Genomic DNA, 112,478 nt, shown 5'->3' with positions numbered 1-112,478 from the left:
ACGCGGCGCAACCCTGTGCGCGGGTGAGATGCGCAAATGTGCCTACAATCGCGCCCCGGCTCTGTTGCCACCATGGGTTCCCTCGCCCCCATCCAGGAACCTCCGCAACACCTGTAGTGCCGCACGCATCTGTGGGCTTGACGGCCTGCGTCGATGCAAATCCTTGGGGTGGCCCTGCCACCGCTGTGGTTTGCGCTTCGCGTCCCATCCCGATTCGCAGCGTGCTGATCCCTACAGGTATTGCAGAGGTCCCATCCAAAAAGGACTGCCATGACCTCGCTGAAGGCACCATCGCGCGTGCCGTTGTACCTCTCCCTCCTGGTGGCGTTCCATATCGCCATCGTCATCGCCAGCAACTACCTGGTGCAACTGCCCATCAATTTGCTGGGCTTTCACAGCACCTGGGGGGCGTTCAGCTTCCCGTTCATCTTTCTGGCCACCGACCTGACGGTGCGGCTCATCGGCAAGGCCGAGGCGCGCCGCGTCATCACCCGCGCCATGCTGCCGGCGCTGGTGGCGTCGTATGTGGTGGGCGTGCTGTTCCATGAAGGCCGCTTCAACGGCTGGGCGGCGCTGGGTGACTTCAACACCTTCGTGTTCCGCATCGCCTTTGCCAGCTTTGCCGCCTACGTGCTGGGGCAACTGCTGGACATCCAGGTGTTCGACCGTATCCGCCAGAGCAGCCGCTCGTGGTGGCTGGCGCCCGCGGCGGCGTCGGTGTTCGGCCAGGCGCTGGATACGGCGGCGTTCTTCTCCATCGCCTTCTGGCGCAGCCCTGACGCGTTCATGGCCGCCCACTGGGGCGAAATCGCCGTGGTGGACTATGTCATCAAGCTGGCCGTGAGCCTGCTGTTCTTCGTGCCGGCCTACGGAGTGGCGCTGGCCGCCATCGTGCGCAGCATGCGCGAGGGCGCGGCCCCGCTCGCGACCGCGCCATGAGCCGCTTGCCGCAGCGGCGCGCGCTGGTGCTGCTGTCGGGCGGGCAGGACTCCGCGACCTGCCTGGCCTGGGCGCTGGCGCGCTATGGGCATGTGGAAACCCTGGGCTTTGACTACGGACAGCGCCACCGCGTCGAGCTGGACTGCCGGCAGCGGCTGATCGACGGTGTGCGCGCCCTGCCGTGGCCGGGACAGTTGGGGCCGGACCACATGCTGACGGTGGACGTGCTCGCGCAGCTGGGCGGCAGCGCCATGACCGAAGACGTGGCCATCGCCATGCAGGCGGACGGTTTGCCCAACACCTTCGTGCCCGGGCGCAACCTGCTGTTCTTCACCCTGGCGGCGGCGCTGGCCTATCGGCGCGGGCTGGATGTGCTGGTGGGCGGCATGTCCGAGACCGACTATTCCGGCTACCCCGACTGCCGCGACAGCACGCTGAAGGCGCTGCAGGTGGCGCTGAGTCTGGGCGTGGACCGCCCGCTGACGCTGGAAACTCCGCTGATGTGGCGCAGCAAGGCCGACACCTGGGCCCTGGCGCAGCGGCTGGGCGGCGACGCCCTGGTCGAACTGATCCGGTGTGAGTCACACACCTGCTACCTGGGCCAGCGCGGCGACCTGCACGCCTGGGGCCACGGCTGCGGCGGCTGCCCCGCCTGCGAACTGCGCGCACAGGGGTGGGAGCAGTGGACCGCGCAGCGCTCTTTGAACGGCGCATAAAAAAACCACCCGGCATGCCTGCCGGGTGGTAGCTTCTGTTTTTGTAGCTGTTAGCGCCCGTCCATCAAGCGCTAGAGGCCTGTTTGATACTTATTTTTTCTTCGCGCCGCCGTCTTCCAGCTGCGCCAGCGCGGCATTGCCGCCCAGCGACAGCAGGCCGGCGCGTGCATACACGCCCAGCTTGCCGCGCGTGTCGGAAATGTCCAGGTTGCGCATGGTCAACTGGCCGATGCGGTCCAGCGGGCTGAACGGCGCGTCTTCCACCTTTTCCATCGACAGGCGCTCGGGTGCGTAGGTCAGGTTGGGCGACTCGGTGTTCAGGATGGAGTAGTCGTTGCCGCGGCGCAGCTCGAGCGTCACGGTGCCGGTCACGGCGCGCGCCACCCAGCGCTGGGCGGTCTCGCGCAGCATGATGGCCTGCGGGTCGAACCAGCGGCCCTGGTACAGCAGGCGGCCGAGCTTCAGGCCGTTCAGGCGGTACTGCTCGATGGTGTCTTCGTTGTGGATGCCGGTGACCAGGCGCTCGTAGGCGATGTGCAGCAGCGCCATGCCGGGGGCTTCGTAGATGCCGCGGCTCTTGGCTTCGATGATGCGGTTCTCGATCTGGTCGCTCATCCCTAAGCCGTGGCGGCCGCCGATGCGGTTCAATTCCAGGAACAGCTCCACAGGGTCGGCGATCTCCTTGCCGTTCACGGCCACGGGTTGCCCCTCGTCGAAGGTGACCGACACTTCTTCGGCCGGCACGTCGACTTCGGGCTTCCAAAACGCCACGCCCATGATGGGGTTGACGATGCGGATGCCGCTGCTGAGGAACTCCAGGTCCTTTGCCTCGTGCGTGGCGCCCAGCATGTTGCTGTCGGTGCTGTACGCCTTTTCGGCGCTCATCTTGTAGCCGAAGCCTTCCTTGGTCATGAAGGCCGACATCTCGGCGCGCCCGCCCAGCTCGTCGATGAACTTCTGGTCCAGCCAGGGCTTGTAGATCTTCAGCGCGGGGTTGGTGAGCAGGCCGTAGCGGTAGAAGCGCTCGATGTCGTTGCCCTTGAAGGTGGAGCCGTCGCCCCAGATGTGGACGTCGTCCTCCTTCATCGCGGCCACCAGCATGGTGCCCGTCACGGCGCGACCCAGCGGCGTGGTGTTGAAGTAGGTGATGCCACCGGTGCTGATGTGGAAAGCTCCGGCCTGGATGGCGGCAATGCCCTCGTGCGCCAGCTGCGTGCGGCAGTCGATCAGGCGGGCCTTCTCGGCGCCGTATTCCATGGCCTTGCGGGGGATCTCATCGTAGTCGGCTTCGTCAGGCTGGCCCAGGTTGGCGGTGTAGGCGTAGGGCAGGGCGCCCTTGTTCTTCATCCAGCGCAGCGCGGCGCTGGTGTCGAGGCCGCCCGAGAAGGCGATGCCGACCTTCTGGCCGACGGGGAGGTGTTGCAGGATGGTTGCCATGGGATTCTCTTGAAAATTGATAGCTGCCCGCGCTTGTGTGATAAGCGTTGGAGGCTTAAAACATGCTCAGCCGTAGTGGCAGATGTAGTGGAAAGCCTCGGTCACGCGGATGTTGAATTTGGAATTGCCCGGCACGCTGAACTTCTCGCCCGCGCCCACCTTGACCCAGGCGTCGGTGCCGTCCAGCTGGTATTCGCAGGATCCGCCCACGCATTCCATGATCTCGGGTGCGCCCGTGCCGAAGGTCAACGTGGCCGGCAGCACCACACCCACCGACTTCTTCGTGCCATCGGGGTACGTGAGGTTGTGACTCACGCACTTGCCGTCAAAGTACACATTGGCCTGGGTGGTGACGGAAACACCGTCGATTTTTTCGGTGGTCATGGATGGGGACGCAGAGTATGGGACAAACCATCAATTCTAGAGCCTGCGCGTGCCGGCGCGCCCCGTGCGGGCGCGGGGCGGCGTTGGCCCCGCAGCAACGAAAAAGGACTCCGAAGAGCCCTTTGGCATGTGCCGTCTGCGTGCTGGCCGCCAGGCCGAGGCGCTCTGCTCAGCGCCAGTAACGGTCGTGGTAGCGGGGCGGGCGGTAGGGATGGCCATAGTTGTCGCGGTATTCGATCACGGTGACGGGCGGCTCCACGATGTAGGCCGGCGGGCCCGGCTGGGTGGACACCACCACGCCCGGCTGCGCATAGCCGCCGGAATAGGTAGGAGAGTAGGTGGGGGCGTAGGTGGGCGGGTATCCGGCGGGAGCGCGCGACACTCCCGGCACCGCCGGCTGCACGGTGAGTGGAATCCACGCGCCTGGGTCGGTCTGCGTGCGCGTGTTGTAGTGCCGGCCGGCGTATTCGTAGACCACGTCGTAGCCGACGATCTGGTTGTCGTAGTAGGTTTCGGTCGTGCAGCGCTGCACGTTCTGGTAGCCGGGGCGGCCGCCCTCGATCTGGTTGCCCAGCACCGCGCCACCAATCACACCCAGGGCCGTGGCCGCGGCGCGGCCGCTGCCGCCGCCGATGGCGTTGCCCGCGGCGCCGCCGGCGATCGCGCCCAGCACCGCGCCCGCGCCGGAGGTGGGGCGGGCGCCGCTGTAGATGGTTTCGTTGCCGCAGACCTGCTGCGGAATCGCGATCTGCTCGGTGATGGGCGTGGCCGACAGCACGCGGCCCTGTTCCTGCGCCTGGGCGGCCAGCGCGGCCGTGGCCAGGGCCGCGAGGACAAAAATCTTGTTCATGGGCAAAAAGCTCCTTTCGGTCGGCCTACAACGCGCCGAACCTGCGGGAAGTTTCAGCCCGGCGCGTCAACACACCCGCGCCGACCCGTAAATCTGCGTAAAGATGTGTTGCCTCATGCCTTGGAGTGGCTGGCCGCGCGTGCGTTCCATGCCTCGGGGCTGAAGCCCACCGTCACGTCACCCGCGGGGCCGCCCTGCCACTCGACCACTGGCCGCTTGATGACCGAGGGCTGCTCGCACATCAGCGCGGCCGCGCTGGGGGCGTCCGTCACGCCGGCCTGCGCGGCCGCGTCCAGCTTGCGCCAGGTCGTGCCCTGGCGGTTGAGCAGCTTCTCCCAGCCCACGGCGGCCATCCACGCGGGCAGGCGCTCTGCGGGAACGCCTTGCTTCTTGAAGTCGTGGAACTGGTAGGCCAAGCGTTGCTCCTGCAGCCAGGCGCGGGCCTTCTTGACGGTGTCGCAGTTGGGAATGCCGTAGACGATGATCGTGGGGGTACTCATGGCCCGGGATCATCGCGCAAGCCCGGCTCGGCGACAATTCATGGGCTATGCACATTCCTCCGCAGACACTGGAAGGCTGGCTTCGCCACTGCGAGCAGCTGCACCCCAAGAACATCGACATGGGCCTGGAGCGCGTGGGCGAGGTGGCGCGCCGCTTGGGGCTGCGCTTCAACTGCCCCGTGATCACCGTGGCGGGCACCAACGGCAAGGGCTCGACCTGCGCCATGCTGGAGGCCGTGGCCCTGCAGGCCGGCTACCGTACGGGGGTCTATACATCGCCCCATCTGGTGCATTTTGAGGAGCGTTGCCGCATCCGTGGCGAGATCGTCGATGCCGCGTCGTTGGTGGCCAGCTTCGAGGCGGTGGAGCGGGCGCGCACGCAGAACGGCAACGAGGTCACGCTGACCTACTTCGAATTCACCACGCTCGCCATCCTGCGGCACATGAGCCTGTCGCTGCTGGACGTGGCCATCCTGGAGGTGGGGCTGGGCGGGCGGCTGGATGCCACCAACATCATCGACGCCGACTGCGCGGTGATCACCAGCGTGGACATCGACCATGTGGAGTTCCTCGGGCCTGACCGCGAGACCATCGGCCGCGAGAAGGCCGGCATCATGCGCACCGGCCGTCCCGTGGTGGTGAGCGACCCCATGCCGCCGCAGAGCGTGATCGACCATGCGCGCGAGATCGGCGCCGACCTGTGGCGCTTCGGGCAGGACTTCAACTTCTCGGGCGACAAGCAGCAGTGGGCGTGGGCCGGGCGCGGGCGCCGCTACGCGGGCCTGGCGTATCCGGCGCTGCGGGGCGCCAACCAACTGGTCAATGCCTCGGGCGCACTCGCTGCGCTGGAGGCAGTGCGCGAACGCCTGCCCATCACCGCGCAGGCGGTGCGCGCCGGCCTGGCGCTGGTGGAACTGCCGGGGCGCTTCCAGATCGTGCCGGGCCAGCCCACGCTGGTGCTGGACGTGGCGCACAACCCGCACTCGGTGGCGGCGCTCACGGCCAATCTGGACGCCATGGGCTACTTCCCGACCACGCACGCGGTGTTTGGCGCCATGGCCGACAAGGATCTGGCGCCCATGCTGGCCAAGGTGGGGCCGGTGATCGACCGCTGGTATTTCACCGACCTGCCCACGCCGCGCGCCGAGACGGCCGCCAGCCTGCAGCAGAAATGGAATGCGCTGCAGATGGTGGCCGGAGGGCGCCGTGAGGTCGCCACCAGCCTGCACGCCAACCCCGAGGAGGCGCTGCGCGCGGCCGTTGAGGCCGCGGACCCCGCTGATAGAATTGTGGTCTTTGGCTCGTTCTACACGGTGGGTGGCGTGCTCCAGCATGGGGTGCCGCGCCTGCAGGCCAAGCATCTGGGCGCATAACGAGTCCGCACTCCATGGCATTTTTCAAGTTTCGTTGGCCTGGCCGGCAGGAGCCGTCGGGCGACACCAACAAACCCGCCAAGCGCTCACGCACTCCGCAGGCCGAGAGCATCGAGGAAATGCGCCGACGCGCGCGCCACCGCCTGCTGGGTGCTGCAGTACTGGTGTTGGTGGGCGTGGTGGGCTTCCCCCTGCTGTTCGACACCCAGCCGCGGCCGGTCCCGGTGAATGTGGCGATGGACATTCCCGATCGCCACAAGGTGGCTCCGCTGGTGGTGCCGCAGCAAGAGGCCAACACGCCCCGCGCCGCGGAGCCGGCGACTTCCGGCCTGGATGCGGGCGAGGAAGTGGTGGCGTCCCGCCCACGCAGTGCGCCAGCGGCCTCGCAGCCCGCTGCGCGCGTGGAACCCAAAGTGCCGGCTAAGGCGGAAACCCCGGCGGAATCCAAGCCCGAGCCCAAACCGGAGCCCAAGCCCGCGCCCAAGGCAGAGGCCAAACCGGAATCCAAACCAGAACCCCGGCCCGATCCCAAGCCTGCGCGCCAGGACGATGCTGCGCGCGCCCGCGCACTGCTCGAAGGCCGCAACCCGCAGCCCAGCGCCGCGCCGGCCGCTGCGCGCGAGGAGCAGGGCCGCTTCATCGTGCAGGTAGGCGCCTTCGCGGACGCCGACAAGGCGCGCGAGGTGCGCGATCGGTTGGAGCGCTCTGGCCTCAAGACCTATACCCAGGTGGTCGACACCAAGGATGGCAAGCGCACGCGCGTGCGAGTGGGTCCGTTCACCAGCCGTGCGGACGCCGACAAGGCAGCCGGCCGCGTCAAGGGCGCGGGGCTGTCCGCGTCGGTGTTGGCGCTTTAGGCCGGCTGGCGGGCTGGGACGGCGTTTCAAAGGTTGCGCATGGCGGCGCTGGACTGGATCTTCCTGGTGGTGCTGTGCGCGTCGCTGCTGATCGGTGCATGGCGCGGACTGGTGTTCGAGTTGCTGTCGCTGGCCGGCTGGGTGGTGGCGTTCTTTGCCGCGCAATGGTTTGCGGACGATATGGGCGCGCTGCTGCCCATGGGACAGGCGGATGCCACCTGGCGCCATGTGGCGGGCTTCGCGGTGGTGTTCGTCGGTGCGGTGTTTGCGTGTGGGCTGGTGGCGTGGCTGCTCAAGAAACTGGTCGAGGCGGTGGGCCTGCGGCCCGCGGACCGGGCGCTAGGGGCACTGTTTGGCGTGCTGCGCGGCCTGGTGCTGCTGCTGGCCGTGGTGCTGGTGGCCGGCTGGACGCCGATGCAGGATGCGCCGTGGTGGAAGGAATCGCAGGCCGCCCCCCTGTTGCAGGGAGCGCTCAAGGGGTTGAGGCCCGCGCTGCCGGATGAACTGGGCCGCCATCTGCCTTCCTAGCGGGCCTGGCGGCGCGGCCGCGGTGAGTGATGTGTGTGATCGGCGGGAAACCCCGCCGCCAAAACTGGAACGAAACTATGTGTGGAATTGTCGGCGTGGTCAGCACGGCCCCCGTGAATCAGCTGATCTATGACGCCTTGCTGCTGCTGCAGCACCGGGGACAGGACGCCGCGGGCATCGTCACGCAGGAAGGGCGCAAGTTCTTCATGCACAAGGCCAAGGGCATGGTGCGCGACGTGTTTCGCACGCGCAACATGCGCGCACTGCCCGGCACCATTGGCCTGGGGCAGGTGCGCTATCCCACGGCGGGCAATGCCTCCAGCGAGGAGGAGGCCCAGCCGTTCTACGTGAACGCGCCGTTCGGCATCGTGATGGTGCACAACGGCAACCTCACCAACGCCAAGCAGCTGCGCGGCGAACTGGCCGACACCGACCACCGCCACACCAACACCGAGAGCGACTCCGAAGTGCTGCTCAACGTGCTGGCGCATGAGCTGGCGCGCGCCACCAGCGGCGCGCCGCTGCAGTCCGAGGACGTATTCAAGGCCGTGCGCGCGGTGCACAAGCGCGTCAAGGGCTCCTATGCCGTGATCGCGCTGATCGCGGGCTATGGCCTGCTGGCGTTCCGCGACCCGTTCGGCATCCGCCCGCTGTGCATGGGCCGCGGCGCGGACGGCACGGTGATGCTGGCGAGCGAATCCGTGGCGCTGGAGGGCACGACCCAGGTGCTGGACCGTGACGTCGCGCCCGGCGAGGCCGTGTTCGTGCACGCTGACGGCCGCGTGGAAACCCAGCAGTGCGCCGAGAACCCGCACCTCAACCCCTGCGTGTTCGAGTACGTGTATTTGGCGCGTCCCGACTCGGTGATGGACGGCATCTCGGTCTACCAGGCGCGGCTGAACATGGGCGAGACGCTGGCCAAGCGCGTGATCTCCACCGTGCCTCCCAGCGAGATCGACGCCATCATCCCCATCCCCGAATCCAGCCGCCCCAGCGCCATGCAGCTCGCGCAGCTGCTGGGCATTCCGTACCGCGAGGGCTTCGTCAAGAACCGCTACGTGGGCCGCACCTTCATCATGCCGGGGCAGGGCGTGCGCAAGAAGTCGGTGCGCCAGAAGCTCAACGCTATCGGCAGCGAGTTCAAGGGCCGCAAGGTGCTGCTGGTAGACGACTCCATCGTGCGCGGCACCACCTCCAAGGAGATCGTGCAGATGGCGCGCGACGCCGGCGCGGTGAAGGTCTACCTGGCTTCTGCCGCGCCGCCGGTGCGCCACCCCAATGTCTATGGCATCGACATGCCCACGCGCTCCGAGCTGGTCGCGCACGGCCGCACGGTGGAGGAGATCCGCCAGCTGATCGGCGCCGATGCGCTGATCTACCAAGACGTGGAGGCCATGAAGCAGGCCGTGGGCAAGATCAACCGCAAGGTGGAGGGGTTCGAGGCCTCGTGCTTCGACGGCGTGTACATCACCGGCGACATCTCCGACGAGGAAGTGACGGCGCTCAACGAGGGCCGCAACCGGGGTGGTGAAGAGGAGCAGGAAGACACCTCCCGGCTGTCCCTGCCCAACGCCCAGGAGGCGTGAGTACACTCGCGCTCATCAAAAAGATGAGCGCCCTGCGCTTTTTGGTACTGGGTTTCAGTGTAAAAAATGCCTGAAGTCCAGGTGCAGCAAGCGCTATCAGCTCCTATTTTTTAGAACAAGGACCGCCACCGTGACCGATCAACCCCTGCCCGAGGGGCTGCGCCCTGAGACCCTCGCCGTTCGCGAGGCCGTCGCGCGCAGCCAGTGGGGCGAGCACAGCGAGGCGCTGTACATGACCAGCAGCTTCGTGCAGAGCGACTGCGAAAGCGCCGCACGCCGCTTCGCCAACGAAGAGCCGGGCTACACCTACACCCGCACCGCCAACCCCACGGTCAGCAGCTTCGAGCGCCGCCTGGCGGCCATGGAGGGCACGGAATGCGCGGTGGCCACCAGCACCGGCATGTCGGCCATCCTGCTGATGGCGCTCACCGTGCTCAAGAGCGGCGACCACGTGGTGGCGTCGCAGTCCATGTTCGGCTCCACGCTCAAGCTGCTCGGGTCGGAGATGGCGCGCTTCGGCGTAGAGACGACCTTTGTCTCGCAGACCGACCTGCAGTCGTGGGAGGCGGCCATCCGCCCGAATACCCGCTTGCTGTTTGCCGAGACACCGACCAACCCGCTGGGCGATCTGTGCGACATCGCCGCACTGGCGCAGATCGCGCATGCGCGCGGCCTGCTGTTGGCGGTGGACAACAGCTTCTGCTCGCCCGCGCTGCAGCGCCCGGCGCAATTGGGCGCTGACCTGGTGGTCTACTCGGGCACCAAACTGCTGGACGGCCAGGGCCGCGTGATGGCGGGCGCCGTGTGCGGCACCACCGCGCTGGTGGACAAGGTCATGGGCACCTTCATGCGCAGCGCGGGGCTGAACCTGTCGCCGTTCAATGCATGGGTCGTGCTCAAGGGGCTGGAGACGCTGTCGCTGCGCGTGCGCGCGCAAAGCGCCGCGGCTTTGGAACTGGCGACCTGGCTGGCCACACATCCCAAGGTGGCGCGCGTGCACTATTCGGGCCTGGCCAGCCATCCGCAGCATGCATTGGCCATGCGCCAGCAGGGCGGCATGGGCGGCCCGGTGCTGGCGTTCGACGTGGTGGGGCAAGGCGCGGCGCAGCTGCGCGCGAATGCCTTCCACGTCATCGACAGCACGCGCGTGTGCTCCATCACCGCCAACCTGGGCGACGTGAAGACCACCATCACCCATCCGGCCAGCACCTCGCACGGGCGCCTCACGGAAGAGCAGCGCCAGGCGGCCGGCATCGGCCAGGGGCTGATCCGCGTCTCCGTAGGCCTGGAACATATCGACGATCTGAAGACCGACCTCTGCCGAGGCCTGGACACCCTGCCATGACACAACAACAAGTACGCACCCGTTTCGCCCCGTCGCCCACGGGCTTCATCCACCTGGGCAACATCCGCTCCGCGCTCTATCCCTGGGCCTTCGCACGTGCCAACGACGGCGTGTTCATCCTGCGCATTGAGGACACTGATCTGGAGCGTTCCACCCAGGCCTCGGTCGACGTCATCCTGGAGGGCATGTCCTGGCTGCAGCTCGACCATGACGAGGGCCCGTACTACCAGATGCAGCGCATGGAGCGCTACAAGGAAGTCCTGGCCCAACTGCAGGCTGCAGGCCATGTCTATCCCTGCTACATGAGCGTGGAAGAGCTCGACGCCTTGCGTGAGCGCCAGATGGCTGCGAAGGAAAAGCCCCGCTATGACGGCACCTGGCGCCCCGAGCCCGGCAAGGTGCTGCCGCCCGTGCCGGAAGGTGTCAAGCCCGTGCTGCGCTTCAAGACGCCCCAGGGCGGCGTGGTTGGCTGGGACGACAAGTGCAAGGGTCGCATCGAGTTTCAGAACAGCGAGCTGGACGACCTGGTCATCGCGCGCCCGGACGGCACGCCCACCTACAACTTCTGCGTTTGCGTGGACGACATGGACATGCGCATCACCCACGTGATTCGCGGCGACGACCATGTGAACAACACACCACGCCAGATCCACATCTTCGAGGCCCTGGGTGCCACGGTGCCCGTGTTCGCTCATCTGCCCACCGTGCTCAACGAGCAGGGTGAGAAGATGAGCAAGCGCAACGGTGCCAAGGCCGTGACGCAGTACCGCGACGAGGGCTATCTGCCCGACGCCATGGTCAACTACCTGGCCCGATTGGGCTGGAGCCATGGCGATGACGAGATCTTCAGCCGCGCGCAATTCCTGGAATGGTTCAACCTGGATCACCTGGGCCGCAGCGCCGGCCAGTTCGACGAGGCCAAGCTGCGCTGGGTGAACGCACAGCATCTCAAGGCCATGGAAGATGCGCAGTTGGCAGCACTCGTGCGGCCCTTCGTCGTGCAGGCGGGTGTTCCAGAGGCGCAGTTGGATGCTGATGACCGCTTGCCGCGCATCTGCGCGCTGTTCAAAGACCGCTGCGAAACGCTGGTGGACCTGGCACGCTGGGCGCGCGTGTTCTATGTGGACGCCATCGAGCCCGATGCAGACGACTTCGCGAAGCACGTGACTGAAACCGCCACACCGGCGCTCGACGCGTTTGCCGCCGCCATGGAGACCGTGGCGTGGAACAAGGACGCGATCAACGCTGCGATCAAGGATGTCCTCAAGCAGCTGGGTTTGAAGATGCCGCAACTCGCAATGCCCGTGCGGGTGCTGACCATGGGTACCGCGCATACGCCGTCGGTGGATGCCGTGCTGGAGCTGCTGGGTCGCGAAAAAATCCTCGCGCGATTGAAAAGTCGTTAAAAACCTGTCTATAATTCAAGGCTCAGGTGATGACGACAGATAAGAAATTAAATGTCGAAGTCAAAGGGGGTATAGCTCAGCTGGGAGAGCGCTTGCATGGCATGCAAGAGGTCAGCGGTTCGATCCCGCTTACCTCCACCACCTGATGATTTGAACGGAAGTTCTTAGGTTTTGACCCTATCGTCTAGAGGCCTAGGACATCACCCTTTCACGGTGAGTACCGGGGTTCGAATCCCCGTAGGGTCGCCAAGTTTGGCTGCACTTGATTCGCAAGAATGCAAGCAGCTACCGACGCGGAGTGGTAGTTCAGTCGGTTAGAATACCGGCCTGTCACGCCGGGGGTCGCGGGTTCGAGTCCCGTCCACTCCGCCATCTTGGGGGTATAGCTCAGTTGGGAGAGCGCTTGCATGGCATGCAAGAGGTCAGCGGTTCGATCCCGCTTACCTCCACCAAGATTTGTTGGTTTACAAGTTTCTAGGTTTTGACCCTATCGTCTAGAGGCCTAGGACATCACCCTTTCACGGTGAGTACCGGGGTTCGAATCCCCGTAGGGTCGCCAAGTTTTGTGGCACTTGGCTCGGTTGCATTAGCAGCAGGGCAAAAGTCACACCGACGCGGAGTGGTAGTTCAGTCGGTTAGAATACCGGCCTGTCACGCCGGGGGTCGCGGGTTCGAGTCCCGTCCACTCCGCCAATATCAAAAAAGCCACTGCAAAATTATTTGCAGCGGCTTTTTTTGTGTTTTCAGAATTTATTGCGACAGCCAAGCGGCTATGCGGATATAGGGCGTCGCTCCGCGACGTGGCTGAATGTTTATGGATCCCTTCCCGGCATGCCCCATTGGGCTACTGAGAATCTGTCCATTCGCATCAATAAAAGCGCTAAACCCTACGTTGTTTGCACGTACTAGCGGTTTTTGTGCTTCGGCCGCGCGTACGCCGCTTCGCCAGGACACACGCCCGTGATCGTGCAGCCCGATGGTGATGGGCGCCGCGCGATCCTGAACCATGAACTGGACAAGGAGCGCGACGCCTTGCCACGCCTTGCGGCGCCTGCAGGCGCAGGAGGGGGCGGGCGGTGCGGATGCGCAGCTGGCGGTGAACCGCCACCAGAGCAACATCCGCGCCTTGGAGGCTGAACTGCAGCGCTTGCCTGCGTCCGTGCGCCGCCAGCCCTAACCGCAGTTACTCATCGACTGCGTCCGCGTTGGTTTCGTTAGGAAAATATACGGAATCGGGCTCGAACCCAATACAGACAAGCGCAAGGCGCTATCAAAAAATCACTTCGGTGCAAGGCGAATCACTTCGGTGCAAGGCGGATCGCGCCATCCAGACGAATCACTTCGCCATTGAGCATGTCGTTCTCGAAGATGTGGCGCACCAGCTTGGCGTAATCCTGCGGGGTGCCGAGGCGGCTGGGGAATGGGACGCCGGCGGCCAGCGCGTCCTGTACCTCCTGGGGCATGCCGAACAGCATGGGGGTGCCGAAGATGCCGGGGGCAATGGTCATGTTGCGGATGCCGTTGCGGGCCAGGTCGCGGGCGATGGGCAGTGTCATGCCCACGATTCCGCCCTTGGAAGCAGAGTACGCCGCCTGCCCGATCTGCCCGTCATAGGCCGCCACACTGGCGGTGGAGATCATCACCCCGCGCTCGCCGGTGGCTTCGGGTTCGTTCTTGCACATGGCCTCGGCGGCCAGGCGGATCATGTTGAAGCTGCCGATCAGGTTCACCGTGATGGTCTTGGTGAACGAAGCCAGCGCATGCGCGCCGTTCTTGCCAACGGTCTTTTCCGCAGGGGCGATGCCGGCGCAGTTCACCAGGCCCATGAGCTTGCCCATCGATACCGCTGCGGCCACCACGGCTTGGCCATCGGCCTCGCTGCTCACGTCGCAGCGCACGAAGCGCCCGCCGATCTCGCGCGCGACGGCTTCGCCCTTGTCGGCCTGCATGTCGGCAATCACCACCAAACCGCCCGCTGAAGCCAGCATGCGTGCCGTGCCTTCACCCAGGCCTGACGCGCCGCCGGTGACGATGAACACCTTGCCCTTGATTTCCATGGTCTGTCTCCAAAGTTACGTTAACGTAAACGTTAATTATCACCGAGCGATCCGGCACTCCTAGAAAAGCAACAGCCCGGCAGGGCCGGGCTGTGCGCAAGGGGCAGAGGGCTTACCGGAAACCGACGCGGTCCAGCATCTGCTGTACCTTGACGGTGTTGGCGCCGACCGCGCTAATGGGGATGGTTTCACTCTTGAACGGTTGGCCGCCCGTCATGGCCTTGAGGGCCGGGTTGCCCGGATCCACGCCTTTGGCGGCGGGCCATTCGTTGTTGCCGTTGGCAAAGTAGTTCTGAGCCTCAGGGCTGGCCAGGTATTCCAGGAACTTGATGGCGTTGGCTTGGTTCTTGGTGTGGCGGGCCACTGCGCCGCCTGCGATGTTCATGTGCGTGCCCCACGATTGCTGGTTGGGGAACACCACCGCCACCTTGTCCACCACGGCCTTGTCCTCGGGCTTGTCCGAGCGCATCAGGCGGGCGAGGTAATAGCTGTTGGTCACGGCGATATCGCATTCGCCTGCTGCGACGGCCTTGATTTGATCGGTGTCGCCCCCCTTGGGCGCGCGGGCGAGGTTGTTCACCACGCCCTTGAGCCATGCTTCGGCTTTCTGTTCACCCACGTGTTCCATCACGGCGCCGAACAGGCTCAGGTTGTAGGGGTGGGAGCCGGAGCGGATGCAGACCTTGCCTTTGTTTTTGGGGTCGCCCAACTCTTCGTAGGTGTCCACATCGTCCTTGTTGACCTTGGTCTTGTTGTAGACAACCACACGCGCCCGCGTGGACAGGCCAAACCAGGGAATACCACCGTCGGCGACCGGTGTTGCGCGCAGGTTCGCGGGAATGGCGTCCTCCAGCACCTTCGAGCGCACGGGCAGGAACAGGCCGTCGGCCTCGCCACGGTAGAGGCGGGCGGCGTCCACCAGGAGGATCACGTCGGCAGGGGATGCGGCTCCTTCTGCCTTGAGACGGGCCATGATCCCGGCATCATCAGAATCCACGCGATTGATCTTGATGCCCGTGGCCTTGGTAAAGCCGCTGTACAGCGCTTCATCGGTGGCGTAGTGGCGGGCGGAATACAGGTTGACCACCTGGTCCTGCGCACTTGCGGCGCCTGCAGCGGCCAGAACACATGCAACAACCAAGGATTTCATAGGCATGGACATGAGGCTCAAGTCTTTCTCGGCAATAAGGTGGTGGGATGATAAAGCAAACGAGAATCGTTATTAAAAATCCATCTTTGCGCCGGGAGAATTTCCGTCGTGCACCCTCAGTAATGCGCAGGCGTTCGGTTTGAGACGAAAAAAATGCCCGCGGACGCGGGCATTTGCTTGTCGAGCAGCGGCTGGCTATTTCGCCCAACTGTCCTTCAGTCCGGTGATCTTGTTGAACACCGGGCGGCTGGCGCTGTGGTCCACCCGGTCGGCCACGAAGTAACCGAAGCGCTCGAACTGGAACTTATCGTCGGGCTGGGCGGCCGCCAGTGATGGCTCCACATAGGCAGTCACCACCTTCAGGCTGTCGGGATTGAGCAGGGCCAGAAAGTCTTTACCACCCGCGTCGGGTTGGGCGTCGGTGAACAGGCGGTCGTAGAGGCGCACCTCGGCCTGCACGCCGTCCTGCACCCCCACCCAGGTGATGGCGGCTTTTACCTTCACGCTATCGGCGCCGGGCGTGCCGCTCTTGGTGTCGGGCACCACGGTGGCGAGCACGCGGGTGACGTGGCCGCCCGCATCTTTCTCGCAGCCGGTGCATTCGATGACGTAGCCGCCCTTCAGGCGCACGGTGTTGCCCGGGAGCATTTGCCCGTCCGCCCCGAGCCGGGGAGGATAAAGACGCTTGTAGCCCTTGGGTGGCACTTCGGCGAAGTCTTCGCGTTCGATCCAGACCTCGCGGCCCAGGGTGAAGTGGCGCTCGGGAACAGCCTGGCCTTCGTGCGCGTGCGGCAGGGCGGGTAGGCTGCAGGCCTCGACGTGGCCGTCGCTGCCGAAGACTTCGGCCCAGTTGGTCAGCGTGAGCGGGAGCGGGTCGAGCACGGCCATGGCGCGGTGTGCCTTGGATTCCAGGTCCTCGCGTAGGCAACCCTCCAGCGTGCCGTAGTCGATCCAGCTGTAGTCCTTGGTCACGCCAATGCGCTCGCAGAACATCTGGATGGAGGCCGGCGTATAGCCGCGCCGGCGCAGGCCCACGATGGTGGGCATGCGCGGATCGTCCCAGCCGCTCACGATGCCGCTGTCCACCAGGTGCTTGAGCTTGCGCTTGCTGGTGATGACGTAGGTGAGGTTCAGACGCGCGAACTCATACTGGCGCGGCTGGGGGCGGGCGATCAGGCCGCCTTCCCCCAGACGGTCCAGCAGCCAGTCGTAGAAGGGGCGCTGGTCCTCGAACTCCAGCGTACAGATGCTGTGGGTGATGCACTCCAGCGCATCCTCGATCGGGTGCGCAAAGGTGTACATGGGGTAGATGCACCATTGGTTGCCGGTGTTGTGGTGCTCGGCGTGCTTGATGCGGTAGATGGCCGGGTCGCGCAGGTTGATGTTGGGGTGCCCCATGTCGATCCTGGCGCGCAGCACGGCGGCGCCATCGGGGAGCTTGCCGTCACGCATCTCGCGAAAGCGCGCCAGGTTCTCCGCAGGGGTACGGTTGCGATAGGGGCTGTCTACCCCGGGCTTGCCGAAGTCGCCGCGGTTGGCGCGCATCTCTTCGGGCGTTTGCTCGTCCACGTAGGCGTTGCCGGTCTCGATCAGGTACTCGGCCGCGCGGTACATGAAGCCAAAGTAATTGCTGGCGTAGTACAGGTTCTCGTGGCCGTCGGGGTCTTTCCAGTCGAAGCCCAGCCAGCGCACGGCATCGATGATGCTGTCTACGTACTCCTGATCTTCCTTCTCGGGGTTGGTGTCGTCAAAGCGCAGGTGGCAGACGCCGCCGTAGTCGCGCGCCAGGCCGAAATTCAGGCAGATGCTCTTGGCATGGCCCACGTGCAAGTAGCCGTTGGGTTCAGGCGGAAAGCGCGTGCGGATCTTGGCAGGGTCAACCGCTGCGGCGGCGTGGTGGGCTGCGTCGCCTGGGCTGCCCGCCCAGTGTTTTTGGGCATGCACACCGTGCGACAGGTCGGATTCGATGATCTGGCGCAGGAAGTTGCTGGGTTTTGCGGCTTCCGCAGAAGTGTCGTGATGGACGGGGGTGCTCATGCGGGGGATTTTAGGCGGCATAGATGCGTACTACCGGCGCGAGCGCTTGTTGAGCGGCCGCTGCGGTTACGCATGGAAACGGCGCGGGGTACGTTCGGAAACAACCTGAACATCTGTTCATGCCATCCTTTCGCGGTGCTGGCGCGTTAGACGTCCAAACGCTTTGTGTTCAGGCACCGGGGTGCCGCGGCACCCCTACTTAGGAGATTTTCATGATCCAACATCGCTCTTGGTTTGCCGCCGCCGCTTCGGCCGGTGTGGCGCTGGCCCTGTTGGTGGGCACAGGCACCGCCCAGGCACGCAGCGACGTGTACTGGTCTGTCGGCGTGGGCGTGCCCGGCGCCGTCGTGGGGGTGGGCAACGCCGCTCCTGTGTATTACTCGCCTCCCCCCGTGTATTACGCCCCGCCGCCCGTGGTGTACGCACCGCCCGTATACAGGGCTCCGCGCCCGGTCTATTACGCGCCACCCGTGGTCGTGGCACCGCCCGTGGGGTATTACCGCGGATACGGGCACGGGTACCGCCACGGCCATCGGCACCATCGCGGCCATCGCGATTGGCGCTGACACGGACACGCCAGTCGGAGTGCTGGCCGCGATAATGCGCATTCGCGGGTCCGTTGCGGCGGGTAGAACCGCGCTAGCACTCCATGACGAAAACCGTTTACGTTCTCAATGGCCCCAATCTCAACCTGCTGGGCACGCGCGAGCCGCAGGTGTATGGCTCCCAGACCCTGGCGGATGTCGAGCAGCTGTGCACGGCCGCATGTGCACGCCACGGGTTGGCGCTGGTATTTCGCCAGAGCAACCATGAAGGCGCTCTGGTGGACTGGATCCACGAGGCCGGCCGGCTGCATGCGGCGGGCCAACTGGCCGGCGTCGTGCTCAATGCTGCCGCCTACACCCATACCAGCGTGGCACTCCTGGATGCCGTGAAGGGCACGGGAGTGCCCGTGGTGGAGCTGCACATCAGCAACGTGCATGCGCGCGAGAGCTTTCGCCACCACTCCTATCTGGCCGGCGCGGCCCGCGCGGTGATGTGCGGGTTTGGGGTGCAGGGCTACGCCCTTGCCATTGACGGGCTGGCCCAATGGTGAAGGAGCCATCGCTCGCCACGCTGCCCCTGCCTCCTGAAGTCACTGCGTTGCAGCAACGCGCACGGCGCGAGTCCACCCCCTGCGGTACCGGCGACATCGTCTGGCATGTCTGGGGGGCATCCCAGGATGGTGCGCTGCCTCTGGTACTGCTGCATGGCGGCAGCGGCAGCTGGACGCATTGGGTGCGCAACATCCACGGTCTGGAGGACAGTGGCCGCGAGGTCTGGGTCCCCGATCTGCCGGGATTCGGAGATTCGGCCGCACCACCCGCGGGGGGCGATGCGGACGCCCTGGTGGAGCCGCTGGCCGAAGGCCTGCGCACGCTGTTCGGGCCACGGCCGTGTGACCTGGCGGGATTTTCCTTTGGTGGATTGACGGCGGGCCTGCTGCTCGCAGCCCACCCCGAAGTGGCCCGTCAACTCGTGCTGGTGGGAGCCCCGGCGATGGGGGTGGTGCCCCAACGACAATTCGAGCTCAAGGCCTGGCGCCACCTGCCGCAGGAGGGGCAGATTGCGGCGCACCGCTACAACCTGGCGGCGCTGATGCTCCAGGACACTTCGCTCATCGACGGTTTGGGCGGCCTGGCGTTGAAAACGCACGTGGCCAATGTGGTGCGCGACCGCATGCCCCGCCGCCGCCTGGCGCACACCGATGCGTTGGCGCGCGCTCTGCCGCTGGTGCCGTGCCCCGTGCATGCGATCTATGGCCGCAGTGACGCTCTGTACAAGGAGTGGATTGGTGCATTGGAGGGCGCTTACGCGGCGGCGGCTCCGGACTTTCGCGGCATGGCGCTGATCGAGGAAGCCGGCCACTGGGTGCAGTTTGAGCGCCCGCAGCGCTTCCTGCAGGCGCTGGACGACGCCCTGCGCGCCGGGGCCGCCTGACGGACGGGCATGGCCTCCGGCAATCCTTCTTCCGGCGTGCGCGTGGACCCGGCCGAGGTCGAACTTACCGCCATGCGCGCCCAGGGGGCGGGCGGGCAGAACGTGAACAAGGTGTCCAGTGCCGTGCACCTGCGCTTCGACATCGCGGCCTCTTCATTGCCTGAAGATGTGAAACAGCGCCTGCTGGCCCTGCGCGACAGCCGCATCACTCAGCAGGGGGTATTGGTCATCAAGGCACAGCAATACCGCACCCAGGAGGCCAACCGCCTGGATGCGTTGGCGCGCCTGCAGGCGCTGGTGGACAGCGTGGCGCGGCCGCCGCGCGTGCGACGTGCCACGCGGCCCACGCTGGGATCGCAGCAGCGGCGGCTGGAGTCCAAAAGCCGGCGCGGAGGTGTCAAGGCATTGCGCGGGCGGCCCCATCTGGGAGAGTGACGCTGCTTTCACATCGCATTGGTGTGATGGATGGGACGCTGTGATGGGGTCTATGGCGCTTGGCATCAAGCGTGTCGCTCCCACATGATTGCAACCTGGACTGAGGTTTTGCCATGAACACCCCCCATACCCCTTCTGTCACCTCTTCGACGACCGCTGCCGCGCTGCCCGTGCTGTTCGTCTCGCACGGCGCGCCGCTGTTTGCGCTGGAGCCCGGCAGTACCGGCCCGGCGCTCACCCGCTGGGGCGCCGAACTGAAGGCGCAGTACCCCCGCTTGCGCGGCGTGGTCATCATGTCGCCGCACTGGGTGGCGCGTGGCGCCACCGTCATGACCGGGGCGCAGCCCGAGACCTGGCACGACTTCGGCGGTTTTCCTCGTCCGCTCTATGCGCTCCAGTACCCGGCTGCCGGAGCACCCGCCCTGGCACAGGAGGTGCTGGCCCTGCTGGAGCAGGCTGGCATCGACGCGCGGGGCGACGCGGCGCGCCCCTTCGACCATGGCGCCTGGGTGCCGCTGATGCATCTGTTCCCGCAGGCCGACGTGCCCGTGGTGCAGGTCGCGCTGCCCGTGGGTGCCGGTCCGGCAGAGGTGTATGCGATGGGTGCGGCGCTGCGCGGCCTGCGCGAGCAGGGCGTGCTGGTCGTGGGCTCCGGCAGCATGACGCACAACCTGGCCGAGTTCTTTGGCGGCGCCGACCAGCCCGCGCCCTATGTGGTGGAATTCAGCCGCTGGATCGAGGCGCAGCTGGAGCAGGGCGACACCGCGGCCCTGCTGGACTACCGCGCCCGTGCGCCGCATGCCCGGCGTGCGCATCCCACGGAAGACCACTTCCTGCCCATCTTCTTTGCGCTGGGCGCTGCCGGCGAAGGCGCCGAGGCGCACTATCTGAGCCGCGAAGTCATGCATGGCATGCTGGCCATGGACGCCTTCGCGCTGCAGGCTGCCTGACACTTCCCCCATCACGACGTTGCCCATGCTCGACCTACCCCTTTCCTTCCTTCACCGCCCCGCGACGCCCGGCTCCGAGCCGTGGCTGCTGGTGCTCATGCACGGCGTGGGCAGCAACGAACAGGACCTGTTCGGCCTGGCCCCGTATGTACCCCCGCAATACCACGTGCTGAGCCTGCGCGCACCGTACCGCATGGGGCCGACGGCCAATGCCTGGTTCGAATTCACCGTGGCGGCGGATGGCGCGCGCAGCATCAACGAGCCGCAGGAGGCCGCCAGCCGCGCGCTGGTGGCGCAGACCGTGGACGCCGCGGCGCGCCAGCTGGGCATTCCCGCCGCGCGCGTGGTGGCGGGCGGCTTCAGCCAGGGCGGCATCATGGCGCTGACCCTGCTGCTCACGCGGCCTGAACTGCTGCACGGCGCGATGGTCTGGCACAGCCGGCTGCTGCCGCAGGCGCTGCCCCATGCGGCGCAGCCGGCCGCGCTGGCGGGGCGCCAGCTCTGGGTGAGCCATGGCGTGCAGGACAACGTCATTCCGCTGGCCAGTGCCCAGGCCATACGCGACCATGTCCGGACGCTGCCGCTGGCGCTGAGCTACCGCGAGTACCCGGGCATGCACGAAATCCGCCCGGAGGAACTGCGCGATTCCATGGCCTGGCTGCACGGCCTGGCCGCAGGCGCCGCCGGTTGACCCCGGTGGTAAGCCTCGTAACCTCTGGTGGTTTAACGTGGTTTTATATGAAACAGGGCTGTAGCATAGGCGGGTCAAGCGCTAATAGCTATCAATATTGAAGCGAAGGTGCCCCTTGCACGGTGCGAGGGGGCCTCGTGGAGAAAGGACCGCCATGCCTGTACGAGACCCCGCCGAATTCCATCCCCGGCAGGAGTCCTCGGTCTCTGTCTGGACCGTCATTGCCCTGGTGGCGATCGCCGCCGCGGGCGCCGCCTGGTGGTTCGGGTGGCGCCACACCCAGGCCCCCGAGCCCGCGCCCGCGGCCCCCGCCGTCGAGGCCGCACCCCTCGCCGCCGCGCCGCAGGTACCCGCGTCCGGCCCGCAGAACCCGGTGGAAGTGCTGGAACCCCCGGCCGACGCGCTGCCCGCGCTGGCCGATTCCGACGCCTACGTGGCCCGCGCGCTGGCGGAACTGCTGGGGCCGCAGGCGGCGGCGCTGCTGCAGCCCGAGGGGCTGGTGCGCCGCATGGTGGCGACCATCGACAACCTGGCACGCGCCCAGGCACCCTCGCGCATGTGGCCCGTGCAGCCCACGCCCGGCCGTTTCACGGTGGAAGGGGCGCAGGATGCGCCTGCGCAGGCCATCGCACCGGCCAACGCGGCGCGTTACCAAGCCTTCGTCACGCTGGCCGAAGCCGTGCCCGTAGACGCCGCGGTGAAGTTCTATGCCCGCATGTATCCGCTGTTCCAGGCGGCCTATGAAGAACTGGGCTTTCCCGGGCGCTACTTCAACGACCGCCTGGTGGCGGTACTCGACCACCTGCGCGCCGCGCCTGAGCCTGCGGGGCCCTTGCAGGTGCGGCTGGTGCCCGTGGTGGGCGAGGTGCCGTCCACCCGGCCCTGGGTGCGCTACGAATTCGTGGACCCTCAACTGCAGGCACTCTCCAGCGGTCAGAAGATGCTGGTGCGCATGGGCCCTGAGAATGCGCGCCGCCTGAAGGCCGTGCTGGCCGAGCTGCGCCGCCGCGTGGCCACTGGAGACATGGCGGCGGGCAACGTCGCGCGCATACCGGCGCAGGCGACGCCGCCTGCCAGCCGCTGACCGCTACGGCGTTGGCAGAGGCAACGCCGTCTTGTAGCGCACCTGCTTGAGCGTGAAGCTGGTGCGGATCTTCTCGATGCCCGGGATGGGCGTGAGCTGCTCGAGAATGAAACGTTCCAGCGCCGCGATGTCGGGCAGCGCCACGCGGATCAGGTAGTCGCTGTCGCCCGTCATCAGGTAGCACTCCATCACCTGATCATGCTCGGCGATGCGCTGTTCGAAGGCCGAGAGCGCTTCCTTGCTCTGGCTTTTCAGGCTGATGTTGATGAACACATTGAGTCCCAGCCCCAGCGCCGTGGCATTGGCCAGCGCCACATACCGGCTGATGACGCCAGCGGCCTCCAGCGCCTTGACCCGGGCCAGGCAGGGTGAGGGCGACAGGTGCACGCGCCGCGCCAGCTCCACATTGGACAGCGCGCCATCGGCCTGCAATTCGGCCAGGATGCGCAAATCGGTAGCGTCAAGCTTCATATGCTGAAAATCATTCCATGAGCGGCATATTGTGCCGATGAAGGGTGAAACATCGTGTGAATCGGCATCCTATTTCGGTATGCGGGGCCTACAGTGGCGCGATGAACGCCCCCATGCCCCTCGCAACACTGGCTACCCTCGCTGCCGCCGCCAGCCCCGATACCGACCCCCAGGAAACCGCCGAATGGCGCGACGCCCTGCAGGCCCTGGTGGCCACGGCAGGGCCTGAGCGCGCGCGCTTTCTGCTGGACGAGCTGAACCGGCTGGCCGGCCAACTGCGCGTGGACTGGCGCCCCGGCCTGAACACGCCCTACGTGAACACCGTGTCCGTGCAGGAGCAGGGGGTGTTCCCCGGCGACCTGGCGATCGAGGAGCGTCTGGCGTCCATCATGCGCTGGAACGCGCTGGCCATGGTGGTGCGCGCCAACCAGGCCTATGGTGAACTCGGCGGCCACATTGCCAGCTACGCCAGTGCGGCCGACCTGTTCGAGAGCGGCTTCAACCACTTCTTCCACGCCCGCGAGGGTCTGGGCGAAGGCCAGCACCGGGGCGACCTGGTGTTTTTCCAGCCGCACAGCGCGCCCGGCGTGTACGCGCGCGCCTTCCTCGAAGGGCGTTTGAGCGAGCAGGACCTCATGCACTACCGCCAGGAGATCACCGCCCCGGCGCAGGGCGCGCGTGGCCTCTCCAGCTACCCGCATCCCTGGCTCATGCCCGATTTCTGGCAGTTCCCCACCGGCTCCATGGGCATCGGCCCCATCAGCAGCATCTACCACGCGCGCTTCATGCGCTACCTCACGCACCGCAACCTGCTGGATTGCTCCGCACGCAAGGTGTGGGGCGTGTTCGGCGACGGCGAGATGGACGAACCCGAATCCATGAGCGCCCTCACGCTCGCCGCGCGCGAGGGCCTGGACAACCTCGTCTGGGTGGTCAACTGCAACCTGCAGCGCCTGGACGGCCCGGTGCGCGGCAATGGCCGCATCATCGACGAACTGGAGCGTTTGTTCGCGGGCGCGGGCTGGAACGTGGTCAAGCTCGTCTGGGGCAGCGACTGGGACGGCCTGTTCGCCCGCGACCTCACGGGCGCGCTGGTGCGCACGCTCGAAGGCACGGTGGACGGCCAGATGCAGACCTTCGCCGCCAAGGATGGGCGCTACAACCGCGACCACTTCTTCGGCCAGACCCCCGAACTGGCCGCGCTGGCGCAAGGCATGACCGACGAGCAGATCGACCGCTTGAAGCGCGGCGGGCATGACCTGGTGAAGATCCACGCGGCCTATGCTGCCGCCGCGCGCCACCGCGGCCAACCCACGGTGATCCTCGCGCACACCAAGAAGGGCTACGGCATGGGCCAGGCCGGCCAGGGCAAGATGACCACGCACAGCCAGAAGAAGCTCGACGACGCCGACCTCATCGAATTCCGCAACCGCTTCAACCTGCCCTTGAGCGACGCGCAGGCCACGGGCCTGGCGTTCTACAAGCCGGGGGACGACAGCCCCGAGATGCAGTACCTGCGCCGCCAACGCCAGGCCCTGGGCGGCTACCTGCCCCGGCGCGACACGGTGTGCGACGTGCTGCCCGCACCGCCCCTCGCCAGCTATGCGCAGTTCGCGCTGGCGGCCGATGGCAAGGAGATGAGCACTACCATGGCCTTCGTGCGCATGCTCGGCACGCTGCTCAAGGACGCCACATTGGGCCCGCGCATCGTCCCCATCGTGGCCGACGAGGCACGCACCTTCGGCATGGCCAACCTGTTCAAGCAGGTGGGCATCTACAGCAGCGTGGGCCAGCGTTATGCGCCCGAGGACATCGGCTCGGTGCTCTCGTACCGCGAGGCGCTGGATGGGCAGATCCTGGAGGAAGGCATCAGCGAGGCCGGTGCCATCGCCAGCTGGACGGCCGCCGCCACCAGCTACAGCGTGCACGGCCTGGCCATGCTGCCGTTCTACATCTACTACTCGATGTTCGGCTTTCAGCGCGTGGGCGACGCCATCTGGGCCGCCGCCGATCAGCGCGCCCGCGGCTTCCTGCTGGGCGCTACCTCGGGGCGTACCACGCTGGGCGGCGAGGGCCTGCAGCACCAGGACGGCTCCAGCCACCTCGCGGCGGCCACCATCCCCAACTGCAAGGCCTACGACCCGGCCTTCGCGGGCGAGTTGGCCGTGATCGTGGACGCCGGCATGCGCGAGATGGTCGCCGAGCAGCGCGACGTTTTCTATTACGTCACGCTCATGAACGAGAACTACGCCCAGCCGGACCTGCCGGCCGAGGCCCATGCAGGGGTGCTGCGTGGATGCTATTTATTTAATAGCTATCAACGCTTGCTGGATGAGCGCAATGGCTCAATTTCATCTCAAAAAAACGTGACTCTGCTGGGCTCCGGCGCCATCCTCACCGAGGTCATAAAGGCGGCGCAACGGCTGGCCGATGAGGGTATCGCAGCCACCGTGGTCAGCGTGACGAGCTGGAGCGAGCTGGCGCGTGACGGACAAGCCTGCGAGATCGGGCGTGACGGGGGTGAAGGGGGTGAAGCAGGCGATGCCAAGCCCTGGCTTACGCAGGTACTGGAGGGAACGAGTGGCCCGATCATTGCCGCCACGGACTATGTGCGGGCCGTGCCCGAATCGGTGCGCGCCTATGTGCCCGAGGGGCGCCGCTACCGCACGCTGGGCACGGATGGCTTTGGCCGCAGTGACACGCGGGCGGCGCTGCGTGCGTACTTTGGGGTCGATGCCGCCAGCATTGCGCAGGCGGCGCGGGCCGTGCTGACGGGCGGTTGAGGGGCGGTTGAGGGGCGGGACGAAGCCGCCTCAGCCGGACAGGGGCCGGCCGAAGAACGCATCCAGCACGGGCAGCAGGGTGGGGAATTCCTGCCCGAAACGTTCACGGTGCACGAAGTACGCCTCGCAGGCCACGGCGAAGAACTCCGCGGGCGCGGTGGCGCCGTACGCATCCAGCCACGGCCATGCACCGCCGAAACGCTCGGCGATGATGACCTGCTCGCGGAACTGCTCGTACGCGGGCTCCCAGGCGTCGCGCCAGGCCGCGTGCGCGGCGCGCGCGCCCCGCGTGCCCATGAATCCCGGAGGCAAGGGCGGGCAGCCGTCGGCCGGGCCGTTGCGCATGTCGATCTTGTGCACGAACTCGTGGATCACCACGCTGGTAGCGGCCGGTTGTCCGTCCGGTCCGCCCTGGCCGGCCCCGTCCACGGCGGGCCAGCTCAGCATGACGGGGCCACGCTCCATGGCTTCGCCCAACAGCACCTCGTCGTAGTGGTGCACCACGCCGGCGGCATCCACGGCCTGGCGGCGCGCCACGGCCTCGGCCGGATGCACCACGATACCCACGAAGTCGTCGTACCAGGCCAGCGCACGCTCGGGAGCGCCCCAGTGCAGCAGCGGCAGGCAGGCCTGGGCCGCAATCGAGACCGCCATGGCATCGGTCACCACCAGCCCATGGGCGCCGGTGAACTCCTTGCGGTCCAGGAACAGCGCGCTCAGGGCGCGCAGCTTGCCTTGGTCATGCAGTGGCAGCGCCTGCAGGAATGGGTAGCGCCGCAGGGTCTGCAACCACAGTTGCGCGGAGATGTCGGGGAGGGGGGCCACGGTGGCGCGTACGCGCAGGGCCAGTTGGCGAAGGAAGTGCAGGGGTGCGCGGTTACGTGCCATGCCGCTACGTGGGGACGAGCGGCAGGCGCTGCAAGCCCTCGGCCGTCAGGCGCAGCACGCCGGCGCGCGGCGGGTGGGCGTCCAGGTCCCAGTCCGTGAGCACGTGGCGCGCCAGGCCGGGCGCCAGTACATGGTCTGCCGGCAGATGGGTGTGGCCGTGGATCAGCGCCTGGGCCCCCGCGGCGCGCAGCCACTCGATGGCGGCCGGGCTGTCCACATCGGCATAGACCGCGGCGCCGGCCTGCTTGCGCGCCTCGCTCTCGCTGCGGGCGCTGCGGCCCTGTGCGCGGCGCTCGTGCAGCGGGCGCGCCAGCAACTGGGCTTGCCATTGCGGGTTGCGTGCCAGGATGCGAAAGCGCTGGTATTCCACATCGTTCAGGCACAGCGCATCGCCATGCGACAGCAGCCAGCGTCGGCCAGCGAACGTGAGCACCGTGGGATCGGCCAGCACGGGTATACCGGTGTGGCGCGTGAAGCCCTTACCCACGAGGAAGTCGCGGTTGCCGTGCATGAAATACAGCGGCCTCGCGTGCGTGGCCTGGGCGAGCAGGGCGCAGCAGGCGCCTTCGAAGCTGCCCGGCTCGTCGATGGCGTCGTCGCCCACCCAGACCTCGAACAGGTCGCCCAGCAGGAACACCGCGTCGGCGGGCGTGCTGTGCAGGTACTGCCGCAAGGCCTGCACCGTGGAGGGCTGGGCCGGCTCCAGGTGCAGGTCGGAGATGAAGTCCACCGTGCGCCACGCGGCTGGCGCGGCCAGCTCGTCCATCGGCGGCACGGATGGTGTCATCGCAGGGCTTACAGCGCCACAGCCTTGTCGATCACCACGGCGTCGAAGGGCACGTCGTCGTGGAAGCCCTTGCGCGTGGTGCGCACCTTCTTGATGGCGTCGACCACGTCCTCGCCCTTGACCACCTTGCCGAACACGGCGTAGCCCCAGCCCTGTGGTGTGGGGGAGGTGTGGTTCAGGAAGGCGTTGTCCACCACGTTGATGAAGAACTGTGCCGTGGCGCTGTGCGGGTCGCCGGTGCGGGCCATGGCGATGGTGTACTTGTCGTTCTTCAGGCCGTTGGCGGCCTCGTTCTCGATGGGCGCATCGGTCGGCTTTTGCTTCATGTCGGCCGTGAAGCCGCCGCCCTGGGCCATGAAGTTCTTGATCACGCGGTGAAAGATCGTGCCGTCGTAGAAGCCCTTGTTCACGTAGTTTAGGAAGTTGGCGGTGGACTTGGGGGCGTTCACGGCGTCCAGTTCCAGCGTGATGACGCCTTGGGTGGCCGTTTCGGCACCGTTGATGGTGACGTGCAGTTCGACTTGTGGGTTGCTCATGGCGGGTGTCCTTTCAGGTTACTTGACCAGGGTTGCGGATTGGATGACCACGGGGGTCGTGGGCACGTTCTGGTGCATGCCGCGGTTGCCGGTGGCCACGGCCTTGATCTTGTCCACCACCTCGGTACCGCTCACCACCTTGCCGAACACGGCGTAGCCGTGGCCGTCGGGCTGGGGCGCGTTGAGCATGGCGTTGTTCGCCACGTTGATGAAGAACTGGCTGGTCGCCGAATTGGGGTTGGCCGTGCGGGCCATGGCGATGGTGTACTTGTCGTTCTTCAGCCCGGTGGTGGCTTCCAGCGGGATCGGGGCCTTGGTGGGCTTTTGCTGCATGTCGGCCGTGAAGCCGCCACCCTGGATCATGAAGCCATCGATCACGCGGTGAAAGACCGTGCCGTCATAGTGTTTGTCGGCCACGTAGGCCAGGAAGTTCTCCACCGTCTTGGGCGCCTTGGCCGGATCCAGTTGCACCACGATGTCACCCAGGCTGGTGGCGAGCTTGACCTGGGGTGCTGCGGCACCGGCGGTCTGGGCATTTGCTACTGTAACAATAGCTGCTAGCGCACATCCAGCAAGCGTTTGGGTGATATTTCTTCTGGAAATCATGGTTGCTCCTTGATCGAAAGGGATAGGGGCCCGCGGCGCCCGGCTATGCGGGGTCGGGGCCGGCGCGCAAGACGGCGCACCTCAGCGGCTGGCCGGGGTGGCGGCCTGGGGTGCGGCGGGTTTCGATTCGGCGGCGAACAGCTCGCGCAGCAGCTCGAGCTTGGGCGCCACCGAGGCGGCCGTGGCACGGTCCAGCTGTTGCGCCCGCAGATACGACTGGCTGGCCAGCTTGGCGTGGATGTCGCCCAGGTTCTCGTGGGCGGTGGCGTAGTCGGGCTTGGTGCGGATCGCCGTCTCCAGCGCTGCGCGGGCTTTTTCCAACTGGTTCTGGCTGGCGTAGAGCACGGCCAAGTTGTTGTAGGGCTCGGGCAGCTCGGGGTAGTCCTCAGTCAGCTGCACGAAGGCATCGATGGCTTCGGCCGGCTTGCCGGAATCGGCCAGCGCCACGGCGCGCAGGAAGCGCAACTGCGGGTCGCGCGGGGTGGCGGCCAGGCGCTGGTCCAGTTTCACGATGGCTTCGGCGGGCTTGCCCAGCTGGAGCAGGCGGGAAATGTCGGCGTACTCGTCCGCCTGGGCCCATGAGGCTGCGAGCAGGGCCGCAGTTGCGGCAAGCAGATGCAGGCAGCGGAGGGCGGGTCGGCGTGCAGGAGTCATGGAGGAGGGGCTGGAGAGACGGAGCAGCGCGGTCGGGCCGCGGTGCGGGCTTATACTGCGGCCGATTGTAGCGGAGGGGTTTTGTCATGCCGGTACGCTGTTGCCGCTCCTGATGGCGGGCCCGCCGCCCTTGCGGCAGACCGCCTGCCCGCCCCGCGGCAGCGCCCATCGCGCGCACCCGCCGAGTCGCGCGCGTTGCACCGGGCGCGCACCGCACCCCTCCGCCCCCACCGATTCCCTGGACCCGTCATCCATGAGCTTGCGTATCTACAACACGCTGTCGCGTGCATTGGAGGAGTTTTCCCCGCTCGAACCCGGCCATGTGCGCATGTACGTGTGCGGCATGACCGTGTACGACCTGTGCCACCTGGGCCATGCGCGCTCCATGATTGCTTTCGACGTGGTGCAGCGCTGGCTGCGCGCATCCGGCCTGGCGGTGACCTACGTGCGCAACATCACCGACATCGACGACAAGATCATCAAGCGCGCGGTGGAGAACGGCGAGACCATTCGCAGCCTGACCGACCGCATGATTGATGCGCTGCACCAGGACGCCGACGCGCTGGGCATTGAGCGTCCCACGCACGAGCCGCGCGCCACCGCCTATGTGCCGCAGATGCTGGACATGATCGGCACGCTGCAGGGCAAGGGCCTGGCCTACCAGGCGGGCAACGGCGACGTGAACTATGCGGTGCGCAAGTTCCCCGGCTACGGCAAGCTGTCGGGCAAGTCGCTGGACGAGCTAAATGCCGGCGAGCGTGTGGCCGTGCAGGACGGCAAGCACGACCCGCTGGACTTCGTGCTGTGGAAGTCCGCCAAGCCCGAAGAGCCGGCCGATGTGAAGTGGCGCAGCCCCTTCGGCGAGGGGCGCCCGGGCTGGCATATCGAATGCTCCGCCATGGGCTGCGCGCTGCTGGGCGAGAGCTTCGACATCCACGGTGGCGGCGCCGATCTGCAGTTTCCGCACCACGAGAACGAGATCGCCCAGAGCGAGGGCGCCACGGGCAAACCGTTCGCGCGGCTGTGGATGCACAACGGCTTCATCAACGTGGACAACGAGAAGATGTCCAAGAGCCTGGGCAACTTCTTCACCATCCGTGACGTGCTCAAGGAATACGACGCGGAGACTGTGCGCTTCTTCGTGGTCCGCAGCCACTACCGCAGCCCGCTGAACTACAGCAACGTGCACCTGGACGATGCGCGTGCCGCGCTCAAGCGCCTGTACACCGCGCTGAGCCTGGTGGCACCGGCCCCGGTCGAGGTGGACTGGGCCGAAGGCTACGCCGCCCGCTTCAAGGCGGCCATGGACGAGGACTTCGGCACCCCCGAAGCGGTGGCCGTGCTGTTCGACCTGGCCGGTGAGGTGAACCGCAGTAAGTCGCCCGCCGCGGCGGGCTTGCTCAAGGCGCTGGGCGGCCACCTGGGGCTGCTGCATGCGGACCCGCAGGACTTTCTGAAAGCAGGCGCCGGGCTGGACGAGGCGGCTATCCAGGCGCAGATCGCCGCGCGCGCTGCCGCCAAGGCTGCCAAGAACTTCACAGAGGCCGACCGCATCCGCAATGATCTGCTGGCGCAGGGTATCGTGCTCAAGGACTCCGCCACGGGTACGACCTGGGAGGCGGCTCAGTAAATGGGTTTCGATTCAAATTGGCATGTAGGGCTTGTGGGGTAAGCGGTGGCAGCTACTAAAAAAATAGCGGATACACATCCGTCCCTCACGCCCCCCAGCTATTGGGAAGAGGCCTGCCGGCATCTGACCAAGAAGGACCGTGTGATGCGTCGCCTGATTCCCCAGGTGGGCAACGTGGCCCTGAGCCAGCGCGGCGACGCCTTCACCACGCTGGCGCGCTCCATCGTGGGCCAGCAGGTGTCGGTGGCGTCGGCGCAGCGCGTGTGGGACCAGTTCGCCGCGCTGTCGCGCAGCATGACGCCGCGCAGCGTGCTCAAGCTCAAGGTGGACGACATGCGTGCGGCCGGCCTGTCGGCCCGCAAGGTGGAGTACCTGGTGGACCTGGCGCTGCACTTCGACAGCGGCCGGCTGCACGTGAAGCAGTGGGACCAGATGGACGACCAGGCCATCGTTGCCGAGCTGGTGGCGATCCGCGGCATCAGCCGCTGGACGGCGGATATGTTCCTCATCTTCCATCTGGCGCGGCCGAACGTGCTGCCGCTGGACGATGCCACGCTGATCCAGGGCATCAGCCAGCATTATTTTTCGGGCGACCCGGTCAGCCGCAGCGATGCGCGCGAAGTGGCTGATGCGTGGAAACCCTGGTGCAGCGTGGCGAGTTGGTATATTTGGCGGTCGCTCGCCCCCCTGCCGGTGGACTACTGAACAACGCAGGGCGGCCGGTACCGGGCACCGCCCCGAGGAGAAAACAAGTTGGCGAAAAAGACCTTTCTGGACTTCGAGCAGCCCATTGGCGAGCTGGAATCCAAAATCGAAGAACTGCGCTATGTGCAGAACGAGAGCGCGGTGGACATCTCCGAGGAGATTGACCAGCTCAGCAAGAAGAGCCTGCAGCTCACCAAGGACATCTACAGTGACCTGACCCCCTGGCAGATCACGAAGATCGCGCGCCATCCAGAGCGCCCGTACACCATGGACTACGTGCGCGAGATCTTCACAGATTTCGTGGAAATGCACGGCGACCGGCACTTCGCGGACGACCAGTCCATCGTGGGGGGCCTCGCGCGCTTCAACGGTCACGCCTGCATGGTGCTGGGCCACCAGAAGGGCCGCGACACCAAGGAGCGCACCGCGCGTAACTTCGGCATGAGCCGGCCCGAGGGCTACCGCAAGGCCCTGCGCCTGATGAAGACGGCCGAGAAGTTCAAGCTGCCCGTGTTCACTTTCGTCGATACGCCCGGTGCATACCCCGGCATCGACGCCGAGGAGCGCGGCCAGTCCGAAGCCATCGGCCGCAACATCTACGAGATGGCCCAGCTGGAAGTGCCGATCATCACCACGGTGATCGGCGAAGGCGGATCCGGCGGCGCGCTGGCCATCAGCGTGGCCGACCAGGTCATCATGCTGCAGTACTCGATTTACTCGGTCATCAGCCCCGAGGGCTGCGCGTCCATCCTCTGGAAAACCAGCGACCGCGCGCAGGACGCCGCCGAGGCCATGGGCATCACGGCGCACCGCCTGAAGGCCCTGGGTCTGGTGGACAAGATCGTGAACGAGCCCGTGGGGGGCGCGCACCGCGACCACAAGCAGATGGCCGCCTTCCTCAAGCGTGCCCTGGGCGATGCCTACCGCCAGCTGTCGGACCTCAAGCCCAAGGAACTGCAGGACCGCCGCTACGAGCGCCTGCAGAGCTACGGCCGCTTCACGGACACCAAGGCGGACAGCCGCTAAGGCGAGGCGCACGCGCAGTCAGCGACGCGCCGATCCTTGAAAAAGGTGGGGGAATCCCCGCCTTTTTTTGTGACTTACTTGTATCAAAACGTATTATCTTTCCTCGTGCGGACGCGCATCGCTGCAGGAAGAAGGGTTACGTATGTCTCTGTGGAAGTCTCTCACGATGCGGGCACCACCATGGCGGACATCGTGCAGTCGGTGCAGCGCGTCACGGACATCATGGCCGAGATCACCGCTTCCACAAACGAGCAAAGCACCAGCATTGGCGAGGTAGGCCAGGCCGTGGCGCAGTTGGATCAGATGACCCAGCAGAACGCCGCACTGGTGGAAGAAAGCGCCGCAGCGGCGGCCAGCCTCAAAGACCAGTCCGTACGCCTGTCCGACGTGGTGGGTACCTTCCGGCTGCACGACGAGGCCGCAAGCGCCGGTCGGGCGGCGCCGCTGGCACTGCAGCGCTAGCGTGGCGGGGCGCTGGCGCGCGCCGATAATCGGGCCGCCATGCCTGCCCATACGCCACCGCGCCCGCACTGCCGCAGCAGGAGGGACGCTTGACCCAGTCGTTCGACGCCGCAGTCGCGGCCTTCCGGCCCCGTCCGCCCCTGGCCGTGGCCCTCAGCGGCGGCGCAGATTCGACGGCACTGCTGTTGGCCTGCGCAGCGCGCTGGCCGGGGCAGGTGGTGGCTTTCCACGTGCACCATGGACTGCAGGCGGCGGCCGACGGGTTTGAGCAGCATTGCGTGGCCTTGTGTGAGCGGCTGGGCATACCGCTGTGGGTGCGCCGCGTGGATGCGCGCCATGCTGCCGGACAAAGCCCCGAGGAGGCGGCACGCCAGGTGCGCTACAAGGCTTTTGAGGCGTTGGCGCTTGACTGTCAAGCGCAGATGGCTATAAAAACAATAGCGTTGGCGCAGCATGCGGACGACCAGGTCGAGACATTGCTGCTCGCCCTATCGCGGGGCGCGGGCGTAGCCGGGCTTGCCGCCATGCCGGCGCGGTGGCAGCGCGCGGGCCTGGACTGGTGCAGGCCGCTGCTGCGCGTGGCAGGCGCCGACGTGCGCGCCTGGCTGGTCGCGCGTGGCGAACGCTGGGTGGAAGACCCGACCAACGCCGACGAGCGCTTCACGCGCAACCGCATCCGCCGCCAGTTGCTGCCGGCGCTGCAGCAGGCGTTCCCGCAGTTTCGTGACACCTTTGCACGCAGTTGCGAACACGCGGCGCAGGCCAGCGAACTGCTGCAGGAACTGGCCGCCGCCGATGCAGCGGCCATCGGCCAGCCGCCCCGCATCGCGGCGCTGCGTGCATTGGGAAGGGCGCGCCAGGCGAACGTGCTGCGCCACTGGCTGCGTGTGCACCACGCCACCACGCCTACGGCCGCACAGCTGAACGAATTGCTGGACCAGTTGGCCGCATGTGCCACGCGCGGGCACCGCATTCACCTGAAGGTGGGCGGGGGCTATGTGGTCCGCGAGGCGGAGGTGCTCGGTTGGTACAATCAACAGGTTTTGGTCCCCATTTCCGCACGGGACGGCGGCGCGCCAGAACAGCTTTTGCAATAGCGCCGCGCATCTGCGTCCCTGCCATTCCAGAAATTCCATGGCACTGATCGTTCATAAATACGGCGGCACCTCGATGGGCTCCACCGAGCGCATCCGCAATGTCGCCAAGCGCGTGGCCAAGTGGGCGCGGGCCGGCCACCAGATGGTGGTGGTACCCAGCGCCATGAGTGGCGAGACCAACCGCCTGCTGGGCCTGGCCAAGGAGCTCACGCCCTCGCGCATTACCTCCGCCTACCACCGCGAGCTCGACATGCTGGCCGCCACGGGTGAGCAGGCCTCGTCGGCCCTGCTGGCCATCGCGCTGCAGGCCGAAGGCATGGAGTCGGTGAGCTACGCCGGCTGGCAGGTGCCCGTGCGCACCGACAGCAGCTACACCAAGGCGCGCATCGAGTCCATCGACGACAAGCGCGTGCGCGCCGACCTGGACGCGGGCAAGGTCGTCATCGTCACGGGCTTCCAGGGCATCGACGAGGGCGGCAACATCACCACGCTGGGCCGCGGCGGCTCCGACACCTCGGCCGTCGCCATTGCCGCCGCGATGAAGGCGCACGAATGCCTGATCTACACCGACGTGGATGGCGTGTACACCACCGACCCGCGCGTGGTGCCCGAAGCGCGGCGCCTGACGACGCTGAGCTTCGAGGAAATGCTGGAGATGGCCAGCCTGGGCAGCAAGGTGCTGCAGATCCGTTCGGTGGAATTTGCCGGCAAGTACAAGGTGCCGCTGCGCGTGCTCTCCAGCTTCACGTCCTGGGACATCGACATCAACGAGGAAGCCAAGTCCGGCACCCTGATCACCTTTGAGGAAGACGAACAAATGGAAAAAGCCGTCGTATCCGGCATCGCTTTCACCCGCGACGAAGCCAAGATCTCCGTGATCGGCGTGCCCGACACCCCCGGTATCGCCTACCAGATCCTGGGCGCGGTGGCCGACGCCAATATCGATGTGGATGTCATCATCCAGAACATGGGCAAGGAAGGCAAGACCGACTTCAGCTTCACGGTGAATCGGAATGACTACCAACGCACCATCGATCTGTTGAAAGACAAGGTGCTGCCCCAACTGGGCGCCGAGGAAATCGTGGGCGATGCCAAGATCGCGAAGGTCAGCATCGTCGGCATCGGCATGCGCAGCCATGTGGGCGTGGCCAGCAAGATGTTCCGCGCGCTGAGCGAAGAGGGCATCAACATCAAGATGATCTCCACGTCGGAAATCAAGACCTCCGTGGTGATCGACGAGAAGTACGTGGAATTGGCCGTGCGTACGCTGCATAAGGCGTTCGAGCTGGACCAGGCTGCCGCCTGAAGTTTCGCCGAAATGGCCTTGAAATGAGGCTACAATAGCGGGATTGGAAACGTGACCGAGTGGCCGAAGGTGCTCCCCTGCTAAGGGAGTATGGGGTGTAGAGCCTCATCGAGGGTTCGAATCCCTCCGTTTCCGCCAAATAAAAAACGCGCCTTCACGGCGCGTTTTTTTTATGCCGGCGGCGATGTAGTGCCGCCGCGCGTCTCACATCAGCAGCGTCAGCACCACAATCACTACGCCGATGAGCAGGTTCACGCCAACCCAGGCGCGGATGCTTGCCAGCGCCAGGCCGCCTGCCGGCCAGTCGGAGGCGGCGACGGCCTGCTCCAGGCGGCTGAGCAGCGCGAAGTAGATGTAGGCGAAGATGCCCATCATCACGATGCCGAGGGTCGCCATGATGGTCCAGTCCAGCGGCATCGAGAAGGCGCCGCCCGCGCCGATGCTCACCGCGCCGATCATGCCCAGCCCGCTCGTCAGCACGGCCACGATGGCGATGGCGACCGCGCCCAGGAAGCGCTGCAGGACGCCGTGCATCAGCGCCACGCGCTGCGGCGGCTCCAGCATCTGTACGGCGGGGCGCAGGAAGAAATGGGCGAAGACCATGCCGCCGATCCAGACGATGATCGACAGCACGTGGGTGAGCTTGAGGGCGTTATAGAGCATGGCGGCGCATTGTGCCGCCATGCCAGCCGATGCGGGTCATGCACTGACGCGGCGCAGGGTTGATGGTTGCCCGCCGTCAAGCGGAGGCCATGGCGGAGCGCAATGCCCGCGCGGCCTGCACCATGTGGCGCAGCGCGGCCTCGGTCTCGGGCCAGTTGCGGGTCTTGAGGCCGCAGTCAGGATTGACCCAGAGGTTGCGTGCGGGCACCACCTCGGCCGCCTTGCGCAGCAGGCGCGCCATCTCCTGCGGGCCGGGTATGCGTGGTGAATGAATGTCGTAGACACCGGGGCCGATCTCGTTGGGGTATTTGAAACTGCCGAAGCCACGCAGCAGTTCCATGTCGGAGCGGCTGGTCTCGATGGTGATGACGTCGGCGTCCATGGCGGCGATCTCGGGCAGGATGTCGTTGAACTCGCTGTAGCACATGTGGGTGTGGATCTGCGTCGTGTCCTGCACGCCGCAGGCGCTGATGCGGAAGGCCCGCGTGGCCCAGTCCAGGTACGGTTTCCAGCCTGTGCGGCGCAACGGCAGGCCTTCGCGGATGGCGGGCTCGTCAATCTGCACGATGGCGATCCCGGCCGCCTCCAGATCCACCACCTCGTCCCGAATGGCCCAGGCAATCTGCTCGCAGGTGCGGCTGCGCGGCTGGTCGTCGCGCACGAAGGACCACTGCAGGATGGTCACCGGCCCCGTGAGCATGCCTTTCAGGGGTTTGTCCGTGAGGCTTTGGGCGTAGACGGTCCAGTCGACCGTCATGGCATGCGGGCGGGCCACGTCGCCGTAAAGCACAGGGGGCTTGACGCAGCGCGAGCCGTAGCTCTGCACCCAGCCATTGGCCGTGAAGGCGAAGCCGTCCAGCTGCTCGCCGAAGTACTCCACCATGTCGTTACGCTCGGCCTCGCCGTGCACCAGCACGTCCAGGCCCAGTTGCTCCTGCTTGCGCACGGCGTGTTCGATCTCGGCGCGCATCTGTGCCTGGTATGCGGCCTCACCCAGTACGCCACGGCGGTGGGCCGCACGTGCTGCGCGGATGGCCGGGGTCTGCGGGAAGGATCCGATGGTGGTGGTGGGCAGCGGCGGCAGACGCAGGCGCGCGCGCTGCGCCTGCTGGCGTATGGGGAAGGGCGAGCGGCGCCGGTCGCAGCCCTCGGGTGCCGCCTCCAGGCGGGCGGCCACGGCGGGGCGGTGCACGCGCGGGCTGGCGCGGCGGCTGGCGATGGCGGCGCGCGCGGCGGCCAGGCGCGGGTCGGTGACGGCCACGCGGCCGTCCAGCAGGCCGGCGATCAGGGCCACCTCGTCCAGCTTCTCGGTGGCGAAGGCGAGCCAGCCGCGCAGCTCGGGGTCCAGCGCATCCTCGCCCGCCAGGCTGACGGGCACATGCAGCAGCGAACACGAGGGCGCCACCCACAGCGGTCCGGTGTGTTTGGCGGCCACGGGGCGCAGCAGGGCCAGGGCCGCGTCGGGGTCGGTACGCCAGATGTTGCGACCGTCCACCACGCCCACCGACAGCACCTTGTAGGCCGGCAACCAGTCGGCCACGCCCGTCAGCTCCTGCGGGGCGCGCACGGCGTCCACGTGCAGGCCGGCCACGGGCAGCTGGCAGGCCAGGCGCAGATGGTTCTCCAGGGGCGAGAAGTAGGTGGCCAGCAGCACCTGTGGGCCGGCCTTGCCGAGCTGCCAGTACGCGGGCTCGAAGGCCTGCGTCCAGCTGGCAGGCAGGTCCAGGCCCAGGATGGGCTCGTCGATCTGCACCCACTCCACGCCCTCGGCCTTCAGGCGCGCGAGTATCTGCGCGTACACGGGCAGCAGGCGGTCCAGCAGGTCCAACCGGTCGAATGGGGCTTCGCCTTTCTCCTTGGACAGCCAGAGGAAAGTGAGCGGCCCCACAAGCTGCGCCTTTACGCGGTGGCCCAGCGCCTGGGCTTCGGCCACTTCGGCGAACAGGCGCTCGCTGCCCAGGCGGAACGCAGTGTCGGCGTGCAGTTCGGGCACGAGGTAGTGGTAGTTGGTGTCGAACCACTTCGTCATCTCCAGCGCGGGCTGGCCTTCGCCGGGATGCGGCGCGTGCGCACAGCCTGCGCCGCAGGTGCTACCGGGGGCGTGGTCGCCATGGCCCGACAGCGTCTGCACGCCCCGCGCCATGGCGAAGTAGCGTGCCAGCTCCGGTGTGCCGGGGGTGAAGCCAAACCGCGGGCTTTCGCAACCCAGCAGTTGGATGTGGTGGGCCATGTGGTCGTAGTAGGCGAAGTCGCCCACGGTCGCGAAGGCCAGGCCTGCGTCGCGCTGGGCCTGCCAGTGGCGTGCGCGCAGTTGGGCGCCCACGGCTTCGAGCGCGGCGGCGTCGATCTCGCCGCGCCAATGGCGCTCCAGCGCCAGTTTCAGTTCGCGCTGCGCGCCCATGCGGGGAAAGCCCAGCGTATGGGTGAGGATGGGGGAAGCGGCCATGGTGCGGAAGTCCTTGTGCAAGAGAAAACCGCGATGGTCGGCCAAGTGTGTTTATGATTCAAACGAAAGTTTTGTCTTTTCAACTTGAATAGTTTTAATGATGCAATCCATCCTGGAGATCCGCCATCTGCGCACGCTGCAGGCCCTGCGTGATAGCGGCAGCCTGGTGCGGGCGGCGCAGCTGCTCAACCTCACGCAATCGGCGCTGTCGCACCAAATCAAGCTGCTGGAGGACCGCTACGGCACGCCGCTGTTTGAGCGCAAGTCCGTGCCGCCGCAGTTCAGCGCCACCGGCGCGCGGCTGCTGCAACTGGCCGACGCCGTGCTGCCGCAGGTGGAAACGGCTGAGCGTGACGTGGCACGCCTGTCCCAAGGGGAGGGTGGGCAGATGCGCATCGCCGTGGAATGCCATACCTGTTTTGACTGGCTGATGCCCGCCATGGACGCCTTCCGCGCACGCTGGCCCGAGGTGGAACTGGACATCGTGAGCGGCTTCCACGCCGACCCCGTGGGCCTGCTGCACCAGAGCCGGGCGGACCTGGCCATCGTCTCCGAGCTGGACGCCGGGGAGGCGGGCGCCGTGGACTACCACCCCCTGTTTGGCTTCGAGATCCGCGCGTTGCTGGCCCACGGCCACCCATTGCTGGACAAGCCCTTTCTGAAGGCGCAGGACTTCGCGGACCAGACCCTCATCACCTATCCGGTACCCGACGAGATGCTGGACCTCGTGCGCCAGGTGCTGGAGCCCGCCGGCGTGCGCCCGCCCCGGCGCACCACCGAGCTGACGGTGGCCATGCTGCAGCTCGTGGCCAGCGGCCGGGGCGTGGCCGCACTGCCACTGTGGGCGGTGCAAGGCTACCTGGACCGGGGCTACGTGGCCGCGCGCCCCATCGGCGCGCGGGGCCTGCGCGGCGAACTGCACGCGGCCTGCCTGCCGCAGCTCTCGCCCAGGCCCTTCCTGCAGGACTTCGTGCGGGTGACGCGCGAGACGAGTTTCGTCACGCTCAAGGGGGTGGAGTTGCTGTAGTTTTGATAGCTGCTAGCGCTTGTCAGGTAAACGCTAGCGCCTGATTTCATGCGTATTTCTTTTCGAGCGCATCCCAGAACGGTTTGCCCACCAGCCGCTGGCGCTCGGCGAACGGGGCGACCAGCGTGGGGTCTTCGCGCACCTCGCGCGCGTCGCGCAACTGGGCCAGCACTTTTTGCATGCCGGCCACGGCGCCTTGCAGCGCGGCGTTGGCGTACAGCACGAAGCCGTAGCCGAGCCGGCCCAGTTCGTCGGCGCCCATGATGGGCGTCTTGCCGCCGATGACCATGTTCATGAGCTGGGGCACTTGCAGGCGCTGGGGCAGGGCGCGCACCTCGTCGGCGGTGGCGACGGCCTCGACGAACAGGATGTCGGCGCCCGCCTCGGCGTACGCGTGCGCGCGCTCCACGGCGGCGTCGAAGCCGTGCACGGCGGCGGCGTCGGTGCGCGCCATGACCAGCAGGCCGTCGCGCCGCGCATCCACAGCGGCGCGGATCTTGCTCACCATCTCGCTGGTTTCGATCACGGCCTTGCCGCTGAAGTGGCCGCAGCGCTTGGGGCTCACCTGGTCTTCGAGCTGGATGCAGTCGGCGCCGGCGCGCTCCAGCGTGCGCACGGCGTGGTAGGTGTTGAGGGCGTTGCCGAAGCCCGTGTCCGCGTCCACGATCAGCGGCAGCTCCACCGCGTCGCGGATGCGGGCCGTGTGGTCGGCGATGTCGGTCAGTCCCATGAAGCCCTGGTCGGGCAGGCCGAACCCCATGTTGGTGACGCCCGCGCCGGTGATGTAGAGGGCCTCGTAGCCCAGATCTTCGATGACCTTGGCCGACAGTGCGTTGAACGCGCCCGGCACGATGACGCCGCGCCGGGCTTCGGCCAGGGCCTTGAGTTGATGCTTGGTGGACTGCATGGCTGTTTCCTTCAGGGAGGGTGCTCTGCGCGCGCATGGAACGCATTGCTGAAATCGGGTGCGCCCCCGGCCGGGGCTAGGGCCTGTTCACACTATTTTTGCCAGATGCGTTGCGATCAAAAAGGGCCAGGCGCAAGGCGCCAAACGAAGCTGGGGTGCTACCCCAGCGAGGCTTGGCAACGCCGCGAATGGCCCTTTTTGATCGCAACCCGGAGGGAACGGAGTGAAAACCACGCCATTCGTCGTTGCCCTCCTAGCCAAGGCCCCGGCCTTGGCGTCGTCACGCGCCTAGATTGGCGCGGTTTTCACGCCATTCGCACTGGCAAAAATAGTGTGAACAGGCCCTAGCGGCCGCGGCGCGGGGGCCTGTGCCGGCCGCGCCGCGCTGCCGCGCTGGCGGCGTCCCCCATGCCGCGCGAAGCGTGGGAGAAGGGGGACATGACGAAGTTGCTCACGGGGTTGGCGGCACTCTCACCCAGCCTTCCATCAGGGTGCGGGCGCTGCGGCTCATGAGGGCCTTGGTGACGCGCCACTGGCCGTTCACCAGCGCGGCCTCGGCCCCCACGCGCAGCGTGCCCGAGGGGTGGCCGAACCGCACCGATCCCGGCACGGCGGTGCGCGGGCCCCCGCCGGCCGCCTGGTGGACCAGCGTGCCGGGGACGGCGGCAGCGGCGCCGATGGCCACGGCCGCCGTGCCCATCATGGCGTGGTGCAGCTTGCCCATGGACAGTGCGCGCACCAGCAGGTCGATGTCGGCCGCGCGCACTGCCGTGCCGCTGGAGGCGACGTAGTCCGCCGGCGGCGCGACGAAGGCGAGTTTGGGCGTGTGCTGGCGCGTGGCGGCCTCTGCCACGTCGTGGATCAGGCCCATCTTGACTGCGCCCCAGGCGCGGATGGCCTCGAAGCGGGCCAGGGCCGCGGCATCGCCATTGATCGCGTCCTGCAGCTCGGTGCCGGTGCAGCCGACGTCCCTGGCGTTCAGGAAGATGGTCGGGATGCCCGCGTTGATGAGCGTGGCCTGCAAGCGGCCCACGCCTGGCACGTCCAGCGTATCGACCAGCTGGCCGGTGGGGAACAGGGCACTGCCGCCGCCTTCGCCTCCTTCACCGCCATCGGCCGGGTCGAGGAATTCGAGCAACACCTCGGCGGCGGGGAAGGCCACGCCGTCCAGCGCAAAGTCGCCCGTCTCCTGCACCTGGCCACCCGCGATGGGTACGTGGGCGACGATGGTCTTGCCGATGTTGGCCTGCCAGATGCGCACGATGCACACGCCGTCGTGCGGAATGCGCCCGGGCGCGACCAGGCCGCTGGCGATGGCGAACGGCCCCACGGCGGCCGACAGGTTGCCGCAGTTGCCGCTCCAGTCCACGAAGGGGCTGTCGATGGCGACCTGGCCGAACAGATAGTCCACGTCATGCCCGGGCCGGGTGGAGGGTGAGACGATCACCGCCTTGGACGTGGACGAGGTGGCGCCGCCCATGCCGTCGATCTGTTTGCCGTAAGGGTCGGGGCTGCCGGTCACGCGCAGTAGCAGCGCGTCGCGCGCTGCGCCGGGCTGCTGCGCCGCCGCGGGCAAATCTTGCAGGCGAAAGAACACGCCCTTGCTGGTGCCGCCGCGCAGGTAGGTGGCGGGGATCCTGATCTGTGGTGCCATGTTTGCTCTTGTTTCAATAGCTGCTTGCGCTTGTCAGACGGGCGCTGGAGGCTGATTGGGCCAGAAAGTCCTGGGCGAAGCGCTGCAGCACGCCCCCCGCTTCGTAGACCGAGACTTCCTCGGCCGTGTCCAGCCGGCAGGTGACGGGCACCTGCTGCGTCTCGCCCTGCGCGCGGCGGATGGCAAGGATGACGGTGGCGCGCGGCGTGAGGGCGCCGGCCACGTCGTAGGTTTCGGTGCCGTCCAACTGCAGCGTGTGGCGGTTGGTGCCGGGGAGGAACTCCAGCGGCAGCACCCCCATGCCGATGAGGTTGGTGCGGTGGATGCGCTCGAAGCCCTCGGCCACCACCGCCTCCACCCCCGCCAGCCGCACGCCCTTGGCGGCCCAGTCGCGGCTCGATCCCTGGCCGTAGTCGGCCCCGGCAATGATGACCAGCGGCTGGCGGCGGTGCAGGTAGGTCTCGATGGCCTCCCACATGCGCGTCACGCGGCCCTCGGGCTCGATGCGGGCGAGCGAGCCCTTTTGCACCTGGCCGTTCACCACCGCCATCTCGTTGACGAGTTGCGGGTTGGCGAACGTGGCGCGCATCGCCGTGAGGTGGTCGCCCCGGTGCGTGGCGTAGGAGTTGAAGTCCTCCTCGGGCACGCCCATGCGGGCCAGGTATTCGCCCGCCGCGCTGGCGGGCAGGATGGCGTTGGACGGCGAGAGGTGATCGGTGGTGATGTTGTCGCCCAGCAGCGCCAGCGGGCGCATGCCCTGGAGGGTGCGCGGGTAGGCGGCCAGCGCGCCCACGCCTTCGGCGTCCCAGTAGGGCGGGCGGCGGATGTAGGTGGACTGCGGGCGCCAGTCGTACTGCGGCGCGGCGCGCTCGCCATCGCCCTTGCGCAGGGCGAACATGGGTTGGTACACGGCGCGGAACTGTGCGGGCTTCACGGCGCTGGCGACGATGGCGTCGATCTCCTCGTCGCTGGGCCACAGGTCGTTCAGGCGGATTTCGCGGCCCTCCACCACGGCCAGCACGTCGCGCTCGATGTCAAAGCGCACCGTGCCCGCGATCGCGTAGGCCACCACCAACGGCGGCGACGCCAGGAAGGCTTGGCTCGCATAGGGGTGGATGCGCCCGTCGAAGTTGCGGTTGCCCGAGAGCACGGCGGTGGCGTAGAGCTTGCGGTCAAGGATCTCCTGCTGGATGCGCGGGTCCAGCGCGCCGCTCATGCCGTTGCAGGTGGTGCAGGCAAAGCCCACGATGCCAAAGCCCAGCGCCTGCAGATCAGAGAGCAGGCCGGCCTCCTGCAGGTACAGCTCCACCGCCTTGGAGCCGGGCGCGAGCGAGGTCTTGACCCAGGGCTTGCGCCGCAGGCCCAGGCGGCGGGCGTTGCGCGCCAGCAGGCCGGCGGCGATCACGTTGCGCGGGTTGCTGGTGTTGGTGCAACTGGTGATGGCGGCGATGACGACGGCACCGTCGGGCAGCAGGCCCCTGGCTTCCTCGGCGCGGGCCCTCTCCAGCATGCTGGCATCGGCAATGCCGCGCTCCACCAGCGCGTTGGTCGGCAGGCGCCGGTGCGGGTTGCTGGGGCCGGCCATGTTGCGCACCACGCTGGACAGGTCGAAGTGCAGCGTGCGCTCGTACCGCACCTCGCGCAGGGTATCGGCCCACAGACCGGCGGCGCGGGCGTAGGTCTCCACCAGCCGCACCTGGTCTTGCGCGCGGTCGGTCAGGCGCAGGTAATCGGTGGTCTGCGCGTCGATGTAGAACAGCGCGGCGGTGGCGCCGTATTCGGGGCACATGTTGCTGATGGTGGCGCGGTCGCCGATCGAGAGGCTGTCCGCGCCCTCGCCGAAGAATTCCACATAGGCGCCCACGACCTTCTCCTTGCGCAGGAACTCGGTCAGCGCCAGCGCGATGTCGGTCGCGGTAATCCCCGGCTGGCGTTTGCCGGTGAGCCTGACGCCCACGATGTCGGGCAGGCGCATCCAGCTGGCGCGGCCCAGCATCACGGCCTCGGCCTCCAGCCCGCCCACGCCCACGGCGATCACGCCCAGCGCATCGACGTGCGGCGTGTGGCTGTCGGTGCCCACGCAGGTGTCGGGAAAGGCGACCTTGCCCTGTCCATCGTCCTGCACGTGCACGACGGGCGACATTTTTTCCAGATTGATCTGGTGCATGATCCCGTTGCCCGCCGGGATGACCTGCACGTTGGCGAAGGCCTTCTTCGTCCACTCGATGAAGTGAAAGCGGTCCTCGTTGCGGCGGTCCTCGATGGCGCGGTTCTTGGTGAACGCCTCGGGGTCATGGCCGCCGCACTCCACGGCCAGCGAGTGGTCCACGATGAGCTGTACCGGCACCACAGGGTTCACGGCCGCCGGGTCGCCCCCTTGCTGGGCGATCGCATCGCGCAGGCCCGCCAGATCGACCAGCGCGGTCTGGCCCAGGATGTCGTGGCACACCACGCGCACGGGGTACCAGGGAAAGTCCAGGTCGCGCCGGCGTTCGATCAACTGGCGCAGGTAGTCCGGCAACTGCGCCGGGTCGGCGCGGCGCACCAGGTTCTCGGCGTGCACGCGGGCGGTGTAGGGCAGCGTGGCCCAGGCGCCGGGGGTAAGCCGCTCGACGGCCTCGCGCGCGTCGTAGAACTGCAGCGCCGTGCCGGGCAGGGGTTTGCGGTGGGCGGTGTTCGTGGTCATCGTGGTGCTCTTGTTGTGATAGCTGCTGGCGCTTGCCTGTCAACAGATTTCATGCAAAAAGTGCTGGAAATCCAGTAACGGCAAACGCTGCCAGCTATGGTTTTTGTCAAACGCGTTCCTCGATGGGCACGAACTTCTGGTCGTCGGGGCCGGTGTAGTGGGCGCTGGGGCGGATGATCTTGTTGTCCGCGCGCTGCTCGATCACGTGCGCCGCCCAGCCGCTGGTGCGGGCGATGACGAACAGCGGCGTGAACATGGCGGTGGGCACCTGCATCATGTGGTAGCTCACGGCGCTGAACCAGTCCAGGTTGGGGAACATCTGCTTTTCCTGCCACATCACGCGCTCCAGCCGCTCGGCGATGTCGTACATCTTGGTCGAGCCGGCGGCATCCGACAGGCGCTTGGCCACGGCCTTGATGACCCCGTTGCGCGGGTCGCTCACGGTGTAGACCGGGTGGCCGAAGCCGATCACCACCTCCTTGGCTTGCACGCGGCGTCGGATGTCGGCCTCGGCCGCGTCGGGCGTGTCGTAGCGCTTCTGGATCTCGAAGGCCACTTCGTTCGCGCCGCCGTGCTTGGGCCCGCGCAACGCACCGATGGCGCCGGCGATGCAGGAATACAGGTCGCTGCCCGTGCCGGCGATCACGCGCGCGGCGAAGGTGCTGGCGTTGAACTCGTGCTCGGCATACAGGTTCAGCGACGTGTGCATGGCGCGCACCCAGCCGTCCGAGGGCTTGTCGCCGTGCAGCAGGTGCAGGAAATGCCCGCCGATGGAGTCGTCCTGTGTCTCCACCGCGATGCGCCGGCCCGAGTTGCTGAAGTGGTACCAGTACAGCAGCATGCTGCCCAGCGATGCCAGCAGCCGGTCCGCGATGTCGCGGCTGCCGGCCAGGTTGTGGTCGTCTTTCTCGGGCAGGGCGCAGCCCAGGGCGGATACGCCGGTGCGCATCACGTCCATGGGGTGGCTGGCCGCGGGCAGTTGCTCCAGAGCGGCCTTCACGCTGCCGGGCAGGCCGCGCAGCGCACGCAGCCGGGCCTTGTAGGCGCGCAGTTCGGCGCGCGTGGGCAGCTTGCCGTGCACCAGCAGGTGGGCGATCTCCTCGAACTCGCAGACCTCGGCGATGTCCAGGATGTCGTAGCCGCGGTAGTGCAGATCGTTGCCGCTCCTGCCCACGGTGCACAGCGCAGTGTTGCCGGCGGCCACGCCCGAGAGGGCGACGGATTTCTTGGCCCGCGGGAGGGCGGTTGCGGTGTCGGTGGTGCTCATGGAGTCTCCTGTCGGAAGGGGTGTGGCGGGGTGTTCAGGTAGGTATGCGCGATGGCCGTGGGCCGCCCGTGGGCGTTCACGGCCACCATCTCGAAGACGCCCTGCAGGGCCAGCTCGTCGGGGCAGCCCGGGGCCTGGGCCAGGCCGTGCACGCACACGGTGAGCGAGCTGCGCCCCACGCGGCTGACCCAGGCGCGCAGCGCCAGCGCCCGCCCCACGGGCACGGGGGCGCAGAACTGCACGCCGGTGACGGCGGCCATCACCACGTCGCAGCCGGCGGCATCGCGCGCGGCCAGGAACGCGGCGCGCGCCATGCGCTCCAGCCCCTGGCCGGCGAACAGCGTGCCGTGGTGGTTGGCATGGGCGGGGAAGACCATGTCGCGGGTTTCGAGGGTGCCTGTGGGGCTTGTCATGCTTCGCAATCTACGCACAATGGATGCCCCCCGTAAGCCCTGAATTGGCGAACGATTGCGAAGGCTTGCGGGGTGTTTTGCAAAGTTTGCGAAAGATTGGAATGAAAAAAACCTTCATGGGTGTGCGCTTGCGCCGCCTGCGCGAGGAGAGGGGCCTGACCCAGGTGGCGCTGGCGCGGGCGCTGGAGATTTCCGCCAGCTACCTGAACCAGATCGAGCAGAACCAGCGCCCGCTGACGGTGCCGGTGCTGCTCAAGATCAACGCCGTGTTCGGCGTGGACGTGCAGCACTTTTCAGAGGGCGACGAGGCGCGCCTGATCGCCGGCCTGCGCGACGTGCTGGCCGACCTGCCGCCCGGCGCGCCGGCCGATGCCGTCTCGCTGGCCGAGGTGCGCGAGCTGGCCGCCAACATGCCCGCCGTGGCGCGCGTGCTGCTGGCGCTGCACCGCGGCCGCGCCGAGGCGCGCGAGCGCCTGGAGGCGCTGGCCGCGCACTACGGCGACGAGCGCGGCGGCGCGGCCAGCACGGCGCAGACCCCGCCCATGGCGTATGAGGAGGTGCGCGACTTCTTCTTCGCGCGCCACAACCACATCGCCGAGCTGGATGACGCTGCCGAGCACCTGGCCGCCCAGTGGCGGCTGGTGCCTGGCGCGGCCGGCGCCGCGCTGCAGGCGCGGCTGGAGCAGGCCCACGGTGTGCGTGTCGCGCTGCTGCAGGGCGGCGACGGCGATGAGGCAGGCGAGGGCGCCGCCGTGCAGCGGCGCTTCGATGCCGCCGCACGCGTGCTGTACCTGTCGCCCACGCTGCAGGGCGCGCAGCGCGCTTTCCAGATGGCGACGCAACTGGCCTTCCTGGAAGTGCCGCACCTGCTGCAGCACAGCGTGCAGGGAGCGGCGCTGTCGGGCGAGGCGGCGCGCACGCTGGCGCGCATCGGCCTGGCCAACTACTTCGCGGGCGCGCTGCTGCTGCCCTACGGCGCCTTCTTGCGGACGGCCGAGGCGCTGCACTACGACATCGAGCGCCTGGGCCAGCACTGGGGCGTGGGCTTCGAGACGGTGTGCCACCGCCTGTCCACCCTGCAGCGCCCCGGCGCGCGCGGCGTGCCGTTCTTCTTCATCCGCGTGGACCGGGCGGGCAACATCAGCAAGCGCCAGTCGGCCACGCACTTTCACTTCAGCAAGATCGGCGGCACCTGCCCGCTGTGGAACGTGTACGAGGCCTTTGCCCAGCCCGGGCGCATCGTGCGGCAGCTGGCGCGCATGCCCGACGGGCGCGTGTACCTGTGGATCGCGCGCACCGTCACGCGCAGCACCGGCGGTTGGGGCGCGCCGGGCAAGACCTTCTCGGTGGCGCTGGGCTGCGACGTGCAGCACGCGGGCCAACTGGTCTATGCGCGCGGGCTGGACCTGGCCGACCCCGAGGCGCCGGTGCCCATCGGCATGGGCTGCAAGGTGTGCGAGCGCACCGCGTGCCCGCAGCGCGCGTTTCCGCCGGTGGGCCGGCCGCTGGAGGTGAACGAGGATATGGCGGGCTTTACGCCGTACCGGGTCAGCGGGGCGGCCAAGGGCGCCTGACAGCGCGGAAGCAGGCGCCGGCGCAACGCCGTCAGGCCGGCTGTGTCCTACACCGTGATGCGCCCCTGGCGAACCGCCCCGCCGCAGCGGGCGTGTCTACCATGCGTGCATCTTTTTTCGGCAAACGAGGTGGGATGTGAGCCATTGGTACACGCTGCAACTGGGCAACGAGCAACAGGCCTTCGAGCCCCTGCGGCAGATTCAGCAGGTTTTCATGGCGAGGTTCCTCATGGCGCAGCCCGGCACGGGGCGGGCGCTGTTCTCGCACTTCGATGCGGCCGAGGACCGCGTGGTGCTGTTCTTCTCGCCCGCGGCCGCGGACATTGCCGTGCGCTTTCGCGCATCGCCGTGCGACCGGCCCGCGCAGGACCTGGTACTGCTGGCGGGAGAGGGTGACGCATGGCATGACGCGGCGCAGGATGAACGCCTGGCGGCCTGATCTTTGGGCATAGCGCTTCGGGCATAGCGCTTCGGGCTTAGCGCGCACGGCCCGTGTGGGCGCGCTGTGCTTTCGCGTCGTGGGGCGGCGGCTGGCTGCCACAGGCTGCGGCGCTGTGCCCAAGCCCTGCCCATCTCAGTCGTCGATGGAGGCGCTCCAGCGGTCGTCCCAGTCATGGCGCAGGTGGTCCATGGAGCGGCGGTCGCGCTTGGTGGGGCGGCCCTCGCGCAGCGCGGCGGCCGGCTCGGGCGCCAGGCGGCGCGCCTCGGCGGCCTGCGCGCGCGCGGCGAGGCTCTCGGGCGTTTCCTCATAGAGCTGCTGCGCCACGGGCGCCGGGCCGCGGAAGTTGCTCAAGGCACGCACTACGACCGTGCGGGCGACCGCGCCCTGGCGCAGCGCGACGGTGTCGCCCGCGCGCAGTTCACGCGCGGCCTTGGCCGCCTGGCCGTTGACGGTTACGCGGCCTTTGCCGATCTCTTCCACGGCGAGGCTGCGGGTCTTGTAAAAGCGCGCGCACCACAGCCATTTGTCCAGGCGCATTGCATCGGGTGGTGTCGTCATCGGCGTGATTTTGCCTGGGGCGGCGTGCGTGAAAAACGGTTCAGGCGCCGGCCAGTGGCAGCCGCACCACGGCGTCCAGGCCCAGCACGCGGCCGTCCGCCTGGCGATTGGCGAGGGTGATGCTGCCACCCAGCGCGTGCACGATCTCCTGGCAAATTGCCAGGCCCAGGCCCGAACCCGTGCGCACGTCGCCGGCCGAAAACGGTTGGAACAGCCGCGCCGCCAGTTCGTCGTCGATGCCGGGGCCGGCGTCGGCCAGGGTGAGGACCGCCTCACCGTCCTCGCGGTGCAGCGTGACGGCGAGTTCCGTGCCGGGCGGCGCATGGCGTATGGCGTTGTGCAGCAGGTTGCGGCACAGCTCGCGCAGCATCCATTCATGCGCGTGGATGGGAGCGGCGTCGGTGGTGATGCCGAAGTCCAGGTCGCCCTGTGCGATCAGCGGAGAAAGCTCGAGCGCCATCTCGCGCAGCACTGTGTCCAGCCGCGTCACGGGCACCTCGCCCTGCTGGCGCAGCTGCTCCACTTTGGCCAGCGCCAGCATCTGGTTGGCCAGCTGCGTGGCGCGGTCCACGGTGTGGCCGATTTCCTGCAGCGCCTGCGTGGGCGGCAGGTCGCCGCGCAGGGCGGACTGCACCTGCGTCTTGAGCACGGCCAGCGGTGTGCGCAGCTGGTGTGACGCGTCGCGCACAAAGCGCTGCTGGTGGGCGAGCAGGCGCGACAGGCGCTGCATGACCGCGTTGGTGGCGTCGATCAGCGGCTGCAGCTCGCGCGGCGCGGTGGGGGCGGCAAGGGGGGCCAGGTCGCCTTCGGTACGGGCCTGCAGGTCGCTGCTCAGTTGGCGCACCGGTTGCGTGGCGCGCTGCACCACCAGCACCACGATGCCCGCGATGAGCGCCAGCAGCAGCGCCTGGCGCGCCAGCGTGGTGTGCAGGATCTGCAGGGCCGCCGCTTCGCGCAGCTCCAGTGTTTCCGCCACCTGGATCACGGCCATGCCGCGGCCCTCGCTGCTGGCCACGGGCTGCAGCAGCACGGCCACGCGCACGGGCTGATCGCGAAAACGGTCGTCATAGAAGTCCACGAGCGCCGCATAGGGCGGGCGCTGCGGGATGGTGCCATGCCAGGCGGGTAGTTCGGCAAAGCCGGAAATCAAGTCGCCGCGCAGGTTGGACACGCGGTAGAACATGCGGCTCTGGTTGTCGGCCTCGAAGGCCTCCAGCGCCGCGTAGGGCACGATGGCGCGCAGCTCGGCCATGTCGTCCCAGCCGCGCACGTCCAGCTGCTCGCTGATGGTCTTGGCCGAAGCCAGCAGCGTGCGGTCATAGGCAGTGTGCAGCGCGGCCAGTGCCTGGCGGTGCAGGCTGTAGGTGTTCGCGCCCACGAAGAGCAGCGTGGGCAGCAGGATGCCCACGAGCAATTGGCGGCGCAGCGACTGCGGGCGCGTCATGCCGCCACCCGGCTGCGTTGCGCGTGGTGGGGAGCCTGGCGCACAGGCGCCCCCGCTCCTGTCTGGTGGCGGTGGCGCAAACCATGCCAGCGTGCGCCGCGCAGCGGGCCCGGCCGGGCCTGCGGCATCGCCTGCCTGGAGGGGGAAGGCGCGCAGCGACTCACGGGCTGTTTCATGTCTCTGGCTTGAGCAGGTAGCCCAGGCCGCGCAGCGTCATCAGGGCCACGCCGGTGCCTGCGAGTTTTTTGCGCACGCGGTACACCACCACTTCGATAGCCTCGTACTGCACCTCGCTCTGGCCGGGGAAGACCAGTTCATACAGCCGCTCCTTGGCGACTGCGCGCCCCGGCTGGGCCAGCAGGGTGCGCAGCAGCGCCAACTCCCGCGGGGTGAGGTCCATGGGCGCATCGTGCAGATAGATGGCACCGCTTTCTTTTTCATAGCGCAGGGCGCCCATCACCAGCGCGTTGGAGGCCTGTTTGTCATCTGCCGCATCGCCGCTGCGGCGCAGCAGGGCGCGCAGCCGGGCCTCCAGCTCGTCCAGGTCAAAAGGTTTGGGCAGGTAGTCGTCGGCCCCCGCGTTCAGGCCCAGCACACGGTCGCCCACGGTGCCGCGCGCGGTCAGCAGCAGCACGGGGGTGCGCAGGCCGCCGGCGCGTGCCTGTTGCAGTACCTGCAGGCCGTCCAGGCCGGGCAGGGTGAGGTCCAGCACCACGGCGTCGGGCGGGTGCGCGCGCCATTCGGCCAGCGCGGCGCGCCCGTCCGCAAGGGCGGTGACGGCCATGCCGCGGCGCGCCAGCGAGCGCTGCAGCGTGGCCTGCATGGTGGCGTCGTCTTCGACGAGAAGCAGTTGCATCCGCGGATTAGAACGCGTTTGCGGCGGGTGGCGGTTGGCGCGCGGATCTCGGTGTTAACCCTGGTGCCGTGGACAGCCGTTTGACAGCTTGCGCGCGCATCATCGCGCCGGTCAGCGTTCCCTTTTTCTAACAAGCAAGGAGACAACATGCGTCGCGATACCTTTCTGAAGTCGCTGGCGGCACTGGCCGCCGCGGGCAGCCTGCCGCTGTCGGCCCAGGCCGCCGTGGCCGTCAAGATGATGCTGCCCGCCAACCCCGGCGGCGGTTGGGACACCACGGGCCGCGCCCTGGGCAAGGCCCTGCAGGATGCGGGCGTGGCCTCCAGCGTGACCTATGACAACAAGGGCGGCGCGGCCGGCGCCATCGGCCTGGCGCAGTTCGTGAACGGCTCCAAGGGCGACCCGAACGCGCTGATGGTGATGGGCGCCGTGATGCTGGGCGGCATCATCACCGGCAAGCCGCCGGTCAACCTGAGCCAGGCCACGCCGATCGCGCGGCTGACCAGCGAATACAACGTCTTCGTGCTGCCCGCCAACTCGCCCTTCAAGAGCATGGCCGAGGTGGTGGCGCAGCTCAAGAAGGACCCCGGCAGCGTGAAATGGGGCGGCGGCTCGCGCGGCTCCACCGAGCACATCGCGGCGGCCATGATCGCCCGTGAAGTGGGGGTGGACCCGGCGCGCATCAACTACGTGGCTTTCCGTGGGGGCGGGGAGGCGACGGCGGCCATCCTGGGCGGCAACGTCACCGTGGGCGGCAGCGGCTACAGCGAGTTCTCCGAGTACATCGCCGCGGGCAAGATGAAGCCCATCGGCGTGACCTCGGGCCAGCGCCTGAAGGGCGTGAACGTGCCCACGCTCAAGGAGCAGGGCATCAACGTCGAGATCGGCAACTGGCGCGGTGTGTACGGCGCGCCCGGCATCACGGCCGAGCAGCGCAAGGCGCTGGTGGCAATGGTGGAGAAGGCCGTCAAGAGCAAGGCGTGGGCCGAGGCGCTGGAGAAGAACGGCTGGACGCCCGCGTGGCTGGCCGGCGACGACTTCGCCAACTTCGTGGACAGCGAGTTCGCCAGCCTGCGCGCCACCATGGTGAAGTCGGGCATGGTCTAAGCCCGGCGGCGCCGCAGTGTGCTGCGGCGCTCCTTTTTTGAGAGCTGTCAGCGCTTGATGGATAAGCGCTAGGGCCGTTTTTTGTTTGAAACCTGCGCCGCTGCGGTGCGGCGCCTTCCCGGAGGCCGCAGCCATGTCTGAGCTTTCCTCTTCCCCTCCCTCCGTTGCCCCCGCCAGCGCCGTGCCATCGCCCGGCTGGCAGGCCGCCGTGGGCGCCGGCGTCATCCTGGTGGCCGCGGCCATGGCCTGGGGCGCGCTGGAGATCCCCGGCAACGCCGGCTATGGCGGCGTGGGCCCCAACTTCCTGCCGTGGGCCTGCGCCCTGGTGTTGGCCGTGTGTGGCGGCTGGCTGATCTGGGAGGCTGCCACGGGCGGCTACCGCCAGGCGGCCGACCCGGGCGGCGCGCCGCGCGCGGCGTGGGGGCCCTTTGCCTGGGTGTCGGCGGGGCTTCTGCTGAATGCGGCGCTGATCGTGGAGCTGGGCTTCATCGTGGGCTGCACGCTGTGCTATGCGCTGGCCGTGCAGGGGCTGCGCCGCGCGGGCGGGCAGACGGGCCTGCTGTCGCCGCGCGTGCTGGCCGTGGATGTGGCGACCGGGCTGGCCATCGCCGCGCCGGTGTTCTGGCTGTTCACGCAGTTCCTGGCGATCAACCTGCCGGGCCTGACCGCCACCGGGTGGCTGTAGGCCAGGGCGCGGGAGAGTGCACATGCATGCTGACTTTGGCTGCTTCGATGGCGCCGGCGCAGGCCGCGTTCAAACCGGGGATTGAGTGCTATGGAAATCTTTGACGCATTGCTCGCAGGCTTTGCCACGGCGATCACGCCGGCGAACCTGCTGTGGGCCCTGGTGGGCTGCGCGCTGGGAACGGCCGTGGGTGTGCTGCCGGGCATCGGGCCGGCGGTGGCGGTAGCCATGCTGCTGCCCATCACGGCCAAGGTGGACATGACCGCCTCGATGATCTTCTTCGCGGGCATCTATTACGGCGCCATGTATGGCGGCTCCACGGCGTCCATCCTGCTGAACACGCCGGGCGAGACCGCCAGCATGGTCACGGCAATGGAAGGCAACAAGATGGCCAAGAGCGGGCGCGCGGGCGCGGCGCTGGCCACGTCGGCCATCGGCTCGTTCGTCGCCGGCACCATCGCCACGGTGGTGGTGACGCTGTTCGCGCCGGGCGTGGCCGAGTTTGCGGTCAAGCTCGGCCCGCCCGAGTACTTCATGCTGATGGTGCTGGCCTTCACCACGGTGAGCGCGGTGCTGGGCCAGAGCAGTCTGCGCGGCATGACGGCGCTGTTCCTGGGCCTGGCGCTGGGCTGCGTGGGCATGGACCAGATCTCGGGGGCCGCCCGCTACACCGTGGGCAAGATGGAGCTGCTGGACGGCATCGACATCGTGCTGGTGGCCGTGGGCCTGTTCGCCGTGGCCGAGGTGCTGTATGCGGCGCTGTACGAGGGCCGGGTGGAAGAGTCGCAGAACCAGATGGGCCGTGTGCACATGACGCGGCGCGACTGGCGCCGGTCCATTCCCGCATGGCTGCGCGGTACCGTGATCGGCACGCCCTTCGGCTGCATCCCGGCGGGGGGGACGGAGATTCCCACCTTCTTGAGCTACGCGACCGAAAAACGTCTGGCCAAGGGCGAGGACAAGGCCGAGTTCGGCACCCGCGGCGCGATCGAGGGGGTTGCGGGCCCCGAGGCGGCCAACAACGCCACGGTGACGGCGGCGCTCATCCCGCTGCTGACACTGGGCATCCCGACCAGCAACACCACGGCCGTGCTGCTGGGGGCCTTCCAGAACTATGGGCTGAACCCCGGCCCGCAGCTGTTCACCACATCGGCCACTCTGGTGTGGGCGCTGATCGCGTCGCTGTACATCGGCAACATCATGCTGCTGGTGCTGAACCTGCCCATGGTGGGGCTGTGGGTGAAGCTGCTGAAGATTCCGCGTCCACAGCTCTACGCCGGCATCCTGATCTTTGCCACGGTGGGCGCCTACGGCATGCGCCAGAGCACGTTCGACCTGTTCCTGCTGTACGGCATCGGCTTGCTGGGCGTGCTGATGCGGCGCTTCGACTTCCCTACGGCGCCCGTGGTGGTGGGCATGATCCTCGGGCCGCTGGCCGAGGCGCAGCTGCGCAACGCGATTTCCATCGGCGAGGGCAGTTGGATGATCTTCCTGCAGCGCCCCATGTCCGTGACGCTGCTGGTGATCGTGCTGGCCGTGCTCATCGTGCCGCGCGTGCTGCGCCGCTGGGCCGAGCGCAACCTGGCCCATGCGCGCCAGAGCGTGGACGATGCGAGTTGATGGAGCGCTGCGCGGCGGCGCTACCCGCGCCGGCGCGCGCGCGGCCCTAGAAAGAGTGCGCCGGGTACCGCCGCGCAAGCGCAGCGCGGCCAGCGCCCGGGGGACGGCCGCCCCCGGGACCTCCCCACCAGAGAGCACGCTTGCACAGGCGCGGAGTATAGCTCTATGTTGAGAATGGTTCTTATTAATTTGCAATGCGCGTCGAACGCCGGCGTTACCATCCGACCATGCCCCTGCATACCGACGCCTCGCCCTTGCCGTTGGATGCGCAGGGCATCCTGGAACTGGCTGCGCGCTCCATGTTCCAGCTCTTTTCCACCATGAGCCAGGGCATGTTCCTCGTGGACCTGAGCGGGCGCATTGTGTGGGTCAACGAGGGCTATCGCCGCTTCCTGCCCGACCTGGGCGTGCATTCGGTCCATGACTTCGTGGGCCGCATGGTGGAGGAGGTGATTCCCAACACCCAGATGCGCCAGGGTCTCGCCGCCCGCGGCGATCACACTCTCCCTGCACAAAGGCTGCACCATGTCCTTCGTCTCGCGCTACGTGCGCTGCGCCGGCTATGAAATCCACCTGACCGACTGGGGCGCGCCCGGCGCGCCGGTGGTGGTAGCCTGGCACGGCCTGGCACGCACCGGACGCGACATGGACGAGCTGGCCGCACACCTGGCGGCCCATGGCTGGCGCGTGTTGTGCCCCGACACCCTGGGTCGCGGCCTGAGCCAGTGGAGCCGTGATCCGCAGCGCGAATACACGCTGGCTTTCTATGCACGCGTTGTGGAGGAGCTGCTGGACCAGCTGGGTGTGCAGCGGGTGCAGTGGGTGGGTACGTCGATGGGCGGCGCCATCGGCACCGTGTGCGCCGCCGGCCTGCTGGCGCCGCGCCTGCACGGGCGCATCACGCACCTGGTGCTCAACGACAATGCCCCGCAGCTGGCCGGCCCCGCGCTGGAGCGCATCAAGGCCTATGCGGGCCAGCCGCCCCAGTTCGATACCGTGATGGAGCTGGAGGCCTTCTTTCGCCGCACCTACGCGCCGTTCGGCTGGCTCAGCGATGCGCAGTGGCTGCGCCTCACCGAGACCTCGCTGCGCCGCCTGTCCGATGGGCGCGTGACCCCGCACTACGACCCGGCCATGGTGCAGCAGTTCACGCGGCATGAGGACGACTATCTCGTCTGGCCGCACTACGACCGGCTCGACATTCCCGTGCTGTGCCTGCGCGGGGCCGAGTCCGACCTGGTGCTGCCCGCGGTGGTGCAGGAGATGCAGCGCCGGGGCCCGGGCGCACGCGGGCTGCTGGAGGTGGTCGAGGTGCCGGGCTGCGGCCACGCGCCCGCGCTCAACGTGCCGCAGCAACTGGCCTGGGTGCAGCGTTTTTTGCAGGGCCAGCCCGCGCAGGGGTGAAGCGGCGCACGGCTTGCGCGGTGTGCCTGCATTGTTGCCATCCACGCAACGCAGTTTCCTTATTTCAGGTCTCACTCGGCGCAGCCGTTGCAGCTAGCATGTGAGGCTTGCATTGCCTGGGCGTCAGCGGCGACGCCGGCACGGCATGAAGGGAACCGCGACATGGGTTTTCTGGTGGATCTGATTCGCGAATACGGCCTAGGTGTCGTGTTCCTGAACGTGCTGATCGAGCAGCTGGGTGCGCCCATTCCCGCCTATCCAGTGCTGGTGGTCACCGGCGCGGTGGCGGGCGACGACTGGCAGCACGGCGCACGCATCGTGCTGTTGGCCGTGGCGGCCGCGCTCATTGCCGACCTGCTGTGGTACCAGGCCGGCAAATCCTACGGCCATCGTGTGCTGGGGCGCATCTGCCGCATTTCGCTGTCGCCTGATGCCTGCATCCGCCAGACGGAATCGCTCTACGGCCGCTGGGGCCCCAAGTCGCTGCTGATTGCCAAGTTCGTTCCAGGCTTTGCGTCGATCGCCAGCGCGCTTGCGGGTGTGGTGGGCACGCCGCGGTCGGTCTTCGTGCTGTACGACACGCTGGGCGCGTTGATCTGGGTGGGCTCGGCAGTGTTGCTGGGATCGCTGTTCAGCACCACGGTCGAGGATCTGCTGGCCGTGCTCACAGCGCTGGGCCAGGGGGGATTGGTATTGCTGGCGGTGGGCCTGGGCGTGTTCATTCTGCGCAAGTGGTGGCAGCGCCAGCGCACGGTGCGCTCGCTGAAGATGCCTCGCGTGTCGGTGCAGGAGTTGCGCGGCATGCAGGCCCAGGGGGCCATGCCCACGGTGATCGATGTGCGCACGGGTCAGGCCTACAGCGCGGGCCATATTCCCGGCGCCCAGGCGTGGGAGCTGCGCCCCCGGGACGCGGCAGCACCCCACGCCCATCTATTGCCGCACGACGCGCATCCGCACGGCGTGGTCATTTATTGCGACTGCCCGGCAGAGATATCGGCCGCCCGGTTGGCGCGCCAGCTACAGCGCGCAGGCTTTTCCAACGTGCGCCCGCTGCTGGGCGGGCTGCAGGCCTGGCAGGACGCAGGGTTCGAGGTGGCCAAGCCGTCTGCCGATACGCCCTGATACCGCTCGCCGCGCCAAGCAACAAGGCCTCCGTGTGGAGGCCTTGTTGCGTTGTGCGCGGAGAAGGACGTCAGTCCGGCATGGAGCAGTGCCCGCCCGAGGCGGCCTTGCCCGAGCCGGCCGCGATCAGCGGCGCCTCGAAGCGCAGGTCCACCGGGGCGGAGTTGCTGTAGTCCCAGGCCAGGAAGGCGGCGAGCACGGCCCAGAAGGTCAGGCGCAGTGTGGTGTGTCGTGTCATGGCGTTGTGCTCCTCCGGTTCAGAAGCCGAAATGGCGGCGGATGCGCAGGCCGAAGATCGTTCCTGCGAAGGCCAGCGGCACCCAGATCCAGCCGTGGATGCTGCCCGTGGAGATGCCCGACAGCATGGCGCCGACGTTGCAGCCGAAGGCCAGGCGCGAGCTGTACCCCAGCAGCAGGCCCGCGACCAGGGCCACTGCCCATTGCGTGCCCGTCAGCGCCTTGGCCGTGACCGGCTTGCCGGCCGACACCCACAGAGCGCCCCCGAGGATGCCGATGTTGGTGATGCTGGTCACGTCCAGCAGCACGGTCTCCTGCAGGCGGGCGGCATTGCCGGGCTGGTTCCAGAACCAGTTGCCCGCCAGGTCCGCGGCACCGCTGGCCTGGGCGAGTTTTGCCGCCCACAGGCCAAAGCCGTACACCACACCCCAGGGCTGGCCGGCGATCACCAGGTTCAGCGTGGCCAGCAGCGCCAGCAGCACGGCGCCCACGATCCACCTGCGCACCAGCAGCGGCTGGGGCTGCGTGCCTTGCGGCCCCTGGGCGCGGCGCGCATACCAGCGCACCCCCACCGCGACCACGGCCAGCACCGCCAGCGTGATCAACAGTGCCTGTTGCCAACCGAAGCGATTGACCAAACCGACGGGCTGCGCGCGGCCGAGGTCCAGCCAGAAGCCCAGGTGCATTGAGCCCAGGAAGCTGCCGAGCGCGAACAGCGGCAGGATCGCCGCGTTCATCGGAATGCCCAGGCCCGCCTTGTACAGCGTGCCGCTGCCGCAGCCGTCGGCAATCTGCATGCACAGCCCGAACACGAAGGCGCCGACCAGCAGGCTCACGCTGGGTGGGCCCAGGGCGGCCGTCAGTTCAGGGAAGTGGCCCAGCAGCGGCATGGCCAGTGCGGCGGCCAGTGCCAGCAGCAGCAGCTGGCCCATGACGCCGCTGGCGTCCTTGTCCTCGATGAGCATGCGCCAGCCCGTGGTGAAGCCAAAGCGCTGGCCGGCCAGCACCGCGCCCAGGCCCAGACCTACGGCGAACAGGGCCGCTTGCCGCACGGACACGGTCCACAGCAGCCAGCCCAAGAAAATGGCCAGCAGGGCCGCAAGAGGGAGTCGTTTCATGGAAGAGGGCTAGAGATTCAAAAAAGTGAGCTGCTAGCGCTTGCCTGGCAAGCGCTAGAGGCCGATTTGACTATGAGGCTGTCAGGTGCCCAGCGCAGTGGGCTGCCTTACTTGAGCTTGCGTTCCCACCACTGCTTGGCGTCGTAGGCCAGTGCCTCGGCGCGGGTGGGCTGGTTCGCCATCAGCGGCGGCTCCTGGGACTGGGTCCAGTCCACCATGGAGCCGGCATACAGCTTCACGCCGGGCAGGCCCGCCACTTCGGACAGGCCGAACCAGTCGGTGGCCGCCCAGTGGCCGGTATTGCAGAACGCGACCATGTCCTGGCCCTGTTCGCGCTTGACCTTGGCGGCGATCTGCCGGGCCGTCGCCGCATCCACGAAGGTGGAGGTGCCGGGAACGAACCACTGGTTGAAGTCCAGCTGCTGCGCGCCCGGCAGGGTGCCAGACACCTTGGCCGCGGGCGCACGCACCTTGCCCTGGTAGAAGGCATCGGGGCGCGAATCCACCAGTGCTGCGTTGCTCAGGCGAATGTGCTGGCCCACGTCCTCGCGCGTGGCCAGCAGGCGGGTGTCCAGCGTGGGCGTGTACTGGCTGGCCGCGACCTGTGGCACCTCGGCCGTCAACGGAAGCTGGGCTTGGCCCCAGGCCTTCATGCCGCCATTGAGGATGGAGAGTTCCTTGAGGCCCAGCAGCTTCAGCGTCCAGTACACGCGCGCCGCAGCGCCGAAATCCGTCGGGTCCGCGCCCGTGGAGACCACCACGGCATGCGTGGTGGGCGTGAGCCCCAGCGACTGCACCAGCGCGGTGAGCCGGGGCAGGTCGGGTAGTTCACCCGGGTTGCTGGCGGGGCCGCGCCACTTGCCGTAGGGGGCATTCACCGCACCCGGAATGTGCTGGGCGCCGTAGCTGGCGGGGTCGCGGATGTCGATCACGCGCGGCGGCGTGGCCTGCGTTGTCTGGGCCTTCAGTTCGGCGGGCGTCAGCAGTGGCTGGGCTGCCCACGCCGCAGGGGCCACATGGGCGGCCGTGGCGAATACCGCGAGGGCGAGCAGTTTTTTCATGGCGATCTCGAAAACAGTCGTTCAGGGAAGGGCGTCATTGTCCCGCGCCCTTGAGCCTCATCAACGACAGAATCGGATTGTTCTTATAGCCAATATGGATAAGCCAGGCCCGGCCCACCGCGGCGCCGGGCGGCTTTCAGAGGCCGCTGCCGAGCCTGCGCGGCACGCGCCGCCGCCCCAGCGCCATGGCCTGCCACGCGCGGCGGTAGGCCAGCAGCGTGCTTTCGGCGCGCGCCCGCACGCTGCCTTCCCACGGCTCGCCGGGGGTGAGGCCCGCGTGCGTACCAGTGAGCAGCGCAATGCCCTCGCTGACGTGCTGCGCCGTATAGACGTGAAAGCGCCCCGCCGCGACCGCATCCACCACGGCGGGCGAGAGCATCAGGTGGCGCTGGTTGCGTGCCGGAATTAGCACGCCCTGCGTGCCGGTCAGGCCCGCGTGCGCGCACACGCGGAACCAGCCCTCGATCTTCTCGTTCAGCCCGCCCACGGGCAGCACCTCACCGTGCTGGTTGAGCGCGCCGGTAACCGCGATGTCCTGGCGCAGCGGCAGGCCCGACAGCGACGACAGCAGGGCATACAGCTCGGCGCAGGAGGCCGAGTCGCCCTCAATGCCGCTGTACTCCTGCTCCAGCACGATGGACGCGTTGAGCGCCAGCGGCGCCAGGTGTCCGAACAGCGCGCTGAAATAACTGTGCAGGATGAGCACGCCCTTGTCGTGGATCGGGCCGGACAGCTCGACCTCGCGCTCGATGTTGACCAGGCCTTCTTGGCCCGCATGCGTGCGCGCGGTGATGCGCACCGGAAAGCCGAAGCGGTAGTCGCCCAGGTCGATCTGCGTGAGCGCATTCAACTGGCCGACGCGCGTGCCGTCCAGCGTGATGAGCAACTCGCCCTCGGCAATCGATTCGTGCAATGCCTCCTCGGGGGCGTTGTGGCGCTGGCGCTTGGCGATCAGTGCGGCTTCCACGTCGGCCGCATCGGTCAGCGCCGCGCCGCGTGCCCGTGCCTGGGCCGCGCTTTCGAGCAGCAGGGCTTCCAGCAGGGAAAAGCGCGCGCTCTGGCGCGACTGGTCGTCGGCCTCGCGGTGGGTGAATTCCAGCAGGCGGGCCACGGCCGCGGCGCTGCAGTGCGGCAGGCCGCGGCGGGCGCACGCGCGCGCGATGAACACGGCGCTGGCGTAATGCGTCTGGGCGCTGGCGGTGAAGCGCTCGGCAAAATCCACCTTCACGCGAAAGCGCTGCGCCAGGTCTTCGTCGCCCTCCTGCAGCACGTAATACTCGACGGCGGTGCCGATCAGCACGAGCTTGACGTCCACATCCACGCCCTCGGGCTGCAGCGCCACTGTCGGCCCACCACCGCCATGGCTGGCGGCCGTGTCCTCGACCGCCAGGCGGCTGCAGCGCAGGAAGCGGCGCAGCCGTTCCCACAGCGGCGTATCGCCCAGCAGGTCGCGCAGGAACAGCATCAGGTAGCCGCCGTGCGCACGCAGCAGGCCGCCGGCGTGGATGCTGGAGAAATCGGCATACGGCGCGTCTTCCCCGGATTCGTACTGGATGTGGCCGAACAGGTTGCGCAGCTGCGGGTTGTCTTCGACCACCACTGGCGCGCCCTTCAGGGAAGCGTTGTCCACCGCCAGGTTCACCTGGCACAGCGCCAGCAGGTTGGCCAGTTGGTCGCGGCGTTCCTCTTCCTGCGGATCGTCGGGCTGCTCGCCTTCGTGAGGCACGAAGAGCTCAAGGTCGTCGAGCACCTCGCGCTGCACCTGGTCGAGCCAGCGTCCCAGCTTGACCGCGTCCTTGATCTGCTTGCGCAGGCCCTGGCGGATGTCGTCCAGACCGTGCGTCACCAGCGGGCCGGCGCTCTGGCGCAGAAGCTGCGCCAGCGCATCGTCGCGCGCGCGCTCCAGCGGGCGGGTCTGTTCCAGGAAGCGCACGATCTCCGTGCGCAGCTCCTGCTCGGCCAGCTCGATGGCGGCGCGCTCGGGTGCGCCGAGCGCTGCGCCATCGGCCTCCGTCAGCGGCTCGCCGCCCGGGCCCAGCAGGGTGAACACCATCTGCCCCTGTTCACGCGACAGGCGAAACCGCCGTGCACGCGCGAAGTCGGCCAACTGGCTGAAGGCGCGCGCCTCGTCGCTCTGGTAGCGCTTGTGGATGCGCTCGCGCTCGTTCTTCACGTCCGGCGCAGCCAGGCGCTTGGGGATCTCCGCCTCCAGCTGGCGGCTCCAGCTCGCCATCTGGTCGCGCAGCTGGCGCCCCTGGCCCGCGGGCAGGCGCAGGGCGCGTGGACGTTCGGGTGCGTCAAAGTCGTGCAGAAAGCACAGGTCCGGCGGCACGGGCCGGCTGGCGGCCGCTTCGTCCATGGCCTGGCGCATCAGGGAGGCACGGCCGCTGCCGACCTCGCCCAGCACGAACAGGTGGTAGTCGGGCTGTTGCATGGTCAGCCCGAACCGGGCCGCATCGAACGCGCGCTGCTGGCCGATCCACGGCAGGGGCTCGGCCACCAGCGCGCGCGTGTCGTCAAAGCCCAGGCTCTCGGGGCGGATGCTCAGGCGCAGCTGGCCGGGTGCGAGTGCCGTGCAGGGCGCGCTCATGGCTGGCTCCAGCCCGCCAGGTGCTGTTGCGCAATGCGGCTCAAGGCGGTGATCCAGGCGGGGTTGTCGTTCAGGCAGGGGATGTAGCGGAAGTCCTGGCCGCCTGCGTGCAGGAAGGCCTCGCGTGCCTCCTGGTTGATCTCCTCCAGCGTTTCCAGGCAGTCACTGGTGAAGCCTGGGCACATCACGTCCACGCGGCGCGTGCCGCCCTGTGCCAGCGCCACCAGCGAGGGTTCGGTGTAGGGCTCCAGCCAGCGGGCCTTGCCAAAGCGCGACTGGAAGGTCAGCAGGTACCGGTCTTCGCCCAGCCCCAGCGCCTGCGCGAGCAGCCGGGCCGTGTTGCGGCATTGCTCCGCGTAGGGGTCGCCCAATCGCACATTGCGTTCGGGAATGCCGTGAAAACTCATCACCAGCTTGTCCGCCGGGCCGCCCTCGCGCTGCCAGTGCGCGCGCACCGACTGGGCCAGCGCGGCAATGTAGTCCGGGTGGTCGTGGTAGTCGTTCACGAAGCGCAGCTCGGGAAAGCAACGCGAGCGGCGCACCCACGCGGCCACGTCGTCGAACACGCTGGCGGTGGTCGTGGCCGAGTACTGCGGGTACAGCGGCAGCACCAGCACGCGGCGCACGCCGGCGTCCTGCAGCACCTGCAGCTGCGCACCAATGGCCGGCTGACCGTAGCGCATGGCGGGCAGTACACGCACCGGCTGGCCGGCCTCGCCCAGCCAGCCGCGCAGCATCACCGCCTGCTTGGCCGTCCATACGGCGAGTGGGGAGCCTTCTTCCGTCCAGATGCTGGCGTACTTGGCGGCCGACTTGGCCGGCCGCGTGCGCAGGATGATCCCGTACAGCAGAGGCAGCCACAGCGCCCGCGGAATTTCCACCACCCGCGGGTCGCCCAGGAACTGCGCCAGATAGCGGCGCAGCGCCGGTGCGGTGGGGGCGTCTGGCGTGCCCAGGTTGCACAGCAGAATGGCGGTGCTTTCGCGTGCTGCGGCGGTCTGGATCGAAGAGGCTGAGGCCGTCTGGGCGGCATGGTGAGAAGGCGAGGCGGGCATGCGGTGATTGTGGCAAATGCCGGGCGGTATGCTCGGGCCATGCTCGATATTTCCCGCATCCGCGCCATCACTCTTGACCTGGATGACACCCTATGGCCTATCTGGCCCACCATTGCGCGGGCTGAGAAGGTGTTGATCGAGTGGCTGCTCACGGTGGCGCCCGGCGCCTCGGCGCTGCTGGCGTCGCCCGACACGTCCCGCATGCTCCGTGCGCAGGTGGCGTCCGCCCATGCGCACCTGTCGCACGACCTGACGGTGCTGCGCCGCGAGACCATCCGCGCAGCGCTGCGCCAGGCGGGCGAGGACGAGTCGCTCACGGACCAGGGGTTCGACGTGTTCTTTGCCGAGCGCCAGCGGGTGGAGCTGTTCGACGATGCGATAGCGGCGCTGGAATTCCTCTCGGCGCGCCACCCGGTGGTGGCGCTGTCCAATGGCAATGCGGACCTGCAGGCCATCGGCATCGGACGGTACTTTCGCGCCAGCATCAGCGCCCGCGAGTTCGGTATTGCCAAGCCCGACCCCCGCATCTTCCACGAGGCGGCGCGGGTGCTGGACCTGCCGCCCGCGGCCGTGCTGCACATAGGCGACGACGCCACGCTGGATGCGCATGGCGCGCTGGGCGCCGGCATGCAGGCGGCCTGGCTCAATCGGGGCGATGCGGCGTGGCCGCACGCGGTGGCGCCCCCTGCCACCGTGCGCGACCTGGCCGCGCTGTGCCGTCTGCTGGGGTAGGCGTGGTCCGTGTCAGCGATGGGCGCGGCGTGCGCGCCAGCGCCGCAAAGCCGCCTTCTCCAGTTCGGCCAGCGTGAAGACGGCCAGCCCGGCCAGCAGGACGCGCGACCATTCCTGCACAGACAGGTCCGTGGAGCCGAACACGGCCTGCATCCAGGGCAGGTGCACGAAGCCCAGTTGCAGCAGCGCACAGAGGGCGATGGTCAGCGGCACCTTGGGATTGCCCAGCAGGCCCTCGCGCGACAGCACGCTGCGCTCGATGTGCCGGCTGTTGAGCAGGTAGAACATCTCCATCACCACCACCGCGCTGACAGCCATGGTGCGCGCGGTTTCGATCGCAGCGCCGTTGGACAGCTCCCACAGGAACAGCCCGAGCGAAGCCGCCGCCATGCAAACCGCCACCATGAGCACACGCCACGCGAACAGGCCGGACAGCAGCTTTTCCTGCGGAGGCCGGGGAGGGCGGCGCATGACGTCGTCCTCCGCAGGCTCGAATGCCAGCGCCACGCCCAGCGTGCTGGACGTGACCAGGTTGATCCACAGCACCTGCGCCGCGGTGAGCGGCAGCAGCAGGCCGAATGCGATGGCGGCAAACACGATCAGCGCCTCGCCCCCGTTGGTGGGCAGCATGAACAGGATGAACTTGCGCACGTTGTCGTAGATGCCCCGGCCCTCGCGCACCGCTTGGCCCAGCGTGGCGAAGTTGTCGTCGGTCAGCACCATGGCGGCCGCGTCCTTGGCGGCCTCGGTACCGTTCCTGCCCATGGCGACTCCCACGTCGGCGCGCTTGAGTGCGGGCGCGTCGTTCACGCCGTCGCCCGTCATGGCCACGACTTCACCGCGGGACTGCAGGGCTTGCACCAGGCGCAGCTTGTGTTCGGGACTGGCACGGGCGAACACGTCCACGCTGGCCACCACGTCGCGCAAGGCGGCGTCGTCCAGCAGCTCGATCTCGGCGCCCGTGAGTGCGGGGCGGCCCAGGCCGATGCCCAGCTGCGCGCCAATCGCACGTGCGGTTTCGCCGTGGTCGCCGGTGATCATCTTCACGCGTACGCCCGCGGCCTGGCATTCGGCCACCGCGGCCACGGCCTCTGGGCGCGGCGGGTCCATGCTGCCCAGCAGCCCGAGCAGCGTGAAGCCGCCCTCCATGTCGGCGAACTGCAGCGCGTGCTGCTGCGCCGGCACGCGCTTGATGGCGATCGCCAGCACGCGCAGCGCCCGTGCCGCGCAGTCGTTGGCTGCGCGGCGCCAGTAGTCGTGCTGCAGCGGGGCATCGGTGCCCGCGCCATCGGCGGGCCACTGGCGCTGTGCGTTGCACATGTCCAGCACACGCTCGGGCGCTCCTTTCACCAGGATCACCGCATGCCCCGCGTGGTCGTGGTGCAGTGTGGCCATGAAGCGGTGCTCGGACTCGAACGGTATGGCGTCGATGCGCGGCTGGCGGGCATGCAGCGCCGTTGCGTCCAGCCCCGCCTTGAGCGCCAGGGTGACGAGCGCGCCCTCCGTCGGGTCGCCCGTCAGGCTCCAGCCCTGGGGACCGTCGTGCAGCGTGGCGTCGTTGCACAGCAGCGCCACCTGGGCCACGGACTGCAGGGCAGGGTGTTCTTGCGCAGTGATGGGCACGCCACCGATGAGGAAGCCCCCCTGCGGCGCATAGCCGCTGCCGGTCACCTCTATGACATGGTCGGCGGTCACCACGCGCTGCACGGTCATCTCGTTGCAAGTGAGGGTGCCGGTCTTGTCGGAGCAAATCACCGTGACAGCCCCCAGCGTTTCCACCGCCGGCAGGTGGCGGATGATGGCGTTGTGCTGCGCCATGCGCCGCACGCCCATGGCCAGGGTGATGGTCATGATGGCGGGCAGCCCCTCGGGGATGGCCGAGGCCGCCAGCGCCACGGCCATCATGAACATGTCCGCGGGTGCCTGAGCGCGCCAGAGCACGCCGATGGCGAACGTGGCGAGCACGAACAGCCCGATGGCCAGCGCCAGCCAGCGGCTGAACTGCGCGATCTGCCGCAGCAGCGGCGTGGTGCTCGCCTGCACCTGGGCCAATAGCGTGCTGATGCGCCCCAATTCACTGTTCGTGCCCGTGGCCACCACGGTGCCCAAAGCGGTGCCCGCGGCCACCAGCGTGCCGGAGTAGAGCATGCTGCGGCGGTCGCCCAAAGCGGCGTCGGCTGCCACGGTGGCTTCGTGCTTGTCGCAGGGCACGGACTCGCCCGTCAGCACGGCCTCGTCGGCGCGCAGGCTGCGGGCCGTGAGGATGCGCAGGTCCGCGGGCACCTTGTCGCCGGACGCGAGGATGACGATGTCGCCCGGCACGAGCTGGTCGGCGGCCACCAGTTGGCGCTCTCCCCCGCGCAGCACCGTGGCCTGGTGCGAGAGCATGTGGCGTATCGCGTCCAGCGCCGACTCGGCCTTGCCCTCCTGCAAGAAACCGATGATCGCGTTGACGATCACGGCCCCCAATAGCACCCCGGTGTCGATCCAGTGCGCCAGTGCCGCGGTGACCGTCGCGGCAGCGAGCATCACGTAGATCAGCACGTTGTGGAATTGCTGCAGCAGGCGCAGCCAGGCCGGTCGGCGCGGCGGCGCGGGCAGGCGGTTGGGGCCGAAGCGTGCCAGGCGCCGCGCCACCTCGGCATGCGCCAGGCCGTGGCGGTCGTCGGTTTGCAGCCGTTGCAGCGCTTCGCCAGCGGACAGCGCATGCCACGGGGTGTCGCGGGCATCGGTGGATGGGGGCAGGTGCATGCAGGGCGGGCGCCGGACGACGCGACTGGTCGAGTGAACCCAGTCTAGGTCCGCAGGCGTGGACCGTGCCAATGCCCCAGTGCCAGGCCGGGGAAAGTGGCCGCTATTGGCCTTCGTTTGCTATATAAACAATAGCTGACTGCGCTTGCTGGTTGGGCGTTTGATGCTGTTTTTGATATGCATCACGTGGCCGTATATGGTCGCCGCGGGCAAGCAGGGGCCAGTGTTTCGCATGTGGCAGGGGAAGTCATATCCCTCTGCCGAGGCGGCGGCGCCCGTCATCCATTGGGCAGGGGAGCGCTGCAGGGGATGCCCTGCACCGCCGGCCCTGCAGTGCAACGATCTCAGGCGGGGATGCGTCTTGCCAAGAAGTCGCGGATGGCGAACAGCGTTGCGTCCGGTGCTTCGGTCATCTGGTGGTGGCCCACCGGCAGATGGACGATCTGCACGTCCTTGCCCGCGGATCGCGCGGCCTGGATCAACCCCTGCGCGGCCTTGGGCGTGGTCATCTGGTCTTGTGTGCCCAAGGCGAACAGCACGGGGCACTGCACCGCTGCGATGGCCTGCTCGCCATGGGAGTAGCTGTCGCAGGCGACGAAGCCGCGGTGGAACACATTGACCTGCGGGTTGCTGCGCAGCACCTTGCGGCCCAGCGCCATGCCCGCGCCGTACACCCAGAAGCCCGCGCCTGAGGGGGGTGCGAGGGTGCTGCGCGAGAACACGTTGACCATGCGCAGCGCCTGCTCGGGGTCGGTCTGCGATGCCTCGATGAGCGCGGGCGACACCTTCATCGGATAGGCCGTACCCACCAGCACCAGATGGCTCACGCGCCCGCCCAGGCGTGCGGCGGCCTCCAGCGCGATCAACGAGCCCCAGCTATGGCCCACCAGCGCGGCGCGCTGGATGGACAGCGCGTCGAGCAGGGCGCCCACGAAGTCGGCCGCCTGCTCCACGTTTGCAGGGGCATCGCCCGCGCTTTTGCTGTGGCCGGGCAGGTCCACGGCCAGCACGTTCCAGCCATGGTTGGCCATGTAGCGGCTTTGCAGCGCCCAGACGCTGTGGTCGTTGAGCACGCCGTGGATGAACACCACGGTGGGCTTGGCGGCATCGAAGGGCTTGCCGCCGGTGTAGCAGTAGGTCTGTGCGCCGTTGACTTGCACGTACATCACGCACCTGCCTTTCCCGCTTGCTTCTCCGCAGCCTTGAGTGCCCGCTTGAGGTCGTCGATCAGGTCGTCGGCATCTTCCAGCCCGATCGACAGGCGGATCGTGCCCTGGCTGATGCCGCCCGCGGCGAGCGCTTCGTCGCTCATGCGGAAGTGCGTGGTGGAGGCGGGGTGGATCACCAGGCTGCGGCAGTCACCCACATTGGCCAGGTGGCTGAAGAGCTTGAGCGTCTCAATAAACGTCTTACCCTGCTCGCGGTTGCCCTTGAGGTCGAAGCTGAACACCGAGCCCGCGCCGCGCGGCAGCAGGCGCTGCGCTAGCTGGTGGCTGGGGTGGGACGCGAGCAGCGGGTGGCCCACGCGCTCGACGAACGGGTGGCTGGCCAGGAACTGCACCACCTTCTCGGTATTGCGCGTGTGGCGTTCCATGCGCAGCGGCAGGGTCTCGATGCCCTGCAGGATCAGCCAGGCGGTGTGCGGGCTCATGCAGGCGCCGAAGTCGCGCAGGCCCTCGCGGCGCGCGCGCAGCAGGAAGGCGCCCACAGTGCTCTCCTCGGTGAACACCATGTTGTGAAAGCCGTCGTAGGGCTGGGTCAGCTCGGGGAAGCGGCCGGAGCCTTCCCAGTCGAAGCTGCCGCCATCGACCACGACGCCGCCGATCACCGTGCCATGGCCTGAGAGGAACTTGGTGGCCGAGTGGTACACCAGGTCCGCGCCATGCTCGAAGGGCTTGATGAGCCACGGCGAGGTGAGGGTGGAGTCCACCAGCAGGGGCACGCCAGCTTCATGCGCAATGTCCGCGACCGTGGGGATGTCCAACACCTCCAGCCCGGGGTTGCCTACGGTTTCGCCAAAGAACAGCTTGGTGTTGGGGCGGATGGCGGCGCGCCAGCCGTCGATGTCGCCGGGCTTCACGAAGGTGGTGTCAATGCCGAAGCGGCGCAGCGTGTAGTGCAGCAGGTTCTGGCTGCCGCCATACAGCGCCGTGCTGGCCACGATGTGGCTGCCTGCGCCCATCAATGTGGCAATCGCCAGGTGCAGCGCGGCCTGCCCGCTGGCCACGGCAATCGCCCCCACGCCGCCCTCCAGCGCTGCCACGCGCTGCTCCAGCACCGCGTTGGTGGGGTTGCTCAGGCGGCTGTACACATGGCCCGGGCGCTCTAGGTTGAACAGGGCCGCCGCATGGTCGCTCGACTCGAAGACGAACGAGGTGCTCAGGTGGATCGGCACGGCGCGCGCACCTGTGGCGGGGTCCGGCTGCGCGCCGGCGTGCAGGGCCAGCGTGTCGAAGCCGGGGTCGGAATATCCGGGCATTCATGTCTCCAAAGTGGTGAATTTGTGCGCCATTGTGGGCTATATTTATTCGCTATCGGGCTGCATGCAGCGCCTGCAGAACCCTTCGGAGACTCCCCATGAAAGTCAGCGACATCCTGCGCCTCAAAGGCAACACCCTCTACACCGTGCATCCCGACGAGCCGCTGGCCCGCGCCGTGGATGCCATGGCCGAGAAGGACATCGGCTCGCTGGTCGTGATGGAACATGGCGACCTGGTGGGCATGCTCACCTTCCGCGAGGTGATCCAGGCGCTGACGAAAAATGGTGGCGGCGTGGGCACCATGCTGGTGCGTACCGCCATGGACGACGCGCCGCTGACCTGCACCCTGGAGACCGACATGGACGAGGTGCGCCGCATGATGCTGGGCCGCCACGCGCGCTACATGCCCGTGATGGACAAGCGCATGCTGATGGGCGTGGTCAGCTTCTACGACGTGGCCAAGGCCGTGGTGGACAGCCAGAATTTCGAGAACAAGCTGCTCAAGGCCTACATCCGCGACTGGCCGCAGGAAGAATCGCGGCCGGCCAACTGATTTGGTGATCAAAATAGCTGCCAGCGCTTGTCAATCAAGCGCTGGCAGCTATTTTTTTGGTAGTAACAGTGGCTCGGGGATAATCGCACCCCTATGAGCGGCAACACACTCGGTACCCTTTTTTGCGTCACCAACTTTGGTGAATCCCATGGCCCCGCCATCGGCTGCGTGATCGACGGCTGCCCGCCCGGCATGGAACTGTCCGAGGCCGACATTCAGGCCGACCTGGACCGCCGCCGCCCCGGCACCAGCCGCCATGTGACGCAGCGCAACGAGCCGGATGCGGTGGAAATCCTCTCGGGCGTATATGAGGGCAAGACCACCGGCACGCCCATCGCGCTGCTGATCCGCAACACCGACCAGCGCAGCAAGGACTACGGCAACATCGCGCAGAGCTTCCGCCCGGGGCATGCCGACTATGCCTACTGGCACAAGTACGGCCTGCGCGACCCGCGCGGTGGCGGCCGCTCGTCTGCGCGCCTCACGGCACCCACCGTAGCCGCCGGCGCGGTGGCCAAGAAATGGCTGGCCGAGAAATACGGCACCCGCTTTCGTGCCTGCATGACCCAACTGGGCGAACTGCCCATCCCGTTCGAGAGCTGGGAGCATGTGCCGCACAACCCCTTCTTCGCACCGGTGGCCGACGTGCAGGCCTACGAGGACTACATGGACGCGCTGCGCAAGTCCGGCGACTCCTGCGGCGCGCGCATTCGTGTGCAAGCTACCGGTGTGCCCGTGGGACTGGGCGAGCCGCTGTACGACAAGCTGGACGCCGACATCGCCCATGTGATGATGGGCCTGAACGCCGTGAAGGGTGTGGAGATCGGTGCCGGCTTTGCCAGCGTGGCCCAGCGCGGCACCACGCACGGCGATTCGCTCACGCCCACGGGCTTCGCCAGCAACAACGCGGGTGGCGTGCTGGGCGGCATCAGCACCGGGCAGGACATCGAGGTGTCGCTGGCCATCAAGCCCACCAGTTCCATCATCAGCCCGCGCGAGTCCATCGACATCCACGGCCAGAGTACCGAGGTGATCACGAAGGGGCGCCACGACCCCTGCGTGGGCATCCGCGCCGCGCCGATCGCCGAGGCGTTGCTTGCATTGGTCATCATGGACCATGCGCTGCGCCACCGTGCGCAATGCGGCGACGTGGTGCAGGCCGTGGCTCCGATTCCGGCAGTCCGCCAGGGGTGATGGTCAAAAACGGCTGTAGCGCCCGCCCAGTGGGCGCTGTCAGCTATCAATAGAAGAGCAATGGGAGAGCAGCGGCTTACTTGCGGACTTCGTCCACCAGCGCACGGAACTCGTCGATGTCCTCGAAGCTGCGGTACACGCTGGCGTAGCGCACATAGGCCACCTTGTCGAGCTTCTTCAACTCGCGCATGACCAGCTCGCCGATGCGGCTGGACAGAATCTCGCGCTGCCCCAGGTTGAGCAGCTTTTCCTCGATGCGCTCGATGGCCGAGTCGATCTGCACTGTGCTCACCGGGCGCTTGCGCAGCGCCAGCTTGAACGATCCCAGCAGTTTCTCGCGGTCGTATTCGACGCGGCGGCCGTCCTTCTTGACAACCGTGGGGAAGTTGACTTCCGGTCGTTCGTAGGTCGTGAAGCGCTTGTCGCAGGCGCCGCACTGGCGCCTGCGGCGGATGAAGTCCCCGTCCTCGGAGACGCGGGTCTCGACGACCTGGGTCTCCTGATGGCTGCAAAAGGGGCACTTCATCGCGGCGGTCGATCAGCGATAGACCGGGAAGCGGCTGGTCAGCGCGTGCACCTTGGCGCGCACGGCTTCCAGGTTCGCCTCGTCATGCGGATTGTCCAGCACGTCGGCCACCAGGTTGGCCGTGAGGCGCGTTTCCTCTTCCTTGAAACCCCGTGTCGTGATGGCGGGCGTGCCCACGCGAATGCCGCTGGTGACCATCGGCTTTTCGGGATCGTTGGGGATCGCGTTCTTGTTGATCGTGATATGGGCCTTGCCCAGGGCTGCCTCGGCCTCCTTGCCGGTGATGCCCTTGGCGCGAAGGTCCACCAGCATCACGTGGCTTTCGGTGCGACCGCTCACGATGCGCAGTCCGCGCTGGATCAGCGTTTCCGCGAACACCTTGGCGTTCTTGGTCACCTGCTGCTGATACTGCTTGAACTCGGGCGACAGGGCTTCCTTGAAGGCCACGGCCTTGGCGGCGATGACGTGCTCCAGCGGGCCGCCCTGCAGGCCGGGGAAGATGGCGCTGTTGATGGCCTTCTCGTGCTCGGCCTTCATCAGAATGATGCCGCCGCGTGGGCCGCGCAGGCTCTTGTGCGTGGTGGAGGTCACCACGTCCGCAAACGGCACCGGGTTGGGGTACTCGCCCGCGACGACCAGGCCGGCATAGTGGGCAATGTCCACCCAGAAGATGGCGCCGACTTCCTTGGCGATCTTCGCGAAGCGCTCGAAGTCGATGCGCAGGGCGTAGGCGGAGGCGCCGGCGATGATCAGCTTGGGCTTGTGCTCGCGGGCCTTGGCTTCCAGCGCGTCGTAGTCGATCTCTTCCTTGTCGTTCAGTCCGTAGGAGACTACGTTGAACCACTTGCCGCTCATGTTCAGCGGCATGCCGTGCGTGAGGTGGCCGCCCTCGGCCAGGCTCATGCCCAGAATGGTGTCGCCGGGCTTCAGGAAGGCCATCAGCACAGCCTGGTTGGCCTGCGAACCCGAGTTGGGCTGCACATTGGCCGCTTCGGCGCCGAAGAGTTGCTTGATGCGGTCGATGGCCAACTGCTCGATCACGTCCACGTTCTCGCAGCCGCCGTAGTAGCGCTTGCCAGGGTAGCCTTCGGCGTACTTGTTGGTGAGCTGCGAGCCCTGAGCGGCCATCACGGCGGGCGAGGCGTAGTTCTCGCTGGCGATCAGCTCAATGTGTTCTTCCTGGCGGCGGTCTTCGGCCTGGATGGCGGCCCACACCTCGGGATCGGTTTGTTCGACAAGAATATTGCGTTGGTACATGGCAGTCCGATGAACTAAGTGTCCCTTGGCAATCAAGGGCTGCCCAGGCGAACGACGGATCGCTGCGGGGCTGGTGCCTGCCGCGCGGCACGCTCCCCAGTGGTTTGCAGAAAAACGCTGTTTCCTGCCGGTGTCCACGTCAGCGGCGGTGCCCCGGGGGACGTCCGCGCCTATCGCCAGTTGCGTGCCCTGCTAGTGTAGCTGAGCACGCCCTTCATCAATGCCAGAGTAGGCTCTTCAGAGGCCGCTCAGCAGGGCCACCTTCTCGCCAGTGGCAGGGGTTGCAGGTGCGGCTTCCGGTGTGGCAGGAGCCTTGGTGGACAGGAGAGGTGGATTCACTGGGCCGGCGGGAGAAACGCCCGTGCGACCATTGGCGACCTGGCGCAGCCGGAAATGCTCTGCCAGTACCTTGGCGGCGTAGCCCCCGTCGTCGGGCAGGTTGGCTGCGCCGACGTAGTAACGCAGTCCGCCTTCCAGCGAGCCGGCGCGCGCGATGCACTCCTGCAGCACCTTCACGCCCACGCGCAGGTTGGCCACGGGATCGAATGCCGCCAGGTGCCCACCAAAGCCTTCGTACTTGTCGGTATGCACACGCGTCATCACCTGCATCAATCCTTGCGCACCTACCGGGCTTTGTGCAAACGGGTTGAAGCTCGATTCCACGGCCATGACGGCCAGGATCAAGGTGGGATCCAGTTTGGTCCGCACGCCGATTTCATACGCCTCGGTGACCAGTGCCGCCAGCGGTTCGGGCGCCACGCGGTACTTCTTGCTGAGCCAGTAGGCCACGGCAGCCTGTTCCCGCGGCAACTCCTTGGGGTTGAGCGCTACTGCCCGCTCGCTTGCGGCAGGCTCCATAGGGAAGCCCACTACGGCTTCCTGGCGGGCCTGCAGCCAGCCCATGAGTTCTTCTTCTCCTGCCTGGCGCAGGTCCGGGCGTGCCGTAAGTGTGATCACGCCGAAGACGACGCCCAGCCCGAGCAGGGCGAAGCCGCTGTGTGTCACTTCCAGAAAACCGTTGATCACATCGGCCGCAAACGTGCGGACGCCGGCAATCACATTTCCTGACGCTGTCATAGCTTTCCTTTCTAAGTCGGCTCCTGAGCGAAGAGCACTGTCGTGGTTGCTCAGGAGTCCGGTCCTGCCAGACGGTGGGGTCTGGGTGGGTATGCCGTTCAGTCCGTTTAGGCGCGTTAGGCCCAGGGGAATCTGTTGACTGTCGTAGCCGAAATCTGTAGAGGCTAGGGTTTTTACTAGGCCTTGGTTGAGGGCTGGCGGATTCTAGGAGGTCTCCAAATTCAAGGTCAATACTAATGTTTGAATTTTTTAGAACAAAAAGTTCTGTTCAATCTGTGGGAAAGCACAGATTTTTCGCGCATGTCCTTTTAAGAAGGGTTTGTGCGCAAGCAATTCGACTGCTTAATGAAACAGTCAATTGCATGAAATTTTTCATTGCTAAAAGCTGTTGGAACGCGCGCTCGAATTTGCTATCGTTGAGGTGCCTGAACGACTCAGGCATTCGCCAAACGGGGCGATCAGCGCGATGAATGGCAGACAGTGCCGCATCACATGAGATCTCCTCCAAGGCAACCCCTGGAGGCAATCCCTTGCCTCCTGCGCTTGAGACGATCCTCTCCCAAGCGCAAAAAGATGGCGAAAGACCGTTGTGTCAGCCGTCAAGCCCGGTGTGCGAAGAAGTTCGACACCGGGCTTTCTTTTTTTGCGTTTTTTTACCTGCCTGCGTCAGCGCGGGAACGGTCCCATTGCGTTGGTAGCTCAACAGAATAGGTGCCGCGTGCTGCAAATCATCAAGAACAACCCCTGGATTCGTCGATTTGCATGGTTGGTGCTGTGCTGGGGCGGCGCGTGGCTGCTCGGTTGGCTGGTGGTCCCTCCGCTGGCGCAGTCGCAGATTGAAAGGCATGCGAGTGAAGCGCTGGGGCGCAAGTTGACGGTCGAACGGGTGGAGTTTTTGCCCTGGACTTTGGAGGCCACTTTGCACGGCGTAGCCCTGGCGTCAAAGGATGGCAGTTCAGAGCAGGTACGGGTGGGCCGCATCTATATAGACGCTGAATTGCAATCCCTTTGGCGGGGCGCTCCAGTGATCGATGCGCTGCAGGTAGACGACCCGGTAGTTCGTGTCACGCAATTGGCCCCAGGGGTTTATGACGTGGACGACTTGCTCGCGCTCATGGCGGCGAAGCCGCAGGGCGAGAAATCAGCCACGGAGCCGGCACATTTCGCGCTCTTCAATATCGCATTGAAGGGTGGTGTCGTCGAATTCGATGACCGTACGGTGGGGGTGGTGCACACGTTGCGCCGCGTGGAACTGGACGTTCCTTTCCTGAGCAGTTTTTCTGCGGACCGCGAGGTCAAGGTGACGCCGCGCCTGGCGTTTGAGCTCAACGGCAGCACCTTTGATACCTCAGCGATGGCCACTCCCTTTACGGACACCAGGGAAGCCGAGGTTCGCCTGCATATTGAGAATTTCGACCTGGCCCCCTTCGGTCGCTACCTGCCGCCCAGCGTGCCGGTGCGGCTCAAGGCGGGGCGATTGGACGCGGATGTTCAACTAGGGTTCGAGCAACGGGAGACCCCTCGACTGCTGATTTCCGGGGATGTGCAACTGAGCGGGGTACATGCCACCGATGCGCAGGAGCAGCCTTTGCTGCAATTCGAGGAAATGCGTGCCGTATTCAAGGAGACGGAGCCCCTGCGGCGCAGGATCAACATTGATCTGCTGGAATGGCGCGGCGCGCGTGCACATGTACGCCGAAACGAGGCGGGTGAAGTAAAGCTTGCGGGATTGCCACGGGCCGACAGCGACGAGCACCCAGCGCCACAGACAAAGGAGTCTGCGGAGCCCTGGCGTGTCCATATCGCCAGGGTGGGTTTGCGGGATGGCTTCATCCAATGGACCGATGCCAGCCTGCCGCGGGGGACCGCCGTGTGGGAGGTGGAAGACCTGCAGGTAGAAGCGTCGTCCATTGCCTTGCCGCTGGAACAGCCCATGCAATTGCGTGCGAGTGCTTCCTTCAGGCAGTCTGCGGTCGCCCGCAGCAGCGAATCCGCGCGATTGGCTGTACTGGGCCAAGTGAGCGCCTCGCAGGCGCAGGCCGCCCTTTCCATCAAGGGCCTGCCGCTGTCCATCGCTGCGCCCTATCTGGCGGGCGTGCTGCAACCCCGCGTGGAAGGTTCCGTGGATGCGGACCTGGGAATAGCACGGCATGGCGATGTCGTGCTGGCGAAGGTGGCTGCGTTGTCCGTGGATAAGTTGGCGCTGCGTTGCGCCTCCAAGGAACAATGCGTTCCACTGCAGAGCGCAGGAATCCAGGACGCGCCTGCGGATTCACTGGCCGCGTGGAGCCGGCTGGAAGCGGGCAATGCCTGGGTACGCTGGCCCCGGCGCGCCGTATCGGTAGAGCGGATTTCGTTGCAGAGGCCGCGCCTGTTGCTGTCGCGCACTCGCACGGGGGAATGGATGTTTGAACAGTGGGGCGTGTCGCCCCCGGGGGTGACGGGGCCCAACGCGGACGCTCCAAAGGCTGCGGGTCTTCCCTGGTCCATGGGGCTGGCTTCCCTGGAGATCGATGGCGCAGCAGTGGCTTTGCGCGACGCGGTAGCGCAGAGCGCCGTAGCGCTGAATGTGTTCGATCTGCAGCTGCACGCGCGGGATTTTGCTTATGCGGACGGGCGGGTCACTCCCACGTCATTGCGCCTGGAAGGCCGGGTGGGTGCAGGGAGGACTGAACCCGGGCGATTGCGCTACGAGGGCTCGGTGGCGATGGCGCCCGTTCTGACGGCGCAGGGCAAGGTACACGCCCAACACCTGCCGTTGCACGCGCTGGAGCCCTATGTAGGGCAGGAGCTTAATGTCGACGTCCTCCGCGCCGATGGTGGCTTCGACGGAGACGTGCGCTATGTCCAGGGGAATGCCGGCGCCACTGTTTCGGTCAAGGGGGATGTGTCGCTGGACGAGGTGCGCGTGCGCGCCAAGGCTGGCTTGGACATGCCTGAGGAGACGAAGGCCGGCGAGCGGAGCGTAGGCGCGCGGGGCGAGGATCTGCTGCGCTGGAAATCCCTGGCGTTGCGCGGAGTGGCGATGAATTTGCAGCCAGACCAGCCTGTGTCTCTGGATGTGAAGGAAACGGCGCTCAGCGATTTCTTCGCACGGATCATCGTGCAGGAAGACGGCCGCATCAATTTGCAGGATATTCGCAAGGCTTCGGCAGCGGAAGACGCGGTTGCGGCATCGAACGCTGCAGCCGTCGCTCCGGCAGCGGCCCCTTCGGCTCCGCAGATCCGCTTTGGTCCCGTGGCGCTGACCAATGGGTCGGTGCGTTTCACGGATTACTTCATCAAACCCAACTACTCTGCCGACCTGAGTGCGCTCACGGGCGGGTTGAGCGCATTTTCCTCGGTGTCGCCGGAGGCGGGGGCAGCGCCGCAGATGGCCGACCTGGAATTGCGCGGTCGCGCCCAGGGGACGGCGTCACTGGAAGTCACCGGCCGCATCAACCCGCTGGTCAAGCCCCTGGCGCTGGATATTCAGGGGCGCATGCGTGACCTTGAGCTGCCCCCGTTGTCGCCTTACAGCATCAAGTACGCGGGTCATGGGATAGAGAAGGGCAAGCTCAGCATGGACGTGGCGTACAAGATCTTGCCCGATGGGCAGCTCATCGCCACCAACAAGCTGGTATTGAACCAACTGGCGTTTGGGGAACCCGTGGAGGGCGCGTCCGCTAGTCTGCCCGTGCGGCTGGCGACGGCCCTGCTGGCGGACCGCAATGGGATCATCGACGTGGATCTGCCCATCAGCGGCTCCCTCAACGACCCCGAATTCCGTCTGGGAGCGGTCATCCTGAAGGTCATCGGCAACCTCATCATGAAAGCGATCACCGCCCCCTTTTCCCTGTTGGCTGGCGCTTTCAGCGACGCGGGCGAGCAGGGTGCGGTTCTCTTCGCGCTGGGCAGTGCAGAACTGGATGAGAAGGCCCGACAGCAACTGGACAAAATCGCCAACGAACTGAACAACCGCCCCGCACTGAAGGTCACCGTCGTGGGTTGGGCACAGCCCGACGCCGAGCAGCTGGCATGGAAACGCCAGCGCTTGCGAGACATGGCCGAGGCGCAAAAGCGCAGGGCAGCCATCCGTGCGGGTGAACCTGCGGACAGCATCGCACCGCTCACTGAGGAGGAATACCCTGCGCTGCTGAAGGAGTTGTATCGCCGGTCCGACATCCGCAAACCGCGCAACTTCGTCGGTCTGGCGAAGGATGTACCCGTTGCAGAGATGGAGGCCCTGCTAATGCACAACCTGACAGTTCCGGACAACGCCATGGCGGATCTGGCCTTGGCGCGAGGGGTGGCCGTGCGGGACTACCTGGCGCAACAGCAAGTCCCGCTTGAACGTTTGTTCGTAGGCGCAAGCAAGCTTCAGCCGGGGGGGGAGGGCGATGCGCCATGGCGGCCGAAGGCAGAGCTTTCTTTGAATGCCCAGTGAGGTGCGCGCGGGATTTTGTAACCTCAAAAGGTGCGGCTACCGGTACAGTACCGTTCCAATGCGAGCGCGGTTCCCGCGCCATCCCGTCTATCCCTCGGATTCCTGATCTGGCGCAGCGGGAAGGCGGTGTAAAACCGGGCGAAAATAGCCGCTTGTCCGTGAGCGATGCCCACCTACTGCTTGCGCTGTTGGCGCAAGGTGGCTCGCTTGCACCTCAATAAATCCATGTTCCCTTTTTCTTCACGTAGCAAAATGTCCGACGCATCTGACGCGACCCCGGTCCCTGCCAAAACCAGCGAGCCGCATCCCCTTGATGCGTTGACGGGCGGCGCTTTCTCTGCGGCCACGTCGGGTGAACGCTCGGCACGCATCCGTGAATGGTTGTCTACCCAGCCTGGCGTGGAAAAGCTCCAGGAAGTATTCAAGGAATTGAGTGCGCGGGACAAAGGCGCCGCGCGCGCAGTGCGTGAGCGCCTGGACGAGATTCGGCGCGCGGAGGGCCAGGAGGCGATCGCCGCCGAATGGGCAGCCAAGGCCGAAGCGCTGCTCGCAGCCGCCAAGCTCAACATTGCCGACGCGCTCGCCTGGCAGCGCGATGCGGCCAAGGCCGGCGCGCCGCTGTCCCGCGAACCTCTGTCGGTGCTCAAACAGCGTCTGAACGAGCGCGTGAAAACCATCGAAGACCTGCAGCATCGTGTTCAGGTGCAGCGCGAAGCCGCCGTTCTGCTCGCGCAGCGCATCGAAGTGCTCTCCACCAAACCGTGGAAGGATGCGCAGTCTGCGCTGGAACTGCTGAACGCCGATGTCGGCCGCTGGCAGGAGCAGGCCCAGGCACTTGCCGACGACAGTGCCTGGCCTAGCGTAGAGGCGCGCTTTCCCGCGTTGCTCGATGCTTCGCGCACCCAGCTGCTGGTGGTGTGGGAAGCGTTTCAGTCGGCATTGGCGCAGGCTGTCCTTGCGGCAGAAGACCCCTCGGCTCCCCTGCCGCCCGTGCCCGTGTGGTCCGACGAACTGCGCCAGGCGCGCGGGCTACCCCCAGAAGCGGGAGCCGCCGCCAAGACGCCTGCCCCCCGCCCATCCAAGCCGCAGGCGACTCCTGAAATGCGCGAGAAGGCCTTGCAGGCCGTCCAGGAGGCCCTGGCCAAGCTGGAGCAGGAAACCGCACAGGGCCATGGCAAGGCCAGCGCTGGCGCAGCGACTGCGCTGCGCGCCGTGCTTAAGGTGCACGGCAAGTTGATCGATGCCGAACTGGAGCAGAAAGTGCACGCCGCCCTCGTGGCCGCGGGCGAGTTGGAGGGCTGGCAGCGCTGGAGCGCCGACCAGGTGCGCGAGGATCTCGTGGCCCGGGCCGAGGCACTGCTGCGCAGGCCGGAAGGACAGTCCCTCGGTGGGCGCAAGATGCAGGAAACGCTGCGCCAGCTGCGCGAGCAGTGGAAGCAGGCCGACCAGGGGGCGCTGGCCAACCACGCCCTGTGGAAGAAATTCGACGATGCGTGCAATGCCGCGCACAAGGTGGTCGAGGGCTGGCTGGAGAAGGTGCGTGCCGAAGGTGCCGAACACCGTGCGCAGCGGTTGGCGCTGATCGAAGAGGTGAATGCCTGGGCCCAATCGCAGGCCGCTGCCGCTGTGCAGGACTGGAAGTCCTTTAGTCGTGCATTGCACCAGTTTGCCGAGCGTTGGCGCACCGGTGGCCATGTGAGCGAAAAGATGTTCGCTGAACTGCAGCCACTGTGGAAGCAGGCACTGGCGGCTGCCAGCGCTCCGCTGGAGGCTGCGCAGAAGGCCAGCCTGGAGCGCCGCCACGCCATGATCGACGAGGCAGGCGCCCTGGGTGCGGCCCCGGGTCTGCGCATCGATGCCATCAAGGCCTTGCAGCAGCGTTGGCAGGCCGAGGCGCAGGCGGTGCCGCTGGATCGCAAGCATGAGCAGAAGCTCTGGGACGCGTTCCGCAAGCCCATCGACGAGGCGTTCAACCGCAAGTCGGCCGAACGTGAGCGCAGTGCCTCCGAGTTGAGCGCGCGCGACCGGGCCGTGCTGGAGGCATCCAAGGCGCTGGAGGCCGCCAATGCGTCGGGCGATGCGCAGAAGATCCGCAGTGCCATGGCCGCGCTGGAGCGCGCGCTGAAGGAGCCAGCCGGCGAATCGGGGGGGTCCGAGAATTTAGATAAAAAAGCCGATCAAACCCTTGATGGTCAAGCGCAAGCAGCTACTGATTCGGTAGCAGATCAAAACGATGCGCCGACTTCCAAACCCGTGCCTGCGGCGCGCCCGGTGGTGGCCGTGCGTGGCGATGACCGGCCGGGGGCGCGCAAGGCGGTGCCCGCGCAGCCCACGGTCACCGGCCGTGGTGGCGACCGGCGTGACGGCCGCGGCCCACGGGACAGCGGTATGCAGGGGCGGGGGCGGGAGCGCGATGGTGCTGCTGCTGCGCGAGGTCCGCGTCTGGGTGATGCGGCTTTCCGCGCGCAACGCGACGCCATGGAGCATGCGCAGGGCGCGCTGCGCAAGCTGGCGGCACAGGCCCATGGCGAAGCGCTCACGCAGCTGTTGTCGGCCTGGAAAAGCCGCGACGCTGCGCAATTGCCCAGCGTCCAGGAACTGGGCGGCAAGGTGCCCCCCACGGCGCGTACAGCCTGGTCGCAGGCGATTGCGGCACCTGCGGCCGGGGGGGCCCCGGAAGCATTGCTGCGGCTGGAGATCGCGGCGGAGGTCCCGACGCCCGCAGACCAACTGGCCGCACGGCGCGCTCTGCAGCTGCAGTTGCTCACGCGTCGCAACGATCCGTCGCCGGCGCAAACCTGGACGCAGGATGTGGCGCGCGTGCTGGAAGGCGCTAGCGACGAGGTAGGCGCGCGCCGTCTGCAGAGCGCATTGAAGGTCCTGCTCGGCAAATAGTCGGCAGTGTCGTCGCCCAGGGCGGGCATCCGTGTCGTTCCGGAGAAGGACGCTACGGATGCCGGCGCATCAACTCGTCCGGGTGCGCGGAACGGCAAGCCCCAAGGCAAATACGGAGTTCGGCACATCCCCTGACGGTAGCTGGGTTTTCGCTGCCCGTCGGCCTGTGGTGCTGGCGGGCGGGGCCACTACCACGGCTGCAGAATGGTCGGCATGGCAGGCGCTGGCTTCCCGTTGGGTCAGCAGGTCCGCCACCGTAATGGACTGCAGGTATTCCATGACACGCGAGTGAAAGCTGGCCCACAGCTCGGCCGTCATCTCGCCTGGTGCCGATGCGGTGCCAGTGTCCGTGCCCTTGTCATCGGCGCCGCCCATGTATTTTTCGGAGGCGATGACGATATCGGCCACGGAGAGTTCCTGTGGCGGCCGTGTCAGTGTGTACCCCCCGCCGGGCCCGCGAATGCTGTGGACCAGGCCGGCGCGGCGCAGTGCGCTGAAGATGTCTTCGAGATACGACAGGGAGATGCCTTGGCGGGCGCTGATGGAGGGAAGCGCGATCGGCCGGCCGTGGGAGCGCAAGGCCAGATCGGTGACCGCAGTGACGGCGAGTTTGCCTCGGGTGGTCAAACGCATGGTGCTGTTCCTGAGGGTAGGAAAAGGGCCTGAAGCCATCGGTCCGATGGTCAGGAGGGAAAAGAGGAGGGGTTGCACGCCGGAGTTGCGCGGCGCACCTGTCTTTCGCGTTCGCAGAACGACGCGTCCAGGCGGGCGCAACCTTTTAGACGCGCAGAGCCAGGGACCTGGGAGGTTTAGGCTGCTTTTTCAGCACAGGGGAGAGGGCGGCTCTCTCCCATTGCGCGGGGCAACTGAACAAGCCATGGAGGGGCTTGCCGCGAAAGGCGCGTATGTTCTGATCGTCCGGTAGATCCTGCTGCGCGTCCATCAGGCCGTGCTCGCCTTCGGATAACGCGTCGTTTGCCACGGAAAGGTCAGCAGCTATTGCCATTGCGGCCTCGCCTGCTGGTGCCAGCTGCACGGAGGCGACCGCTGGCCGCAGGTGTTCCACGGGTGGCACCTTGCCAAATGCGGAGACACCCACGCTCAGCAGGAAGTGGAGGGTGAAAACCGCAATCAACCATCTCGGCATGGTGGACAAATTATACGGGCGGGTCCTTAAAGCCCTTCGGCAATACATGAGGACAGTGGTCTGACTCATTGGCCTTTGGCTACACGCGCGTGTGTCGTTGCCGGTGCAGCAGGGGGGACGGGATCCCTTGAGCCTCAAGATGATGCGCCATACTGCGGCCCAGGTTGCGCACTAACGCCAACTGTTGGTTCGCCCGCTTGTCCATTGCCATGAATGTCGTGCCTTCCGATTGCCCCCCTTTCACCTTCCACAGAGGCACCGCGCCACTGCTGGTTTCCATGCCCCACGTGGGCACCCATGTGCCAGACGCCATCGCAAGGCGCCTCAATCCCGAGGCGCGGAGCGTTCCGGACACCGATTGGCATCTGGAACGGCTCTACGGTTTTGCGAAGTCGATGGGAGCTTCAGTACTGGTCGCCACGCACTCGCGCTATGTGATTGACCTCAATCGCCCTCCTGATGACTCCAACCTCTACCCAGGCCAGAGCGTCACTGCGCTGTGCCCTGTGGACGCCTTTGACAGCACGCCGTTGTATGGAGGCGGGCTTGTGCCGGACGCAGCCGAGGTTGCCGCGCGGCGCGAGGCATTGTGGGAGCCCTACCATGCCCAGTTGCGGGAAGAGTTGAACCGTATGCGCGCTACCCATGGCGTGGCGGTGTTGTGGGATGCGCACTCGATTCGGTCGGTCCTTCCGCGCTTCTTCGACGGCACATTGCCAGACCTGAACCTGGGTACCGCCGGAGGCACGAGCTGCGATGCAGCGCTGGCGCAGGAGCTGTTTGCCATTGCCGAAACGGCGCCCGACCACACGGCCGTGCTCAACGGACGGTTCAAGGGGGGCTACATCACGCGCCGTTACGGCGAGCCTGCGCGCAACATCCACGCGGTCCAACTGGAGATGACACAGTGCAGCTATATGCAGGAGGCACCGCCGTTCAACTACCTGCCGGAGCGCGCCGGGCGCATTCAGCCCACGCTGCAACGTATGGTGGAGGCAGCACTCCGGTTCGCGCAGCAACGGTCATTGCGCTGACGCGCTAAGATGCGCGCATGCAGGTTTCCAGTCCCTCTCTCGTAGCGCAAGATCCGGCCGAGGCGCCGTGGGGATGGTCCAGACAATTCCGCATGCCGGTCTTCAAGCCGGGCACCCGGGTGAGGCGAGCCGGAAGTTGGGAAACTGTCAGCCATGTAGCACTGCGGCGCCAGGATCTGGCTGTGTACCTGGTGGGGCGCGCTGAACCCGTGGACCCCCTGGACCTGGAGCTCGAACCCACCTTGTTTACCACTGCTCGGGTGCCAGAGAGGCACTGAACAGCGGGTATCAACGCACCAATAGGTGAACTAGATGCCGCAGCGGTGCGCCATAGCTTCACCCAGCCGCACGGGCCGCGCTGCTTCCCATCCCGGCATGAACTGAACTGCGCCGCGGGGAAACAGCAGCACGACCGTGGAGCCCAGCAGAAAACGCCCCATTTCATCACCCTGACGAAGCACGACTTCTCGGTCCCCATAATCCCAGCGGCGCGGTTGGCCGGTACGCGGTGGATTGACCTGGCCGTGCCATACCGTGGCCATGCTGCCGACAATGGTGGCGCCTACCAGCACGAGCGCCATGGGGCCCAGGGGCGTTTCGAACAGGCAGACCACACGTTCGTTGCGCGCAAACAGTCCGGGCACACCGCGTGCGGTGGTCGGGTTCACTGAAAACAATGCCCCAGGCACATGGTCCATGCGCACCAGTCGTCCATCGCACGGCATGTGAATGCGGTGGTAGTCGCGTGGACTGAGATAGATGGTGGCGAAGCTGCCATCCTGGAACTGCGCGGCCATTTCGGCGTCGCCGCCAAGCAGAGCCGCGGTGGAGTAGAGGTGGCCCTTGGCTTGGAAGATCTGGTCCTGCTCGATGGAGCCGATCTGGCTGACCGCTCCATCCACAGGGCATACCACCGCAGCATTGGCAAGTGGGCGCAGTCCAGGGCGCAACGCACGTGTAAAGAAGTCGTTGAAGGTTGCGTAGCTCGCAATGTCCGGATTGGCCGCCTCGCTCATGTCCACGCCGTAGCGCGCGACAAACCGGCGGATGACCGCGGTGGTCAATTGGCCCGCGCGCGCAGACGCCATACGTCCGGCAAAGGAGGTCAGGGCTTGTTTGGGTAACAAGTACTGAGGCAGTACGGCGATACGATCAGACACGTGGCGGTAATCCTGGTGATGGAGTCGGATGATTCTAAGGGGAGGGTGGATTGCGCCGCAGCCGTGCGTCCCGTGCGTTATGGATGCCCGTAATGGCGCAAAAAACCATATGCCCTGCAAGTTCAGGGCTTGCCCGGATAATGCGCGGCTTCCTCGAGCAACGGCCGCCGTGCCGATTCTCTGCGCGGCTTGGCGCCTTCTCCCATTCATGTCTGCACCCCCATTCCCTCGCACAGACGCTGCGGTAGAGCCGCCGACGTCAGCCTTACGGCGCGTCGCTGGCTGGCTGCGACTTTTCTGGCCGGCGCCTGCAGGCGTCAATCAGCGCGAACGCTTGCGCATGGTGTCGGGTATCGCGCTTTGCGTGGCCGTGGTGGCGCTGGTTGCGCATTGGTTCGGGGCTGGCCTGCCGGTCCCGTGGATGGTGGCCTCCCTGGGCTCCAGTGCGGTGCTCATCATTGCGATGCCGTCCAGCCCCCTCGCCCAGCCGTGGCCAGTGCTGGCGGGCAGCGTGCTGTCGTACATGGTAGGCGTTGCCTGCGCCACGCTGGTTCCCCACGTCGCTCTGGCCTGCGGCGCAGCCGTGGGACTTGCCGTGGCGGTCATGCTGGCATTGCGCTGCCTGCACCCCCCCGGCGGGGCGATGGCCTTGTTCGCTGTGCTCAATCCGCAGGACGGCGCGGCTTTTGCGGTATTTCCGGTGCTGCTCAATATGCTGGCGCTGGTGTTGATGGGGATGGCCTTCAATCACTTGACCGGGCGCAGCTATCCGCATGCACAAAGAGCGCGGGGGGCCGCGCATAAGGAATCTGGCGCTTTCATCTCGGCGGATTTGGATGCCGCCTTATCGCACTACAACCAAGTGCTGGATGTCAGTCGCGCCGACCTGAAGGGGCTTTTGCACTTGGCTGGCAAAGCCGCCTTCCAGCGCACGCTTGGCGAGCTGCGATGCGGCGAGATCATGTCATCACCGGTGCATGCGGTGGTTGCCGAGACGCCCCTCAAGGATGCCTGGGCGCTCATGCGCAAGCATGCCGTCAAGGCGTTGCCGGTAGTGGACGGGGCGCGCAGGGTGGTCGGCATCGTCACGGTGGCAGACTTCATGCGCCTGGCCAATCTGGACATGCATGAGGGCATGGGCCAGCGTCTACGCTCGCTCATCATGGGGCGGCCCAAACGTCCCGAGCAAGTACAAGGCCTGATGTCGTCTCCCGTGCAGCAGGTGCTGTCTGAACAGCATGTGATGGATCTGGTGCCTCTGTTCTCCGAGGCGGGGCACCATCACATTCCGGTGGTGAACGATGCGCAGGAACTGGTTGGCATCATCACGCAGACGGACCTTGTGAAGACCTTGGCTGCCGCGGTTGCCCGGCCATAGGGCCCGGCTTCGACATCGCAGTACAATTCCGCCGCTTATGCACAGCGCTTCGCCTGTCCATTGAAGCCGTTTCCCCGGCCTTACGGCCTCCTGCGCCTTTGGTGCAGCAACTCACCTGCCTGCATTGCACCTTGCTTCGAGCCCCTCAAGGGCCGATGCGGCCCTTGGGTTAGTGGACGCATCGGCTTTTTCCAGGCGCCGCCATAGATAATTGTTATCAAGAGACTGACCACACACATGGCCAAAGAAGAACTGATTGAAATGCAGGGTAGCGTGACCGAAGTCCTGCCGGATTCGCGCTTTCGCGTGACGCTGGACAACGGCCACCAACTCATCGCCTATACCGGCGGCAAGATGCGCAAGCACCATATCCGCATCCTGGCAGGCGACAAGGTGTCGCTGGAAATGTCGCCCTACGACCTGACCAAGGGCCGTATCACTTTCCGTCACCTTGCAGGGCGCGGCCCTGGGCCGGGCACCGGCTCGTCATCTGGCAATCGCTGAGTGTGACAAATACCGCCGATTTTTGGCGGTGAACAGAATCTGGCAGGTTAGAATGCCAGCTGTCGGAGCGTAGCGCAGCCTGGTAGCGCATCTGCTTTGGGAGCAGAGGGTCGCGAGTTCGAATCCCGCCGCTCCGACCAATTGAATCAAGGGGTTAGGTCTATTGACCTAACCCCTTTTGTTTTTGATTTTGCGGACTGTCATGTTCGCTGGCTAGGTGACAGACAATTCCCGCTGGGCTTCCCCGGGACCGTCTTACATCAGTGCCGTTCCTGTCTTCCTAGGATGATTTTTTCATTGCAGGAGCAGAAGCATGTCTGAAGAAGCAGTATTTGGTACGGCGCCTCTTTCCGAAAGGCTGGCGGCAGACCAGAAACAACGCGCACGCGACCGTGGACATTTCAACAACTACGAGGAGCCTGCTATGAATTTGGTGAACGAGCCAACGTCTGCAAAGAAACCTTAATGCGGCGGCGTCGCCGTGATACGCACCCCATAATTTGGCCCCTCCCTCTGGTTGCTGGGTTGTCCTGATCGGCCGAGTACTGGAGAGGGGGATCATTGAAGGCTGGCTTGTAGCGCCAGCCTTTTTCCTGGACTTGTGGGACGCGTTTTGCTGACGATCGCTCAAAAAACTGCCGAGAGACGCCATGACCGACTGGACGCATTGCGCGGGTTCGCCATGGTATGGATGACGGCCTTCCATTTCTGCTTCGACCTCAGCCATTTTGGCTACTGGCCCCAGGACTTCCGGGCAGATCCCTTGTGGACTGTGCAGCGAACCCTCATCGTCAGTCTGTTCCTGGGATGTGCGGGGCTGGGACAAGCGGTGGCTTGGCAACGTCAGGTTGGGTGGGCGCGTTTCGCCCGTCGCTGGAGCCAGATCACGGCCTGTGCATTGCTGGTAACGGTTGGCTCTTTTCAGATGTTCCCGCGCAGCTTCATTTACTTTGGTGTGCTGCACGGCATGGCAGTGATGCTCGTCATCACGCGGCTGACGGCGGGATGGGGCAGGTGGCTGTGGTTAGCCGGGCTGCTGGCACTGGTGTCGCCTTGGGTCGCAGGCTGGGCGCTGCAGGGGCCTCTTTCAGAATGGGCGCCGCTATTCAATGGGCGGGGCCTCAACTGGTTGGGCTGGATTTCGCGAAAACCCTTTACCGAGGACTATGTGCCGCTCTTTCCGTGGCTGGGCGTCATGTGGTGGGGGATGGCGGCGGGGCAGTGGCTCGTTGTGCGCTCGGACGGCTGGCTGTCCCGCCCGTTGCCGCGTGTGGTAGCGCCCCTGGCTGGTTTGGGACGCTATAGCCTCAGCTATTACATGTTGCACCAGCCCGTCCTGATCGGAGGACTGTTGCTGGCAGGCTGGCTGGCGGGGCGGGCATAAAAAAACGCGGCCCGAAGGCCGCGTTGTCGTGCGTGAGGCGCCTGTAGTGGTTACTCCACCTTGGCCTTGGCGCGCAGGTCTTCCTGGAACTTCGCCAGTTTCTGCTGCTGCAGTTGCTGGGCGATCTGGGGCTTGACCTCTTCCAGCTTCGGCAGCTGGGCTTCGCGCACATCGTCCAGGCGGATGACGTGCCAGCCGAACTGGCTCTTCACGGGAGTCTGGGTCATCTTGCCCTTCTCCAGCTTCACCAGCGCTTCCGTGAACTCAGCCACGTAGCTGCTCGGGCTGGCCCAGTCCAGGTCGCCACCGCGGGCGCCGGATCCGGGGTCCTTGGATTGCTTCTTCGCAATGTCCTCGAACTTGCCACCCTTCTTGATGGAAGCAATGATGGCCTTGGCCTCGTCTTCCTTTTCGACCAGGATGTGGCTGGCCTTGTATTCCTTGCCAGCGTTGGCGGCCACGAACTTGTCGTACTCGGCCTGGATCTCGGCATCGGTCACGGCATTGTTCTTCTGGAAATCCACGAACAGTTCACGGATCAGAATGGTCTGGCGCGCCAACTCCATCTGGGCCTTGTAATCGGCAGAGCCTTCCAGGCCGCGCTTTTGCGCTTCCTGCATGAAGATCTCGCGGGCGATTACTTCTTCCTTGATCTGGTTTTCCAGTTCGGGCGTGACCGGGCGGCCCGAGCGCTCCACCTGCTGCTTCAGGACTTCGGCACGTTCCTTGGGAACCGCCTTGCCATTGACGATGGCGAGGTTTTGCGCGGCAACGGGCAATGCCATCGTGCCCAGCACGGCTGCGGCCACGAGGCCGGACAAGAGCTTTTTCTTCATTGGGAATCCACTGATTGGGAAATAGGCTGCAGACGACTGGCTGCAACGCCCTTGGATCGGGGTTGTTTCAGAGAGTTTCAATGGCAATGGCGTGGGCGCCTTGGTCAATGAAAATCTGCAGCGCATCATACACAAGGCGATGCTGTGCAACCTTGCGCTTGCCTGTAAATAACGGTGACGCGATGCGCACGCGGAAATGGGTGCCAAACCCGGTTCCATTGGCGCCGGCATGGCCTTCGTGCTGCCAGCTTTCGTCCACCACTTCCAGATGGGTGGGCGATAGTGCGGCGCGCAGGCGTTCGGCCATGGCCTCTGCCGTGATAGCGATGGAGGGCGTGGTGTTCATGGTTGCAGGTCCTTGGGCGCGGCATCGCCCTCATCCTTGACGTGGCGGCTCAGGTACAGCGCCTGGGCAATGACGAAGGCGAACATCAGGCCGATGCCACCGAACAGTTTGAAGTTCACCCAGGTGTCCGTGTCGAAGTTGTAGGCCACCCACAGATTGAGCACACCCATGGTGGCGAAAAAGCCCGTCCAGCCCCAGTTCAGGTTGCGCCACACGGGCGCGGGCAGATCGATCTGAGCGCCCATGAGTGACTGGATGAAGTTTTTGCGGAACATCAACTGGCCGACGAGCAAGGTGCCGCCCATGAGCCAGTAGAGCACGGTGGGCTTCCATTTGATGAAGGTTTCGCTGTGTGCCAGCAGGGTGGCGCCGCCGAACAGCACGATGACGCCCAGGCTCAGCCATTGCAGGGGTTCGACCTTGCCGTGCTTGAGGCGGATGTAACCGATCTGCACGACGGTGGCGGCAATCGCCACGGCCGTGGCCACGTAGATGCCCCAGACCTTGAATGCGGCGAAGAACAGGATGATCGGAAAGAAGTCGATGAGCAGTTTCATGGCGCCGGGGGTTCAAAATCGAGCGAGGCGGAGTTCATGCAATAGCGCAGACCCGAAGGAGCCGGGCCGTCGGGGAAGACATGGCCCAGGTGGGCCCCGCATTGTGCACACACGGTCTCGGTGCGCACCATGCCGTGGCTGCGGTCCTCGATCTCCCGAATGGCACCGGGCACGGCAAGCGAGAAGCTGGGCCAGCCGCAGCCCGCGTCGAACTTGGTGTCGGAGTCGAACAGCTTGGCGCCGCAGCAGACGCAGTGGTAACTGCCGTCGGCCCAGTGGCCTTCGTACTTGCCGCTGAAGGGCCGCTCGGTGGCCGCGTGACGCGTGACCTGGTAAGCCGCGGGCTCGGCGCCCTTGGCCTGCAGCAGCGCCTGCCATTCGTCTTCGGTTTTCTGGATGGGGTAGGTCATGAGGAACAGCTGATGGAGATGGAGGACGCCCAGTCGGGCGGAAAGCCGGCGTAGGCCTCGTGCCCCGGGTGGTCGTCGAAGGGGCGCGCCAGCAACCTTTGCAATATTTGGAGTTCGGAGAAGTCCCCGAGTTTCGCGGCGCGAATCGCCTGTTCGCCCAGGTGGTTGCGCAGCACGAAGCGTGGATTGGTTTTATGCATCAAATCGGCTGCTAGCGCCCATCCATCAAGCGCTAATAGCTCCTTATATTGTAGCAACCAGGCGTCCAGAGCTGCACGGTCCAGGAACAGATCGCGCACGGGTTCGAAATCCTCCGTGGCTACTGCACCGGACAGCCGACGCCAGAAGATGGGGTAGTCCACGCGGTCGGCGGCCAGCAGCCGCAACAGGCCATCGACCAAAGCGGCGTCGCCTTCGCGCGCCTGCTGCAGGCCGAGCTTGGCGCGTATGCGCGCCAGGAACTGCCGGCCAAAGCTGCCTTCGTACGACTGCAGCGCGGCGCGCGCCGTGTCCACCTCGCCGATCAGCGGCAGCAGCGCCTGGGCCAGACACAACAGGTTCCAGTACGCCACGCTGGGCTGGCGGTCGAAGGCGTAGCGGCCGCGCACATCGCTGTGATTGCAGATGTGTCCGGGGTCGAAAGCATCCAGGAACTGGAAAGGCCCGTAGTCCATCGTGAGGCCCAGGATGCTCATGTTGTCGGTGTTCATGACGCCATGGCAAAAACCCACGGCCTGCCATTGCGCCAGCAGTGCAGCGGTGCGCTCGCTCACGGCATGCAGCAGTGCGGCATAGGCGCTGCCTTCCCATTCCTGCGAGCGGCGGCAGTTGGGGTAGTAGCGGTCGATCACGTAGTCGGCCAGGGCGCGCAGCTCGGCTTCCTGGCCGCGCGCCGCGAAGTGCTCGAAGTGGCCGAAACGGATGAAGCTGGGCGCTACGCGCGTGACCACGGCGGCGGTTTCCACCTCCTCGCGCTGCACGGGCGCGGGCGAGCCGGTCACGCACAGCGCGCGCGTGGTCGGTATGCCCAGCGCATGCATGGCTTCGCTGCACAGGAATTCGCGGATCGACGATCGCAGCACGGCGCGGCCGTCGCCCATGCGCGAATAGGGCGTGCGCCCGCTACCCTTGAGCTGCACCTCTTGGCCTGTGGCGGTTTCGCCCAGCAGGATGGCACGGCCATCGCCCAACTGGCCGGCCCACACGCCGAACTGGTGGCCGCTGTACACGCTGGCCAGCGGCTGGCTGCCGGGCAGCAGGGCGTTGCCTGTGAAGGCCTGCAGTGCGTCGTCGCGCTGCTGCCAGGCTTCGGGCAGGCCCAGCAAGGCGCCTACCTCGGCGCTGGTGCCCACCCAGTGAGGCTGGGGCAGGGGAGTGGGGCGCAGCGGCGTGAAGAAGGCCGAGCCCAGCGCGGCGAAGCCCGGCAGCCAGGCGGGCACCAGTGGCGCGACCGGGGTAGCGTCAGGGGTGGGGGCAAACGTCATGCGGGGATTGTCCCCCGGGCCCCTATGCCCCGCCCTGGGCCAAGGCCTTGTGCGCGGGGGCCGGCGCGAACGTGGGATTTCTCCGGATGGCTCCGTGGCTGGAAAACCCCATGTTCCCCGCTACGATGGCGCAGTCTTCGTACACCCACAATTCATTACCAAAGGAGCATCCATGCTGGGCCTGATGCAGAGCCAACCTCTCTTGATTTCCTCGTTGATCTCGTTCGCCGAGCGTCACCATGGCGACGGGGAAATCGTCTCGCGCCGCGTGGAGGGGGACATCCATCGCTACACCTATCGCGACCTGGCCCGGCGTTCGCGCCAACTGGCCAATGCCCTGGATGCGCTGGGCCTGCAGTTCAGCGACCGCGTGGCCTCGCTGGCCTGGAATGGCTACCGCCACATGGAGATGTACTTCGGCGTGAGCGGCTCGGGCCGCGTGCTGCACACCATCAACCCGCGCCTGCACCCCGACCAGATCGCCTGGATCGTGAACCATGCCGAGGACCAGGTGCTGTGCTTCGACATGACCTTCCTGCCGCTGGTGCAGGCCGTGCATGCCAAGTGCCCCACGGTCAAGAAATGGGTGGCGCTGTGCGACAGCGACAAGCTGCCTGCGGACTCGGGCATCCCCGGCCTCACCAGCTATGAAGACTGGATCGGCGGCGCGTCGGCCGAATACCAGTGGCCCACGTTCGACGAGAACTCTGCGTCCAGCATGTGCTACACCAGCGGCACCACGGGCAACCCCAAGGCGGCGCTGTACAGCCACCGCTCCACCACGCTGCATGCCTATGCCGCTGCGCTGCCCGATGTGATGAACCTCTCGGCGCGCGACGCAGTGCTGCCCGTGGTGCCGATGTTCCACGTCAACGCCTGGGGTATCCCGTACTCGGCGGCCCTCACGGGCTGCAAGGTGGTATTCCCCGGCCCGGCGCTGGACGGCAAGTCGGTCCATGACCTCATCGAGGCCGAAGGCGTGACCTTTGCCGCGGGCGTGCCCACCGTGTGGCAGATGCTGCTCAACCATGTGAAGTCCGCGGGCCTGAAGTTCAGCACCCTGCGCCGCACAGTCATCGGCGGGTCGGCCTGCCCGCCCGCCATGATCACGGCCTTCCAGGACGAGTACGGCGTGTCCGTGCTGCACGCCTGGGGCATGACCGAGATGAGCCCGCTGGGCACGCTGTGCACGCTCAAGAACAAGCACCTGCAGATGGGCAAGGACGAGCAGATGCACATCCTGCAAAAGCAGGGCCGTGCCATCTATGGCGTGGACATGAAGATCGTCGGCGCCGATGGCCAGGAGCAGCCCTGGGACGGCAAGAGCTATGGCGACCTGCTGGTACGCGGCCCCTGGATCCTGGACAGCTACTACAAGGGCGAGAGCCCGCTCGTCAAGGACGAGCAGGGCCGGGGCTGGTTCCCCACGGGCGACGTGGCCACCATCGACCCGGACGGCTTCATGCAGATCACCGACCGCAGCAAGGATGTGATCAAGTCCGGCGGCGAATGGATCAGCTCCATCGACATCGAGAACATCGCCATGGCGCACCCCGCCGTGGCGATGGCTGCCTGCATCGGCATGCCGCACCCCAAGTGGGATGAACGCCCAATCGTCGTGGTGGCCCTGCGTCCGGGCGCCCAGGTCACGCGCGAGGAACTGCTCAAGTTCTACGAGGGCAAGACCGCCAAGTGGCAGATCCCCGATGACGTGGTGTTCGTCGATGCGATTCCGCTGGGCGCCACCGGCAAGATGCTCAAGACCCGCCTGCGCGAGCAACTGGCGGGCTATCAGTTGCCCGGCCTGTGAGCGCGCCGGCCGGCGCGCAAGGGACTGTTCCTGCGCGCCGGTCACATGGGTGATAGCTGCTAGGGGCAATCCCTGAACGGCGCCTCGTTGCATCCCTTGTACGCTGCGGCGTATTCATTCTCACAAGGAGACGAGGCATGAAGTTCGCTATCAAAATGGTAGCTGCTAGCGCAGTATTTGCATGTGCTGGTGGCGCATTCGCCCAAAAAGGGGAAACCGTCAAGATCGCCTGGCTCGATCCGCTGTCGGGCCTCATGGCCGCGGTGGGCACCAACCAGCTCAAGAGCTTCCAGTTCATCTCCGAGGAGTTCAACAAGAAGAACGCGTCGGGCGTGAAGTTCGAGATCATCGGCATCGACAACAAGCTCAGCCCGCAGGAGACCACCAGCGCACTGCGCTCCGCGATGGACCAGGGCGCGCGCTACGTGGTACAGGGCAATGGTTCGGGCCCGGCGCTGGCCATCATCGACGCACTGGAAAAGCACAACGCGCGCAACCCGGGCAAGGAAGTCGTCTACCTGAACTACGCGGCGGTGGACCCTGACCTCACCAACAGCAAGTGCAGCTACTGGCACTTCCGCCTGGATGCCGACACCTCCATGAAGATGGAGGCCATGACCACCTTCATCAAGGACCATCCTGAGGTCCAGAAGGTGTACCTGATCAACCAGAACTATTCGCACGGACATCAGGTCTCCAAGTACGCGAAGGAGAACCTCAAGCGCAAGCGCCCTGACGTGCAGATCGTGGGCGACGACCTGCACCCGCTGGCGCAGGTGCGCGACTTCGCGCCCTACATCGCCAAGATCAAGCAGTCGGGTGCGGACACGGTGATCACGGGCAACTGGGGCTCCGACCTCGCGCTGCTCATCAAGGCCGCCAATGATGCGGGCCTGAACAACGTGAACTTCTACACCTATTACGGCGGGGTGACGGGCAGCCCCACGGCCATGGGCGCAGGTGCCGCGGGCCGGGTGTACATGGTGTCGTACAACCACTTGAACCTGCCGGGCGAGATCGGTCGCATCGTGGGCGACTACAAGAAGAAGTTCAACGACGACATGTACACCGGCGCCGTGTACCACGCCTTCTCCATGCTGGATTCCGCCTTCGTGAAGGCCAAGTCCACCGACCCCGTGAAGGTGGCTGCTGCGATGGAAGGCATGAAGTTCAACAGCTTCAACGGCGAAGTGGAGATGCGCAAGTCCGACCACCAGTTGCAGCAGGGCCTGTTCGTGACCCGCTGGGAAAAGGCGGGCGACAAGTATCCCCGCGATGCCGAGAACACCGGCTACACCTTCGTGCCGGTGAAGTACTACGAGCCCTATGTGGCCAGCACGCCCACGTCGTGCCAGATGAAGCGGCCTTCCTGATGTAGTTCCTGGTGGGACGACCTTTGGGGCCCGAGTCTCCTCGGGCCTTTTTTTCACCTGCTGCGCGGTCTTGCGATGAATCTTGAGTTTTTCGTGATCTCCCTGCTCAACGGCGTCAGCTACGGTCTGCTGCTGTTCATGCTGAGTTCGGGGCTGACGCTGATCTTCAGCATGATGGGCGTGCTCAACTTCGCGCACACCAGTTTCTACATGCTGGGCGCGTACTTTGCGTACACCTTGTCGGGTGCCATCGGCTTCTGGCCCGCGCTGGTGGTGGCACCGCTGCTGGTGGGGGCGCTGGGCGCGGTCTTCGAGCGCTATGCGCTGCGCCGCGTGCACAAGTTCGGCCATGTGCCCGAGCTGCTGGTCACCTTTGGCCTGTCGTACCTGATCCTGGAGGTGGTGCAGCTGGTGTGGGGGCGCTCCACCGTGCCCTATGGCCTGCCTGCGCAACTGCAGGGGCCGCTCTTCACCCTGTACGGCACGCAGTTTCCCAAGTCGCGCTCCTTCGTCATGCTGGTGGCGGTGCTGATGCTGCTGTCGGTGTGGCTGCTGCTCACGCGCACCCGCATCGGTTTGGTGATCCAGGCGGCGCTCAAGCATCCGCACATGGTGGAGGCCCTGGGCCACAACGTGCCGCGCGTGTTCATGCTGGTGTTTGGCGGCGGCTGCGCGCTGGCGGGGCTGGCCGGCGTGATCGGCGGCAATACCTACGTGACCGAGCCGGCCATGGCGGCCTCGGTGGGCTCCATCATCTTCGTGGTGGTGGTGGTCGGGGGCATGGGGTCGCTGGCGGGGGCGTTCCTGGCGTCACTCATCATTGGACTGGTGCAGACCTTTGCGGTGGCGCTGGACTATTCGCTGGTGCATGCCTTCGCCCGCCTGGGCGTGCAGGTCACCGAACAGACCTTTGGCTATCCGCTATTCAAGCTCACCATCTCGCAGGTGGCGCCGATCCTGCCGTACCTGTTCCTCGTTCTGATCCTGATCTTCCGGCCCAAGGGCCTGCTGGGCACGCGGGAGGATTGAAAGGCCATGCACACCACTTCCTCTGCACCTTCGACCGCGGCCGCCGGGGGCGCCGTGCGGTACTACCGCTTCAAGCCCTTGAATGTGGGGCGCATCGTCATCTGGAGCCTGTTTGCCCTGGCGCTCGTCGTGGCGCCCCAGCTGTTCACCAGCAGCCTGGCGCTGACGATGCTGTCGCAGATCGGCTACGCGATCATCATCTGCCTGTCGTACAACATCCTCCTGGGGCAGGGCGGCATGCTGAGCTTCGGCCACGCCGTGTACACCGGCCTGGGCTCGTTCCTGGCGGTGCACGCCATCAACATGGCCAGCGACGGGCGACTGCCCATCCCGCTGGTGCTGATGCCGCTGGTGGGAGGGCTGGCGGGCATGTTCTTCGCCGTGCTGCTGGGCTATGTCACCACCAAGAAGTCCGGCACCACCTTCGCGATGATCACACTGGGCATCGGCGAACTCGTGGCCTCCATGGCGCTGATGTTCCCCGAGTTCTTCGGGGGCGAAGGTGGCATCACCACGGACCGCGTGTACGGCCAGCCGGTACTGGGCATCACGTTCGGCCCGGCGATCCAGGTGTACTACCTGATCGCGGCGTACTGTTTCGTGTGCACGGCCGCCATGTTCGCCTTCACGGGCACGCCGCTGGGGCGCATCCTCAACGCCGTGCGCGACAACCCCGAGCGTGTGGAGTTCATCGGCTACAACACGCAGCGCGTGCGCTACTTCGCCTTCATCATCGCCGGGTTCTTCGCGGGCATCGGCGGGGCGCTGGCGGCCATCAACTTCGAGATCGTCACGGCCGCCGACAGCGTGAGCGTGGTGCGCTCGGGCAGCTACCTGCTGTTCACCTTCCTGGGCGGGGCCACGTTCTTCTTCGGCCCCATCATCGGCGCTGTGCTGCTGGTGCTGGCGTCGGTGCTGCTGTCCGAGCTGTCCAAGGCCTGGCTGCTGTACCTGGGCCTGGTGTTCCTGTTCATGGTCATGTATGCGCCCGGCGGCATTGCCAGCCTGATCATGATGAATCTGCGCCTGGCCAAGTACGGCAAGCTGCGCGGCATCATCAGCGCCTACCTGGCGCTGGGTGGAACGGCACTGGTGGCGGTGCTGGGGGCCGCAGCGATGATCGAAATGACTTATCACCTGCAGCTGAACGAGGCGCTGGGGCCGCAGCTGGAGTTTCTGGGGGCGACGCTGAACGCCAAGAGCGTGGCGAGCTGGTTCGGCGCCGGCTTCGTGCTGGTGACTGGCGTAGGGCTGTTCGAACTCTGTCGCAGGCAGTTCATGCGGCAGTGGGGCGCGATCCAGGAAGAGATCGAGCACGAGATCAAGCGTGGGGAGGCAGGCTGATGGCGGACCAGGCAACCTATGCGCTGGAGCTGCGCGACCTGCGCAAGAGCTTCGGCAAGACCGAGATCATCCGCGGCGCCAACCTGGCGGTACGGCCCGGCGAACGCGTGGCCGTCATCGGACCCAACGGCGCGGGCAAGTCCACGCTGTTCAATCTCGTCAGCGGGCGGTTCGCGCCCACCAGCGGAGAAGTGCTGCTGCACGGCGCGCGCATCGACGGCAAGCAGCCCTTCGAGATCAACCGCATGGGGCTGTCGCGCAGCTTCCAGATCACCAACATCTTTCCCAAGCTCAGCGTGTTCGAGAACCTGCGCTGCGGCGTGCTGTGGAGCCTGGGGTACCGCTATGCGTTCTGGCGCTTCCTGTCCAGGTTGCAGGATGCCAACGACCGGGCCACGCAGCTCATGGAGATGATCAAGCTGGACAAGAAGCGCGACACCCTGGCCATGAACCTGACCTATGCCGAGCAGCGCGCTCTGGAGATCGGCATCACCATTGCCGGCGGCGCCAGCGTGATCCTGCTGGATGAGCCCACTGCGGGCATGAGCAAGAGCGAGACCACGCGCTTCATCCACCTCATCAAGGAGGTCACGCAGGGCCGCACCCTGCTGACCGTGGAGCACGACATGGGCGTGGTCTTCGGCCTGGCCGACAAGATCGCCGTGGTGGTGTATGGCGAGGTGATCGCCTTCGACACGCCCGAGAACGTGCGCGCCAACCCGCGCGTGCAGGAAGCCTACCTGGGCTCCGTCATTGCCGCGCAGCAGGCCGGGGGACATTGAGACATGCTGAAAGTCGAGAACCTGCACGCCTACTACGGCAAGAGCCATGTGCTGCACGGCGTGGGATTTGACGTGCAGCCGGGCGAGATCGTCGCGCTGCTGGGCCGCAACGGCTCCGGCCGCTCCACCGCGGCCAAGGCCGTGATGGGCCTGGTGGACTGGCAGGGCACGCTGCAGTGGAAGGGCCAGGACCTCAATGGCAGGAAGGCCTACGAGATCGCCCATCTGGGCATCGGCTACGTGCCCGAAAGCCGCGACGTGTTTCCCAACCTCACCGTGCACCAGAACCTGCTGCTGGGCCAGAAGGGCAGTGGCAGGGATAGCCGCTGGAGCTTTGACGACATGTACGAGATGTTCCCGCGCCTGAAGGAGCGCCGCAACATCGAGGCGGGCGTCATGTCCGGCGGCGAGCAGCAGATGCTGACCCTGTGCCGCACGCTCATGGGCGACCCGGACCTCATCATCATCGACGAGCCCACCGAGGGGCTGGCGCCCAAAATCGTCGAACTGGTGGGCGAGTACCTCACGCGGCTCAAGCAGCGGGGCATCTCCGTGCTGCTCATCGAGCAAAAACTCACCATCGCCATGACCATCTCCGACCGCGCGCTGGTCATGGGGCACGGCAGCATCGTCTTTCAGGGCACGCCCGACGAGCTGCGTGCCAACAGCTATGTACGCAAGGAGTGGCTGGAGGTTTGAGGGCTTGGTTGGCCTTTAGCCCATTGTGGATGAGCGCTGTCAGCTATCAAAAGGATAGTTAGATGTCGGTGTGCGCGGCGTGCTTGTCCCGGCTGAGACAAAAAACTGCGACCCCTGCCTCTAGACTTGCGTACTAAAAACGCACGAGCGTACTTTTCTTTCATCCACCCGAGATTCAAGAGGAACGACAGCATGACGGCTGAATACCAGGTCCACGGCGACGTGGCCGTGATCACCCTCAACAACCCGCCCGTCAACGGGCTTGGCCTGGCCACGCGCCAGGGCATCGTCGATGGCCTCGATCGCGCCCAGGCCGACGCGGCCGTCAAGGCCATCGTCATCACCGGCACGGGCGGCGCCTTCTCGGGCGGCGCCGACATCAAGGAGTTCGGCACCGACAAGTCGCTGCAGGAGCCCAATCTGCACTCCGTCATCAACGCTGTCGAGAACTGCACCAAGCCCGTGGTGGCTGCCATCCACACCGTCTGCATGGGCGGCGGGCTGGAGCTGGCCCTGGGCTGCCACTACCGTGTGGCCGCGCCCGGCTGCAACGTGGCGCTGCCCGAGGTGAAGCTGGGCATCCTGCCCGGCGCGGGTGGCACGCAGCGCCTGCCGCGCGTGGTGGGTGTGGAGGCAGCGCTGAACATGATCGTCAGCGGTGAGCCGGTCAAGAGCGAGATGATCGGCGCCGTGCCCGGCCAGAAGCTGTTCGACAAGATGGCCGCGTCGCCCGAATCGCTGGCCGAGGAAGCGCTGGCCTTCGCCCGAAGCGTGGCGGACGTGCGCCCGCTGCCGCTGGTACGCAACCTGCCGTGCAAGCACCCCGAGGGCGATGCGTACTTCCAGTTCGCGCGCAACATGGTCAAGGGCATGGCCAAGAACTTCCCCGCGCCCGCCAAGTGCGTGGACGCCGTGGAGGCGGCCACCAAGCGCAAGTTTGCCGACGGCCTGGCGTACGAGCGCGAGCTGTTCATCAACCTGATGTGGACGCCCGAGTCGCGCGCGCTGCGCCACCTGTTCTTTGCGGAGCGTGCCGCGAGCAAGATCCCCGACGTCCCGTCCGAGACTCCCAAGCGGGACATCAAGAAGGTCGGCGTGATCGGTGCGGGCACCATGGGTGGCGGCATCAGCATGAACTTCCTGAACGCGGGCATCCCCGTGACCATCCTGGAGATGAAGCAGGAGGCGCTGGACCGCGGCATCGGCACGATCCAGAAGAATTACGAAGCCCAGGTCAAGAAGGGCAAGCTCAAGGAAGACAAGTACCAGCAACGCATGGCCCTGCTGTCCACTACGCTGAACTATGCCGACCTGAAGGACTGCGACCTGATCATCGAGGCCGTGTTCGAGGAACTGGGCGTGAAGGAAGCCGTGTTCAAGCAGCTCGACGCCGTGGCCAAGCCCGGCGCCATCCTGGCGTCCAACACTTCCACGCTGGACGTGGACAAGATCGCCGCCTTCACCCAGCGTCCGCAGGACGTGGTGGGCATGCACTTCTTCAGTCCCGCCAACGTGATGAAGCTGCTGGAAGTGGTGCGCGGCAAGGCCACGGCCAAGGACGTGCTGGCCACCGTGATGGCCCTGGCCAAGAAGATCAAGAAGACGGCCGTGGTCTCCGGCGTGTGCGACGGTTTCATCGGCAACCGCATGATCGAGCGCTACAGCCAGCAGGCCGGCTTCCTGCTGGACGAAGGCTGCACGCCCGAGCAGGTGGACAAGGCCATCGAGAAGTTCGGCTTCGCCATGGGCCCGTTCCGCATGGGCGACCTGGCCGGCAACGACATCGGCTGGGCCATCCGCAAGCGCCGCGCCGTCGAGCAGCCCGACATGAAGTACAGCAAGACGGCCGACCTGCTGTGCGAGATGGGACGCTTCGGCCAGAAGACCGGGGCGGGCTGGTACGACTACCAGGCTGGCAAGCGTGACGCGATTCCCAGCGACGTGGTGAACCAGATGATCGAGGAGCACCGCAAGGCCCTGGGCATCACGCCGCGCAAGGTGAGCGACGAGGAGATCGTGCAGCGCCTGGTCTATGCGCTGGTCAACGAGGGCGCCAAGATCCTGGAAGAGGGCATCGCCAGCAAGTCGGGCGACATCGACATGGTGTACCTGACCGGCTACGGTTTCCCCATCCACCGCGGCGGTCCCATGCACTACGCCAGCGAAGTGGGCCTGTTCAACGTGGTGCAGTCCATGAAGCGCTTTGCCCGCAACCCGCTGGATGACGCACGCGCCTGGGAGCCCGCGCCGCTGCTGGCCCGGCTGGCCGCCGAAGGCAAGGCCTTTGCCTGAGCGCCCGTTCGTCCGCCTGAAGCACGCAGAACAAGGAATATTGCAATGACCTCCGCAGTGATCGTTTCCACCGCCCGCACGCCGCTCGCCAAGAGCTGGAAGGGCTCGTTCAACATGACCCACGGCGCCACGCTGGGCGGCCACGCCGTGCAGCACGCCGTGCAGCGCGCGGGCATTGACCCCGCCGCCGTCGATGATGTCATCATGGGCTGCGCCAATCCCGAAGGCGCCACCGGCATGAACATCGCGCGCCAGATCGCGCTCAAGGCCGGCCTGCCCGTCACCACGTCGGGCATGACCATCAACCGCTTCTGCTCCTCGGGCCTGCAGACCATCGCCACCGCCGCGCAGCGCATCATCGCGGGCGAGGGCGAGGTGTATGTGGCTGGTGGCGTGGAAAGCATCTCGTGCGTGCAGCAGGAGATGAACCTGCACATGATCCAGGACCTGGCCCTGGCCAAGCAAAAGCCCGAGATCTACTGGAGCATGCTGCAGACCGCCGAGCAGGTGGCCAAGCGCTACCACATCGGCCGCGACGCGATGGACGAGTACGGCGCCGCCAGCCAGCAAAAGGCCTGCGCCGCCCAGGCAGCCGGCCTGTTCGACGCCGAGATCGCGCCCATCACCGTCACCGCGGGTATCGCCGACAAGACGCTGGGCCTGATCACCAAGCAGGTCACCGTGAGCCGCGACGAGGGTACGCGCGAGGGCACCACCAAGGAAGGCATCAGCGGTATCCGCCCGGCCATGCCTGGCGGGCTGATCTCGGCGGGCAACGCCAGCCAGTTCTCGGACGGCGCGGGCGCCTGCGTGGTGGTGGGCGAGGACTACGCTGCTCGCAACAACCTCCAGCCGCTGGGCCGCTTCCTGGGCTTTGCCGTGGCTGGTTGCGAGCCTGACGAAATGGGCATCGGCCCCGTGTTCGCCGTACCCAAGGTGCTCAAGAAACTGGGCCTGACGGTGCAGGACATCGACCTGTGGGAGCTGAACGAAGCCTTCGCCGTGCAGGTGCTGTACTGCCGCGACAAGCTGGGCATTCCCGCTGACCGCCTGAACGTGAACGGCGGCGCCATCGCTCTGGGCCACCCCTACGGTGTTTCGGGCCAACGCCTCACGGGCCACGCCCTCATCGAAGGCAAGCGCCGCGGTGCCAAGCGCGTGTGCGTGACCATGTGCATTGGTGGCGGTATGGGCGCGGCGGGCGTGTTTGAAGTGCTGTAAGCGCTGATCCGCTTTCGGACTGAAACAACAAGCGCCCCGCGCAGACGATGTGGTCTGCGCGGGGCGCTTGCTTTTATTTTGATAGCTGTCTGCGCTTGCTGCATGGGCGGTAGCAGGAGAAACGAGCGATATTTTTGTGACACGGGTTCCTGTACAGGGAGCGACGCAGCGGGCCAGCCGCTGGAGGGGGCTGCAAGCGTCCTGAAGTTCCGCCCAGCAGGCGGCTGCGTGTGCGGACGATTAAACTCCTCTGAATTACTGGTTGTTACAACAATCCCTGCCCGTCGTCCTGGCTTGGACGACTCGCCCTAGGGTCGGCCAAGTCCCCTTTGAATATCCCCATGGTCGCAAGCGTTCTCGTTGGCATGCTCTGCGCGCATCTGCTGTGCTTTGCGGTGATGTTCTTGCTGATCAGCAAACGGCTGCATGGGCAAAAAATGGGGATGGATCTTTTCGCGCTCGGCAACTTTCTACTGGGCTCCGCCTATGTGCTGCAGCTGCTGGAGGGCGGCCCCGCCTGGAGTCCGATGAGTGTGGTGAACCACACGCTGACGCTGGCCTCCCCGGTGGTTTACTGGCTCGGAGCCATGCGTTTCTTTGGGCACGCCGTCCCCTTGCTGTCTCCACTTCTCGTATTTGGGGCGCTCTACAGCCTTGCGCAGGTACTGGTGCAATGGAGCGTGGGGCCGGTTGCACGCTACGCCATGCTTTCAGGGGGATCGGCACTCCTGTTTTTTGTGATGGCCCTGACGGTGATCTACGGCGTTCGCACATTTGCCAAGGATCTGTATGGCGAGATGGTCTTTTTTGCCGCGCTGATCAGCGGCCTATGCGTACTCAACGCGCTCAAGTTCATGAAGCTTCTGGATGGCGGCCTGGATGCATTGCAGATGGACCGCCAGTTCCAGCTGGTGTTCTACATCTACATGTCATTCCTGGCCACGGTGCTGCCGCCATCGATCGTCTGGCTGGTACTGCGCCGCTTGACCGATCAGTTGCGCCATATCGCTGCGCGCGACCCGATGACGCAGTTGCTCAATCGGCGAGGTCTCACCGAGGCGCTGCAGCTGTCTTTCAACCAGCGCCGGGCGGAGCATGCGCACTTGCTCGTTGTCGACGTTGACCATTTCAAGCGGATCAACGACACCTACGGCCACCACGCCGGAGACACCGTCCTGTGCCGTGTGGCGGAGATACTCCAAGTTACGGCGCGCCGTGGCGATTTGGTAAGCCGTCTGGGCGGGGAAGAGTTCGCGGTGATCTGCCTGAACACCGACTTTCCCGGGGCCATGCACATGGCGGAGCGATTGCGTGCAGCCATCGAGACGCAAACCATCGACATTGCAGAGGGTGGTCATCCGCTGCAGTGCACGGTCACGGTCGGGGTTTCACAGGGCTTTGCAGATGCACACGCCTTGGAGGCGGCCCTGCAACAAGCCGACGCGGCTCTGTACCGTGGCAAAGCCGCGGGACGCAACCGCGTCGAAACGGCCGGGCCGTCTATGGCCACCGCTTCGTACGCCTGAATCACGGGCAATACCGAGACGCCGAGACGGTGATTTGGTCAAAGCCCCGGTGTTCCAGCGCGCGATCCAATGGACCCCCGCGGTGCGCGTCACCCAGCGGACAGGCTTCATCGGCCCATCCCTTCCATAATTTCGCGCATGACCACCTCCCTGCGCTCCACGCTCGACTTCCTGCTCTACGACTGGCTCCAGGCTGGATCGCTCAATGCGCGCGAGCGCTTTGCGGACCACTCGCGCGAGACGTTTGACGCCGTGCTGGACACCTGCGAGCGCATCGCGCGCGAGAAGTACGCGCCGTTCAACCGCACGGTGGATACGCAGGAGCCCCAGTTCGACGGTGAGCGCGTCATCCTGCCCCAATGCACGCACGACGCACGCCAGGCATTTGCCGACAGCGGCATGCTCAGCGCGGCGCAGGACTACGCGCTGGGCGGCATGCAGCTGCCGTATGTCGTGGAGTCGGCGGCCAACAGTTTCTTTGGCTGCGCGTCGATCAGCATTGGCTCCAACCTGCTGACCACGGGCAACGCCAACGCCATCCTGGTGCATGGAACGCCTCTGCAGCAGCAGGTGTTCGCCGCCAATGAATTCAACGGCCGCTGGGCGGGCACCATGTGTCTTTCGGAGCCGCAGGCAGGCTCGTCCTTGAGCGACATCACCACGCGCGCCGAGGCCGACGGCGCAGACTTCGAGGTGGACCCGCTGGGCCCGCGCTACCGCCTGCGTGGCAACAAGATGTGGATCAGCTCGGGCGACCATGAGCTGACCGAGAACATCGTGCACCTGGTGCTCGCCAAGATCCCCGGGCCGGACGGCAAGCTGGTGCCGGGAGTGAAGGGCATTTCGCTCTTCATCGTGCCCAAGAAGCTGGTCGATACCGATGGCCAACTGACGGGCGAGCGCAACGACGTGGCGCTGGCGGGACTGAACCACAAGCTGGGCTGGCGCGGCACCACCAACACGCTGCTGAATTTTGGCGAGGGCAGGTACCCCGTGCGCGGCGGCGCCGGCGCCATCGGCTACCTCGTGGGGCGGCCGGGCGAGGGCCTGAGGTGCATGTTCCACATGATGAACGAGGCACGCATCGCCATCGGCATGGCGGCAACCACGCTGGGCCTGGCAGGCTACTACGCCAGCCTGGACTACGCCAGGACGCGGCTGCAGGGCCGCCCGGTACAGGGCAGCACCAGCGCCGCCGGCAGTGCCGGCAAGGACGCCAGCCAGCCGCCGGTGCCGCTGATCCGGCACGCGGACATCAAGCGCATGCTGCTTGCGCAAAAGAGCTACTGCGAGGGCGCGCTGGCGCTCAACCTGTATTGCGCGCGGCTGGTGGACGAGGGCCGCACGGGCGAGCCGCAGGCGGCGCAGGATGCCAAGCTGCTGCTGGAGGTGTTGACCCCCATCGCCAAGAGCTGGCCCAGCGAGTTCTGCCTGGAGGCCAACAGCCTGGCGATCCAGATCCACGGCGGCTACGGCTACACGCGCGACTTCCCCGTGGAGCAGTACTGGCGCGACAACCGCCTGAACATGATCCACGAGGGCACGCACGGCATCCAGGCCGCCGACCTGCTGGGCCGCAAGGTGGTGATGCAGGGCGGCGCAGGCCTGCAGCTGCTGGCGCGCACCATTGGCGCCACCATTGCCCAGGCGCGCAAGCATCCGGAACTCGCCGCCTGGGCGGACCAGCTGGCCCAGGCCCTGCAGGACGTGGGCGAAGCCACGCAGGCCGCCTGGGCCACCGGCAACCCTACCGAGGCGCTGGCCAACGCCGTGCCCTACATGCAGGCCTTCGGCCACACGGTGCTGGCCTGGGTGTGGCTGGACGTGGCGTGCAGCGTGCTCGCACGGGATGCTACTCTTTCAATAGCTGCTAGCGCTGGTAGGATGGGCGCTGCACGCTATTTTTACCACTATGAATTGCCGCGCATCGGTGCCTGGCTGCAGGTGGTGCGCCAGCGTGACCTGACCTGCGCGGCACTGGATGAAGACGCGTTCTGACGCCACGCGCTCTCCGCAGGGTGGTGGTCGCCCGCATGGGCAACGGTCTATGCTTGCCGCATGGATGCGCCCCAGACCCTGCTGATCGTCTACCACTCGCTGACCGGCGGCACGCGCCAGATGGCCGAGGCCGCGCGCGCCGGCGCCGCGGCCGAGCCCGCCGTGTCGGTGCGCCTGCTCCACGCGGCGCAGGCGGGGCCGGACGATGTGCTGGCCGCGCAGGGCTACTTGTTCGCCACGCCGGAAAACCTGGCGGCCATCAGCGGCCAGCTCAAGGACCTCTTCGATCGCTGCTACTACCCGGTGCTGGACCGCATCAATGGCCGGCCCTACGCCAGCCTGGTCTGCGCCGGCAGCGACGGCCAGAACGCCGCACGCCAGATCGCCCGCATCGCCACGGGCTGGCGGCTGAAGGCCGTGGCCGAGCCGCTGATCGTCTGCACCCACGCCCAGACGCCCGAGGCGATCCTGGCCCCCAAGCAGATCGGCGCGGCGGACCTGGAGCGCTGCCGTGCGCTGGGCGAGGCGCTGGCCACCGGGCTCGCGCTGGGGGTGTTCTAGTGCTGCGACCCGAAAGTGTCGGGACATGAAAGCGAGCCTTCGCCTGCGAGGCGGCGTTGCCCATCCTCGCAATGGCCACGGTCGTTGCTGCGGTTCGCGCCTGGCCCTTGGGGCGAAGCCATCGATCGCCTTTTGTTACTCCACTCCCCGGTTGCGGTACTAGGGCCTGTTCACACTATTTTTGCCAGTGCGAATGGCGTGAAAACCGCGCCAATCTAGGCGCGTGACGACGCCAAGGCCGGGGCCTTGGCTAGGAGGGCAACGACGAATGGCGCGGTTTTCACTCCGTTCCCTCCGGGTTGCGATCAAAAAGGGCCATTCGCGGCGTTGCCAAGCCTCGCTGGGGTAGCACCCCAGCTTCGTTTGGCGCCTTGCGCCTGGCCCTTTTTGATCGCAACGCATCTGGCAAAAATAGTGTGAACAGGCCCTAGGCCCTGCCCATCCAGCGGCGCAGCGCCGCGCTGGCCCAGTCCACCGCAACCGATAGCGCCAGCATCGCCAGGATCACCGTGCCCGCCTGCGCATGGTGGAACAGCGACAGCTCCACGTACAGCAACTGCCCCAGGCCGCCCGCGCCCACGAAGCCGAGGATGGCGGCCATGCGGATGTTCATCTCCCAGCGGTACAGCGTGTACGCCACCAATTGCGGCGCCGCCCCGGGCAGCGTGCCATACAGGAACGCCATGGCGCCGCCGCTGCCGGCCTGGCGCAGCGCACGCGCGGCCGTGGCCGGGGTGTTCTGCAGCGCCTCGGCATACAGCCGGCCCAGCACGCCCGTGGTGTGCAGGGCCAGGGCCAGTGCGCCGGCAAACGGCCCCAGGCCCACGGCCAGGGCGGTGAGCGTGGCCCATACCAGTTCGGGCACCGAGCGCAGTAGGTTCAGCAGCAGGTTCCAGCCCGCGCGCCGGCGTGGCAGGGCCAGCAGCAGGGCCAGCAGGGCGGCCAGCAGCGTGCCCACGATGGAGATGGCCAGCGTCTCCCACACGCCGCGCGCCACCTGCCGCAGCCAGGTGCCGCCCAGCTCGGGTGGGAAGAAGCCGCCGGCAAACTCCGCCATGCTGCGCGCCGCCTCGGCGGTGAAGAGCGCGGGCAAGTCCATGTCCAGCAGCCACAGGCTGGCGGCCAGGGCGGCCAGCACCGTCGCGGTCAACGCGCCGCTGCGCCAGCCCAGCGGCGCGGCGCGTGCCGCGGGGGGCGCATCCAGCGCGCGGCGCAGCCCGCCCGACAGCGCATCGGCCGCCAGCACCAGCAGCATGAAGGTCACAAGGATGGTGCACGCCTCGCCGCCGTTGAGCATCTTCATGGCCTGGTCCATGAGCTGGCCCAGCCCGCCCGCGCCCACGAAGCCCATTACCACCGAGGCGCGCACCGCGCATTCCCAGCGGTACACGGTGTAGGAGGTGAGTTCGCGTGCCGCCTGCGGCAGCAGGCCGTAGAGCAGAGCGATGGGCCGGCGCGCGCCACTGCGCACCAGCGCCTGGGCGGGTGCGGCGGGCACGGATTCGAGGATCTCGGCATACACCTTGCCCAGCATGCCGCCGTAGGCCAGCCCCAGCGCCAGCACGCCGGCCGTCGGCCCCAGGCCGAACACGCGCACGAACACCAGCGCCCACACCAGCTCGGGGATGCCGCGCAGCACCGTGAGCACGCCGCGCGCTGCCGGGTTCAGCCGGGGGCGTTCGCGTGCAGCGTTGCTGGCCCAGTAGGCCAACGGCACCGCCAGCACGAAGGCCAATGCCAGCCCCGCAGTGGCAATCGCCAGCGTTTCCAGGGTGGCGCGCGCCAGCAGGGCCAGGAAGTCGGCCCCCATTTCAGGCGGCAGGAACTGGCGCAGGAACCCGCCCAGCACGCGCAGGTTCTCGGGCGCCAGCAGAGCGGCCAGGTCAAAGCCCGACGCCTGCAACAGCGGCCACAGCAGCACCACGGCCAGCAGCGCGCCGCCCAGCCGACCGCGTGCGGCCGGGTCGCGCAGGTGCGGGGCGGGGTGCGTCAGCGGCATGAGGCGTAGCTGCTGGTGGTCGGGGGCGGCGTGGGCGTTTCATCCGGCGCGAGCGCGCCGTCGCCGGGCGGGGCGTACAGCGCCTGCAGCAGATCGGGCGTGACCGCGCCGGCCGGCAGGTCGAAGGCGATGCGCCCCTCGCGCAGGCCCACCACGCGCGCAAAGCAGGCCAGCGCCAGGTCCACCGCGTGCAGGCTGGCGACCAGCGTGGCGCCACGTGCGGCCGCGTCCTGCACCAGCAGCTGCACGGTGGCCAGCGCCAGCGTGGGGTCAAGGGCAGAGACGGGCTCGTCGGCCAGCAGCAGCGCTGGCTGCTGGTACAGCACGCGGGCAATGCCCACGCGCTGCAGCTGCCCGCCCGAGAGCTGGTCGCAGCGCGCGAACAGCTTGTCCTGCAACTGCACGCGCTGCAGCGCGGCGTGCGCACCGGGCAGGTCGGCCGGGTACAGCAGCGAGGCCAGCGCCTTCCATGCGGGCCATTGGCCCAGGCGCCCGGCCAGCACGGCGGTCACCACGCGCTGGCGCGGCGGCAGGGGCGGGGCCTGGTGCACGGTGCCGATGCGCGCGCGCAGCGCACGCGGCGGAGGCCACGAAGCATGGGGCGTGTCGGGCGACGACGCGCCCAGGGCGGAGCCCAGCACGTGCACGCGGCCGGCGCTGGCGGGCAGGGCTGTGCCCAGCAGGTTCAGCAGGGTGGTCTTACCCGCCCCCGAGGGGCCGATCAGCGCCAGGCTCTCGCCCTGGCGCGCGGCCAGGGTAATGCCGCGCAGCGCCACATGGCCGCCGGGGTGGCATAGATCCACGCCGTCCAGCTCGAAGCTCATGGTTGCTCTTGTTTCAATAGCTGCTAGCGCTTATCCAGCAAGCGCTAGGGGCTGATTTGATCAAAAACGCCAATGGCGCACGCGCGGGCTACCTGGGCCAGGCCCGCGCGCGCCAGCGCGCTTACTTCAGCAGGCCGGCCGTCTTGGCGGCGTCTTCGATGCCGTCGTAGTTGCGCGGCTCGGTGGCGATGAAGCGCGAGGCGCGCTGCAGTTCCAGGATGGCCTTGTGCTCGGGCTTGGCCGGGTCGAGCGCCAGGAAGGCGGCCTTGATCTTCTGCACCACGGCGGGATCGAGATCGCCGCGCACGGTCCAGTTGTAGTCGAAGTAGGGCGGGGTGGTGGCGAACACCCGTACCTTGGACGGGTCCACCTTCTTGGTTTCGACCAGCTTGTCCCAGACGGAGGCGTTGAGCACGCCGGCCTGCGCCTTGCCGGCGGCCACGAAGGCGACGGTGGCGTCATGCGCGCCGGAATAGGCCACGGTCTTGAAATCCCGCTCGGGCTGGACGCCGGCTTGCTGCAGGAAGTAGCGCGGCATCAGGCTGCCCGAGGTGGACGAGGGAGCGCCAAAGGCAAAGGTCTTGCCCTTGAGGTCGGCCAGGCCCTGGATGGCGGGGTCGGCGGTGATGAAGCGCGAGGTAAAGCGTGCGTCCTCCTCCCGCTGCACCAGCGGAATGGCCGTGCCGCCCGTGCGGATGCGCGCCTGCACGTAGGTGAAGCCGCCCAGCCAGGCCAAATCCAGCTTGCGCGTGGCCAGGGATTCGACCACGGCGGCGTAGTCGGTTACCGGGGTGAACACCACCTTCATGCCGGTGGCCTGCGACAGGTACTCGCCCAGCGGCTTGAACTTGCGTTGCAGTTCGGTAGGCGCTTCGTCGGGGATGGCGGATACGCGCAGCACCTGCGGCTCGGCGGCCTGGGTGGAAAGGAAGGGAGAGAAGCTGGCGACAGCGGCGGCGGCTGCGGCAAAGCGGCGCGGCGCCGCACGGCGTGCGGTCGTTGAAGAGGTCATGGCGGTGAGGGAAAGTTGAATCGAGCGCGCTGCAAGCCGAGGGCCTGCGGGGTGTGCGCGAGGGCCGCCATTGTCGCCCAAGGTGGCGTCGGCTGCCCGGGGGGCGCGCGGCCGGCGGTGAACGCTCAGCCCGCCGCCTGGGGCGAGGGCAGCGCCGGGGGGGCGCCGCCCCGGCAGCAGCAGCGCCACCCCCGCGGCCACCATCAGCAGCGCGCCCGACAGGCCGAAGGCGATCCAGTGCGTGCCGAAATGCTCATAGCCCCAGCCGCCCAGCCAGGCGCTGATCATGGCCCCCACCTGATGCCCCAGGTAGGCCCAGCCGTAGAGCACGCCCACCAGCCGCACGCCGAACATGTCGGCCAGGATGGCGGACGACAGCGCGATGCTGCCCGCCCAGGCAATGCCGCCGATCACCGAGGTGCCGTACAGCTCCAGGGTATTGCCCGCCAGCAGCAGCGCGAAGAACCCCACGCCACGCACGCAATAGATGGCGGCCAGCAGCTTGCGCCGCGGCAGCCGGTCGGCCAGGCGCCCCAGCACCATGGTGCTGGGAATGGCCACCAGCCCGATCAGGCCGATGCCGAAGGCGCTGGTGGTGGCGTCAAAGCCATGGTCCATCAGCATGGGCATGCCGTGCGTGCCCAGCAGGTTCATGCTGAAGCCGCAGGCGAACAGGCCCAGCGTGATCTTGAGGAAGGTGCCGGTGCGCATGGCCTGCAGCACCGTGTAGTGCTGCCCTGCGGGAGCCACCGGGTTCGCCGCACGAATGGGGCTGCCGGGCAGCGGGGCATCGCCATCGGCAGGCGCCTCGTCGCGGATCACCCACAACGCCGTGGGCACGGTGATGGCGGTGAACAGCGCGGCAAAGCCCAGCAGCGTGGCCTGCCAGCTCAGATGCTGCAGCGCCATGCCCAGCGCGGGCGTCATGATGGCGATGCCGGCCATGGAGCCCGTGGACAAGAAGAACAGCGCCATGCCCCGGCGGCGGTTGAACCAGCGGCTGATGACCGGCGTGAGCGCCACCGGGCTGGTGAATCCCGCGCCCACGGACATGAGGATGCCGAAGCTCAGCAGCAGCCCCAGCGGCGTGCGCGTGTTCACTGCCCAGAGTGTCGACGCCACCAGCAGGACCGTGCCCGCCAGCAGCACGAAGCGCGTGCCCCGGCGCGCCACCAGCCAGCCCGCCAGCGGCATGGCCGCGCCGTAGCACAGCATGCCCACGGCGACGATGGACGACAGCAGGCTGCGCGAAAAGCCCAGGTCCTCGGCCATGGGCAGGAACAGCGGGCCCAGCCCCAGGCGCAGGCCCACGGTGAGGGCGGTGAGCACGGTGGCCGCGGCCACGATGTTCCAGCCGAAGTACCAGCGGGCCGGTGAGGAATCTTGAGAGGACATGGGGGCGACGGGCGTGGGGCCGGGTGAATGCGACCCTTGGTTGTAACGGCTGCCGTGGGCCGTGTGCGCCGGCTGCGGCCGGCGGCGCATCGCGATTGGCGATGGGGGCTGCCGCGGCGCGCGAGGGGCGGTGACCCGGTAGCCCGGTGGCCCGGTGGCCCGGTGGCCCCGCGGCGCGGCAGCGACGGCGTCAGCGGCGGAACAGTCCGTCCGCGTCGATGATGGACAGCTCCACGTAGCTCAGGCCCGTGCGGTCGCCGGGGCCGTAGCCCAGCTCCAGCCCGCCCAGGTCGTAGTGGCTCATGCCGCCCAGCGCGGTGACGATCTTCTCGCGCGTGGGCTTGGGGCCGGCGCGGCGCAGGCCTTCCACCAGCACCTTGGCGGAGGTGAAGCCTTCCATCACCGAGGGCGACAGCGTCAGGTTGCCCTTGGCCTTGGCCAGGGCGGCGGCCTCGCGGTTGATGGCGTAGCCCATGGAGCGCACGTTGGGGAACACCTGCGTGACGATCACGCCGCGCACCGAGTCGCCCAGCTGGGCGACGAAGCCGCGGGATGCGTTGTTCGACACCGTGACCACCTGCATGGACGAGCCGGCCTTGCGCAGCGCTTTCACGCCGTCGCTCACCGCCACGCTGGAGCCGATCCAGATGACCGCCTGGGCCTGCGCCTGGATGAGCTGCGGCACGATGGTGGCGTAGTCCGGCTTGGCGCGGTCGGCCTTGATCACGGCCACGGGCTTGCTGCCCACGTTGGCAAAGCCCTTCTGGGCACCGGCCAGGCAGTCCTCGCCAAAGCTGTCGTCCACGTGCACCACGGCGATGCGCTGGACCATGATGGTGTGCAGGTGCTCCACGGCCTTCTCGGTCTCGGCCTGGTAGCTGGAGCGCACGTTGAACACCAGCGGGTTGGCGGGCTTGTGGAAGGTCATCGCACCCGTGGAGGGTGCCACCAGCGCCACGCCGTGCTTGGCCAGGTGCGGCAGGATGGCTTCGGTGTGCGGCGTGGCGCGGCTCATGAACAGCGCGGCCACGTTGTCGTCTTCGATCAGGCGGCGCGCGTTCTCGCCGGCGAGCTTGGGCTCGAACTTGTCGTCCAGCGTGATCAGCTTGATGCGCTCGCCATGCACGCCACCCTTGGCATTGACGTGGTCCAGATACAGGTGCACGCCCGCGAGGGTCTCGCCCACGCTGGCCGCCACTGGGCCGCTGACGGCCGTGGTCTGCCCGATCAGGATGTCGGCCGAGGCGGCGCCGCCGCTCAGGGCGCCCGCCAGCAGGCAGGCGGCTTGCC

At 66.8% G+C, this 112,478-nt stretch carries 97 protein-coding genes, 8 tRNA genes, 3 pseudogenes and 1 riboswitch (1 of these 109 cut by a window edge); of the genes and pseudogenes, 61 read left to right on the top strand and 47 right to left on the bottom strand.

Annotated features, from left to right (window positions below; all coding sequences use genetic code 11):
• The first annotated feature begins 270 nt into the window (after positions 1-270).
• Together K2L43_RS11655 and queC are read left to right on the top strand one after the other, a co-directional pair.
• The gene (locus K2L43_RS11655) at positions 271-939 is read left to right on the top strand and encodes a 7-cyano-7-deazaguanine/7-aminomethyl-7-deazaguanine transporter (RefSeq protein WP_015913664.1); all 669 of its coding nucleotides are present in this window, start codon (positions 271-273) and stop codon (positions 937-939) included.
• A complete protein-coding gene (queC, locus tag K2L43_RS11650) occupies positions 936-1,655 on the top strand; it encodes a 7-cyano-7-deazaguanine synthase QueC (RefSeq protein ID WP_088886460.1) in 720 nt (239 codons plus the stop codon). Before K2L43_RS11655 ends, queC begins: the two co-directional genes overlap by 4 nt.
• 90 nt (positions 1,656-1,745) lie before the next feature.
• Here the strand turns inward: queC and argG are convergent, their stop codons facing one another.
• From argG to K2L43_RS11630, 4 genes are all read right to left on the bottom strand, one after another.
• Positions 1,746-3,092, bottom strand: coding sequence for an argininosuccinate synthase (gene argG, locus K2L43_RS11645; protein WP_011805899.1), 1,347 nt, complete (start codon positions 3,090-3,092; stop codon positions 1,746-1,748).
• Positions 3,093-3,158: 66 nt separating this feature from the next.
• On the bottom strand, positions 3,159-3,476 hold the full coding sequence (locus tag K2L43_RS11640; protein WP_011805898.1) for a pyrimidine/purine nucleoside phosphorylase: 318 nt from the start codon (positions 3,474-3,476) through the stop codon (positions 3,159-3,161).
• Positions 3,477-3,645: 169 nt separating this feature from the next.
• Complete coding sequence (locus K2L43_RS11635) at positions 3,646-4,326, bottom strand: glycine zipper 2TM domain-containing protein (protein ID WP_088886461.1); 681 nt, start codon at positions 4,324-4,326, stop codon at positions 3,646-3,648.
• Between the two features lie 113 nt (positions 4,327-4,439).
• Positions 4,440-4,826: an ArsC family reductase gene (locus K2L43_RS11630; RefSeq protein WP_220637604.1), complete on the bottom strand. Its 387-nt coding sequence runs from the start codon at positions 4,824-4,826 to the stop codon at positions 4,440-4,442.
• A gap of 47 nt (positions 4,827-4,873) precedes the next feature.
• On the opposite strand from K2L43_RS11630, the gene folC reads away from it, so the two are divergent.
• The 13 genes from folC to K2L43_RS11565 all read left to right on the top strand — a co-directional run bounded on the left by folC (position 4,874) and on the right by K2L43_RS11565 (position 13,098).
• On the top strand, positions 4,874-6,199 hold the full coding sequence (gene folC, locus K2L43_RS11625) for a bifunctional tetrahydrofolate synthase/dihydrofolate synthase (protein WP_011805895.1): 1,326 nt from the start codon (positions 4,874-4,876) through the stop codon (positions 6,197-6,199).
• Between the two features lie 14 nt (positions 6,200-6,213).
• Positions 6,214-7,056: an SPOR domain-containing protein gene (locus K2L43_RS11620; RefSeq protein ID WP_011805894.1), complete on the top strand. Its 843-nt coding sequence runs from the start codon at positions 6,214-6,216 to the stop codon at positions 7,054-7,056.
• Positions 7,057-7,095: 39 nt separating this feature from the next.
• On the top strand, positions 7,096-7,584 hold the full coding sequence (locus tag K2L43_RS11615) for a CvpA family protein (RefSeq protein ID WP_011805893.1): 489 nt from the start codon (positions 7,096-7,098) through the stop codon (positions 7,582-7,584).
• A 77-nt stretch (positions 7,585-7,661) separates the two neighbouring features.
• The gene (gene purF / locus K2L43_RS11610) at positions 7,662-9,170 is read left to right on the top strand and encodes an amidophosphoribosyltransferase (protein ID WP_011805892.1); all 1,509 of its coding nucleotides are present in this window, start codon (positions 7,662-7,664) and stop codon (positions 9,168-9,170) included.
• Between the two features lie 130 nt (positions 9,171-9,300).
• On the top strand, positions 9,301-10,515 hold the full coding sequence (locus tag K2L43_RS11605) for an O-succinylhomoserine sulfhydrylase (protein WP_220637603.1): 1,215 nt from the start codon (positions 9,301-9,303) through the stop codon (positions 10,513-10,515).
• A complete protein-coding gene (gene gltX / locus K2L43_RS11600) occupies positions 10,512-11,921 on the top strand; it encodes a glutamate--tRNA ligase (RefSeq protein WP_047350469.1) in 1,410 nt (469 codons plus the stop codon). The genes K2L43_RS11605 and gltX overlap by 4 nt, the downstream gene beginning before the upstream one ends.
• A 65-nt stretch (positions 11,922-11,986) precedes the next feature.
• Positions 11,987-12,062, top strand: a tRNA-Ala gene (locus tag K2L43_RS11595).
• Between the two features lie 32 nt (positions 12,063-12,094).
• Positions 12,095-12,170, top strand: a tRNA-Glu gene (locus tag K2L43_RS11590).
• Positions 12,171-12,216: 46 nt separating this feature from the next.
• Positions 12,217-12,293, top strand: a tRNA-Asp gene (locus K2L43_RS11585).
• A gap of 4 nt (positions 12,294-12,297) precedes the next feature.
• Positions 12,298-12,373, top strand: a tRNA-Ala gene (locus tag K2L43_RS11580).
• Positions 12,374-12,404: 31 nt separating this feature from the next.
• Positions 12,405-12,480 (top strand) — tRNA-Glu (locus K2L43_RS11575).
• Positions 12,481-12,537: 57 nt separating this feature from the next.
• Positions 12,538-12,614, top strand: a tRNA-Asp gene (locus K2L43_RS11570).
• Positions 12,615-12,927: 313 nt separating this feature from the next.
• Positions 12,928-13,098 (top strand): hypothetical protein, encoded by a 171-nt coding sequence (locus K2L43_RS11565; protein ID WP_220637602.1) that lies wholly within the window; start codon positions 12,928-12,930, stop codon positions 13,096-13,098.
• A gap of 121 nt (positions 13,099-13,219) precedes the next feature.
• Here the strand turns inward: K2L43_RS11565 and K2L43_RS11560 are convergent, their stop codons facing one another.
• From K2L43_RS11560 to K2L43_RS11550, 3 genes are all read right to left on the bottom strand, one after another.
• Positions 13,220-13,978: a 3-hydroxyacyl-CoA dehydrogenase gene (locus K2L43_RS11560; RefSeq protein ID WP_015913585.1), complete on the bottom strand. Its 759-nt coding sequence runs from the start codon at positions 13,976-13,978 to the stop codon at positions 13,220-13,222.
• Between the two features lie 112 nt (positions 13,979-14,090).
• Entirely contained in the window at positions 14,091-15,140 is a 1,050-nt protein-coding gene (locus K2L43_RS11555) for an extracellular solute-binding protein (RefSeq protein WP_135148719.1), read from the bottom strand.
• A 183-nt stretch (positions 15,141-15,323) separates the two neighbouring features.
• Positions 15,324-17,165 (bottom strand): glutamine--tRNA ligase/YqeY domain fusion protein, encoded by a 1,842-nt coding sequence (locus K2L43_RS11550; RefSeq protein ID WP_011804881.1) that lies wholly within the window; start codon positions 17,163-17,165, stop codon positions 15,324-15,326.
• Between the two features lie 212 nt (positions 17,166-17,377).
• Between K2L43_RS11550 and K2L43_RS11545 the strand changes: the two genes are divergently transcribed.
• The 7 genes from K2L43_RS11545 (at position 17,378) to K2L43_RS11515 (ending at position 22,305) form a co-directional block, all read left to right on the top strand.
• Positions 17,378-17,731: a hypothetical protein gene (locus tag K2L43_RS11545; RefSeq protein ID WP_011804882.1), complete on the top strand. Its 354-nt coding sequence runs from the start codon at positions 17,378-17,380 to the stop codon at positions 17,729-17,731.
• Positions 17,732-17,814: 83 nt separating this feature from the next.
• Positions 17,815-18,261, top strand: a complete 447-nt coding sequence (gene aroQ / locus K2L43_RS11540) for a type II 3-dehydroquinate dehydratase (RefSeq protein ID WP_011804883.1) — start codon at positions 17,815-17,817, stop codon at positions 18,259-18,261.
• The gene (locus tag K2L43_RS11535; protein WP_220637601.1) at positions 18,255-19,145 is read left to right on the top strand and encodes an alpha/beta fold hydrolase; all 891 of its coding nucleotides are present in this window, start codon (positions 18,255-18,257) and stop codon (positions 19,143-19,145) included. Before aroQ ends, K2L43_RS11535 begins: the two co-directional genes overlap by 7 nt.
• 9 nt (positions 19,146-19,154) lie before the next feature.
• Entirely contained in the window at positions 19,155-19,580 is a 426-nt protein-coding gene (gene arfB / locus K2L43_RS11530; protein ID WP_011804885.1) for an alternative ribosome rescue aminoacyl-tRNA hydrolase ArfB, read from the top strand.
• A 113-nt stretch (positions 19,581-19,693) separates the two neighbouring features.
• On the top strand, positions 19,694-20,530 hold the full coding sequence (locus K2L43_RS11525) for a class III extradiol ring-cleavage dioxygenase (protein ID WP_047351431.1): 837 nt from the start codon (positions 19,694-19,696) through the stop codon (positions 20,528-20,530).
• A gap of 25 nt (positions 20,531-20,555) precedes the next feature.
• Positions 20,556-21,221 (top strand): alpha/beta hydrolase, encoded by a 666-nt coding sequence (locus K2L43_RS11520; RefSeq protein WP_015913579.1) that lies wholly within the window; start codon positions 20,556-20,558, stop codon positions 21,219-21,221.
• 154 nt (positions 21,222-21,375) lie between these two features.
• Positions 21,376-22,305: a DUF3014 domain-containing protein gene (locus K2L43_RS11515; protein ID WP_220637600.1), complete on the top strand. Its 930-nt coding sequence runs from the start codon at positions 21,376-21,378 to the stop codon at positions 22,303-22,305.
• 3 nt (positions 22,306-22,308) lie between these two features.
• Here K2L43_RS11515 and K2L43_RS11510 read toward each other — a convergent pair whose 3' ends face one another.
• Positions 22,309-22,776, bottom strand: coding sequence for an Lrp/AsnC family transcriptional regulator (locus K2L43_RS11510; protein ID WP_011804889.1), 468 nt, complete (start codon positions 22,774-22,776; stop codon positions 22,309-22,311).
• A 101-nt stretch (positions 22,777-22,877) separates the two neighbouring features.
• Between K2L43_RS11510 and mdeB the strand changes: the two genes are divergently transcribed.
• Entirely contained in the window at positions 22,878-25,559 is a 2,682-nt protein-coding gene (gene mdeB, locus K2L43_RS11505; protein ID WP_220637599.1) for an alpha-ketoglutarate dehydrogenase, read from the top strand.
• Positions 25,560-25,589: 30 nt separating this feature from the next.
• Here the strand turns inward: mdeB and K2L43_RS11500 are convergent, their stop codons facing one another.
• From K2L43_RS11500 to K2L43_RS11480, 5 genes are all read right to left on the bottom strand, one after another.
• Positions 25,590-26,447, bottom strand: a complete 858-nt coding sequence (locus K2L43_RS11500) for a zinc-dependent peptidase (protein ID WP_220637598.1) — start codon at positions 26,445-26,447, stop codon at positions 25,590-25,592.
• 4 nt (positions 26,448-26,451) lie between these two features.
• The gene (locus K2L43_RS11495; RefSeq protein ID WP_220637597.1) at positions 26,452-27,234 is read right to left on the bottom strand and encodes a UDP-2,3-diacylglucosamine diphosphatase; all 783 of its coding nucleotides are present in this window, start codon (positions 27,232-27,234) and stop codon (positions 26,452-26,454) included.
• Between the two features lie 8 nt (positions 27,235-27,242).
• Entirely contained in the window at positions 27,243-27,770 is a 528-nt protein-coding gene (locus tag K2L43_RS11490) for a peptidylprolyl isomerase (RefSeq protein WP_047351425.1), read from the bottom strand.
• An 18-nt stretch (positions 27,771-27,788) separates the two neighbouring features.
• Complete coding sequence (locus K2L43_RS11485; RefSeq protein WP_103737986.1) at positions 27,789-28,376, bottom strand: peptidylprolyl isomerase; 588 nt, start codon at positions 28,374-28,376, stop codon at positions 27,789-27,791.
• Between the two features lie 81 nt (positions 28,377-28,457).
• Positions 28,458-29,030, bottom strand: coding sequence for a tetratricopeptide repeat protein (locus K2L43_RS11480; RefSeq protein ID WP_220637596.1), 573 nt, complete (start codon positions 29,028-29,030; stop codon positions 28,458-28,460).
• A 253-nt stretch (positions 29,031-29,283) separates the two neighbouring features.
• Between K2L43_RS11480 and cysS the strand changes: the two genes are divergently transcribed.
• The 7 genes and pseudogenes from cysS (at position 29,284) to K2L43_RS11445 (ending at position 35,394) form a co-directional block, all read left to right on the top strand.
• Complete coding sequence (gene cysS, locus K2L43_RS11475; RefSeq protein ID WP_220637595.1) at positions 29,284-30,660, top strand: cysteine--tRNA ligase; 1,377 nt, start codon at positions 29,284-29,286, stop codon at positions 30,658-30,660.
• A gap of 45 nt (positions 30,661-30,705) precedes the next feature.
• Entirely contained in the window at positions 30,706-31,365 is a 660-nt protein-coding gene (locus K2L43_RS11470; RefSeq protein WP_220637594.1) for a DNA-3-methyladenine glycosylase, read from the top strand.
• A 48-nt stretch (positions 31,366-31,413) separates the two neighbouring features.
• A complete protein-coding gene (locus tag K2L43_RS11465) occupies positions 31,414-32,391 on the top strand; it encodes an acetyl-CoA carboxylase carboxyltransferase subunit alpha (protein ID WP_011804898.1) in 978 nt (325 codons plus the stop codon).
• Positions 32,392-32,541: 150 nt separating this feature from the next.
• A pseudogene (locus tag K2L43_RS11460) lies at positions 32,542-32,853 on the top strand (chemotaxis protein); the annotation flags it as partial.
• A gap of 89 nt (positions 32,854-32,942) precedes the next feature.
• Positions 32,943-33,950 carry a tRNA lysidine(34) synthetase TilS gene (gene tilS / locus K2L43_RS11455; protein WP_220637593.1) on the top strand — a complete coding sequence of 336 codons (1,008 nt, stop codon included), beginning with the start codon at positions 32,943-32,945 and terminating at the stop codon, positions 33,948-33,950.
• Positions 33,951-33,987: 37 nt separating this feature from the next.
• Positions 33,988-35,256, top strand: coding sequence for an aspartate kinase (locus K2L43_RS11450; RefSeq protein ID WP_011804900.1), 1,269 nt, complete (start codon positions 33,988-33,990; stop codon positions 35,254-35,256).
• 45 nt (positions 35,257-35,301) lie between these two features.
• Positions 35,302-35,394 (top strand) — tRNA-Ser (locus tag K2L43_RS11445).
• 66 nt (positions 35,395-35,460) lie between these two features.
• Here K2L43_RS11445 and K2L43_RS11440 read toward each other — a convergent pair.
• Together K2L43_RS11440 and metE are read right to left on the bottom strand one after the other, a co-directional pair.
• Positions 35,461-35,919, bottom strand: a complete 459-nt coding sequence (locus K2L43_RS11440) for a CopD family protein (protein ID WP_199856270.1) — start codon at positions 35,917-35,919, stop codon at positions 35,461-35,463.
• Between the two features lie 76 nt (positions 35,920-35,995).
• Complete coding sequence (metE, locus tag K2L43_RS11435; protein WP_220637592.1) at positions 35,996-38,365, bottom strand: 5-methyltetrahydropteroyltriglutamate--homocysteine S-methyltransferase; 2,370 nt, start codon at positions 38,363-38,365, stop codon at positions 35,996-35,998.
• Positions 38,366-38,462: 97 nt separating this feature from the next.
• Between metE and K2L43_RS11430 the strand changes: the two genes are divergently transcribed.
• Positions 38,463-39,392 carry a LysR family transcriptional regulator gene (locus tag K2L43_RS11430; RefSeq protein WP_220637591.1) on the top strand — a complete coding sequence of 310 codons (930 nt, stop codon included), beginning with the start codon at positions 38,463-38,465 and terminating at the stop codon, positions 39,390-39,392.
• A gap of 46 nt (positions 39,393-39,438) precedes the next feature.
• Here the strand turns inward: K2L43_RS11430 and K2L43_RS11425 are convergent, their stop codons facing one another.
• From K2L43_RS11425 to K2L43_RS11405, 5 genes are all read right to left on the bottom strand, one after another.
• A complete protein-coding gene (locus tag K2L43_RS11425) occupies positions 39,439-40,299 on the bottom strand; it encodes an oxaloacetate decarboxylase (protein ID WP_220637590.1) in 861 nt (286 codons plus the stop codon).
• A 451-nt stretch (positions 40,300-40,750) separates the two neighbouring features.
• Positions 40,751-41,953 (bottom strand): 2-methylaconitate cis-trans isomerase PrpF, encoded by a 1,203-nt coding sequence (prpF, locus tag K2L43_RS11420; protein ID WP_220637589.1) that lies wholly within the window; start codon positions 41,951-41,953, stop codon positions 40,751-40,753.
• A 13-nt stretch (positions 41,954-41,966) separates the two neighbouring features.
• Positions 41,967-44,639 carry a Fe/S-dependent 2-methylisocitrate dehydratase AcnD gene (gene acnD / locus K2L43_RS11415; RefSeq protein ID WP_220637588.1) on the bottom strand — a complete coding sequence of 891 codons (2,673 nt, stop codon included), beginning with the start codon at positions 44,637-44,639 and terminating at the stop codon, positions 41,967-41,969.
• 106 nt (positions 44,640-44,745) lie between these two features.
• Positions 44,746-45,906 carry a 2-methylcitrate synthase gene (gene prpC / locus K2L43_RS11410; RefSeq protein WP_135148643.1) on the bottom strand — a complete coding sequence of 387 codons (1,161 nt, stop codon included), beginning with the start codon at positions 45,904-45,906 and terminating at the stop codon, positions 44,746-44,748.
• On the bottom strand, positions 45,903-46,319 hold the full coding sequence (locus tag K2L43_RS11405) for an acyl-CoA thioesterase (RefSeq protein WP_196995411.1): 417 nt from the start codon (positions 46,317-46,319) through the stop codon (positions 45,903-45,905). Before K2L43_RS11405 ends, prpC begins: the two co-directional genes overlap by 4 nt.
• Positions 46,320-46,420: 101 nt before the next feature.
• On the opposite strand from K2L43_RS11405, the gene K2L43_RS11400 reads away from it, so the two are divergent.
• Positions 46,421-47,893, top strand: coding sequence for a short-chain fatty acyl-CoA regulator family protein (locus K2L43_RS11400; protein ID WP_172207137.1), 1,473 nt, complete (start codon positions 46,421-46,423; stop codon positions 47,891-47,893).
• Positions 47,894-48,029: 136 nt separating this feature from the next.
• Positions 48,030-48,332 (top strand): hypothetical protein, encoded by a 303-nt coding sequence (locus K2L43_RS11395; RefSeq protein WP_011804910.1) that lies wholly within the window; start codon positions 48,030-48,032, stop codon positions 48,330-48,332.
• A 135-nt stretch (positions 48,333-48,467) separates the two neighbouring features.
• On the opposite strand, the gene K2L43_RS11390 is transcribed toward K2L43_RS11395, so the two are convergent.
• The 3 genes from K2L43_RS11390 to K2L43_RS11380 all read right to left on the bottom strand — a co-directional run bounded on the left by K2L43_RS11390 (position 48,468) and on the right by K2L43_RS11380 (position 51,193).
• Positions 48,468-48,893: an RNA-binding S4 domain-containing protein gene (locus K2L43_RS11390; RefSeq protein WP_047351412.1), complete on the bottom strand. Its 426-nt coding sequence runs from the start codon at positions 48,891-48,893 to the stop codon at positions 48,468-48,470.
• A 40-nt stretch (positions 48,894-48,933) separates the two neighbouring features.
• Positions 48,934-50,337, bottom strand: a complete 1,404-nt coding sequence (locus K2L43_RS11385; protein ID WP_220637587.1) for a sensor histidine kinase — start codon at positions 50,335-50,337, stop codon at positions 48,934-48,936.
• A 172-nt stretch (positions 50,338-50,509) separates the two neighbouring features.
• On the bottom strand, positions 50,510-51,193 hold the full coding sequence (locus K2L43_RS11380; protein WP_123675668.1) for a response regulator: 684 nt from the start codon (positions 51,191-51,193) through the stop codon (positions 50,510-50,512).
• Between the two features lie 147 nt (positions 51,194-51,340).
• Here K2L43_RS11380 and K2L43_RS11375 point away from each other — a divergent pair, with 147 nt between their 5' ends.
• The 6 genes and pseudogenes from K2L43_RS11375 (at position 51,341) to K2L43_RS11350 (ending at position 57,131) form a co-directional block, all read left to right on the top strand.
• Positions 51,341-52,300 carry a tripartite tricarboxylate transporter substrate binding protein gene (locus K2L43_RS11375; RefSeq protein WP_011804914.1) on the top strand — a complete coding sequence of 320 codons (960 nt, stop codon included), beginning with the start codon at positions 51,341-51,343 and terminating at the stop codon, positions 52,298-52,300.
• 133 nt (positions 52,301-52,433) lie between these two features.
• The gene (locus K2L43_RS11370; RefSeq protein WP_220637586.1) at positions 52,434-52,985 is read left to right on the top strand and encodes a tripartite tricarboxylate transporter TctB family protein; all 552 of its coding nucleotides are present in this window, start codon (positions 52,434-52,436) and stop codon (positions 52,983-52,985) included.
• Positions 52,986-53,075: 90 nt separating this feature from the next.
• Positions 53,076-54,605, top strand: coding sequence for a tripartite tricarboxylate transporter permease (locus tag K2L43_RS11365; protein WP_220637585.1), 1,530 nt, complete (start codon positions 53,076-53,078; stop codon positions 54,603-54,605).
• 227 nt (positions 54,606-54,832) lie between these two features.
• Positions 54,833-55,087, top strand: a pseudogene (locus K2L43_RS11360) (PAS domain-containing protein); the annotation flags it as partial.
• A 43-nt stretch (positions 55,088-55,130) separates the two neighbouring features.
• Entirely contained in the window at positions 55,131-56,009 is an 879-nt protein-coding gene (locus tag K2L43_RS11355; RefSeq protein ID WP_220637584.1) for an alpha/beta fold hydrolase, read from the top strand.
• 162 nt (positions 56,010-56,171) lie between these two features.
• Complete coding sequence (locus tag K2L43_RS11350; RefSeq protein WP_220637583.1) at positions 56,172-57,131, top strand: rhodanese-like domain-containing protein; 960 nt, start codon at positions 56,172-56,174, stop codon at positions 57,129-57,131.
• A gap of 70 nt (positions 57,132-57,201) precedes the next feature.
• Here K2L43_RS11350 and K2L43_RS11345 read toward each other — a convergent pair whose 3' ends face one another.
• The 5 genes from K2L43_RS11345 to hemH form a co-directional block, all read right to left on the bottom strand.
• Positions 57,202-57,369 (bottom strand): hypothetical protein, encoded by a 168-nt coding sequence (locus K2L43_RS11345; RefSeq protein ID WP_172751380.1) that lies wholly within the window; start codon positions 57,367-57,369, stop codon positions 57,202-57,204.
• A gap of 19 nt (positions 57,370-57,388) precedes the next feature.
• The gene (locus tag K2L43_RS11340) at positions 57,389-58,486 is read right to left on the bottom strand and encodes a YeeE/YedE thiosulfate transporter family protein (protein ID WP_220637582.1); all 1,098 of its coding nucleotides are present in this window, start codon (positions 58,484-58,486) and stop codon (positions 57,389-57,391) included.
• Between the two features lie 107 nt (positions 58,487-58,593).
• Positions 58,594-59,547, bottom strand: a complete 954-nt coding sequence (locus tag K2L43_RS11335) for a sulfurtransferase (RefSeq protein WP_011804922.1) — start codon at positions 59,545-59,547, stop codon at positions 58,594-58,596.
• Positions 59,548-59,683: 136 nt separating this feature from the next.
• Positions 59,684-62,137: a Lon protease family protein gene (locus tag K2L43_RS11330; protein WP_220637581.1), complete on the bottom strand. Its 2,454-nt coding sequence runs from the start codon at positions 62,135-62,137 to the stop codon at positions 59,684-59,686.
• Positions 62,134-63,192, bottom strand: a complete 1,059-nt coding sequence (hemH, locus tag K2L43_RS11325; protein WP_011804923.1) for a ferrochelatase — start codon at positions 63,190-63,192, stop codon at positions 62,134-62,136. The genes K2L43_RS11330 and hemH overlap by 4 nt, the downstream gene beginning before the upstream one ends.
• Before the next feature lie 39 nt (positions 63,193-63,231).
• On the opposite strand from hemH, the gene K2L43_RS11320 reads away from it, so the two are divergent.
• Positions 63,232-63,924, top strand: a complete 693-nt coding sequence (locus K2L43_RS11320; protein WP_220637580.1) for an HAD family hydrolase — start codon at positions 63,232-63,234, stop codon at positions 63,922-63,924.
• A 12-nt stretch (positions 63,925-63,936) separates the two neighbouring features.
• Here K2L43_RS11320 and K2L43_RS11315 read toward each other — a convergent pair whose 3' ends face one another.
• The 3 genes from K2L43_RS11315 to K2L43_RS11305 form a co-directional block, all read right to left on the bottom strand.
• On the bottom strand, positions 63,937-66,675 hold the full coding sequence (locus tag K2L43_RS11315; RefSeq protein ID WP_220637579.1) for a cation-transporting P-type ATPase: 2,739 nt from the start codon (positions 66,673-66,675) through the stop codon (positions 63,937-63,939).
• Positions 66,676-67,019: 344 nt separating this feature from the next.
• Entirely contained in the window at positions 67,020-67,841 is an 822-nt protein-coding gene (locus K2L43_RS11310) for an alpha/beta fold hydrolase (protein ID WP_220638995.1), read from the bottom strand.
• On the bottom strand, positions 67,841-69,154 hold the full coding sequence (locus K2L43_RS11305) for an O-acetylhomoserine aminocarboxypropyltransferase (protein ID WP_220637578.1): 1,314 nt from the start codon (positions 69,152-69,154) through the stop codon (positions 67,841-67,843). The genes K2L43_RS11310 and K2L43_RS11305 overlap by 1 nt, the downstream gene beginning before the upstream one ends.
• Before the next feature lie 98 nt (positions 69,155-69,252).
• Here K2L43_RS11305 and K2L43_RS11300 point away from each other — a divergent pair, with 98 nt between their 5' ends.
• Together K2L43_RS11300 and aroC are read left to right on the top strand one after the other, a co-directional pair.
• A complete protein-coding gene (locus K2L43_RS11300) occupies positions 69,253-69,708 on the top strand; it encodes a CBS domain-containing protein (protein WP_047351400.1) in 456 nt (151 codons plus the stop codon).
• A gap of 93 nt (positions 69,709-69,801) precedes the next feature.
• Positions 69,802-70,902, top strand: coding sequence for a chorismate synthase (gene aroC, locus K2L43_RS11295; RefSeq protein ID WP_172207123.1), 1,101 nt, complete (start codon positions 69,802-69,804; stop codon positions 70,900-70,902).
• A gap of 76 nt (positions 70,903-70,978) precedes the next feature.
• On the opposite strand, the gene nrdR is transcribed toward aroC, so the two are convergent.
• From nrdR to K2L43_RS11280, 3 genes are all read right to left on the bottom strand, one after another.
• Positions 70,979-71,428: a transcriptional regulator NrdR gene (gene nrdR, locus K2L43_RS11290; protein ID WP_011804930.1), complete on the bottom strand. Its 450-nt coding sequence runs from the start codon at positions 71,426-71,428 to the stop codon at positions 70,979-70,981.
• Between the two features lie 12 nt (positions 71,429-71,440).
• A complete protein-coding gene (glyA, locus tag K2L43_RS11285; protein WP_011804931.1) occupies positions 71,441-72,685 on the bottom strand; it encodes a serine hydroxymethyltransferase in 1,245 nt (414 codons plus the stop codon).
• Positions 72,686-72,719: 34 nt separating this feature from the next.
• Positions 72,720-72,879, bottom strand: a riboswitch (ZMP/ZTP riboswitch).
• A 43-nt stretch (positions 72,880-72,922) separates the two neighbouring features.
• Complete coding sequence (locus K2L43_RS11280) at positions 72,923-73,762, bottom strand: lytic transglycosylase domain-containing protein (RefSeq protein WP_220637577.1); 840 nt, start codon at positions 73,760-73,762, stop codon at positions 72,923-72,925.
• A gap of 718 nt (positions 73,763-74,480) precedes the next feature.
• Between K2L43_RS11280 and K2L43_RS11275 the strand changes: the two genes are divergently transcribed.
• Entirely contained in the window at positions 74,481-78,188 is a 3,708-nt protein-coding gene (locus K2L43_RS11275) for a DUF748 domain-containing protein (RefSeq protein ID WP_220637576.1), read from the top strand.
• Between the two features lie 252 nt (positions 78,189-78,440).
• Positions 78,441-81,083 (top strand): DUF349 domain-containing protein, encoded by a 2,643-nt coding sequence (locus K2L43_RS11270; RefSeq protein WP_255580438.1) that lies wholly within the window; start codon positions 78,441-78,443, stop codon positions 81,081-81,083.
• 69 nt (positions 81,084-81,152) lie between these two features.
• Here the strand turns inward: K2L43_RS11270 and K2L43_RS11265 are convergent, their stop codons facing one another.
• Together K2L43_RS11265 and K2L43_RS19085 are read right to left on the bottom strand one after the other, a co-directional pair.
• Complete coding sequence (locus K2L43_RS11265) at positions 81,153-81,716, bottom strand: Rrf2 family transcriptional regulator (RefSeq protein ID WP_011804935.1); 564 nt, start codon at positions 81,714-81,716, stop codon at positions 81,153-81,155.
• 145 nt (positions 81,717-81,861) lie between these two features.
• On the bottom strand, positions 81,862-82,149 hold the full coding sequence (locus K2L43_RS19085) for a hypothetical protein (protein WP_255580437.1): 288 nt from the start codon (positions 82,147-82,149) through the stop codon (positions 81,862-81,864).
• A gap of 290 nt (positions 82,150-82,439) precedes the next feature.
• Between K2L43_RS19085 and hutG the strand changes: the two genes are divergently transcribed.
• A complete protein-coding gene (gene hutG, locus K2L43_RS11255) occupies positions 82,440-83,264 on the top strand; it encodes an N-formylglutamate deformylase (protein WP_047351394.1) in 825 nt (274 codons plus the stop codon).
• Positions 83,265-83,572: 308 nt separating this feature from the next.
• On the opposite strand, the gene asd is transcribed toward hutG, so the two are convergent.
• Positions 83,573-84,424 carry an archaetidylserine decarboxylase gene (gene asd, locus K2L43_RS11250; protein WP_220637573.1) on the bottom strand — a complete coding sequence of 284 codons (852 nt, stop codon included), beginning with the start codon at positions 84,422-84,424 and terminating at the stop codon, positions 83,573-83,575.
• Positions 84,425-84,632: 208 nt separating this feature from the next.
• Here asd and K2L43_RS11245 point away from each other — a divergent pair, with 208 nt between their 5' ends.
• From K2L43_RS11245 to K2L43_RS11225, 5 genes are all read left to right on the top strand, one after another.
• A complete protein-coding gene (locus K2L43_RS11245; protein ID WP_220637572.1) occupies positions 84,633-85,802 on the top strand; it encodes an HPP family protein in 1,170 nt (389 codons plus the stop codon).
• Positions 85,803-86,039: 237 nt separating this feature from the next.
• Complete coding sequence (gene infA, locus K2L43_RS11240; RefSeq protein ID WP_011804941.1) at positions 86,040-86,306, top strand: translation initiation factor IF-1; 267 nt, start codon at positions 86,040-86,042, stop codon at positions 86,304-86,306.
• A 63-nt stretch (positions 86,307-86,369) separates the two neighbouring features.
• Positions 86,370-86,446: transfer RNA gene (locus K2L43_RS11235), tRNA-Pro, on the top strand.
• 173 nt (positions 86,447-86,619) lie between these two features.
• Positions 86,620-86,772, top strand: a complete 153-nt coding sequence (locus K2L43_RS11230; protein WP_172207115.1) for a hypothetical protein — start codon at positions 86,620-86,622, stop codon at positions 86,770-86,772.
• 147 nt (positions 86,773-86,919) lie between these two features.
• Positions 86,920-87,690, top strand: coding sequence for a heparan-alpha-glucosaminide N-acetyltransferase (locus K2L43_RS11225; protein WP_220637571.1), 771 nt, complete (start codon positions 86,920-86,922; stop codon positions 87,688-87,690).
• Positions 87,691-87,740: 50 nt separating this feature from the next.
• On the opposite strand, the gene K2L43_RS11220 is transcribed toward K2L43_RS11225, so the two are convergent.
• The 5 genes from K2L43_RS11220 to K2L43_RS11200 form a co-directional block, all read right to left on the bottom strand.
• Complete coding sequence (locus K2L43_RS11220) at positions 87,741-88,526, bottom strand: peptidylprolyl isomerase (RefSeq protein ID WP_015913520.1); 786 nt, start codon at positions 88,524-88,526, stop codon at positions 87,741-87,743.
• 67 nt (positions 88,527-88,593) lie between these two features.
• Entirely contained in the window at positions 88,594-88,872 is a 279-nt protein-coding gene (locus K2L43_RS11215) for a BolA family transcriptional regulator (protein WP_011804945.1), read from the bottom strand.
• Positions 88,869-89,429 (bottom strand): septation protein A, encoded by a 561-nt coding sequence (locus K2L43_RS11210; RefSeq protein ID WP_103737961.1) that lies wholly within the window; start codon positions 89,427-89,429, stop codon positions 88,869-88,871. The genes K2L43_RS11215 and K2L43_RS11210 overlap by 4 nt, the downstream gene beginning before the upstream one ends.
• Positions 89,426-89,839, bottom strand: coding sequence for a peptide-methionine (R)-S-oxide reductase MsrB (msrB, locus tag K2L43_RS11205; RefSeq protein WP_011804947.1), 414 nt, complete (start codon positions 89,837-89,839; stop codon positions 89,426-89,428). Before msrB ends, K2L43_RS11210 begins: the two co-directional genes overlap by 4 nt.
• Positions 89,836-91,323, bottom strand: a complete 1,488-nt coding sequence (locus tag K2L43_RS11200) for a YdiU family protein (RefSeq protein ID WP_220637570.1) — start codon at positions 91,321-91,323, stop codon at positions 89,836-89,838. Before K2L43_RS11200 ends, msrB begins: the two co-directional genes overlap by 4 nt.
• A gap of 172 nt (positions 91,324-91,495) precedes the next feature.
• Between K2L43_RS11200 and K2L43_RS11195 the strand changes: the two genes are divergently transcribed.
• The 11 genes from K2L43_RS11195 to K2L43_RS11145 all read left to right on the top strand — a co-directional run bounded on the left by K2L43_RS11195 (position 91,496) and on the right by K2L43_RS11145 (position 105,958).
• On the top strand, positions 91,496-93,133 hold the full coding sequence (locus tag K2L43_RS11195) for a 3-(methylthio)propionyl-CoA ligase (protein ID WP_220637569.1): 1,638 nt from the start codon (positions 91,496-91,498) through the stop codon (positions 93,131-93,133).
• A gap of 137 nt (positions 93,134-93,270) precedes the next feature.
• Entirely contained in the window at positions 93,271-94,506 is a 1,236-nt protein-coding gene (locus tag K2L43_RS11190; protein ID WP_103737959.1) for a branched-chain amino acid ABC transporter substrate-binding protein, read from the top strand.
• A 75-nt stretch (positions 94,507-94,581) separates the two neighbouring features.
• Complete coding sequence (locus K2L43_RS11185; RefSeq protein WP_011804951.1) at positions 94,582-95,535, top strand: branched-chain amino acid ABC transporter permease; 954 nt, start codon at positions 94,582-94,584, stop codon at positions 95,533-95,535.
• Between the two features lie 6 nt (positions 95,536-95,541).
• The gene (locus K2L43_RS11180) at positions 95,542-96,879 is read left to right on the top strand and encodes a branched-chain amino acid ABC transporter permease (RefSeq protein ID WP_047351385.1); all 1,338 of its coding nucleotides are present in this window, start codon (positions 95,542-95,544) and stop codon (positions 96,877-96,879) included.
• A complete protein-coding gene (locus K2L43_RS11175; RefSeq protein ID WP_011804953.1) occupies positions 96,879-97,661 on the top strand; it encodes an ABC transporter ATP-binding protein in 783 nt (260 codons plus the stop codon). Before K2L43_RS11180 ends, K2L43_RS11175 begins: the two co-directional genes overlap by 1 nt.
• 3 nt (positions 97,662-97,664) lie before the next feature.
• Positions 97,665-98,360, top strand: a complete 696-nt coding sequence (locus tag K2L43_RS11170; RefSeq protein WP_015913514.1) for an ABC transporter ATP-binding protein — start codon at positions 97,665-97,667, stop codon at positions 98,358-98,360.
• A 192-nt stretch (positions 98,361-98,552) separates the two neighbouring features.
• On the top strand, positions 98,553-100,652 hold the full coding sequence (locus K2L43_RS11165) for a 3-hydroxyacyl-CoA dehydrogenase NAD-binding domain-containing protein (protein WP_220637568.1): 2,100 nt from the start codon (positions 98,553-98,555) through the stop codon (positions 100,650-100,652).
• Positions 100,653-100,697: 45 nt separating this feature from the next.
• Positions 100,698-101,873, top strand: coding sequence for an acetyl-CoA C-acyltransferase (locus K2L43_RS11160; protein WP_011804956.1), 1,176 nt, complete (start codon positions 100,698-100,700; stop codon positions 101,871-101,873).
• 341 nt (positions 101,874-102,214) lie between these two features.
• The gene (locus K2L43_RS11155) at positions 102,215-103,399 is read left to right on the top strand and encodes a GGDEF domain-containing protein (protein WP_220637567.1); all 1,185 of its coding nucleotides are present in this window, start codon (positions 102,215-102,217) and stop codon (positions 103,397-103,399) included.
• Positions 103,400-103,537: 138 nt separating this feature from the next.
• Positions 103,538-105,397: an acyl-CoA dehydrogenase gene (locus tag K2L43_RS11150; protein ID WP_220637566.1), complete on the top strand. Its 1,860-nt coding sequence runs from the start codon at positions 103,538-103,540 to the stop codon at positions 105,395-105,397.
• A gap of 60 nt (positions 105,398-105,457) precedes the next feature.
• Positions 105,458-105,958 (top strand): flavodoxin family protein, encoded by a 501-nt coding sequence (locus tag K2L43_RS11145; RefSeq protein WP_172207103.1) that lies wholly within the window; start codon positions 105,458-105,460, stop codon positions 105,956-105,958.
• Positions 105,959-106,385: 427 nt separating this feature from the next.
• On the opposite strand, the gene K2L43_RS11140 is transcribed toward K2L43_RS11145, so the two are convergent.
• The 5 genes and pseudogenes from K2L43_RS11140 to K2L43_RS11120 form a co-directional block, all read right to left on the bottom strand.
• A complete protein-coding gene (locus K2L43_RS11140; protein ID WP_220637565.1) occupies positions 106,386-107,957 on the bottom strand; it encodes an ABC transporter permease in 1,572 nt (523 codons plus the stop codon).
• Complete coding sequence (locus K2L43_RS11135; RefSeq protein WP_011804961.1) at positions 107,948-108,781, bottom strand: phosphonate ABC transporter ATP-binding protein; 834 nt, start codon at positions 108,779-108,781, stop codon at positions 107,948-107,950. The genes K2L43_RS11140 and K2L43_RS11135 overlap by 10 nt, the downstream gene beginning before the upstream one ends.
• 121 nt (positions 108,782-108,902) lie before the next feature.
• Positions 108,903-109,793, bottom strand: a complete 891-nt coding sequence (locus K2L43_RS11130; RefSeq protein WP_220638994.1) for a putative selenate ABC transporter substrate-binding protein — start codon at positions 109,791-109,793, stop codon at positions 108,903-108,905.
• Between the two features lie 156 nt (positions 109,794-109,949).
• Positions 109,950-111,188: pseudogene (locus K2L43_RS11125) on the bottom strand (MFS transporter); the annotation flags it as partial.
• Between the two features lie 190 nt (positions 111,189-111,378).
• Positions 111,379-112,478 carry the 3' portion of an ABC transporter substrate-binding protein gene (locus K2L43_RS11120; RefSeq protein ID WP_011804964.1) on the bottom strand. Its footprint extends 34 nt past the window's final position, so 1,100 of the gene's 1,134 nt are visible here — the last part of the coding sequence; its start codon lies off the right edge, out of view; the stop codon is at positions 111,379-111,381.

The organism is Diaphorobacter sp. MNS-0, from assembly GCF_019602835.1.
In the GTDB taxonomy this organism is placed as follows: domain Bacteria; phylum Pseudomonadota; class Gammaproteobacteria; order Burkholderiales; family Burkholderiaceae_C; genus Diaphorobacter; species Diaphorobacter nitroreducens.
This window is presented reverse-complemented; position numbering and strand designations above follow the sequence as displayed.

Excerpts from the sequence above, each read along its gene's own strand:
- K2L43_RS11655 (WP_015913664.1), top strand. The coding sequence starts at position 271 with ATGACCTCGCTGAAGGCACCATCGCGCGTGCCGTTGTACCTCTCCCTC.
- queC (WP_088886460.1), top strand. The coding sequence starts at position 936 with ATGAGCCGCTTGCCGCAGCGGCGCGCGCTGGTGCTGCTGTCGGGCGGG.
- argG (WP_011805899.1), bottom strand. The coding sequence starts at position 3,092 with ATGGCAACCATCCTGCAACACCTCCCCGTCGGCCAGAAGGTCGGCATC.
- K2L43_RS11640 (WP_011805898.1), bottom strand. The coding sequence starts at position 3,476 with ATGACCACCGAAAAAATCGACGGTGTTTCCGTCACCACCCAGGCCAAT.
- K2L43_RS11635 (WP_088886461.1), bottom strand. The coding sequence starts at position 4,326 with ATGAACAAGATTTTTGTCCTCGCGGCCCTGGCCACGGCCGCGCTGGCC.
- K2L43_RS11630 (WP_220637604.1), bottom strand. The coding sequence starts at position 4,826 with ATGAGTACCCCCACGATCATCGTCTACGGCATTCCCAACTGCGACACC.
- folC (WP_011805895.1), top strand. The coding sequence starts at position 4,874 with ATGCACATTCCTCCGCAGACACTGGAAGGCTGGCTTCGCCACTGCGAG.
- K2L43_RS11620 (WP_011805894.1), top strand. The coding sequence starts at position 6,214 with ATGGCATTTTTCAAGTTTCGTTGGCCTGGCCGGCAGGAGCCGTCGGGC.
- K2L43_RS11615 (WP_011805893.1), top strand. The coding sequence starts at position 7,096 with ATGGCGGCGCTGGACTGGATCTTCCTGGTGGTGCTGTGCGCGTCGCTG.
- purF (WP_011805892.1), top strand. The coding sequence starts at position 7,662 with ATGTGTGGAATTGTCGGCGTGGTCAGCACGGCCCCCGTGAATCAGCTG.
- gltX (WP_047350469.1), top strand. The coding sequence starts at position 10,512 with ATGACACAACAACAAGTACGCACCCGTTTCGCCCCGTCGCCCACGGGC.
- K2L43_RS11565 (WP_220637602.1), top strand. The coding sequence starts at position 12,928 with ATGAACTGGACAAGGAGCGCGACGCCTTGCCACGCCTTGCGGCGCCTG.
- K2L43_RS11560 (WP_015913585.1), bottom strand. The coding sequence starts at position 13,978 with ATGGAAATCAAGGGCAAGGTGTTCATCGTCACCGGCGGCGCGTCAGGC.
- K2L43_RS11555 (WP_135148719.1), bottom strand. The coding sequence starts at position 15,140 with ATGTCCATGCCTATGAAATCCTTGGTTGTTGCATGTGTTCTGGCCGCT.
- K2L43_RS11550 (WP_011804881.1), bottom strand. The coding sequence starts at position 17,165 with ATGAGCACCCCCGTCCATCACGACACTTCTGCGGAAGCCGCAAAACCC.
- K2L43_RS11545 (WP_011804882.1), top strand. The coding sequence starts at position 17,378 with ATGATCCAACATCGCTCTTGGTTTGCCGCCGCCGCTTCGGCCGGTGTG.
- aroQ (WP_011804883.1), top strand. The coding sequence starts at position 17,815 with ATGACGAAAACCGTTTACGTTCTCAATGGCCCCAATCTCAACCTGCTG.
- K2L43_RS11535 (WP_220637601.1), top strand. The coding sequence starts at position 18,255 with ATGGTGAAGGAGCCATCGCTCGCCACGCTGCCCCTGCCTCCTGAAGTC.
- arfB (WP_011804885.1), top strand. The coding sequence starts at position 19,155 with ATGGCCTCCGGCAATCCTTCTTCCGGCGTGCGCGTGGACCCGGCCGAG.
- K2L43_RS11525 (WP_047351431.1), top strand. The coding sequence starts at position 19,694 with ATGAACACCCCCCATACCCCTTCTGTCACCTCTTCGACGACCGCTGCC.
- K2L43_RS11520 (WP_015913579.1), top strand. The coding sequence starts at position 20,556 with ATGCTCGACCTACCCCTTTCCTTCCTTCACCGCCCCGCGACGCCCGGC.
- K2L43_RS11515 (WP_220637600.1), top strand. The coding sequence starts at position 21,376 with ATGCCTGTACGAGACCCCGCCGAATTCCATCCCCGGCAGGAGTCCTCG.
- K2L43_RS11510 (WP_011804889.1), bottom strand. The coding sequence starts at position 22,776 with ATGAAGCTTGACGCTACCGATTTGCGCATCCTGGCCGAATTGCAGGCC.
- mdeB (WP_220637599.1), top strand. The coding sequence starts at position 22,878 with ATGAACGCCCCCATGCCCCTCGCAACACTGGCTACCCTCGCTGCCGCC.
- K2L43_RS11500 (WP_220637598.1), bottom strand. The coding sequence starts at position 26,447 with ATGGCACGTAACCGCGCACCCCTGCACTTCCTTCGCCAACTGGCCCTG.
- K2L43_RS11495 (WP_220637597.1), bottom strand. The coding sequence starts at position 27,234 with ATGACACCATCCGTGCCGCCGATGGACGAGCTGGCCGCGCCAGCCGCG.
- K2L43_RS11490 (WP_047351425.1), bottom strand. The coding sequence starts at position 27,770 with ATGAGCAACCCACAAGTCGAACTGCACGTCACCATCAACGGTGCCGAA.
- K2L43_RS11485 (WP_103737986.1), bottom strand. The coding sequence starts at position 28,376 with ATGATTTCCAGAAGAAATATCACCCAAACGCTTGCTGGATGTGCGCTA.
- K2L43_RS11480 (WP_220637596.1), bottom strand. The coding sequence starts at position 29,030 with ATGACTCCTGCACGCCGACCCGCCCTCCGCTGCCTGCATCTGCTTGCC.
- cysS (WP_220637595.1), top strand. The coding sequence starts at position 29,284 with ATGAGCTTGCGTATCTACAACACGCTGTCGCGTGCATTGGAGGAGTTT.
- K2L43_RS11450 (WP_011804900.1), top strand. The coding sequence starts at position 33,988 with ATGGCACTGATCGTTCATAAATACGGCGGCACCTCGATGGGCTCCACC.
- K2L43_RS11440 (WP_199856270.1), bottom strand. The coding sequence starts at position 35,919 with ATGCTCTATAACGCCCTCAAGCTCACCCACGTGCTGTCGATCATCGTC.
- metE (WP_220637592.1), bottom strand. The coding sequence starts at position 38,365 with ATGGCCGCTTCCCCCATCCTCACCCATACGCTGGGCTTTCCCCGCATG.
- K2L43_RS11430 (WP_220637591.1), top strand. The coding sequence starts at position 38,463 with ATGATGCAATCCATCCTGGAGATCCGCCATCTGCGCACGCTGCAGGCC.
- K2L43_RS11425 (WP_220637590.1), bottom strand. The coding sequence starts at position 40,299 with ATGCAGTCCACCAAGCATCAACTCAAGGCCCTGGCCGAAGCCCGGCGC.
- prpF (WP_220637589.1), bottom strand. The coding sequence starts at position 41,953 with ATGGCACCACAGATCAGGATCCCCGCCACCTACCTGCGCGGCGGCACC.
- acnD (WP_220637588.1), bottom strand. The coding sequence starts at position 44,639 with ATGACCACGAACACCGCCCACCGCAAACCCCTGCCCGGCACGGCGCTG.
- prpC (WP_135148643.1), bottom strand. The coding sequence starts at position 45,906 with ATGAGCACCACCGACACCGCAACCGCCCTCCCGCGGGCCAAGAAATCC.
- K2L43_RS11405 (WP_196995411.1), bottom strand. The coding sequence starts at position 46,319 with ATGACAAGCCCCACAGGCACCCTCGAAACCCGCGACATGGTCTTCCCC.
- K2L43_RS11400 (WP_172207137.1), top strand. The coding sequence starts at position 46,421 with ATGAAAAAAACCTTCATGGGTGTGCGCTTGCGCCGCCTGCGCGAGGAG.
- K2L43_RS11390 (WP_047351412.1), bottom strand. The coding sequence starts at position 48,893 with ATGACGACACCACCCGATGCAATGCGCCTGGACAAATGGCTGTGGTGC.
- K2L43_RS11385 (WP_220637587.1), bottom strand. The coding sequence starts at position 50,337 with ATGACGCGCCCGCAGTCGCTGCGCCGCCAATTGCTCGTGGGCATCCTG.
- K2L43_RS11380 (WP_123675668.1), bottom strand. The coding sequence starts at position 51,193 with ATGCAACTGCTTCTCGTCGAAGACGACGCCACCATGCAGGCCACGCTG.
- K2L43_RS11375 (WP_011804914.1), top strand. The coding sequence starts at position 51,341 with ATGCGTCGCGATACCTTTCTGAAGTCGCTGGCGGCACTGGCCGCCGCG.
- K2L43_RS11370 (WP_220637586.1), top strand. The coding sequence starts at position 52,434 with ATGTCTGAGCTTTCCTCTTCCCCTCCCTCCGTTGCCCCCGCCAGCGCC.
- K2L43_RS11365 (WP_220637585.1), top strand. The coding sequence starts at position 53,076 with ATGGAAATCTTTGACGCATTGCTCGCAGGCTTTGCCACGGCGATCACG.
- K2L43_RS11355 (WP_220637584.1), top strand. The coding sequence starts at position 55,131 with ATGTCCTTCGTCTCGCGCTACGTGCGCTGCGCCGGCTATGAAATCCAC.
- K2L43_RS11350 (WP_220637583.1), top strand. The coding sequence starts at position 56,172 with ATGGGTTTTCTGGTGGATCTGATTCGCGAATACGGCCTAGGTGTCGTG.
- K2L43_RS11345 (WP_172751380.1), bottom strand. The coding sequence starts at position 57,369 with ATGACACGACACACCACACTGCGCCTGACCTTCTGGGCCGTGCTCGCC.
- K2L43_RS11340 (WP_220637582.1), bottom strand. The coding sequence starts at position 58,486 with ATGAAACGACTCCCTCTTGCGGCCCTGCTGGCCATTTTCTTGGGCTGG.
- K2L43_RS11335 (WP_011804922.1), bottom strand. The coding sequence starts at position 59,547 with ATGAAAAAACTGCTCGCCCTCGCGGTATTCGCCACGGCCGCCCATGTG.
- K2L43_RS11330 (WP_220637581.1), bottom strand. The coding sequence starts at position 62,137 with ATGAGCGCGCCCTGCACGGCACTCGCACCCGGCCAGCTGCGCCTGAGC.
- hemH (WP_011804923.1), bottom strand. The coding sequence starts at position 63,192 with ATGCCCGCCTCGCCTTCTCACCATGCCGCCCAGACGGCCTCAGCCTCT.
- K2L43_RS11320 (WP_220637580.1), top strand. The coding sequence starts at position 63,232 with ATGCTCGATATTTCCCGCATCCGCGCCATCACTCTTGACCTGGATGAC.
- K2L43_RS11315 (WP_220637579.1), bottom strand. The coding sequence starts at position 66,675 with ATGCACCTGCCCCCATCCACCGATGCCCGCGACACCCCGTGGCATGCG.
- K2L43_RS11310 (WP_220638995.1), bottom strand. The coding sequence starts at position 67,841 with ATGTACGTGCAAGTCAACGGCGCACAGACCTACTGCTACACCGGCGGC.
- K2L43_RS11305 (WP_220637578.1), bottom strand. The coding sequence starts at position 69,154 with ATGCCCGGATATTCCGACCCCGGCTTCGACACGCTGGCCCTGCACGCC.
- K2L43_RS11300 (WP_047351400.1), top strand. The coding sequence starts at position 69,253 with ATGAAAGTCAGCGACATCCTGCGCCTCAAAGGCAACACCCTCTACACC.
- aroC (WP_172207123.1), top strand. The coding sequence starts at position 69,802 with ATGAGCGGCAACACACTCGGTACCCTTTTTTGCGTCACCAACTTTGGT.
- nrdR (WP_011804930.1), bottom strand. The coding sequence starts at position 71,428 with ATGAAGTGCCCCTTTTGCAGCCATCAGGAGACCCAGGTCGTCGAGACC.
- glyA (WP_011804931.1), bottom strand. The coding sequence starts at position 72,685 with ATGTACCAACGCAATATTCTTGTCGAACAAACCGATCCCGAGGTGTGG.
- K2L43_RS11280 (WP_220637577.1), bottom strand. The coding sequence starts at position 73,762 with ATGACAGCGTCAGGAAATGTGATTGCCGGCGTCCGCACGTTTGCGGCC.
- K2L43_RS11270 (WP_255580438.1), top strand. The coding sequence starts at position 78,441 with ATGTCCGACGCATCTGACGCGACCCCGGTCCCTGCCAAAACCAGCGAG.
- K2L43_RS11265 (WP_011804935.1), bottom strand. The coding sequence starts at position 81,716 with ATGCGTTTGACCACCCGAGGCAAACTCGCCGTCACTGCGGTCACCGAT.
- hutG (WP_047351394.1), top strand. The coding sequence starts at position 82,440 with ATGAATGTCGTGCCTTCCGATTGCCCCCCTTTCACCTTCCACAGAGGC.
- K2L43_RS11245 (WP_220637572.1), top strand. The coding sequence starts at position 84,633 with ATGTCTGCACCCCCATTCCCTCGCACAGACGCTGCGGTAGAGCCGCCG.
- infA (WP_011804941.1), top strand. The coding sequence starts at position 86,040 with ATGGCCAAAGAAGAACTGATTGAAATGCAGGGTAGCGTGACCGAAGTC.
- K2L43_RS11230 (WP_172207115.1), top strand. The coding sequence starts at position 86,620 with ATGTCTGAAGAAGCAGTATTTGGTACGGCGCCTCTTTCCGAAAGGCTG.
- K2L43_RS11220 (WP_015913520.1), bottom strand. The coding sequence starts at position 88,526 with ATGAAGAAAAAGCTCTTGTCCGGCCTCGTGGCCGCAGCCGTGCTGGGC.
- K2L43_RS11215 (WP_011804945.1), bottom strand. The coding sequence starts at position 88,872 with ATGAACACCACGCCCTCCATCGCTATCACGGCAGAGGCCATGGCCGAA.
- K2L43_RS11210 (WP_103737961.1), bottom strand. The coding sequence starts at position 89,429 with ATGAAACTGCTCATCGACTTCTTTCCGATCATCCTGTTCTTCGCCGCA.
- msrB (WP_011804947.1), bottom strand. The coding sequence starts at position 89,839 with ATGACCTACCCCATCCAGAAAACCGAAGACGAATGGCAGGCGCTGCTG.
- K2L43_RS11200 (WP_220637570.1), bottom strand. The coding sequence starts at position 91,323 with ATGACGTTTGCCCCCACCCCTGACGCTACCCCGGTCGCGCCACTGGTG.
- K2L43_RS11195 (WP_220637569.1), top strand. The coding sequence starts at position 91,496 with ATGCTGGGCCTGATGCAGAGCCAACCTCTCTTGATTTCCTCGTTGATC.
- K2L43_RS11190 (WP_103737959.1), top strand. The coding sequence starts at position 93,271 with ATGAAGTTCGCTATCAAAATGGTAGCTGCTAGCGCAGTATTTGCATGT.
- K2L43_RS11185 (WP_011804951.1), top strand. The coding sequence starts at position 94,582 with ATGAATCTTGAGTTTTTCGTGATCTCCCTGCTCAACGGCGTCAGCTAC.
- K2L43_RS11180 (WP_047351385.1), top strand. The coding sequence starts at position 95,542 with ATGCACACCACTTCCTCTGCACCTTCGACCGCGGCCGCCGGGGGCGCC.
- K2L43_RS11175 (WP_011804953.1), top strand. The coding sequence starts at position 96,879 with ATGGCGGACCAGGCAACCTATGCGCTGGAGCTGCGCGACCTGCGCAAG.
- K2L43_RS11170 (WP_015913514.1), top strand. The coding sequence starts at position 97,665 with ATGCTGAAAGTCGAGAACCTGCACGCCTACTACGGCAAGAGCCATGTG.
- K2L43_RS11165 (WP_220637568.1), top strand. The coding sequence starts at position 98,553 with ATGACGGCTGAATACCAGGTCCACGGCGACGTGGCCGTGATCACCCTC.
- K2L43_RS11160 (WP_011804956.1), top strand. The coding sequence starts at position 100,698 with ATGACCTCCGCAGTGATCGTTTCCACCGCCCGCACGCCGCTCGCCAAG.
- K2L43_RS11155 (WP_220637567.1), top strand. The coding sequence starts at position 102,215 with ATGGTCGCAAGCGTTCTCGTTGGCATGCTCTGCGCGCATCTGCTGTGC.
- K2L43_RS11150 (WP_220637566.1), top strand. The coding sequence starts at position 103,538 with ATGACCACCTCCCTGCGCTCCACGCTCGACTTCCTGCTCTACGACTGG.
- K2L43_RS11145 (WP_172207103.1), top strand. The coding sequence starts at position 105,458 with ATGGATGCGCCCCAGACCCTGCTGATCGTCTACCACTCGCTGACCGGC.
- K2L43_RS11140 (WP_220637565.1), bottom strand. The coding sequence starts at position 107,957 with ATGCCGCTGACGCACCCCGCCCCGCACCTGCGCGACCCGGCCGCACGC.
- K2L43_RS11135 (WP_011804961.1), bottom strand. The coding sequence starts at position 108,781 with ATGAGCTTCGAGCTGGACGGCGTGGATCTATGCCACCCCGGCGGCCAT.
- K2L43_RS11130 (WP_220638994.1), bottom strand. The coding sequence starts at position 109,793 with ATGACCTCTTCAACGACCGCACGCCGTGCGGCGCCGCGCCGCTTTGCC.